We start from the raw sequence: 115,343 nt of genomic DNA on the forward strand, positions 1-115,343 counted from the left end.
TGCGGCGAAGGCCTACATCGGCGACCATGCCTCCCACCTGATGCAGGAATGCGTGCAGTTCCACGGCGGTATCGGTTTGACGTTCGAACACGACCTGCACTTGTACACCCGGCGCGTCGCCGCCAACCGGTCCACCTACGGCACCCCCGCCGAGCATCGCCGGCTGCTCGCCGATGCCGTCATCTCGGCCGCCGCCACGTCGAAGGAGAACGCACAGTGACCCAGACCGAGGTTGAGACCGAAACCCTCGACGAGTTCCGTGCCCGCGCCCGCACCTGGATCCGCGCGAATCTCGCGCCCGCCGATCCCGCCGCCCACGTGGGGGTGCTGCGCAAGGAGACTTCCGACGAGGACGAACTCGCCGCCGTCGAGCACGACCGCGCACTGCAACGGTCCATGTTCGACGCCGGGCTTGCCGGGATCAGCATTCCCCGCGAGTACGGCGGGCAGGGACTGACCCCCGCACATCAGCGGGTCCTCAACGACGAACTCGCCGGCTTCGAGTATCCGGCGCGTCTGCAGGCGCCGACGTTCGTGCCGTGTGCGGCGGTGCTGCTCGATTTCGGCACCGAGGAACAGAAGAAGCGGCACATCCCGGCGATCCTGCGCGGCGAGGAACTGTGGATGCAGATGCTGTCCGAGCCCAGCGGCGGGTCCGATGTGGCGGGCGCGGTCACCACTGCGATACGCGACGGAGACGACTGGATCCTCAACGGCTCGAAGATCTGGACCACCGGCGCCTGGTGGTCCGATTGGGCGTTGTGCCTGGCTCGCACCAACTGGGATGTGCCCAAGCATCGCGGGTTGACGGTGTTCATGGTGCCGCTGAAAGCCCAGGGCATCGAGGTGCACCGCATCGAGATGCTCAGCGGGTCGAAGGAGTTCTGCCAGGAATTCATGACCGACGTGCGGATCCCGGACAGTGACCGGATCGGGGACGTCGACGCCGGCTGGACCGTCGGCACCCGCTGGATGTTCCACGAACGACTCCTGCTGCGTTCTCCATATGCGACGCTGCCGGCCGGCAGCAGCCGCGGCGGCTCCCGCACCGACGAACTGCTCGATGTCGCCCGCGACGCGGGGCGCCTCGACGACCCCCTCGCCCGCGATCTGGTCGGGGAGGCCGACACCCTCGAACTGGTCAAGGATGCGCTGCAACAGCGCATCGGGCAGGCGATGGCGACCGGCGCGATGACCGATCAGGCCGCGAGTATCCTGCGGTTGATGTCGGGAGAGGTCGCTACCCGGCTGACCACGATCATGTACGAGATGACCGGTGCCGACGGTGCCGCGTGGGACTCCGACGACGGCGCGGTTGCCGAATGCGGCACCGACTTCCTGATGCAGCAGTCGTACACGATCGCCGGTGGCACGACCGAAATGGCCCGCAACACGATCAGCGAGCGGGTGCTGGGGATGCCGCGTGAGCGCAGCCACGACCCGAATCTCGCGTTCCGTGATGTGCCTCGTGGCGCGCCGGCCGGGGGATGAGCCGCCGCCGCGCGCGTACCGGTGGTCGTTCCGTAGGGTGGGCGCATGCCTGATGGGGGAGTCACCACGCCGTCGTTCGCCGACCTCGCCGACGCCCAGTACGTGCTGCTGAGCACGTTCCGGAAGAACGGCACCGCGGTCGCCACTGCCGTGTGGGCGGTGGCCGATGGGGATCGGTTGCTGGTGTGGACCGCGACCGGTTCCCACAAGGTGGGGCGGCTGCGCCGCGACCCGCGGATCACGCTTGCGGTGTGCGATGCGCGCGGACGTCCGCGTAGCGCCGCGGTGCCGGGCACCGCGGTGTTGCTCGACGACGCCGGCACCGAACGCACCCGGTCCGCGATCATCGGCAAGTACAAGCTGTTCGGGTGGCTGACCGTCAAGGGCAGTCTGCTGCGGCGCGGCCGGTCCGGCACGATCGGGGTGGCGTGCACCCTCGACTGACCACTGCATATCCGATATCGACCGAGCCAGATCTGCGAGGAGCACTATGAGCGTCCACGATTTCACTGTCACCACCGCCGACGGCGGCACCGAATCCCTCGGTGTGCACCGCGGAAAGCACCTGTTGATCGTCAACGTCGCGAGCAAGTGCGGGCTGACCCCGCAGTACGAGGGTCTCGAGGCACTGCACCGCGCGAAGAAGGACGCCGGCCTGCAGGTCGTCGGGTTCCCGTGCAATCAGTTCGGTGGCCAGGAGCCGGGCACCGACCAGGAAATCCAGGATTTCTGCTCGGTCAACTACGACGTGACCTTCCCGGTCTACGGCAAGATCGACGTCAACGGCGAGGACGCAGCGCCGCTGTACACGTACCTGCGGGCGCAGGCACCCGGCGACTTCGGTCCCGACAACGGGTTCCTGTTCGAGCATGTGAGCAAGTCGCGTCCCGAGGCGATCGGCACCGACGAGGTGAAGTGGAACTTCACCAAGTTCCTCGTCGACCCCGACGGCGCGGTGGTGCGCCGCTTCGAGCCGACCGTCACCCCCGAGGAGATCGCGGAGGAACTCGCCGACCTGCGCTAGGAAGCGTCGGCTGCGGCAGCAGACTGTGGGAGGCGATACCAGGGTGCGGCACACCTATCTGTCCCAATCCGTGTTCGTCGCTGCCGCAGGGCTTCCGGTTGTTCCCGGAGCCCTGCGGCACCGGTTGCTGCGCGGGGCCGGTGTGCGTACGTCCACGCCGAGCCTGATCCACCGCGGTGTGGTGGTGCAGGGGCTGGGCCGGTTGACGCTCGGCTCCGGGGTGTTCGTCAACTACGGGTGTTTCTTCGACACGGTCGCCGACATCACCGTCGGCGACCGTGTCTTTCTCGCCGACCACGTCCGGGTGCTCACCAGCAGTCACCACACCGGACCGAGCGAACAGCGCGCCGGGCCGCTCACCGGCGAACCGGTGCATATCGGTGGCGGTGCCTGGATCGGGTCCGGGGCGGTGATATTGCCGGGGGTGACGATCGGGGCCGGCGCCGTCATCGGCGCGAATTCCCTGGTCACCGCGGACTGCGCACCGAACGCGCTGTACGTCGGCAGTCCCGCTCGGCGTCGGCGCAACCTACCCTGATCGACCACCGGCCGGTGCTGCTCACTGTGCGGCGCTCACCGAAGACATGTGGAAATCGGGGATACGCATCGGTGGCATCGCGGTGCGGGTGAACCAGTCGTTCCATTCCCGCGGCAGCGTCCGTTCGGTCGCCCCGACTTCGACGGCGCGGCGCAGCAGGTCGAGCGGGGACTCGTTGAACCGGAAGTTGTTCACCGCGCCGCGCACCTGTCCGTCCTCGATCAGGTACACCCCGTCGCGGGTCAGGCCGGTCAGCAGCAGCGCCGACGGGTCCACATCCCGCAAATACCACAAGGTGGTGAGCAGCAAGCCCCGTTCGGTGCCGGCGATCATCTCGTCGAGGGTGGCGCGCGAGCCGCCAGTGAGGAGCAGATTCTCCCCGGGCGCGGTCACCGGCACGGAGAACTCTGCCGCCGCCGCACGCGGATACGTCAATGCCGCCACGGTGCCGTCGCGGATCCAGTCGACGCGTTCGATTCCGAGACCGTTGTCGAACACCGACACCGTGTCGGTCGAGGCCGTCGCGGTGACAAACGGTGGGCAGGCCAGACCCGGCGCCGCCGGATCCGAGGTCAACGTCAACGGCAACGCCGCCACGGTCTCGCCGAGGCGGGTGCCGCCGGGGCGTGACCACACGGTGTGCCCCTCCTCGGCGCCACGCCCGGCCATCGACCACATCAGGTAGATCATCAGATCGGCCACCGCCGACGGCGGCAGCAGCGTCTCGTACCGGCCCGGCGGCAACGCCACCGCGCTACCGGCCCACCCGAGGCGCCGGTCCAGTTCCGTGAGCAGCGCCGTGGTGTCGACGTCGGTGAAGTCGGTGGTGCCGGCCCCGACCCAGGCGCCCGCGCCGGACAACCCACCGCGTTTCGCGGTGACCTCGATGGACCCGTCCGTCTGCGTCCAGCGGCGACGCAACCCGGTGGAGGTGCCCAGCCAGGTGGTGTGCACCTGGTGATGCGCGAACCCGTACAGCGGATCGCGGGTCGCGTCGCCGAAACCGGTGGTCAATGCCGCGATCACGTCACCGAACACGTCGATACCGGTGCCCGCTGCCGCGTCCGCCCAGTCTCCGGGCTCCCCGTCGCCGGGCAGCAGTGGCATCGCGTCGGTGGCCTCGGCGGCGGTGTCGGCGGCCGCGACCGCCGCGGCCACCACCGCGGGGATCTCGTCGGCGGGCACGCTCGGGGCGGTCACGATGCCGCAGCGTGGCCGTGAGCCGCGGCGGATCGCGATCACCGTCCAACTGCGTGCATGCATCACCCCGTTGGTGGTCATCGAACTACCCGCCCACCGCACATTCGCCTCTGCGCTGTCGGTGACCAGCACGATCGTCTCGTCGGCGCGGGACGCGGCCAGCGCGGCGTCGACGAGCCGGGGTGCGTCGATCATCGACCGCCCTCCTGCCGGGTGTTGAGCACGTTGATCTGCCGCAGCAGCACCGACGGGCAACCATGACCGACCGGCGCGATCTGCCCGGGTTGCGCTTTACCGCAGTTCATCGCCCCGCCGAGCTGCCATGTCGAACGTCCCCCGACGGCTTCGAGCGCACCCCAGAAGTCGGTGGTGCTCGACTGATACGCCGCATCCCGCACCTGCCCGGCGAGGCGACCGCCGCGGATCCGGTAGAACCGTTGCCCGGTGAACTGGAAGTTGTAGCGCTGCATGTCGATCGACCAACTGCGATCACCGACCACGTACAACCCGTCCTCGACCCCGCCGATCAGATCGGCCGTGGACCGATCCACCTGCGGATCCGGTTGCAGCGACACGTTCGCCATCCGCTGCAACGGCACATGATGCGCCGAGTCGGCGTAGGCGCAGCCGTTCGAGCGCCCCACACCGGCCTTGGCGGCGAACGCCCGGTCGAGCTGGAAGCCCACGAGCAGCCCGTCACGCACCAGATCCCACGACTGGGCGGCCACCCCGTCGTCGTCGAATCCGACGGTGGCCAACCCGTGCGGCTCGGTGCGATCCGCTCGCACCTGCATCGCGGCACTGCCGTAACGCAGCGACCCGAGCCGGTCCGGGGTCGCGAAGGAAGTCCCCGCGTAGGCGGCCTCGTAACCGATCGCCCGGTCGTACTCGGTGGCATGTCCGACCGACTCGTGAATGGTCAACCACAGATTCGTCGGGTCGATCACCAGATCGGTGGGGCCCGCCGTCACCGTCGGCGCATGCGCCTTCTCGACCAGCAACTGGGGCAGTGCTGCGAGCTCACCCGACCAGTCCCACACTGCATCGGAGGCGACGTACTCCCAGCCCCGCCCGGTCGGTGCCGCCAGGGTGCGCATCGACTCGAACGTCCCGGCCCGCCGGTCCACCGTCGTCGCCTCCAGCTGCGGATGCACCCGCACCCGCTGCTGGGTGATCGACGAACCCGCCAGATCCGCGTAGAAACTCTGTTCCTTGACCAGATCGCACCTCGCCGCCACGTGATGCACCCCATCCGCGTCGAGCAACCGGCGCGAATAGTCGGTCAACACCGCGACCTTCTCCTCGGTGGACACCGTGAACGGGTCCACTCGGTAGTCAGAACACCACGTCGCCTCGGGGTACACCGGCTCGGGCGCCCACTCGACGGGGTCCCGGTTGATCGGGCGCAGCGCCCGCGCCACCGCCACCGCGCGCGTCGCCGCATGCGCGGCGCCGTCGGGATCGGGATCCGGATGCGACGCGAAACCCCAGGTCCCGTCGAGCAACACCCGCACCGCCACCCCGAGATCCGATGCGTCCACCACGGACTGGACCGCACCGTCACGCACCGTCAACGACTCGGTGCGCACCCGGTGCACCCGCACATCGGCGTGTTGCGCCCCCACCGCACGCGCCACCGACAGCGCCGCATCGGCGATACGCGGCAGCGGCAGCGCCAGGAAATCCGGATCGACGACGTTCACCTGCAGCAGCGTATCGGCCCGCTCACCCGAACTGTTGAATTCCGAGCCGGATCACCATCACGGTCACCACCACCAGCAGCACCGCCCGCACGAACCCGGCGCCGCGCCGCAGCGCGGTGCGCGACCCCAGCACCGACCCCGCGACATTGCACACCGCCATCGTCAACCCGAGCGTCCACCACACGTGCCCGCCGAGCGCGAACAACACCAGCGCCCCGAGATTCGACCCGAAGTTGAGGACCTTCGCCATCGCGGCCGAGGTCACGAACTCACTGCCGAGCATCGCCGCGAACACGATGATGAAGAAGGTGCCGGTGCCGGGACCGAGGATGCCGTCGTAGAACCCGATCACCGCGGCCGCCCCCACGATCACCATCACCATGCGCGGCACGCTGGGCCGGTGGGCCGGAGCGGTCCCGAGCGTCGGGCGCGCCGTGACGAACACCGCCACCGCCACCAACACCACCATCACCACGGGAATGAACACATCCGGGTCGATCAGCGAGACCGCCGCCGCACCTGCCGCCGCGCACACGGCCGCGACGAGCGCCGCGGGCGCCAGGATCTTCCACGGCAGCCGGATCCGCCGCGCGAAGGTGAGCACCGCCGCGCCGGTACCGAAGATCGCCGTGAGTTTGTTCGTCGCCAACGCTGCCTGCGGGGTGAGCTGCGGCGCCACCAGGAACAGGGCAGGTAGCAGGATCAACCCGCCGCCGCCGACCACGGCGTCGACCCACCCGGCGGCGGTGGCCGCCACCAGCAGTACGCCCCAGTCCGCGGCACTCATCCCGCCATTCGATCACGTCGGGAGAAAAATCGGGTCCTCGTTCGTTGGAGGGGATAACGGCCGCTCATCCCCTGCAGCAGACGGCGCGGCCGGCACCGGAAGGACCGCCATGTACCTGTTGTTGTTCCTCGCCTACGTGGTCGCGGAGATCGCTGTGCTCGCCTGGCTCGGCAGCGCGTTCGGCGCGCTGACCACCGTGCTGTTGTTCCTGGGTGTGAGCGTGCTCGGCTACGCGGTGCTCGCCTCCCGCGGGCGCCGCGCACTGCGCGATCTGACGTCGCTGCGCGGCGGCACGACACCGAACCTCGACGTGACACCGGAACGGATGCTCACCGACGGTGCGCTCATCGGTGTCGGTGCCGCCTTGGTGCTGGTGCCCGGGCTGATCACCAGTGTGCTGGGGATCGTGTTGTTGCTGCCGACCCGCGCGGTGCTGCGCCCGCTGGTGCGTATCGTCGCGGCGCGGCAGGTCGCGCGGCACGGCGCCACCGTGCGGGGTGCCCGCATGGTGGTGGTGGACGGGCAGGTCGTCGAACACACGGTCGTCGGTGCCGATCCGCGGCTGACCGCGTCCGCCCCGGGGGAACCGGTGATCGGCGGCGACGGGGTGCTCGAGGGCGAGATCGTCGACACCCCGCCCCGGCGACACCCGTGAGGACGGGGCAGACTGGACTCTCGTGAGTTCAGCACCGCGCACCCAGCTTCTCGTCGGCGGCCGCATCTACAGTTCCTCCGCGCCGGACGCGACCGCGATGGCGGTCACGGACGGGCGCGTCGTGTGGGTCGGTCAGGACCGCCCGGGGAGGGCATTGCATCCGGATGCGGAGGTCGTCGATCTCGACGGGTTGTTCGTCGCACCCGGATTCGTCGACACCCACATCCATGTCACCGCCCAGGGGTTGACGGTCACCGACCGCAACCCGCTCGCGGTGGACCTGGCCGACGTCGGCAGTGGCGCCGAGGTGCTGCGGCGGGTCTCGGAGTTCGCCGCGACCCACGACGACGCCGTCATCTGGGGGCAGGGCTGGGACGAGACCACCTGGCCCGACGACGCACCGACCACCGCGGCGCTCGATGCCGCCGCGCCGGGTCGCGCGGTGTATCTGGCGCGCGTCGACGCGCATTCGGCGGTGGCGTCGACGGTGTTGCGGCGGGCTGCGCAGGCCACCGGACTCGACGGCTATCATCCCGAGCGGCCGTTGACCGCCGCCGCGCATCACGCGGTGCGCGCGGCCGCGCAGGCCGCGCTCACCCCGCAGCAACGCGCCGCGGCGCGCACCGCGGCCCTCGACGACGCGGCTGCGCACGGGATCGTCGCGGTGCACGAGTGCGGTGGCCCCGACATCTTCGGCGTCGACGACTTCACCGAATTGCTCGCCTACGACCATCCGGTGCAGGTGCGCGGCTATTGGGGGCAGGCCGTCACCGCCGAGGGCCAGGCTCGTGCGGTGCTCGCGGACACCGGAGCGCACGCTCTCGGCGGCGACCTGTTCGTCGACGGTGCGTTCGGGTCGCGGACCGCGTGGTTGTCGGAGCCGTATCTCGATGCGCCCGGCTGTTGTGGCCGCACCTACCTCGATGTCGAGGCCATCGCCGCGCATCTGCGGGCCTGCACCGCCGCGGGGGTGCAGGCCGGATTCCATGTGATCGGTGACGCGGCGACGGCAGCGGCGGTCACGGCGATCGAGCAGGTCGCCGCGGAGCTCGGTGGGCCCGCCGTTGCGTCGTGCGGGCATCGTCTCGAACATGTCGAATCGGTGACGGTCGCGCAGGCGCAGGTGCTGGCGCGGTACGGGATCCTCGCGAGCATGCAGCCGGGATTCGATGCGGCCTGGGGTGGCCCGTCGGGGATGTATGCGCAGCGACTCGGTGCCGAACGGGCGGCCGCGCTCAACGATTTCGCGGCGATCGCCGCGACCGGGACGTCGCTGGCGTTCGGGTCGGATGCGCCGGTGACCGCGCCGCGCCCGTGGGCGATGCTGCGCGCGGCCGTGCACCATCGCACCGAGGGCAGCGGCATTTCGCCGCGGGCTGCGTTCGCTGCAGCGACGCGTGGAGCGTGGCGGGCCGGTGGGGTGCGTGACGGTCTGGCGGGCACGTTGGATCCGGGTGCGCCCGCGTCGTATGCGTTGTGGGAGGCGGGGGAACTGGTGATCAGTGCCCCCAAGGACGGGGTGCAGCGGTGGTCGACGGATCCGCGGTCGCGGGTTGCGCCGCTGCCGGATCTGAGCCCGGGCACGGCCGATCCGGTGCTGGTGCGCAGTGTGCATCGTGGCCGTGTGGTGTACGAGCGGTGAGTGCCGAGTCGCAGGATGTGATGCAGCGCAGTGGGTTCCGGTCGGGATCGGGTGTGTCGCTGAGGCGACGGTTGGTGCCGGTGGTGGCACGGTCGGTGGCTGCGGTCGGTGCGGGTGTCCTGCTCTTCGCGAGTTTCCCGCCGCGCCCGTTGTGGTTTCTGGCGCCGCTGGGCATCGCGGTCCTCGTTGCGGTGGTGACGGCCCGGCCGATGCGGCGGTGGGCGGGGTTCGGGTACGGCTATCTTGCGGGCCTGGGTTTTCTGGTGCCGTTGCTGCCGTGGATCGGGGTGTATGTCGGGCCGTTGCCGTGGTTGGCGTTGGCCGCGGTCGAAGCGTTGTTCATCGGCCTGTTCGGGGCGTTGGCGGTGCATCTACGGTCTCTGCCTGCGGCACCGGTGTGGATCGCGGCGGCGTGGTCGCTGACCGAGTATGCGCGGTCGTCGGTGCCGTTCGGTGGGTTTCCGTGGGGCCGGTTGGCATTCGGGCAACCCGACGGGTTCTTGGTGTGGCTCGCCGCGGTGGGCGGCGCGCCGTTGGTGTCGTTCGCGGTGGCGTTGATCGGTAGCGGCGCGGCCGCGCTCGCGGTCGGGAAGTGGCAGCGGCGGCACCGCGGCAGGTCGGGTGGTGGTGGTGGGCTGTGGGCGGCGGTCGCGTGGACGGCGCTGGCACCGCTGGCGGCGGCAGCAGCGTGGCCGTTGATCGTCACCCCGGACACCGCTGATTCCGACGGGCGGGAAGTGACCGTCGCGGCGATCCAGGGCAGTGTGCCGCGCCTGGGTCTCGACTTCAACGCGCAACGCAAGGCGGTGCTGGACAACCACGTCGCCCGCACCCTCGAACTCGCCGAGCAGGTTCGTGCCGGTCGGGCCGAGGCCCCGGACGTGGTGGTCTGGCCGGAGAATGCGTCCGATATCGATCCGTTGCGCAACGCCGATGCTGCCGCGGACATCACCGCGGCGTCCGCGGCGATCGGTGCTCCGATCCTCGTCGGCGCGGTGCTCGTCAACGGCGACGGCACCACCACCAATTCGGTGATCGTGTGGGATGCGCACTCCGGTCCCGGGGAGCGGCACGACAAGCGGATCATCCAGCCGTTCGGCGAGTATCTGCCCTATCGGTCGTTCTTCCGGTTGTTCTCCGAATACGCCGACCGGGCCGGGTTCTTCGTGCCGGGAGCCGGGGACGGCACGGTCTCGGCCGCGGGTATCACGATCGGGGTGGCCACGTGTTACGAGGTGGCGTTCGATCGAGCGTTCCGTGATTCGGTCGATGCCGGCGCGCAGATGCTGGCGGTGCCGACGAACAATGCCACCTTCGGCGACACCGAGATGACCTACCAGCAGCTGGCGATGTCGCGGGTGCGGGCCGTCGAGCACGGTCGCACCGTGGTGGTCGCCGCGACGAGTGGCGTCAGCGCGGTCGTCGATCCCGACGGTCGGGTGCAGCAACGCACCGCGTTGTTCGAGCCGGCCGCGTTGGTCGCGCACGTGCAGTTACGGCAGGACGCTACGCTGGCTAGTCGGTTCGGACCCGTGCCGGAGCTCGTGCTCTGTGTCGGGGCCGTGGTCGCTGCCGGCCTCGCCCTCGTGCGTGATCGTCGGCGACGCGATATGCCGGGGTCACAGCCCGACTCCGACACAGCATCAATCCCGGCCGACGGCCGGTTCGACAGGGAGGACCACTGATGGCAGCGGCGACGCCGGCCGGGGACATGAGCGCACCGAGTGCGCGCACCCTGGTGATCATTCCGACGTACAACGAACGCGAGAACATCGGACGGATCGTCGCGCGGCTGCACGCTGCGCTGCCGCACACGCACGTGTTGATCGTCGACGACGGCAGTCCCGACGGCACCGGTGCCCTCGCCGACGAACTCGCCGCTGCCGATCGTGACCCCGACGGCTCGGGTGGGCGTATCGAGGTGATGCACCGCACCGAGAAGAACGGTCTCGGCGCCGCCTACATCGCCGGTTTCCGGTGGGGTCTGGACCGCGGCTACACCGTGCTCGTGGAAATGGACGCCGACGGCAGTCATGCCCCCGAGCAGCTGCATCTGCTGCTCGAGCGGATCGATGCCGGCGCCGATCTGGTTCTCGGTTCGCGGTATGTGCCGGGCGGCACCGTGGTGAACTGGCCGTGGCATCGGGAGGTGCTCTCGCGCGGTGGGAACATCTATTCGCGTGTGGCGCTCGGAGTGGGCGTCCAGGACATCACGGGTGGTTATCGCGCGTACCGGCGGGAGGTGCTCGAAGCGCTCGATCTCGACGCGATCGCCTCGCACGGCTACTGCTTCCAGGTGGATCTGGCATGGCGGACTCTGCAGGCCGGATTCACCGTCGGTGAGGTGCCGATCACGTTCACCGAGCGGGAGATCGGGGAATCGAAGATGAGCGGCAACATCGTGCAGGAAGCGTTGCTCAAGGTCACGTTGTGGGGGCTCGAGTCGCGCCTGTCGAAGGGGCGGGCGCTGCTCGCGCGGGTGACCGGCCGCTGACACGCAGCGCCCTCAGGTCACCCACCGGGGCGGGTCGGCGGTGTGGTCTCAGGCCGTGGTCTCAGGCCGGATCGAAGGGGCCGCGCGCGACGAGGTCGGCTTCGACCCCGAGATGCCCGCACAACCGGCGGATGGCGGTGCAGTCCTGCACCACCGGCCGCCCGGCGGTCGCAGCGGCAGTGTCGGCGAGCATCGCCTGCCCACCGGGGATCTGCTCATGCGCCACGATGGCGGCCCAGGTACTCATGTCGTTTCCGGTGAACGCCTCGATGCCGGTGGCGAGCGCGTCGAGCAGGAGTTCACGTTCGGTGGCGTCGAGTTCGTCGAAGATCATCATGAGCAGTTCCCCGGCCAGGGAGCTGTGGCACAACTCGTCGCGGCGATGCACGGACACCGTGCTGCGGTTGACGTGCTGCACCGACTCGTCGCCGGTGAACAAGCCCAGGTAGGCGCTGATCGAGGTTTCGGCGACGGTGGTGAACGCCAATCGGATCAAGGCCGCATGCCGGGGGTCGAGGGCGTGGGCGATGGCCGCATCGTGGGCACGGACGGTACGGCAGGAGGGCAGCACCGCGTCGGGCATCGCCCAGCCGCGGCGGCGGCGGGTCAAGGCGTTGGCGTTCTGATGCATCAGTGTGTGGTATTGCTCGTCGACCATCGCCTGGAGCACCCCGACGGTGACCGTGTCGTGTGGGCCGATGCCGAACACGTCCGAGGTGATCAACCCGAATCCGGGATTGACGACGTGCTGTTCGATGTCGATGACATTCTTGTTGTATGCGATCCAGGCCCATGCCTCGACGCGGGCGCGGTGGTGCTGGTCGAGCGCGAGATAGCGGGGGTGGGTGTGGAACGGGATCATCGCCTCGGGAAAGTCGTGCAGGTCCGGCTCGAACATCGCGTCGAGGTCGGGTTCGGCCTTCTTGACCGCGGCGCGGCGCGGCCACGAGTGGGACAGTCCACGGATCACGGCGCTCTCGACGGGATCGGCCGGGTCGTGGGTGGGCAGTTCCGGGGGGCGGAGCCGGGCGCGCACCGGTTCGGCGGTGGCGGCGTCGGCGTGGGCGAGGGGGACGCCGAAATCGGGATCGATCATCTCGGGCCCCCGTTCTCGAGGTCGGATCCGGGTGCTGCGGACGGCAGCGTCGTCAGCAGCTGCCCGCATATCGCACGATACCGGTCGAGACCGGGTCCGAGGGCGGTACCGGCCCGGGTCATCGCCGCGGCGAATGTGTCGATCCGCTCGGGGTCGGCGGCGGCGTCGAGTTCGTCGAGGGCACCGCGCAGGGCGCGGCGGGCCTGCGCCGCGTAGGGGTTGGCCGCCTGGATGTCGTGGTACACCTGGGGGACGCCCGAGGCGACTCGCGCGAGAAGTGCGCGCAGCAGCAGGTGCGGGGGCGGGGCGGTGCTCTCGGTGGCCGGCGGGGGATCGAGGGTGTCGAGGGCCAACCCGAATGCGAGGGCGGTCGCGTGGGTCAGGGCCTGGGTGGTGGCGGTGATCCGGTCGTGTTCGTCGGCGTCGACCGATACGATGCGCACCTGTTCGCGGCGCAGCACCGTGAGAAACGCGTGCACGGGTGGTCCGGGGCGGTAGACGACGGCGGCGACGGGCCGCCCCGTCATCCCGAGGGACGGAGCGAACATCGGGTTGATGCCCAGGGCTGCACGGTCGGGCAGTTCGTGGTGCACGGCGTCGGCCATGACGGTTTTCACCGACAGGGTGTCGACGAGTAGGGCATCGGGACGCAGCAGGGCCGCGAGGGTGGGAAGTGCGGCGAGCGCAACCGGTTCTGGGACGGCGAGGACGACGGTGGTGGCTGCCCGCAGTGCGGATGCGGCGACGGGAGTCGGTGCCGTGATGTCGGCGCGGAGCGTCCGGTGATCCGAATCAGTTTGCGCAGCAGCATGTTCGGTTGCGTGTGCGTCGAGGACGTACACGGTGTGGCCAGCGCGGCGCAACGCCGCGGTGAGCATCGCACCGACGGCTCCGCACCCCCCTACGACGACGATGGGCCCGGTCGGTGCCGCTGTCACCGGCGGGTTCCGTCTGCCGGTGACGCCACGTCGACGGTGCCGGCTCCGTCGGCGTGAGCGGCTCCGCCGGTGCCCCCCGCGTCGGGGTCGGCGAGGCAGCGGCGCATCGCGACGGCCTTGACCAGGGTTTCTTCGAGTTCGTCGTCGGGGTCGGAGAGCGCGACGATCGCGCCGCCGATCCCGAAGCTGACCTGATGGTCGGTGGCGACCATCGTGCGGATGACGATGGACAGATCCACCGTGCCGGTCAGCGACAGGTATCCGAGTGCCCCGGAGTAGACGCCGCGGGGCCCGTCCTCGAGTTTGTCGATGATCTCCATCGTGCGCAGTTTCGGTGCGCCGGTCATCGAGCCGCCCGGGAATGCGGCCCGCACACAGTCCACCGCCGTCTTGTCGGGGCGTAGGGTTCCTCGGACAGTGGACACCAATTGGTGTACTGCGGAATAGGTTTCGACGTCGAAGAGCTCGGGGACGTGCACCGATCCGGGAATGCACACCCGGGAAAGATCGTTGCGTACCAGATCGACGATCATCAAATTCTCGGAGCGGTCCTTCTCACAGGTGCGCAGATGCTCGCGTAGGAGGTCGTCCTGCGCGGCGGTGGCGCCGCGCGGCCGGGTGCCCTTGATCGGCTTGGACTCGACGACGCGGTCCGACCCGATCCGCAGGAACCGTTCCGGGGAGGCGCTGAGCACAGCCAGGCCCGGAAAGCGCAGCAACGCACTGTACGGGGTGGGACTGATGCTGCGCAGGACCCGGTAGGTGCGGAGCGGATCGATGTGCCGATCGACGGTCGCGGTGTTGGTCAGGCACACCTCGTACGTTTCGCCGCTGCGGATCTCGGCGAGGCACTGGCCGATCAGGTCGAGATACCGCTGCGGGTCGTGCCGCACCCGGATCTTCTCGTCGCGATCGGCGCGCACCAGCAGCGGCGGCGGGGCGGGCGGCACCGAGTCGGACAGGGTGGCCAGTACCGCGGCGGTCTCGTCGAACCACGCCGCGGTGGCGGTCTCGCCCACCTGCTCGCTGAGCGCGAGCAGGTGGCAGCGCCCGGCCTCGTGGTCGAGGACGACGGCCCGGTCGGCGAACACCATCGCGGCGTCGGCGACGGGGGAGGTGTGCACGAGTTGACCGCCGGCGTCGGCTTTGAGTTCGTAGCCGAGATATCCCACGTAGCCGAGTCCGAACGCGCAGGGCAGATCGGTGCGGGCCTCGACGCGCCGTTCGGTGAGGCGACGGTCGAGATGGTCGAAGAAGGTGCGGTGATACGAGGCGCTGCTGCCGTCCGAACGGTGTTCGCGCACCAGGGTTTCCGCGACACTGTAGGTGACGAACTCGGCGCGGGGCCCGGAAGCGTCGCCCATGACCGTGAATCGGGACTCCGGTTCGAGTGCGTCACTGCCCTCGAGGAGGAAGCTGTGCGGGCCCGCGGCGAACAACGCCTCGTACACCGCGTGCGGTGCGGGGTGACAGTCGAGGGTGCGGCTCTCGAGCACGAATCGTGCGGCGGCCGGCGCCGGGGCGGGCGCGGCGACCCCGTTGCGGGTGGTGCGTGCCCGGGTCGTGGTGACGGCCCGGAAATTGTCGAGCAGTTCGAATCCGTAGTCGGTGCCGATCGACTCGGGGTGGAACTGCACGCCGAACAGAGGCCGGTGGCGATGCGCGACGGCCATGAGCAATCCGTCGCGGGTGCGGGCGAGGACCTCGAACTCGTCGGGGACGTCCTCGACGATCAGCGAGTGGTACCGCACGGCGGTCAATGGCGACGGGATCCCGGCGAACAGTCCGGTCCCGTTGTGCAGGATGTCGCTGGCGCGACCGTGCACCGGCTCGGGGGCGCGGACCACGGCGCTGCCGAACAGGTGGCACAACCCCTGATGGCCGAGGCACACCCCGAGCACCGGGACGTGCAGTTCGGTCAGCGCGCGGGCGCTGATCCCGAAATCGCGCTCGCGGTCCGGGCGGCCGGGGCCGGGGGAGATGACGACGTTGTCGAAGTCGAGGGTGAGGACGTCGTCCCAGGAGGTGTCGTTGGTGACCACGAGCGGGGCGATGCCGTTGACGCGGGTCAGCAGGCTGTAGAGGTTGTAGGTGAACGAGTCGTAGTTGTCCACGAGCAGGGTGCGGACCGGCGGTGCGGACCGGCCGGGCTGCGGTGACCCAGCGTGCGACGAGGACCCAGCGTGCGACGAGGACCCGGCGTGCCACGAGGACCCAGGGTGCCACGAGGACCCAGGGTGGGACGATCTGGGGTCGGAGGGGGACGCAGCCGCTGCCATGATCCGCTCAGCTCCGGCGCTCGGCGGGCGCGGCGACGCTCGGATCGCCCCCGGTGGTGGCATCGCCGTCGGCGACGATGAGGTCCTCGACCCGGCACGCCTCCCCGATCAGCAGGTCGTAGAGTTCGCGCACGAACTCGGCGGACAGCCCGTGACGTTCGGCATAGTCGCGGGCACGGCGCTGCACGAGTTGCATGCGGCCGGGTTGCAGCACCGCGATGTCGTGCTGTTGTTTCAGCTCGGCGACGCGCGTGCACAGCGCCAGCCGGTCCCGGACGTCGTCGAGAAGTGCGCGGTCGACGCGATCGAGCTCGACGCGCAACGCTTCGAGCGCGGTCTCGGGATCGGTGACGGTGTTGTTGTCGTTCACGTGTATTCACCCCCCGGGTGCTGCCCGACCGATCATCGTCGAAATATCGGTGCGTGGTGTGAAGGTGGTGCCGCCGACTGTTCTCGTCCGGCGGGTTCGCCCATAATTGCACGCCGATCCGCACGGTTGCCCGGCATTTGATCTTTTTGTGGCGTGTCTGCGACCTGACTCCGGGTGGGTCCTGCAGAAAAGGAAATGCCGTTGCGGGAAACAATTCCCGCAACGGCATCGCCGATTACGCCTGCCCGGGGTGAGGGCCACCCGTCGGGTCGCTCAGCCGCGCCTCTTGCTCTTGATCAGGTCGAGTCGCTCCTTGAGCAGTTCCTCGAGGTCCTCGACCGAGCGACGCTCGAGCAGCATGTCCCAGTGGGTGCGCGGCGGCTTGGTCTTCTTCGGCTCGGGTGCCGCACCCTCGATGAGGGTGCCTTCGAGACCGTTCTTGCACATCCAGGTGCCGGGGATTTCGGCTTCGTCGGCGAACGGCACGTCGAACTCTTCGCCGTTGTCGCAGCGATAGCGTGCCATCCGACGCGGCGCGAGATCGTGGTCACGGTCGGTTTCGTAACTCACCGCCCCGAGTCGGCTGCCTCGCAGTACACGATCTGCCATGGTGGTGTCCTCTCTCGTATTGCTCCGCCCGGTGGGGCCCGGCACTGACGCGGCGTGTGCCGGACGGTACCCACGTCCACACCATGTCAACGTCGGCGGGGCCGAATCCGTTCCCGAACCGGGGACACGGCCGATCAGCCAGTTTACCGGCACCGGTTCTGCGCTCGGTAACGTGTCACCCTATGTCCGGACCCGAGCGCAGACCAGCGAGCTGTCTGTGGTGCGGGCGACCGGTACCCGAGATCGGGACGGGTCGCCGCCGTCACTATTGCCGCCGGTCCTGCCGACAGCGCGCCTACGAGCAGCGGGTCACCGCGGCGAGCTCGGGTCTGGCCGCCGATGCCGTCGTGCTCTCGGCGGCCGAGGCCGAGGCCCTGACCGATCGGGCGTTCGAGGTGCGGTGTGCCGCCGAGGACGTGGCGACCGCCGTCGACGAAGGTGCCGATCAGGGTGAACTACGTCGGTTGTGCGCCGAACTGGTGGAGTTGGCGCGGGCGGCCGAGCGGCTGCGCTGAACATCCGGCGGCCGCCCGCTGCACTCACACGAAGAATCCGCCCATGGTGTAGATGACCTGGCAGAACGCGCCGTTGACATACTGGACCGACCCGAACAGGGCAGCCATGACGGGGCCGGGTCCCGGCGCGATGGTGGTGGACAGCTGCGGAACCCCACCGATCCGGTCGTCGAGCGTGGCGACACCGGCCCGGAAGTTCTCCATGTTCATCCACACGAATTTCAGGTCGGCGTCGGCGGGCTGCACGGGGATGGTCGGCTGCACGAACACCTTCATCTCCCCGAATCCGATATCCGGATCGGCGTGCGGGCCCGGATGCGCCCACCCGGAGGTCATCGCGAAGGGAGTGAACCCGCCACCGCAGCCCGGCCCGACCGACGGCGCGGGCGACATGAACGGCTGCGGAATGTTTCGGGGCGGAGGTTCGAGGATCGTCGGGGTGCGGGCGGCGTCGACCAGCCGGTCGAGAGCACCGACCACGTCCGGCGAACCGGCGAGCTGCGCGCGCAACTGGTCGACGGGCATTCCGGCGGGCGCCGGATCGGCGGCCGCGTGTGTGGGGGCCGTGACGGCTATCGCTGCGGCGAACAGGACACCGAGTGAGCGGGCGAATTGGCGACGCGACATCGGATGCTCCTTCGTGGGTCTGAGAGTGGTGCGTCAGACGGGAACAATCGTGGGGTACTGCGAATCGTGGGACAGATGTGATCCGAGTTTCGACAATAGGCACCGAGAGTGGGTTTCGTGCGGTTTCCGAATTTGCCGCCGCAAATCGGACATTTCGCAATCGAATATCGAACGGTGATCGAATCGCGATGAAAAAGTAATGATTCTCGCGGGCAGATGGTGCGCGGCTGGTATCCGCTTCGATCCGAATTACCGATTGGTATCGCATTCCTTCCCCGACTCCTTTCTGCGGCGCGAAACCGCACCGGGACGCAACGGATGTGGTCTAGCTTGGGGAGTGCTTCCGATCACTCGGAAGCAAATGCACGACCGGAAAAAGTGGGGCAGCTATCGAGCCACCATGACGCGATGTCGGGGCGCGCCGGTTTCGGCCACATCGCTTCTCGGAGGGGAATGTCGTTGCGATCTCATGAGTCGGGGCTGCCCGAAGGCGCCTTCCCGCTGTCGTCCGCTCAACGATCGATCTGGTTCGCGCAGCAACTCGCACCGCACGTGCCGATCTGCATCGCGCAGTACATCGATCTGCGCGGCGACCTCGACATCGACCTACTGTGCCGGGTCTCGTATCTCGTCGGCGGGGAGTTCCAATCCGCCTACCTGCGGATCCTCGAGGTCGACGGCGAGCCGTACCAGGTCGTCGACGAGTCCATCGCCTCCGAGACCATCCCGCAGATCGACCTGCGTGGCGAGTCCGATCCGCTGCGCGCCGCCCGCGACTGGATGGAGACCGACTACGCCCGACCGGTCGACCTGTCCGCCGATCGGCTGGTGCAGATGGCGATCCTGCGGGTCGCCGACGACCGGCACTTCTGGTACACCCGCATCCACCATGTCGCGCTCGACGGCTACGCCGCGATGACCCTGCTCAACCGGGCGGCCGCGTTGTACACCGCGGCGCACGAGCAGCGGGAACCGGATCCTGCGCGCGCCGCGGACCTGCGCACCCTCTACGACTGGGACCGCGACTATCACGGCTCGGCCCGCTATCTCTCCGACCGCGACTACTGGCTCGAACGGGTCGCCGGCCTCGAAGCCGGCTCCACCCTCGCGCACCGCGACGCCCCGACAGCTGCCCGGAGCCTGCTCACCGGCACCGCACTACCCGACGATCTGGTGCGGGCCCTGACCGCGAGCGATGAGACCGCCGGCTCGTCGTCCACCGCGACGGTCATCGCTGCCTTCTCGACCTATCTGGCGCGCATGACAGGCCACGACGACGTGGTGATCAACCTGCCCGTCTCGGCCCGGACCACCGCGGTCGTGCGGCGCAGCGGCGGCATGCTCGTCAACACGGCGCCCGTGCACGTCGGGCTCACCGCCGGCGACACCCGCCACGATCTGGTGCAGCGGGTGCAGTTGGAACTCACCGGGGCGTTGCGGCACCAGCGGTTCAGTATCGAGGACATCCGCAGGGAAAGCGGTGCAGCGGGGGACCCGACCCGCTACGCCGGGCCGATGGTCAACGTCATGCTCTTCCATCAGGAGATCACGCTCGGGGACATCCGCGGGGAATTCCACATCATGACGTCCGGTCCCGTCGAGGACCTGCTGGTCAACATCTATCAGAGCGGGACTCCCGCGAAGACGTTCATCGATTTCCGCGGCAACCCGCACCGCTACGATCCCGACGAACTCGCGGAACACCACGGCGCGTTCGTCGCGTTGCTCGGCGAGTTCCTGCGCGCCCCAGCGGACACCCCGCTCGATCGGATCGACCCGGCCACCGCCGAGATCGGCCGTCGCCGCAGGCACGCAGTGGCGACCGAGGCGTTCTGGCGCCGCACCCTCGCCGGGGCCCCCGAACAGCTCCGGCTGCCGCACAGCACCGTCGACGAGGGCACACCCGTCGAGACCGCGAACACCGGGATGCCCGCCGCACCGATCGGCGTTGTCGACACGGTCCTCGCGGTGCCCCCCGCAGCGGTCGCCGCCGTGCGCGGGGTCGCCGACGGCACGCACCCGTCCGGCCTCGCCGACGCCTGGTACCCCGTGCTGCACGCTGCCACCGCGATCGTCGAGGCCGGCCTGACCGCCGAGGAACACACCGTCGTCGGGTGGCCCGCACACACCGTGGTGCTGCCGCTGTGCGCTCGCGTCGACGGCAGCGAATCGTTCACCGACCTGCTCGCGCGGCTGGTGACGCTCGACGCCGAGGCTGCAGCGCATGCCGATGTCACGGCCGAGGTGCTGGATTCGATCGGCCCCGCCCCGATCCCGCCGGTGGTGCTGACGGTCACCGGCCCCGAGGCAGGCCCCGCGACCGGACCGGCCGCGGACGCCGCGCTGACGCTGCACGTGACGGTGACCGCCGACGAGCTGCACGTGCACGGCACCTACCGGCCGGACCAGATCGACTCGCAGACGGCAACGGACTTCGTGGCGCGGGTCGGCCGTGTTCTGACTGCCGGCTGCGCAGATCCGGCCTGCCCGGTCGGCGACCTGCCCGTGGTCGCGCCCGGCGAACCGGTCGGGTTGCTGCCCGCCCGCGGCCGCCCCGCGATGTCTCCGCAACTGTGGCCCGAACTACTCTCGGCGGTCGCCGCGATCGTCCCCGACAGCCCTGCCCTCGTGTGCGGCGACCGCGCCGTGACCTACGCCGAACTCGATCAGTGGTCCAATCGGCTCGCCCGCATCCTACTCGACGCGGGTGCCGGACCGGACCGGATCATCGCGTTGGGTATCGCACGCTCCATCGAATCGGTGGCTGCGCTGTGGGCAGTCGCGAAGGCCGGTGCGGCGTTCGTACCGATCGACCCGGCGTACCCCACCGACCGCATCGACTACATGCTCACCGATTCCGGTGCCGTACTGGGCCTGACCGTCGGCGCGCACCGGCCGCAGTTGCCCGACCACCTGCCCTGGCTCGAACTCGACGATCCCGCCCTGCGGACCCGGATCGAGCACACCTCGGACGTCCCCGTCACCGACGCCGACCGTCCCTGCGATCTGCATTTCGACCATGCCGCCTACCTGATCTACACCTCCGGCTCCACCGGCCGCCCCAAAGGAGTGCTCGTCCCACACCGCGGCCTGGCGAACCTGTCCGCCACATTGCACACCCGCCTCGCCCCACCGCCGGCCGCCCGGGTCTCGCATTTCTCCTCCCCGAGCTTCGACGCCTCGATCTTCGAATACATGACCGCGTTCGGGGTCGGCGCCACCCTCGTGGTCATCCCCGCCGACGTGTACGGCGGCGACGAACTGACCGATCTGCTCAACCGGGAACGCGTCACCCACATGTTCGCGACCCCCGCGGCATTGGCGTCGCTCGACCCGGCCCGACTGCAGGCCGGGGCGATCACCGTCGCCGGTGAGGCCTGCCCCCCGGAACTCGCCGCACGATGGGCACCGGGCCGACGCATGTTCAACGCCTACGGGCCCACCGAGACCACGATCGTCGTCAACATCACCGAGCCGCTCGTCGCGGGCGAGACCGTCACGCTCGGAGCACCGGTGTGCGGGGTCACCGAGGTCGTCCTCGACACCCGGCTGCATCCGGTGCCGCGCGGGGTCGCGGGCGAGCTGTATGTCGGCGGGCCGGGTGTCACCCGCGGCTATTTCGACCGGCCCGGTCTGACTGCGACCCGCTTCGTCGCCGACCCGTACGGCCCACCCGGATCCCGCACCTACCGCACCGGCGATGTGGTCCGCTGGCATCACCACGGCACCATCGAATACCTCGGCCGCTCCGACTTCCAGGTCAAGATCCGCGGCTTCCGCATCGAACTCGGTGAGATCGACGCCGCCCTGACCGACCACCCCACCGTTGCGTTCGCCGTCACCCTCGGCCGCACCGCACCGTCCGGCGATCCGATGCTCGTCGCCTACCTCCTGCCCGAGACCGGGCACGTCGTCGACACCGACACCGTGGCCGAGCACCTGCGGCGGCGGCTGCCCGCGCACATGGTGCCGGCCGCGCTGGTGGTGCTCGACCACATCCCGCTGACCCCGGTGGGTAAACTCGACCGCCGGGCCCTGCCCGAACCGACGTTCGCCACCGCCGTCGCGACAGGCGACGCACCGGGCTCGCCCACCGAAACCGCGGTGTCGCAGATCCTGACCGACCAACTCGGTCTCGACCGGATCGGGCTCGACGACAGTTTCTTCGACCTCGGCGGCAACTCGTTGATCGCCACCCGTGTGGTCGCGCGCCTGAACGACACATTCGGCACCGACGTGGGGGTGCGCACCCTCTTCGAGGCTCCGACCGTGCGGGCGCTCGCCGCACACCTCGATGCGAGCGGCGTTGCCGCGGAACGCCTCACCCGGGTTCCGCTCACCGCCCGCCCCCGACCCGAGCAGGTACCGGTGTCGGCGGCCCAGCGGCGACTGTGGTTCGTCAACCAGCTCGACCCCACCTCCGCCGCCTACAACATTCCCGTCGCCATCACATTGACCGGCCGATTGGACGTCGCCGCGCTCACCTCCGCGGTGCACGATCTGCTCGAGCGGCACGAGGCACTGCGCACCTTGTTCCCCGCGACCGCCGACGGCCCGGTCCAGCAGATCCTCCCGGCGGCACAGATCGACCTCGACCCGAACCCGACCACCGTCGACGCGACCGACCTCGAGCGATCGGTCGCCGAGGTCGTCACCGCCGGATTCGACGTCACCGTCGATCCACCGGTGCGGCTGCGGCTCCTGCGGGTGCACGACGAACATCATGTGGTCGCGGTGGTCGTGCACCACATCGCCGCGGACGGTGCGTCCCTGGCGCCGCTGGCCCGTGACCTGATGACCGCCTATCTCGCGCGTCGCGACGAGCGGAGCCCGCAGTGGGACGCGTTGCCGGTGCAGTACGCCGATTACACCCTGTGGTTCGACGAGCTCCTCGGCACCGTCGACGACGCCGCGTCCCGCGCCGCGCAGCAACTCGACTTCTGGCGCACCCGGCTCGCGGATGCCCCGGAGATCGGTGCGTTGCCCACCGATCGGCCGCGGCCCCCGACCCAGTCGTTCCGCGGCGCCACCATCGATTTCGACATCGACGCTGACCTGTACCGCAGGATCAGCGCGGTCGCGCACGCGCACGGCGCCACCGAGTTCATGGTGGTGCACGCAGCGGTGAGCCTGCTGATCGCGCGGCTGTCCGGCAGCGACGACGTCCTCATCGGCACGCCGGTCTCGGGTCGCGGGGAGCCCGAACTCGACAATCTGGTGGGCATGTTCGTCAATACCGTCACGCTGCGTACCGCGGTGCCACCGGCGATGCCGTTCGGCACCTATCTGCGGGCGGTCCGCGACGGTGATCTCGAAGCATTCGCGCACGCCGACCTGCCGTTCGATGTGCTCGTCGATCTGCTCGCCGGGCACCGGTCGGCGGCGCATTCACCGCTGTTCCAGGTGATGCTCGCCTTCCAGAACAACGACACCGCCCACCTGGAACTGCCGGACCTGACGGTCGATATCACCGAAATCGACACCGCCACCACCAAATTCGATCTGCATCTGACGGTCACAGAGATCCCGGGCCGCGACGGCGGCATCGACTCGCTGCACGGCGCCCTGTCGTACGCCACCGATCTGTTCGACGCCGAGACCGCCGCCGGATTCATCGACCGCCTCGTGCGGCTGATCACCGCCGCGGTGACCGAGCCCGACCGCGCCGTCGGTGATCTCGACCTGCTGCGCGCCGGTGAACGCAGCCGGGTGCTCGACGACTGGAACGCCACCACCGTGGCGCTGCCCGAGACCACCCTCCTCGATCCGTTCGCCGCGCAGGTCGCTGCCACGCCGGACGCGGTCGCCGTGGTCGCCGGGGAGCACGCTCTGCGCTACGCAGAGTTCGATGCCGTCACCAATCGTCTCGCCCGACTCCTGCTGCGCCGCGGCGCCGGGCCCGGCGCGATCGTCGGCCTGGCCGTGTCCCGGTCGCTCGAACTGCTCGTCGGCATGTATGCGATCGTCAAGGCTGGCGCCGCGTACCTACCGGTCGACCCCGAACACCCCGCCGAACGCACTGGTTACGTGCTCAGCAGTGCCCGCCCGGCGCTGGTCCTGACCGTCACCGCCGACGCCGACTGCCTGGCCGGCTCCGATGTGGAGGTCCTGCATCTCGACACGCTCGACCTGCACGGCGAATCGGATGCGCCGCTGACCGCGACCGACCGCCGCGCCGCGGTCGGTGACGATCTGGCCTACGTCATCTACACCTCCGGGTCCACGGGCCGCCCCAAGGGGGTCGCGGTGACCCACCGCGCCATCGTCAACCGGTTGCGCTGGATGCAGCACACCTATCCGCTGACCGGAGCCGACAGCGTGCTGCAGAAGACCCCCGCGACCTTCGACGTGTCGGTGTGGGAGTTCTTCTGGCCCCTGCACACCGGGGCGCGGCTCGTGCTTGCCGAGCCCGGCGGCCACCGTGACCCCCACTACCTGCTAGATGTCATCGACGCGCACCAGATCACGGTCGCGCATTTCGTGCCGTCCATGCTCGCGGTGTTCACCGCGGCCGCCGAAACCCGGCTGGCGGCAGGCAGTTCCCTGCGTCATCTGTTCGCCTCCGGTGAGGCGCTGCCTCCGGAAACTGCTGCCGCGACCCGCCGCGCCTTCACTCGGACCGGATTGCACAACCTGTACGGACCCACCGAAGCAGCCGTCGATGTCACCGCGTGGACCACCAGCGACGACGACACCGGCACCGTGCCGCTCGGAAGCCCGGTGTGGAACACCCGCGCCTACGTCCTCGATGCTCGGCTGCACCCGGTGCCCGTCGGGGCGGTCGGCGAACTGTATCTCGCCGGGGTGCAACTCGCCCGCGGCTATCTCGGCCGCGGCGCACTGACCGCCGACCGGTTCGTCGCCGACCCGTACGGACAGCCGGGGGAGCGGATGTACCGCACCGGCGATCTCGCCACCCGCCGCTCCGACGGCGCCCTGCTGTACCTGGGACGCACCGACTTCCAGGTCAAGATCCGGGGCCTGCGTATCGAACTCGGCGAGATCGAACACGCCCTGCGCAGCACACCCGGCGTCGCGCAGGCCGCAGTGCTCGTCCATCACCTCGCCGACGATGTGCTCACCGGATACGTGGTGCCGCACCCCGACCGCAGCGTCGACACCGTCGCGGTCACCGACGCACTCGCCCGGCAACTCCCCGAATACATGGTCCCCGCCACGCTGATCGTGCTCGATCGGTTCCCGGTGGGCGTCAACGGCAAACTCGACCGCGATGCGCTCCCCGCGCCCGACCTGACCGCACCCGACCGCCCGTACAGCCCGCCGCGCACCCCCGTCGAGCAGCTCGTCGCGGACACCTTCGCCGAACTGCTCGACGTACCCCGGGTGGGGTTGCACGACAGCTTCCTCGACCTCGGCGGCGGCTCCCTGCTCGCGATGCGGCTCGCCGCGCGGCTGTCCGTCGCACTCGGTGTCGACCTCGGCATCCGCGACCTGTTCGACAATCCGACCGTCGCGGGGGTGCTCGACCATGTGCACCGCGCCTCCGCCCCCACGGCCGCCGCCGCACGTCCGTCGCTGACCGCCGGGCCACGCCCGGATCCGCTGCCGCTGTCCCCGGCGCAACAACGGATGTGGTTCATCAACCAGTTCGACACGACCTCCCCGGCCTACAACATCGCCGTCGCGCTGCGTCTGACCGGACACCTCGAGCTGGACGTCCTGCGGGCCGCGGTCGCCGATGTCGTCACCCGCCACGAATCGCTGCGTACCCGTTACCCGTTCGTCGACGCTGCTCCCGTACAGGTGATCGTCCCGGCCGTGGCGGCGTCGCTCCCGGATTTCACCGTCACCACGATCGACGCCGACACCGTGGACGCGCACATCGAGAAGATCGCGGCGACCGGATTCGACGTCGCCGCCGAAATCCCCGCCCGTATCCGGTTGCTCGCGCTCTCCGGGAGCGAGCATGTGCTCGTGATGGTGCTGCATCACATCACCGGTGACGGGTTCTCCCTCGGCCCGCTGGCCCGCGATGTCATCACCGCGTACACCGCGCGTACGGCCGGACATGATCCCGGTTGGGCGCCGCTGCCGGTCCAGTACGCCGACTACACGCTGTGGCAGCGGGCCGTGCTCGGCGACGAGGCCGACCCGGAGTCGCTCGCCGCGCGCCAGCTGCGGTTCTGGCGTGAGCAGCTCGACGGGGTCCCGGAACTGCTCGAACTGCCGCTCGATCGCGCCCGCCCGGTGCAGCAGAGCCGCCGTGGTGGTCGGGTGCCGTTCACCCTCGATGCCGCGACCCACCGCCGGTTGGTGGCGTTGGCGCGCAGGCACGACACGTCGGTGTTCATGGTGGTGCACGCGGCGCTGGCGGTGCTGCTCGCGCGGTTGTCGTCGACCTCCGACATCGCGATCGGCACCCCGGTCGCGGGTCGTGGGCACCGTCACCTCGACGAGTTGATCGGCATGTTCGTCAACACCGTCGTGTTGCGCACCAGGGTCGACGACGCCGAACCGTTCGCGGCGTTGCTGCAGCGGGTCCGCGACGGCGATCTCGCGGCGTTCGATCACGCGGACATTCCGTTCGAGCGTCTCGTGGAGGTTCTCGATCCGCCCCGGTCGACGGCATATTCACCGCTGTTCCAGGTGATGCTCGAGTTCCAGGACACCGAACGTCCCGAGGTGGTGCTGCCCGATCTGACCGTCGCAGTTCTCGATCTCGCGGCGCCGTTGTCGCTGTTCGATCTGCAGTTGTCGGTCGCTGAAACCGTCGACGACCAGGGTCCTGCCGGGATCTCGGCGTATTTCACCTACGCCACGGATCTGTTCGACATCGACACCGTGCGTTCCTTCGCCGACCGGTTCGTTCGCATCATCGATGCCGTCAGCGCCGAACCTGCCGCGGTGTCCGATTCGAGTGCGGCTGCGGCGGGGGCGCGGATTCCGGTCGGGGACATCGGCATCGTCAGCGAGGCCGAACTGGCCACCCTCGCTCCGGCCCGTGGCCGTCCTCCGGTCTCGCCGCAGCAGTGGCCGGAGATGCTGACCGGCATCGCCGCGATCGTGCCCGAGTCGGTGGCGTTGTCGTTCCGGGGCCGTCAGGTGACGTATCGGGAACTCGACGAGTGGTCCACCCGCGTCGCCCGCCTGCTGATCGACACCGGTGTGGGCCCGGAGAGTGTTGTTGCACTGGGTATTTCGCGTTCCATCGAGTCGGTGGCGGCGGTGTGGGCGGTCGCCAAGACCGGCGCGGCGTTCGTGCCCGTCGACCCCACCTACCCACCCGAACGCATCACCTACATGCTCACCGACTGTGCTGCCGCCCTCGGGTTGACCACCACCGAGCACCACGACCGGCTCCCGGGCACCGTGCCGTGGCTCGTCCTCGACGACCCGGCCGTGCACGAGCGTCTCGCCGCGGCGTCCACCGACCCGATCACCGACACCGACCGCACCACACCACTGCGGTTCGACCATCCCGCCTACCTGATCTACACCTCCGGCTCCACCGGCCGCCCCAAAGGCGTCGTCGTCACCCACCGCGGCCTGACCAACCTCAATGCCGAGGTCCGTGAACACTTCACGATCACCCACCAGGCCCGCGTCTCGCACCTGGCGTCCCCGAGCTTCGACGCCTCGATCTTCGAGTACACCAAGGCGTTCTGCGCAGGCGCCACCTTGGTGATCGTGCCGCCCGATGTGTACGGCGGCGACGAACTCGCCCGGCTGCTCCGCGACGAACAGGTCACCCACGCTTTCATCACCCCCACCGCCCTGGCCTCGCTCGACCCGCACGACCTCGAGACCCTGCGCGTCCTCGTCGTCGCCGGTGAGGCCTGCCCACCGGAACTCGTCGCCCGCTGGGCACCCGGCCGGCAGATGTTCAACGGCTACGGCCCGTCCGAAGCCACCATCGAAACCAGCGTCAGCCCCGCCCTGCATCCCGACGAGGTCGTCACCGTCGGCGGCCCCGCCGTCGGTTTCCACCAGGTCGTCCTCGACGACCGGCTACGGCCCGTGCCCGTCGGGGTCGCCGGCGAACTGTACATCGCCGGCCCCGGTGTGGCCCGCGGCTACCACCGGCGCCCCGACCTGACCGCAGCCCGCTTCCTCGCCGACCCCTACGGGCGCAGTGGGGAACGGATGTACCGCACCGGCGACGTGGTGCGCTGGCGCGCCGACCACACCGTCGAATACCTCGGGCGCTCCGACTTCCAGGTCAAGGTCCGCGGCTTCCGCATCGAACTCGGCGAGATCGACGCCGCGCTCACCACCCACGACCACGTCGCGTTCGCGCACACCACCGGCCACACCGCACCCTCCGGCGACACCGTCCTGATCGCCTACGTACTCCCCGACACCGGCACCGACATCGACCCCGCCGCGGTCCGCGCGCACGTCGCCGCACGCCTGCCCGCCCACATGGTGCCCGCGACCGTGGTGGTCCTCGACGAGATCCCCCTGACCCCCGTCGGGAAGCTCGACCACCGGGCACTGCCCGTCCCGGATCTGTCCGCCACCGGCGGTCACTACCACCCGCCGGCCACCGACCTCGAACGCGTTCTCGCCGGTATCCTCGCCGACGTCCTCGGCCACGAGCGGGTATCGGTGGACGACAACTTCTTCGACATCGGCGGCAACTCGCTGATCGCCACCCGCGTCGTCGCCCGCGTGAACACCGCGCTGGGCACCGACGCCGGGGTGCGAGTCCTCTTCGAGGCCCCCACCGTGCGCGCCCTCGCCGCGCGGGTCCTCGACGATCACGGCGGGCACGGACACACCCCGCTGGTACCGGCGGTGCGACCCGAACGGCTGCCGCTCGCCCCCGCCCAGCAGCGGATGTGGTTCGTCAACCAATTCGACACCACCTCCGCCGCCTACAACATTCCCCTCGCGATCCGCCTCACCGGCCGCCTCGACCGGGCCGCCCTCGCCGCCGCCGTAACGGATCTGCTGGGTCGGCACGAAACATTGCGCACCTGGTATCCCGGCGACGAGAACGGGCCTCGGCAACTGATCGCGACCACCGAGAAAGTTCTGATCGCGCTGCGCCCGGAGCCCACCCCGGAGGCCGACCTCCCCGGCCGGATCGCAGAGTTGATCGGCGCCGGTTTCGATGTGGCCGCCGCGGTACCGGTCCGTGCCGCCCTGCTCGCAGTGTCCGACACCGAGCACATCCTGGTCGTGGTGGTGCACCACATCGCCGCGGACGGTGCATCGATGGCGCCGCTGGCCCGCGACCTGATGGCCGCCTATCTCGCCCGCAGCCAGGACACCACCCCGGAACTGTCGCCCCTGGCCGTGCAGTACGTCGATTACGCCCTGTGGCAACAGGAACTGCTCGGCGACCCCTCCGACCCCGACTCGATCGCCGCGACCCAACTCGACTACTGGCGCACCACCCTGGCCGATCTGCCGGAGGTACTGCCGCTACCCACCGATCGGCCCCGGCCACCGCAGCAGTCGTTCCGCGGCGCCGTGCACCACTTCGAGGTCGACCGGGCCGTGCACGACGCACTGACCGATCTCGCCGCTGCCCACAACGCAACAGTGTTCATGACCGTCCACGCCGCGCTGGCGGTACTGCTCGCACGGCTGTCGGGAACCGACGACATCGCGATCGGCAGCCCCGTCGCAGGTCGTGGACATCGCGCTCTCGACGACCTGGTCGGGATGTTCGTCAACACCGTGGTACTGCGCACCCCCATCACCGGGGGACTGTCGTTCAGCGATCACCTGCATCGCACTCGCGAGATCGACCTGGCGGCGTTCGGGCACACCGAACTGCCCTTCGAGAAACTGGTCGACGCGCTCGACCCGACCCGCCACACAGATCATTCCCCGCTGTTCCAGGTGGTACTCGAGTTCGGCAACGTCGAGCGCGCTCATCTCGAACTACCGGAGCTCACCGTCGAGGCGCTCGACGCCGATCTGAATGTCGCGAAATTCGATCTCCAACTCAACGTGCAGGAGGTCCCCGGCGGCGGTCTGCGCTGCGCGCTGACCTACGCCACCGATCTGTTCGACACCGCAACCGCCGAGGCCATCGCCGACCGGTTCGGGCGGGTGCTCACCGCCGTCACGACCGATCCGGACCTTGCCGTCGGTGACCTCGATCTGCTCACCGAACCGGAACACGACGCGCTCACCGCGGCGCGCCGCGCCAGGGAAACCGCGACGAGCCGCGCAACAGGGACCGCGGCGAACGACGACACGTTGCTCGATCTGTTCCACCGCGGCGCCGCTGTGAACCCCGACGCGGTCGCCGTGACCGCCGACGACGGGAACCTGACCTATCGGCAACTCGAAGACCGTGTCCACCGCCTCGCGCGGCTGCTGCTCGACCACGGCGCGGGCGCGGACACCCTCGTCGCGGTCGCGTTGCCGCGCACCTGCGAACTCGTCGTCGCGTTGCTCGCGATCCTCGACGCCGGCGCCGGGTACCTCCCGATCGACGTGGCGTACCCGCCGGAGCGTCTCGCATTCATGTTCGCCGACGCCCGTCCGGTGTGTGTACTCACCACCGTCGAGCACGCCGCGTTCATGCCCGAGACCGCCCCGGAGACGCTGTTGCTCGACGAGCAGGCAGTCCTCGACCGGCTCTCGGCGCTTCCTACCGCGGCCCTGACCAGCGCAGAGCGGGATGCGGTCCATCCGGATCAGACGGCGTACGTGATCTACACGTCCGGCTCGACCGGCCGCCCCAAGGGCGTCGTGGTGCCGCACCGCACCGTGGTGACCCTGATGACCGACACTCACCCCCAGTTCGGTTTCGACCAACACGACGTGTGGACCCTGTTCCACTCCTATGCCTTCGACTTCTCGGTGTGGGAACTGTGGGGTGCGCTCGCGCACGGCGGTCGTCTCGTCGTCGTCGACTACCACACCGCCCGCACCCCCGACGAGTTCCTCGCATTGGTGCGGCGCGAACAGGTCACCGTCCTGAACCAGACACCGACCGCGTTCCAGCAGTTCGTCGAGGCCGACCGGGTGGCCGGGGGTCCGCCGCTGCCGTTGCGCTGGATCATCTTCGGTGGTGAAGCCCTCGACCTGGCGCAGCTCGACCGCTGGTACCGCAGGCACGACGACACCTCGCCCACATTGGTGAACATGTACGGCATCACCGAAACCACCGTGCACGTCACCGCGTTGCCGTTGGGTCGCGCGGTGGCCGCGGACGCGAACGGCAACCTCATCGGTGCACCACTGCCGTCGCTGCAGTTGCACATCCTGGACACCCGGCTGCATCCCGTGCCCGCCGGCACCACCGGCGAACTGTATGTGTCCGGGGGACAATTGACTCGCGGCTATCTGCATCGTCCCGATCTGACCGCCACCCGTTTCGTCGCGGACCCGCACGGTGGTTCGGGTGAGCGGCTCTATCGCACCGGAGACCTGGCCCGGCGCACCCCCGGCGGCGACATCGAATATGTCGGACGCAGCGACTTCCAGGTCCAGATGCGTGGTTTCCGCATCGAACTCGGCGAAGTCGAAGCCGCGCTGTTGCGTACGGCCGGTGTCGCCCGCGCTGTCGTGGTCGTGCACCACGACGAGCGCACCGCCACCGACCGCCTCGTCGGGTATCTCGTGCCGGAAACCGGGGTGGATCTCGAGGTCGACACCGTACTGGCGCAAGCTGCCACCGATCTCGCCGCCTACATGGTGCCTGCCGCCCTCGTGGTGCTCGATACCCTGCCGGTGGGGGCCACAGGCAAGCTCGATCGTCGGGCATTGCCCGCCCCGGATTTCGCGGCACGGTCCGCCGTGACCCGCGCCCCGGTCGGGGACCGCGAGGTGCGGCTCGTCGAATTGTTCGCGCAGGTGCTGGGTCTCGACACAGTCGGGGTCGACGATTCGTTCTTCTCCTTGGGTGGCGACTCGATCATGTCAATCCAGCTGGTGTCGCGCGCCAAGGCCGCCGGGTTGGAGCTGTCGCCGCGGGAGGTGTTCGAGCACAAGACCCCCGCGGCGCTCGCCGCCGTCGCAGCGGTCGCGGTCGCGCCGACCGTGTTGTCGGAACTGCCCGGCGGCGGTGTCGGTCAGGTGCCGCTACCCCCGATCGTGCACTGGATGCTCGAGCGGGGTGGCAGCTACGACCGGTACACGCAGGCGGTGCTGCTGCGGTTGCCGACCGGCCTGACCAGATCTGTGCTCACCACATTGATCCAGACGCTGCTCGATCGGCACGATATGCTCCGCGGTCGCCTGTCTCCGAGTGCCGGGTCGCCGCGCGGTGTCGCGCTGCACGTCGACCCACCCGGCGCGGTGCGCGCCGAGACCGTGATCCATCGGGTACCGGTGACCAGTGCCGCGGACACCGCAGAGTTCTTCGCCCTCGCGTCGCACGAACTCGACGCGGCTGCCGACCGGCTCGATCCGTCGGCCGGGGTGCTGATGCAGGCGGTGTGGTTCGATTCGGCCACGGGCGCCGGCCGGTTACTGCTGGTGATTCACCATCTCGCGGTCGACGGGGTGTCGTGGCGCATCTTGGTGCCCGACCTCGCGGCGGCGTGGGCGGCCGGCCTCGATCCGGACTCGCCTGCGGCGGCACTGCCACCGGTCGCGGGGACATCGGTGCGGCGGTGGGCGCAGGCCCTTGCCGACTCGGCGCATGATCCCCGGCGTCGCTCCGAACTGGAGTTCTGGCGCCGCACCGTCGATGTCGTCGAACCTCCGGTGGGGGATCGGCCGTTCGATCCGGCGGTGGACGTCAACGACACCGTCTCGACGGTGGAATCGGTGCTACCCACCTCGGTGACCGAGGCGCTGCTCACGACGGTGCCCGAGCGGTTCCACGGTTCGGTCGAGCACGGGTTGCTCGCCGCTTTCGCGCTTGCGGTCACGGCGTGGCGCCGCGACCGCGGGCAACACCGCGACGAGGTGCTCCTCAATGTGGAAGGGCACGGCAGGGAGACGTCCGCCGCGGACGGCGCCGATCTCGGTGGCACCGTGGGCTGGTTCACCACCATCCACCCATTGCGGCTGGACCTGGCGGGACTCGACCTCGATGAGGCATTTGCCGGGGGGGCCGCTGCAGGGCGTGCCATCAAGACCGTCAAGGAACACCTCGCCGCGGTGCCGGATCACGGTGTCGGCTTCGGTCTGTTGCGGTATCTCGCCGCGGACACCGCCGCCGAGTTGGCGACGCTGGCCACTCCGCAACTGAGTTTCAACTATCTCGGCCGCCCCACCGTCGGCACCGACACCGCCGCCGATGTGCCGTGGTTGCCGATTGGGGAGTTCGGGCGTGGTGGCACGCAGAGCCCCGACATGCCGGCCGCCGCCGTGATCGATCTCAATGCGGTGACGGTCGACGGACCCGACGGACCGGTGCTGCGCACGTTCTGGTCCTTCCCGGAAGGGCTGCTCGACGACACCGAGGTCACCGCCCTCGCCGCGCGGTTCACCGCCGCTGCGACGGCGCTGGCACGGCATGCGCGTAGCCCTCACGCCGGAGGTCTGACGCCGTCGGACCTGCCGCTGGTGCGGCTCGACCAGCCGACCCTCGAACAGCTCGAGGATCGATACGGTCCGCTCGAGACGGTGTGGCCGACGGCACCACTGCAGACCGGGTTGCTGTTCCACGCCTTGCTGGCGGGGGACAGCCCGGACGCGTATGTCGTCCAGCTCGTGCTCGAGGTCACCGGCCGACTCGATGCGGCGCGGCTGCGGCGCGCGTTCCAATTGTTGCTGGTGCGGCATCCGAATCTGCGGGTGGCGTTCACCGATGACGGCGCGGACGGATACGTGCAGGTCGTGCCGACGCACACCGACGTGCCGTTCACGGTGGCCGATACCAGCGACGACCCGGATCCGGAGGCTGCCGCCATCCGGTTGCTCGAGCTGGACCGCACCACCCGATTCGACACCGCCGACGCGCCGCTGCTCCGGGTCACGGTCGTGCACATCGGACCGGACCGGCACCGTGTCGCGTTGACCAACCATCATCTGCTGTTCGACGGCTGGTCCACTCCGGTTCTGATCCGGGAACTGCTCGTGCTGTATGCCACCGACGGTGATACCGCGCTGCTCGAGCGGCCCCAGAGTTTCGGCACGTATCTGGCGTGGCTTGCCGACCGGGACCAGGATGTGTCGGTGCAGGCCTACCGTCGTGCGCTGGCGGGGGTCGATGAGCCGACGCTGCTCGCTCCGCAGCACCGTACTGCCGCGGGCAGCGGTGTCTCGGCAGACCTTGATGTCGAGGTGGGTGCGGATCTGTCGGCCCGGATCGACGCGGTCGCTGCCGCGCGTGGGGTCACCGTCAACACGGTGGTGCAGGTCGCGTGGGGGTTGGTGCTCGGTGCTCTCACCGGTCGCAGCGATGTGGTGTTCGGGGCGACGGTCTCCGGGCGTCCGCCGCAGGTGGCGGGGATCGAGACGATGGTGGGGTTGTTCATCAACACGGTCCCCGTCCGTGTCACCGTGCACCCCGGCGATACGGTGGCGACGCTCATCGACCGGGTGCAGGCCGAACAGGCGGCGCTGCTCGATCATCATCATGTGGATCTGAACACCCTCGATCGGCATGTCGGTGCCGCGGTCGGGTTCGACACGTTGACCGTGTTCGAGTCCTATCCGGTCGATGCGGCCGGGATGAGCGCCGACACCGATATCGCTGGTATGCGTGTCACCGGGATCACCGGCCTCGACTCTGCGCACTACCCGCTGAGTATCGTTGCGCACACCGACACCGCCATGCATCTGCGGATGAAGTATCTGCCCGAGGTGTTCGATCGCGGTGAGGTGGCGGTCGTCGCCGACCGCATCGTGGCGGCGTTGACCACGTTGGCGGGGGACCCTGGCGCGCGGCTCGCGCAGCGTATGGTGCTCACCGCCGCCGAGCGGGAGGTGTTGACCCCGGTGCGTGGCCCGGCCGGGGGGTCGACGCTGACGTTGCCGGAGTTGTTCGCTGCCACCGCGGCCGCGCATCCCGATGCGATTGCGGTGACCGACGGTGTTGTCGCGGTGACCTACCGGGATCTCGACGATCGCTCGAATCTTTTGGCGCGCAGTCTGATCGATGTTGGTGCTGGGCCGGATACGGCCGTTGCGCTGGGTATCGCCCGCTCTGTCGAGTCGGTGCTCGCGATCTGGGCGATCGCCAAGACGGGGGCGGCGTTCGTGCCGGTCGACCCCCGTTACCCGGCCGAGCGCGTCGCGTTCATGCTCGCCGATTGCGGTGCGACCGTCGGGGTCACGACGGCGGCGCATCGCGGTGGGTTGCCGGACACGGTGCAGTGGTTCGATCTGGACAGCTTCGATCTGGACAGTTTCGATCTGGACAGCCCCGAGACCGGGACCGGCGCGCCGATCACCGACACCGCCCGGACGAGACCGTTGCATCTCGACCACGCCGCCTACCTGATCTACACCTCCGGCTCCACCGGCCGCCCCAAAGGTGTGGTCACCACGCACCGCAGCCTGCACAATTTCGCACTCGACCAGCGGGAGCGTTTCGGCGCGGGACCGGGCTCGAACGTCATGCACTTCTCGTCCCCGAGCTTCGACGCGTCGATCTTCGAGTACCTGCTGGCCTTCGGATCCGGTGCCACGCTCGTGGTGGTTCCGCCGGAGTTGTACGGGGGCTCCGAACTCGGGCGGTTCCTCGCCGAGCATGCTGTCACCCACGGTTTCATCACTCCCGCCGCGCTTGCGTCACTCGATCCGGCCGATTTGACCGCGTTCGTCGACCTCGCCGTCGGCGGCGAAGCCTGGCCGGCGGACCTGCTCGCCGCCTGGTCGCCGGGTCGCCGCCTCGTCGATGCCTATGGGCCCACCGAAACCACGATCATGGCCGCGATCAGCGACCCACTGCACCGCGACAGCGCGCTGACCCTCGGACCGCCCCTGCGCGGGGTGCACGCCGTGATCCTCGACGACCTGCTGCGTCCCGTCCCGGTCGGTGTGTCCGGTGAGTTGTATCTCGCAGGCACCGGTCTGGCGCGTGGCTATCATGCTCGCCCGGATCTGACGGCAGACCGGTTCGTCGCCGATCCGTACGGGCAGGCGGGGGAGCGGATGTACCGCACCGGTGATGTGGTGCGGTGGGTCGGGGATCCTGCCGGCCGGATCGAGATCGAATACGTAGGCCGCGCCGACTTCCAGGTCAAGATCCGCGGGTTCCGCGTCGAACTCGGCGAGATCGACGCCGCCCTGGCCACCCATCCCGATGTCGGGTTCGCCGTGACCGTCGCGCATACCGCCCCGTCGGGGGAGACGGTGCTGGTCGCCCACTGCCACCCGACCACCCCCGGAACACTGGACCGCCAAGTCATCAAAAATCATGTTGCACAACATCTTCCCGCGCACATGGTGCCCGCATTCATCACCGTGCTCGACGAGATCCCGTTGACGCCTGTCGGGAAACTCGACCGCAACGCCCTCCCCACACCGGACCTGACCCGCACCGGCGCCGCCCACCAGGCACCCGCCGACGGACTCGAAACCGTCCTGGCCGAACACCTGCGCGAACTGCTCGGACTCGACACCCTTTCGGCCACCGACAGTTTCTTCGACATCGGCGGCAACTCGCTCATCGCAACACGCGCCGTCACCCGCATCGGGGAGCATCTCGGCCGCGACATCCCCGTACGCGCCCTGTTCGAACACCCCACCGTGCAGGATCTTGCGGCACACCTGCACTCCGTCGACAGCACCGCCGACCACCCCCGGCCGCGCACCGGCCCCACCGCCGCGCCCCGCCCCACCCGTATCCCGCTGTCCCCGGCCCAGCAGCGTCTCTGGTTCGTCAACCAGTTCGACACCGCCTCCGCCGCGTACAACATCCCCCTCGCCATCCGGCTCAGCGGACATCTGTCCCGCGCCGCGCTCGGTACCGCCCTACACGACGTGGTGGCCCGGCACGAAGCACTGCGCACCGTGTACCCCGCCACCGCGGACGGACCACACCAGCGCATCCTCGCCGCCGACGACGTGCCACTGACGCTCGACGTGGTACCTGCCGACGCCGACACAGTGCAGGCCGCGGTCACCGAGTTCGCCTCGGCCGGCTTCGATGTCACCGTCGATGTGCCACTGCGCGCGCGGGTGTTCGCGCTCGGACGCGACGAGCACATCGCGGTGCTCGTGGTACACCACATCGCCGCCGACGGCTCGTCGCTGGCACCCCTGGCCCGCGACCTGATGCTCGCCTACCAGGGCCGCACCCGTGGTGACGTGCCCGCCTGGACGCCGCTGCCCGTCCAATACGCCGACTACGCCCTGTGGCAACACGACCGGCTCGGCGACCCGGCCGACCCCGACTCCCTCGCCGAAACCCAGACCCGGTTCTGGCGCGAGACCCTCGCCGCACTACCGGAGGTGCTGCCGCTCCCCACCGACAGGCCCCGGCCGCCGCAACAGTCGTTCCGCGGCGATGTGGTCCGCTTCTCCATCGACGCGGCGCTGCATCAGCGGCTCACCCAGCTCGCCGCGGCACACGGCACCACCGTGTTCATGGCAATGCACGCCGCCCTCGCCGTACTGCTCGCACGTCTGTCGAACACCGACGACATCGCCGTCGGCAGCCCCATCGCCGGACGTGGACACCGCGACCTCGACGACGTCGTCGGCATGTTCGTCAACACCGTGGTGCTGCGCACCCCGGTGCCTGCGTCAGCGACATTCACCGAACTGCTCGCGGACGTCACCGACCGCGACCTTGCTGCCTTCGCGCACACCGACATTCCGTTCGAGACCGTGGTCGAGACCGCCGACCCGATCCGCTCGACCGCGCATTCGCCGCTGTTCCAGGTGTCCCTCGAATTCCAGAACACCGGACGCGCGGCGCTCGAGTTACCGCATCTGACAGTGCAGGGCATGACCCTCGACCCGACCGTGTGCAACTTCGATCTCGAATTGCTGGTCGCCGACGCCGGTGGGGCACTCGAGACCGGCGTCACCGAGGGCGGTCTCGACGCCGCGTTCGTGTACGCCACCGACCTGTTCGACGCCGGCACTGTCTCCGAGTTCGCGGCACGGCTGACCCGGCTGCTCGACGCGGTCACCGCCGATCCGCAGGTCCCGGTCGGCGACATCGACCTGCTCACCGCGCGCGAACACGACACTCTGGTGCCCGCGTGGGGTCCTGCCGGTATCGGCGCCCGAGTATGGCCGGATCTGCTCGACGAGGCCGTCGCCATCGATCCCACCGCGGTCGCAGTGGTCGACGGCGACCGCACCATCTCCTACCGCGAACTCGACCGGGCCTCGACCGCGCTGGCACGGCTGCTCCTCGACCGCGGTGCCGGACCCGACACCGTGGTGGCGCTCGCGTTGCCCCGGTCGATCGATTCGGTGGCCGCGGTGTGGGCGACCACCCGCAGCGGCGCGATGTTCGTGCCCGTCGACCCCACCTATCCGCCCGAACGAATCGAGTTCATGCTCACCGACAGCGCCGCAACTGTCGGGGTCACCGACAGCGCGCACCGCGACACGCTCCCGGACACCGTGGACTGGCTCGTACTCGACTCCGACGAGATTCGCGCGGATCTGACCGGCCGCGACACCACCGCGATCACCGACGAGGATCGCCCGGTGCCGTTGCGCCCCGACCACGGCGCCTACCTGATTTACACCTCGGGGTCCACCGGCCGACCCAAGGGCGTGACGGTCACCCACCGCGGTCTCGCCGACCTCGCCGCCGAGGAACACGACCATCTGCTCGTCGAACCCGGCAGCCGCGTCTCCCACTTGGCGTCCCCGAGTTTCGACGCGTCGATCTTCGAGATGATGATGGCGCTGTCCGCGGGAGCGAGCCTGGTGATCGTGCCTCCCGGCGTGTACGGCGGCGATGACCTCGCCGCGGCGCTGCGCGCCCACCGCGTCGACCACGCCTTCATCACCCCGACCGCCCTCGCCTCCCTCGATCCGGCGCAGGTCCCCGATCTGCAGGTGCTGCTCGTCGCCGGTGAAGCGTGCCCACCGGAACTCGTCGACCGCTGGGCCGACGGACACCGCATGATCGACGCCTACGGCCCCACCGAAGCGACCATCATGACCTCGCTGACCGCGCCGCTGCGTGCAGGGAACCCGGTGACCATCGGCAGCCCGTCGCGCGGATTCCGTTCGCTGGTGCTCGACGCGCGGCTGCGCCCCGTGCCAGTGGGTGTGGCCGGTGAACTGTACGTGGCCGGGCCGGGTCTGGCGCGTGGTTATCACGGCAGGCCGGAGTTGACGGCGTCCCGGTTCGTTGCCGATCCGTTCGGTCGGGTCGGGGAGCGGATGTATCGCACCGGTGATGTGGTGCGGTGGGTCGGTGTTCCGGAGGGTCGGCTCGAACTCGAGTATGTGGGACGGTCGGATTTCCAGGTCAAGATCCGTGGGTTCCGGGTCGAACTCGGCGAGATCGACACTGCGCTCACCGGCCACGACCAGGTGGTGTTCGCGCATACCCTCGGCCACACGGCACCATCGGGGGAGACGGTGCTCGTCTCGTACGTGCGTGCGGCGGAGGGCACCGCGCCCGACCCGGCGGTGTTGCGTCGGCATGTAGCCGCACACCTGCCCGGACACATGGTGCCGACGGTGATCCTCGTCCTCGACACGATCCCGCTGACGCCCGCCGGGAAACTGGATCGCCGCGCGCTGCCTGCGCCCGACTTCACAGCCCGGGCTGCGGCGGGCCGGGCCCCCGACACCGACCTCGAACGCCTCGTCGCGGAGGTGTTCGCCACCCATCTGGGTCTGACGGCGGTCGCCGCCGACGACAACTTCTTCGAACTCGGCGGCACGTCGCTGCTCGCGACCCGTGTCGTCCCGGATCTGTCGCAGCGTCTGAATCGGCGGATCGGGTTGCCCGCGTTGTTCACTCATCCGACGGTGGCCGACCTGGCCCAGCATCTCGGCGGTGACACCGACAGCGGCACCGTCGACGACGCGCTGCGGGTCCTGGTGCCGCTGCGGGAAGGGAACACACCGGCGTTGTTCTGCGTGCACCCAGCCGCGGGCCTGGCCTGGGGATACGCCGGCCTGACCCAGCATCTCGACGGGGAACGCGCCGTATACGGGTTGCAGTTGCCCACCTTGAGCGGTTCCGGCACCGTCGACAGCGTCCGCTCGTTGGCCGTGCGCTACGCCGAGGAGATCCGCCAGGTCCAGCCGCACGGCCCGTACCACTTGCTGGGGTGGTCGCTCGGCGGGATCGTCGCGCACGCCGTCGCTGTCGAACTGCAACGCGACGGGGAGGTGGTCGACACCCTTGCGTTGCTGGATGCGCATCTCAACGCGCCGGGCGGAGCGGCGCCCGGGGTCAAGGACATGCTCCGCGACCTCGGGGTATCCGTCAACGGCGGCCCCGAACTCGGTTACGAGGACGCGCTCGCGCTTGTCGAAGAGTCCTTCGGGGAACTGTCGGGCCTGACCGCACAGCACCTCGAACGGTTGCACACCGGATCGGTGGCCGCGGCCCGTGCAGCGCGCCGGCATTCGCCGGTGACCTTCCACGGCGATGTGCTGTTCTTCACCGCCACCCGCTCGGCAGGATCGGTGCCCGCTGTCGCGGCGTGGCACGACATCGTCGACGGCGAGATCCACCAGTTCCGCATCGATTGCGAGCATCACGAGATGGTGGCGCCGCCGGCCGCGCAGGACATCGCCGCAGTGCTCACCGCGCGGTTCGAGGACAGTGATGCGAGTCTTCGTCGGGGTCAGGACCGTTGGGGGATCGGTACGGGACTGACACGTTGAGTGCGACGGTGTAGCGGCTAGACCCGGTCGATGAGGGACTGCACGGCGTCGAGGACCCGGTCGAGCCCGAACTTCCATGCACTCTGTGGGCTGTAGGACGTGTTCATCGCCTCCCCGGCGACCGCGCCCACCCGTCGGGCCAGGGGGAATTCGTCGCCGAGGTATGCGTCGAGGCGCTGGTGCCAGGCCGACCATGCCGCGGCCATGTCGACGGTGTGGGGTGCGGGTCGGTGGGCGTGCGCGGCGGCACGGGTGAAGTCGGCGACGAAGGTCAAGGAGGCGTCGCGGTCGAGATCGGTCAGCCCGGTGTGATCGAACGCGTGCAGGTCGTGGTCGTAGGCGGCGATTGTTCCCGGTCCCAGCGACGTCCGGGGGTCGGTGATGTCGAGTAGCCACCCGTGCGCGGTGTAGAGCGCGAGGTCGGTCTCGGCGACCTGTCGGACCCGTGCGCGCCAGCGTTCGCTCGCGTACGGGCTCCGCGGCCGGCCTGCGCGGGCGGCGTCGGCCATGAGCACCAGCAGGTCGTCGCGGGATCCGACGTGGGTGTAGAGAGCCATCCCGGAGATGCCGAGGTCCGCGGCGAGTCGCCGCACTGTCACGGCGGGGAGGCCTTCGGCGTCGGCGAGGGTGATGGCGGACGACACCGCTTGTGCGGTAGTTACTTTCGATTGGGGTCCGCGGGTGCCGCCACGTGGCGCGTCGGGGTGATCACGCCACAGTAGGTCGATCAGGTCGCGGGCCATCGGGTCTCTCCTGGAAGTCGGGGTGCATCCTCCGCGATAACTCTATACACTGAATAATGTATACGTTGCATAAGGTTTATCCCACTCCCTGGAGGACACCATCCACATCACCGGAACAGCCCTGTCGCTCAACGTCGCCGACACCGCCGCCTCCGCCGACTTCGCGAAGGCACACTTCGGATTCACCGAGGCCATGTCCGACGACGGCTTCGTCTCCCTCACGCACCCGAGTGCGGGGCTGAACATCGTCTTCCTGCGCACCGGGTTGAGCACCTTCAAGCCCGCCTCCATCGCAGGACCCGCCGGTCGAGGCATGTTGATCGCGTTCGTCGTCGACGATCTCGACGCCGAATACGCCCGCATCGCCGCGGCGGGCGCCACGGTGATCACCGCGCCGGAAACTGAGCCGTGGGGGGAGCGTTACTGCCAGTTCGCCGATCCCAACGGCATCGTGTGGCAACTCGTGCAGTGGGTCTGACATGGCCTAGGTTATGGATCCAACGCATATTCATGCATGTCAAATATGCGTTGGATTCATGTCGTGTGGGGCCGTGGATTCAAAGCGCCATCGACGCCAAGGCCGGCACCTACGTCACCGACCTGGTGTCCGAAGGATTGTTCGAGGCCATCGACACGCTTTCCGCGCGTCCCCCCAGCCCGTTCGCAATAGTTCAGGATTCCATGAATACATCCGAATCTGTATTGTATGTGTTGTGGAGACCTTGTTGCACCGTGACGCGCTTGCCCGCTTCGGGCACGCGTTGTCGGATCCGACCCGCACCCAGATCCTGCTGAGCCTGCGCACCGGTCCGGCCTATCCCTCCGCTCTGGCAGAGGCGATCGGGGTGTCGCGCCAGATCCTGTCCAATCACCTGTCCTGCCTGCGTGGGTGTGGATTGGTCGTGGCCGTCCCGGAAGGTCGGCGCGTCCGTTACGAACTCGCCGACCGCCGTATCGGGCACGCTCTGGATGACCTGCTCGGCTTGGTGCTGGCGGTCGACCCGGCCTGCTGCCCGACCGCCGACACCGAAGAGTGCTGCTGATGTCCGCGCCATTGGAAATGCCGTCGCTGCACTCGGCCGTCACTCTGGCGGGCCCGTCGCCGGAACGCAAAGCGCTGCTGTCGCGGCGGATCCGCTGGTTCGTCGCCGCGACCATCACCTACAACGTCATCGAGGCGATCATTGCGCTGACCGAGGGCGCGCGGGTGTCCTCGGTCAGCGCTGATCGGGTTCGGCCTGGACTCGGTGATCGAGGTGTCCTCCGCGGCGGCGGTCGCGTGGCAGTTCGCCGGGCGTGATCCGGAGCGGCGGGAGAAGGTCGCGTTGCGGATCATCGCGTTCTCCTTCTTCGCCCTCGCCGCCTACGTCACCGTCGACTCGATTCGCGGTCTGCTCGGAGTCGAGGAAGCCCAGCATTCGCCGATCGGCATCACCTTGGCCGCGGTGAGTTTGGCAATAATGCCGGTGTTGTCATGGGTGCAGCGTCGCGCCGGACGTGAACTCGGCTCCGCCTCCGCGGTCGCCGATTCCAAGCAGACCTTGCTGTGCACCTACCTCTCGGCAGTGCTGCTGGTCGGGTTGCTGCTCAACAGCCTGTTCGGCTGGTCGTGGGCCGACCCGATCGCGGCCCTGGTCATCGCCGCGATCGCGGTCCGCGAAGGTATCAACGCCTGGCACGGGGATACCTGCTGTCCCTCACCGGCCACTTTCGGTGCCGACCGGTCCGACGCCCACGACTGTGACTGCTGCGACTGAACCCCCTTCGACCGAAAGGCTTCGGTAATGTCCCGAATTCCGGACCCGGCCCGCGCCCGCTACGACCACGAGATGCACGCGGGGAAAACCGCGACCGACCCCGCCCAGCGGTGGGCGCACCTCGAAGCCGCCCATATCCTGTCCCAACCGGATCCGTGGCTGCACACCCGTAACCACGTCGCCATGTTCGCCCTGGCGATGCGACAGCGCGAGCGCCGCGAAGCCCTCGGCCAAGTCGTGCGCATCATCGCGGCCGCACCCGCATCCCTGAGCGGCCGTTATCCCGAAGGCAACACCGGCCGCGCCGCAGTGGGCCTGCGCGAGCCCATGCCGGTACCCGCCGACCTCGCGGCCTTGATGCAACCGGCCTGACGAGGACTCCGCTGCAGACGAGCTCGACTGCACTGGGCGCCAAGGCCGGAGTTCGGCTGAGCCAACTCGATCAATGCAGCTCCCCTGCAAAATGCCTGTGCCAGCGCATTTACCCAAGTTCACTGAGCTGGTTCGGTGTCCACACCGGCCACCGGATCACACCGACCGGCACCCCCGACACGAACCTCGCGATCACCGCCGGGGTACCCGACGCCGTGTCGTACACCGTTGCCTGATCCGCGCGACCGATCGCGTCGACGATCAGCGGCCACAACCGCCGATACCGCGACCGGATCTTGTCCTCCGGCACCGAATGCCCACCCGATGCGACCCGATGTGCCACACGGCGCACCGATATGGCTTCCGGCACCAGCATCACATGCAGCACGACCGTGAACCCCGCGGCCTGCGCTCGGTCGATCAGCTCAAGCTTCGACGGGTGGGAGAACACCGTCTCGGCAATGAACGACCGCCGCTGCCCGAGCAGTCGATCGCGCGCCGCCGCCGCCAATTGCGCCGCCTCGTACGACATTTCCTCCGCCCGGTCAGGCCAGCGTTGCCGCGCGATCACATCCGCGTTGACGAACACACTGCGCGGCAGCAGGGGAGCGAGGGTCAATTCGACGAACGTCGACTTACCGGCCCCGTTCGGGCCGACGATCAGGTCCAGACGCCTCATTCAGCGTCGAGCACCCGCGTCGTGCCGTCGGGATGCTGCTCGACCAGCCGGCCCTCGGCGTCGAGCACGACGGTCGTGACGCCGCGCGCAGCGAGGACTCCGGTGTAGTCGGCGCCGGCAAGATCGTCGGCGATGCGGGCGTCGATCTCGGCGTTGAACAGCCGACCTTCGGCGGGGGTGAGCTCGGTGGTCGGGCGGGTGCCGGCGAGGGCGTCCTGTACGCGATGCAGCGATGCGGTTTCGTGGGCCGTCATGGCTCGGCCGATACGCGCCCAGTATTCGAGTTGCTGGCGGCCTGTGCGATTCTGTCGCCCGCCCTCGGCGATTGCGCTGTCGACGAGCTCGGCGTCGAAGCGGGTGACCTTGTCGGTATACGAGGGCATCACGACCTCCATGTGTAGCAGACTGCTACCCATCGTAGCGGAGTGCTACAACCCGCGCATCCTCCCGTGCTGCACATGGTGGCGAACCGGAAGGCTGCGGCGGGGGAGCAGGTCAGCGCTGGAGTGGGCTGTAGAACACCAATCCGTTGCCCTTGTTGTCGTACACCACGGCGCGGCGTTCGTGCGCGTCGTCGTACGGGTCCTTCACGATGCCCCCGCCGGCCTCTTCGATCGCCTTCGTGGCGGCATCCACGTCGTCGGTCTTGATGCCGACGACGACCTGACCGTGGATCGGATGGTCGACGTCGGTGGCGAGTGCGAGGGTGACGCCGCCGCCGTCGAGGGCCGCGAAATGCGTGCCGTCGCGAAACTTCAGGCCCATACCCAGGGTGTCGCTGTAGAACTTGATCGACTCGTCGAGATCGTCGGTGGACAGCACGATCATCTTCACTTCCTGACTCAACATTGCCTCCTCGAACGAAAGTTGCCTCAGCGTAGCCCGATCCGAGGCAGATCGGTCAGGGGCGATGGTCACCCATTGTCGGCGCCCTGCCGCGGTTCGTGCATCTCCGATGCGGCGGTGACGGTGGTGCACCCCATACGCCTAGAATGTGATGCACATCACAAGTTTTAGGAGGTGTGCAATGGCCACACCTGACATGGAGGAAATCGACCAAGGCAAGCTGGAGCAGACGCTCGGGCAGCTGGTTATCGACATGGGCGCCGCGCTGAACAGTGCATTGGTCCTGATTGGCCTCGACCTGGGGTTCTGGGAAGCGCTCGACGGCAACGGTCCGACGACGTCCGATGCGCTGGCAGAACGCACCGGCGTGCGTGAACGCTATGTGCGGGAATGGCTGTCGACGCAAGCCGCAAGTGGGTATCTCATGCACGATGCGAGCGCCGACACCTTCACGCTTGCACCGGAGCAGGCGATGGCATTCGCCCGCATCGACAGCCCGGTCTATCTGGCAGGTGGCTACCACCTGATCAGTGCGGTCTTCAAGGACAGAGAGAAGATCACCGAACGAATACGTCAGGGCGAAGGATTCGGCTGGCACGAACACGACACCGAGTTGTTCACCGGAACCGAGCAATTCTTCCGGCCGGGCTACCGTGCCAATCTGGTCGACGCGTGGCTACCCGCACTCGATGGCGTCGTCGACAAACTCACAGCAGGCGCGGAGGTGGCCGACATCGGATGCGGTCACGGTGTATCCACGACGCTCATCGCTCAGGCCTTTCCGAACTCGATGGTGCACGGCTTCGACTATCACGACGGATCGATCACTCGCGCACGAGAACTGGCTGCCGAACAGGGCGTCGAGAACGTGGATTTCGCTGTCGCATCGGCAGCGGATTACCCGGGTCGTGATTACGCCTTGGTGTGCTATTTCGACTGCCTACACGACATGGGAGACCCGGTCGGTGCACTGACACATGCGCGCAACACGCTCTCGGGCGACGGCTCCGTGATGCTCGTCGAGCCGTATGCGCACGACGATCTCGCCGAGAATCTCAATCCGGTCGGGCGGATGTACTACGCGGCCTCGACGGTGCTGTGCACGCCGTCGTCGCTCGCTCAACCTGTTGCACTCGGTCTCGGTGCACAGGCCGGCGAGGCGCGTCTCGCTGCCGTCGCAGCCGAAGCTGGATTCGGCAGCTTCCGGCGCGCGACGGAAACGCCGTTCAACTTGATTCTGGAGGCAAGGGTCTGAGTCCCATTACGTCACTGTGACGTTTATGGTTGTACGGTGGATTGCCAGGGGAGGGAGCACCGAGTGCGCTCAGCGCAGAAACGGAGACGGCGGCCCGAGGTGCGAATGTCGTCCAGTGGTGCCGTGCCCATGCATGTCCCATGGTCGCCGCGAGCGCTCCGATGGCGTGCACATGAACACGAATGCACTTACCGGAGGGTGTGTCGCCGACGGTCAGGTCACCAGTCGAAGCTGAGTTGGTCGTGACCGCCAGGACAAGCGGAAGAACACACGGCTATTAAAACGTCACAGTGACGTTTTAATGGGATTGGGTCGGTGCGCGAGGGGACGGGATATCGATCAAGGTCGATCGAAACCGAGGCGGACACGGGCAGTCGACGGGACGGCAAGTCGGATGTCCGGCGGCGCCGGCGATCGACCTTGCCCCGCCAGCAGCTGTTTCCGCTGAGATGTCGGCGAATCGCATGATGAGCGCCTGATGGATGCCGAAGTCGTCAGGCGGTGGCGTCGCCGATGTGATGTGCGATGCGCGTGTTGAAAGTCGATGTGCGGCGTGGCCGCCGAATGCGCGCATAACCCCAGGTCAATCGGTATGCCAAGTTTGCCGATAATCTACATTATGTCAAGTAGTCGAAATCTGGGCCTACCCGACCGCTGCTCGGGGTGGGTTCGGGGCCGCGGACGGCATGTGCCGCCCCGGGGCGACATCCCGGCCTTCTTCGGTGAGGGCCGGCCTCCGAACCTGCCGGAATGGACTCAGTGGCGTCGATGAACTCCGCGCTTCGCGTCGACCCGGTGGCCGGTTCGTCTCCGGCGTGTGGCCCGTCGGCGTGTGCGCCGGTCGCACGGCGTCACACTTCGACATCTCGGTCGCTGTGCATGCCGATACGTCGATTGCGCGTGTCGTCGAGCGTCGGTGCGCAGAATCGGTAGGCCCGCCCCCACTGCGCCGCCTATACCCCGCTCGAGTCGATCTTGATGGATAATCACCATTATCCATCAAATGCACTGTGTAACAAGGTTTCCGGAGACAATTCCGTTTCCGGGTCGGTGGCATCGCACGCGGCGATGACGACGGTGCACCGTGCGCGACTCGCGGCATGACCCCGTCACCTACCGTGCCCGATTTCGGCCGTTGCCCCACACCACCCGACAGGTGAACACAAGGGCTGCCTTGTCCGCCCGCCCGCCCGCCTGCCGTCCGAGTCCGTTCCACCACTCCCCTGCGTGCTCTCTGACTCAGGGCCATGACGGCGCCTGAGCATGGCCCTATGAAAATAGTGGGACGGACCTGACCTTGATCGCGATCATCGGTGTCGCCAGCATTGTCTCGGTCGCGGCCTTCTCGAAACGACTCGGACTGGCCGCTCCCCGGCGGAGCCGAACAGGATGTGGTCGAACTGGGTCGGAGCGACAGCTTGATCGGCAAGCGTGAGGCTCGCGGTACCACCCCCGACCCGGAACACGACACTCGGTGTGAAGAGTACGTCCGGCTGAGGCTGCTCACGATTGCGGCCGAGCGGGCTGCTCTCCTCGAGGCCCGGAGTCGAGGAACCTACAGTTCGAAGGCCCTCAACGCAGCACAGCGCCGTCTCGACATCGAAGAGACTCGACTGCAGGCGCTCGGTGAACATCTGTGAGCCACTCGGAGACGCGCTCGCGAGTGCGGGCACATCCGGTGTGGCGATGGGAATTGTCATATCGCCACCACGCGCAGCCGAGAGCCCGGCTCAGTCGTCATCCCAGACCAGGTTGTGCAGGCGCATCGCTTCGACCAGGTCGGGGTCGTGCTCTTCGACGGATCCGTAGTCCAGCACCATGACGTTCTTGCTGACCGGCCCGTCGCCGGGACGCTCGTACAGCGCCCAGAGCACCAGGCCGTCACCGTGCCGAGATTCGAACTGGATGCCGGCAACCGGTTCACCGTCCGGATCGGTGAGCGAGTTGATCCACTGGGAGATCGCCTGGGTGAGGTCACGCGGCCGGCCGTCACGGATCGCCGCGGTGTCGAGGTCGACGAGGCCGTGCCGGATCGCGTGGGGACGGAAGGTGGACCGCAGGGTGGCCACGGACTCGGCGTCGCCGGGCACGACGAACCATCCTGTGATCGAGCCGCTGCCGGTGACCCGGGCTGACATCCACGACCGTGGGACCCGGCCCGGAGCGATGGTGGGGAACTCGTCCTCGTCATCGTTGTCGACGATCTCGTCGAGTGCTGCGCTCAGTTCCTCGCTCTTGCGGGCGTAGGCGAGGACCTCGAGGTAGCAGGACAGGCGGGTCGCGCCGACGTACAGGGTTCGCCACACCCCGGCCGGGTCGTCCCAGCGTCCGGTGAAGCGGCCGTCGGTGGCGAACTCCCACGGTGTCCACTCCCACGAGGTCGGCGGGTAGCCGACACGGTAGGCGGCAGCTCCCTCGACGTGGGCGCAGCAGACATCGCCGCGCGCGGTCGGGATCAGAGTTCGGTCGGGTGCTTTCATCCGACCGCCGCGAACTGGCGCGCCGCTGCGAGGACCTTCGGGCCGACGTCGGGGAGATCACCCTCGCGGAGCAGCAGCGCCGGCGGCCGGTCGTCGAGGATCGGGTTCAAGCCCTGGAACCAGGTCTGCGCCACGGCCGGGGTGTCGCGTTCTGCGATCAGGCGGGCGGCACGGTAGGCGATGCGGAGGCGTTCGACGTCGGTCTCGTTGTTGATCGTGCGGGTGCCTTCGGCCCACTGGCGGACAGCCCGGGTTTCCTTCACCTTCCCGAGGTACGCGACCAGCTTGGCCCCGAGCAGGTCGCGCAGCGCTGTGACCAGCTCCGATTGGGTCATACGGGCGGCGTCGTTGTAGGCGGCGAGGTCGGGTCGTGGGTGTGCGGTTGTCATTGCAATCCACCTCCTAATCACATGGTAAATCACACACTCAATGCCGTCCACGTTCCCGACACCGCCGACAGGCCCGAACATCCCCGAGACGCATCCACCAGCGCCGGCCTCTGCCGCGGCTCGCCGGACAGAGGAGTCATCGGACCTGCCCCGCAAAGACCCACGCACTCTCCCCGCACCCGAAAGAGGTGGGAGCCGAGCCCGTCGCACGCGTCGGTCTCGCTCTCCGCGGCCACGTCCGGTGTCAGGCCGCCACGGCGCTCTGCACGGTCTCGCGGCGGGCGTCAGCCCACCACTGATCGAAACGCTCGTGCTCCTTCTCCTGCGCGAGGGCGGGGCGACAATGAAGAACTGCTCGACGGTCGGGAACACCGGGCCGCGGATCCGGACCGAGCGTGCGGCGTTGCCCAGATTCGTCGGGTCGGTCTTGCGGGACGGCAGGATGCGCCGAATCTCGTAGAGGGCGTGTTCGCCCGGTCGAGATCGGCGTCGAGTGCGTCGAGGACCGAGCCGAGTTGGCCGTGCTCGTGCACCAGGTCGATCAGCCGCTTGCCCGCGACGATGCCCTGGGTAGGGGTTCAGTGCGATCGCGATCCGCTCCATGAGCAGTGCGGATGCGCCGACGTGTGGTTCTGCACGGTACCGTTCCAGGGCAGCGATACTGCTGGAGCGATTCGAGAAGGTGAAAGGGCAGAATGTGCAGGCCGGGCGGTCAATTGTCGTTCCGATGACCGATTCGGTGTAGGCGTTGGCGGCGGCACGGTCCCAGCCCCATTCGATGAGGGGGCACTCCCCCGTTCGCAGGTCGGTGTTGTGCAGTGTGTCCTCCGCGGCGCGCCCGAGTTCGTTTTCCTCGAAACCGATCCGTGACGGTAGGGCTGACCACGGGTGATCCTCGCGATCACCGGGTCCAGTGCCGCTCCCTTCGTGCGAAGGGAGCAGGGCCTAGCGCCGGAGACCTGAGCGACAGTTCCTGCCTCGGTCAAATCGTCCCAAAGCGTGTATGCCCCTTCGAGATACAGGCGCGTCGGATTCCTGGTGTCGTCGAGAATGACGATGCCTCCGCCGTCGATCGTGGTGTGGCGTTGAGACCGGGCGACCTGGATGAACCTGACGTTCGCGGCAACACATGGGTCTCCATGGTTGTCCGCGTGGATTCCCACTCGCTGCCAGTGTGTGCGGTGATCAGGGCAAGTTCGTCGAGTTCGAAGTCGCGGCTGGTGGGGTCTTCCAACCAGCGCAACAGAATAGAAGTGGAGTCGGCACTCGCCGCAGCCGCAGACTCTCGCGTATGCGTTGGCGGATTCACCTGCGGGTGTGTTGGGTTGGCATCTGCAGTTGATGTATGACGATGCGATGGACGGGCGACGGCTCGATGACGAGTTCGTTCTGACCGATGTGGCGCTCTACTGGTTGACGACTACGGCTGGCTCGGCAATCGGTATGTATTTCGAGGATGCGCAGGCGGCGGATGAGGTGGGGCCCACGGAGGTGCCGATCGGCGTCGCGGGGTTTGCGGGCGATTTCACGGGGTGCGCAAGTTCGCCGAGCGGGATCACCGGAACATCGTGTCGTGGAATCTGTACGACGCGCCGGGTGGTCATTACGCGGCGCATCTGGAGACTGGGCTGCTCGCCGAGGACATTCGGGGCTTCTATCGTGGCCGTCGCTGAACGATCGGGCGGGCGGGTTGCGTCGGGGTGCCACCCGTTCGGTGCTGCGAGAGCGAGGTTTCGGTACTGTGCAGCACACCGGATCGGCACGTGCATTGCCCTACGTAGGAAGGCTCTGATGACTGCTGGAGTGTGGCTGACACCCGGGCAGTTGTCGGAGCGTTCTGGTGTCGCGGTGTCGACACTGCATTACTACGAGTCCCGAGGGCTGATCGACAGTCGTCGCACTTCCGGCAATCAGCGCCGCTATCGGCGCGACACGTTGCGTCGGGTGGCGTTCATCCGGATCGCGCAAGGGGTCGGTGTGTCCTTGGAAGACATCAAGAAGGCCCTCGATTCGCTTCCCGACAGTCGGGTCCCCACTGCGGAGGATTGGGCGCGTCTGTCGCTGATGTGGCACGACGAGTTGACCCGCCGGATCGAGGCGTTGACCGAGCTGCGTGACGATTTTTCGGGGTGCATCGGATGTGGATGCCTGAGTCTGAAGAGTTGTCCGTTGGCGAATCCCGGCGACGTCCTCGCGAAGGAGGGGCCGGGCCCTCGTCGGCTTCCGGTGCGGGGGGACTGAGCGGCGGGTCGGCTTTGCTGATCGCCACGGACGGCACCGTCATAGACACCATGGGGTGTCGGGCCTGCCAGGTGTACCGCGACGATGGGACCTCCGGTGGGCCGGCCGCGGCCCCTTCCTGCCATATTCGGTTCTTACCCCTGACGAGGACGCTAACAGCGAAAGGGTCCTCCCTGCGATCGCTGACCGGCACAGTTTCCTGCATCATCGGGAGATGACTTCACGAGGTGTTGTCCGACTCTGAAGGAAAGAAGACGGATGGGGAGCCATCGACTGTGTGCAGACTCCAGGTGGCTGCTGGGTGCATTTCAGTGAAGTCGAAATCGATGGATTCCGAGCGCTCGACCCTGGCCAAGAGGTCGACTTCGAGTGGCAGAAGACGAGCGGTCCGGTGGAGGGCTTCGCATTCATGGCCACGCAGGCACGCCCCGTCCAGGCCGAAAATGATCGGTGACCGGTAGCCCTGAATTCAGTTCGGGGAGCTGGATTCTGCCGACCACCAACGATCGCGGATCGTACTCTCGACCCGGCCCTACCGCGGCAACCGCCGCCACACCGCCCGCGGCAGCAAGCGCATCCCGAAGAACACCGGCCGCAACACCGCCGGCACCCACACCTCACCGCGACCACGCTGCAACGCCCGCACCGTCGCGCCCGCCACCTGAGGTGGGGTACTCGACAACGGTGCCGGGCTCATCCCCTCGGTCATCCGGCCGATCACGAACCCGGGCCGCACCACCAGCAGCGACACGCCGCTACCGTGCAGGGCGTCGGCCAGACCGGACGCAAACCCGTCCAATCCTGCTTTCGCCGATCCGTACACATAGTTCGCGCGGCGCACCCGCCACCCGGCGACCGACGAGAACACCACGATGCGTCCGCTGCAATGCGCACGCATCCGCTGCGCCAGCACCGTGAGCAACCCGACCTGGGCAACGAAGTCCGTGTGCACGACCGCGACCGCGTGCGCGGGATCGGTTTCGGCGCGGGACTGATCCCCGAGGATCCCGAAGGCCAGCACCGCAACGTCGATCGGGCCGTGCGTGGTGGTGATCGAATCGAGCACCGCTGCATGGGTTTCGAGGGCGTCGGCGTCGAACTCGACGGTGTGCACCGCCGCCGCTCCTGCCGCCAGCACCTGCGTAACCGGCCCGTCGAGGTGCTCGGCGCGGCGCGCCGCCAGCACGACGATGCGCCCCGGCGCCAGCCGTGCAGCGATCTCGGTGCCGATTTCGCTGCGTCCCCCGAAAATGACGATGGGGCCTGTCGCCGCGGAACCGGCTGTGGTGTTGCTCATGATTCCAGTGTGCCGCGCGTCTCCGTCGGAAAGGAGTCGGGGTCGTGTCGTAGGGTGCCGACGCATAGTTCGACCGACCCACTCCCTCGGAAATGGAGCATCACCGGTGACGATCGACACCCCTACCAGTACCTTCGCCGGACTACCCGTCCAGCAGTACTCCGCTGATATCCCGACCCCCACCGATCCGGGCGCGTTCGCGTGGAAGATCGCCACCGACTGGAACCGTGGCGACGACGGTTTCGTCGACGACCTGGTGTCTCTCGCCGGTCAGCCGTGGGCCGGACAGATCAGCACGCTGGTGTTCGGGTGTTGGACGGAGGCCAGTGATCCGCTGCCGACGGACAAGGTGGTGCCGCTGCTTGCGGCGTTCCCGGCCGTGCGGCATCTGTTCGTCGGCGACATGACCTTCGAGGAATGCGAGATCTCGTGGATCGACTGGGGGGATCTCGGAGCGGTCCTCGCGGCTTTCCCTGATCTCGAGACACTCCAGTTGCGCGGCGGTAGTTCGACGACCATCAGCGAGCCGGTCCCCCTCGCCACGCCGGTCCTGCCCCGGTTGCGGTCGCTGACCGTCGAATCCGGTGGACTGCAACAGACCTACCTCGACGGGTTGCTCGCGATCGACGCACCCGACCTGACCGACCTCGAGATCTGGCTCGGCGTCGACAACTACGGTGCCATCACCGTCGTCGACCCGCTCTCCGCGCTGCTCGCCGGCAACCGGTTTCCCGCACTGAGCCGTCTGGGTTTGCGCAACAGCGATCTCGCCGACCGTATTGCTGCGGCGCTGGTGCAGGCACCGGTGTTGCAGCGCATCTCCACGCTCGACCTGTCGAACGGGACGCTGACCGACACCGGAGCCGATACGCTCGCCGGCGCTGATCTCGGTGCAGTGCGCACCTTGATCCTCGACCATCATTTCGTCTCCGACGAGGCGTTGTCGCGGCTGCGCGCGGCACACCCGCACGTGGAGATCTCGGCCGACGACCGGCAGGAACCCGAAGAGCACGGCGGCGAGGTCTATCTGTATACCGCTGTCTCCGAATGACTTCCCTACCGCAGCTGCTGCTGGTTGGGAATCCGGGCGGTCGCCGCACGACGTTGCTTGCCGCGGCGTGCCGCCGGGCGGGTCACCGGGCACCGCAGGTGTTGAGTTGGCGCACAGTCCTCGCGGACGGGCCGTCCAGGGCGGGTGCGGTGCTCGCCGCAGCCCTGGCCGCACCGGCAGCTCCGGCTCTGGTGCGGATCGACTCCCCCGGCGACGACCCGGTCGTCGACCGGCTGCTGCGCGGCGCCCCCGACTGCGCACCCCGCGGTGCGATCACCGCCGGTCCCGCCTGGTATCGGGGGTTCAGCACAGCCACCGCCGCGCTCGGCGATGCGGCCACCGCGGCCGGTGCCCGTCTGACCGCCGATCCCGCCGACCTGGGGGTGCTCTTCGACAAAGCCGCCTGCCACGCCCGTCTGGAGGCCGCCGGTGTCCCGGTGCCTGCCGCGCTCGGGGCCCCGATCCGTGGTTGGGACGACTTGCGGGACGGCCTGCGGAGACGCGGCTGGGCCAGGGTGTTCGTCAAGCCCGCTCACGGCTCGTCCGCGTCCGGGGTACTCGCCGTGCAACTGCGCAACCACCGTGCGGGCGCGGATGTGCTCGCACGCGGCCCGGTGCAGTGGCACGACGGACGGCCGGTCAACAGCCTGCGGCCCGGCACGTTCCGCGGTGAAACAGAAGTCGGCGCCCTCGTCGATGCGCTCGCCGAGCAGCGACTGCACGTCGAACAGTGGTTTCCGAAACTCGTTCTGCGCGGCAAGGCCGCGGATGTGCGGGTTCTCGTTGTCGCCGGCACCGCGACGCACGCGGTGGTGCGCACCTCGCGTGGCTCGGTGACGAACCTGCATCTGGGTAATGAACGCGGGGATCTCGCGGCACTGTGTGTGGTGCTCGGCGATGCGGGGTGGCGGCGGGTGCTCGATGTCGCCGAGGCCTCCGCCCGGTGTTTTCCCGGCATGCACACCGTCGGTGTCGACGTGCTCGTCGGTGCGCGAGCCGGATCGTCGGGGCCGGCGCCCACCCCGGTGGCGGTTGCCGAGGTCAATGCCTTCGGTGATCTGTTGCCGAATCTGCCCGGCCTCCACCGCCCCGACCACGACACCTACGACGCCCAGATCCACAGCCTGACCGGAGTACTCACCGCATGACCCAGATCCCCGCGTTCCGCGATGTCGTCGGCACCCACGACATCGTGTTCGTCACCCTCGACACGTTGCGTTTCGACGTCGCCGACACCGAACTGGCCGCTGGCCGCACCCCGAACCTCGCCGCGCTGCTCCCCGGTGGGCGGTGGGAGCAGCGTCATACTCCCGCAACGTTCACTTTCCCCGCCCATCAGGCGTTCTTCGCCGGGTTCTTGCCCACCCCGGCCGACGGCGGCGACCACGAGCGGTTGTTCGCCGCGGAGTTCCCCGGCCACACCGAAGATCTCCTGGGGTCGGGTACCTGGCTGTTCGGCGAGGCCACCGTCGTCGAGGCCCTCGCCGCTGCCGGTTACCGCACCGTGTGTCTCGGCGGGGTGGGGTTCTTCAACCGGCAGACCGCGTTGGGTTCGGTGCTGCCCGACCTGTTCGAGGAAAGTCACTGGTCCGAGGCCACGGGGGTCGCCGACCCCGACAGCTTCGATCATCAACTCGACGCGCTCGACTCACGCCTCGCCGTCGACGATCCGCGCCCCCGGTTCGTGTTCGTCAACGTGGCGGCGCTGCACCAGCCCAACCACTTCTATCTCGACGGCATCGCGAGTACCCCTGAGACGCGGCGCCCCGACACCCTGGAAAGTCACGCCGCGGCGTTGCGGTACGTCGATTCGCGGATTCCGCGTCTGACCAGGATGCTCACGGCGGGTCCCCGTCCGGTGTTCCTGATCGTGTGCTCCGATCACGGCACTGCGTACGGCGACGACGACCGCCAGGGGCATCGCCTCGCCCACGAGTGCGTGTGGACCGTGCCGTACGCGCACACCGTCCTGCCGCACCTCACCTCCGGAGCCGCCGCATGAACGACAGTCAGATAGACCTCGACCACATAGACCTCGACGCGTCCCCGTACCAGGGGTATCTGTACGCCTATCCGCACAAGAGTGCCTACCGTCCCCTCGACCCGTCGCCGCGGCTGCGTGACGTGTGGGCGCGACAGGACCTGTCGTCGCTGTTTCTCTATGCCCACGTCCCGTTCTGCGAGATGCGCTGCGGTTTCTGCAATCTGTTCACCACCGCCCGCCCACCTGCGGAGCGGGTCTCCGACTATCTGCAGGCACTGCGTCGTCAGGCCCGGCAGGTGCGCGCCGAACTCGACGCGACGGGACGCGCCGCTCACTTCGCCTCGGCCGCAATTGGTGGCGGCACCCCCACCTATCTCGAACCGGCAGAACTCGACGACCTGTTCGACATCCTCACCGGGTTCGCTCCGGAACTTCCCTCTTTGCCGATCGGGGTGGAGACCTCCCCGGCCACGGCCACCGAAGATCGGCTCACGGTGCTCGCCGAGCGCGGGGTGCACCGCGTCAGCATGGGTGTCCAGAGCTTCCTCGACCGCGAAGCGCACGCGGCGGGCCGCCCCCAACACCGCACCGACGTCGACGCCGCCCTCGACCGGCTGCAGGACGGTCGGTTTCCTGTCGTCAACCTCGATTTGATCTACGGCATCGACGGGCAGACCCCCGACACCTGGCAGTATTCGCTGGACACGGCGCTCGCGCGGCGCCCCGAGGAGATCTACCTGTATCCACTGTATGTGCGGCCGCTGACCGGGCTCGGTCGCCGCGCCGGCGACGAGGCGCTGCGGGATCCGGATTGGGACGCCCGCCGCCTCGGGCTGTATCGGCAGGGCGTCGCCGCGCTCACCGCCGCCGGGTATCGCCAGCATTCCATGCGGCAGTTCCGTCGCGCCGATGTGCCCGGCGACGACACCGACTACTGCTGCCAGAACGACGGCATGATCGGGCTCGGCTGCGGTGCCCGCTCCTACACCGACACACTGCATTACTCGTTCGACTACGCCGTCGGGATCCCCGCGGTGCGCACCATCCTCGACGAGTACAGCGCCACCACCGATTTCACCGCTGCCACCGTCGGAGCCCGTCTCGACGATCAGGAACAGCGCCGCCGCTGGCTGATCAAGACCTTGCTGCGCACCGAGGGGATGCGCACCGCCGATTACACCGGGCGGTTCGGCACCGACCCGCTCGTCGACATTCCGGAACTCGGTGCCCTGACCGCTCGTGGGTGGTCCACCCATCGGCCTGATCCCGGGGGCGGGACCTGGATCCGATTGACCGATGACGGGCTCGCGCATTCCGACGTCATCGGGCCGTGGCTGGTGTCGACGTCGGTCCGTGCGGCGATGGCCACGGCTGTGATCCGATGACGGACTCGGCCGCACCCGAGTTGACGATCCTCTATCGCGGTCCGCTCGCCAGCTGCAACTACGACTGTCCCTATTGCCCGTTCGCCAAGCGTCGTGACAGTCCCGCCACGCTCCGCGCAGACCGGGCCGCGCTCGCCAGGTTCGTCGACTGGGTCACCCGCAATCCGCAGCAGCATCGGCAGCTGTCGATCCTGTTCACCCCGTGGGGCGAAGCCCTGACCCGCTCGTGGTATCGGGACTCGCTGGTGACGCTGTCGCATCTGCCGCATGTGGGGACTGTCGCGGTGCAGACCAATCTGTCGTGCCGCACCGGCTGGCTCGCGGACGCCGACCCGAACCGGCTCGCCCTGTGGTGCACCTACCATCCCGGTGAAACCACCCTCGAGAAATTCGTGGCGCGTACCGCCGAACTCGACGCGATGGGGATCCGGCATTCGGTGGGCATCGTCGGGCTCGCCGACAATCTCGAGTCCGCCCGCGCGCTGCGCGCGGCGCTACCGGAGGCCACCTACCTGTGGGTCAACGCCGAGGAAGGCCGCGGTTACAGCGCGCAGGAAGCGGCGGTGTGGACCGCGCTCGATCCGTTGTTCGAGTACTCGGCGCATGCGCACCCGTCCGCGGGTCTGCCGTGCCGCACCGGGGAGAGCGTGATCAGCGTCGACGGTGACGGGCTGGTGCGGCGCTGCCATTTTGTGGCGGCGCCGCTCGGCAACCTCTACGACGGTTCGTATCTTCCGGCGTTGCGGCCGCGGGTGTGTCCGAATGCGGTGTGCGACTGTCACATCGGGTATGTGCATCTCGAGACACTGCCGCTCTACGAGGTGTTCGCCGGCGGCATCGTCGAACGCATCCCCGCCGGCCGGAGGTTACCGCTCAGCCCGGCAGCACCGTCAGCCCGTGCGGGCGCCGATTGACCGGCTCGCAGCCGTCGTCGGTGACGATGACGATGTCCTCGATGCGGGCGCCCCATTCGCCGCGGAAGTAGATGCCCGGTTCGACGCTGAACGCCATGCCCGCCTGCAGCGGTTCGGTGTTGCCGTTGACGATGTACGGCTCTTCGTGCACCGACAGACCGATGCCGTGCCCGGTGCGGTGCACGAAAACCTCGGCGAGTCCCTCGGCGGCGAGCAGATCACGTGCTGCGGCGTCGATGTCCTCGGCACGTGCCCCCGGCTTCACGGCATCGACGGCGGCCTGCTGTGCGGCCTCGAGCACCGCGATCTTCTCAGCGGCAGCGGCATCCGGGGTACCGATGCTGTAGGTGCGGGTCGAATCGGAGTTGTAGCCCGGTTCGACCGGACCGCCGATGTCGATGACCACGATGTCCCCGGTGGTGATGACCCGGTCGGAGACCTCGTGGTGCGGGTCGGCGCCGTGCGGACCCGACCCGACGATCACGAACGCGGCGTCGGTGTGGCCTTCGGCGATGATCGCGGCGGAGATGTCCGCGGCGACCTGCGCTTCGGTGCGGCCCGGGCGCAGCCATTCCCCCATTCGGGCGTGCACGCGGTCGATGGCGGCTCCGGCGCGGCGCAGCGCCTCGATCTCGTCGCTGTCCTTGATCATGCGCAGATCCCGGATCACCGGTGTCGCGAGGACCGGGACGTGATCGAACGTCGCGGCGATCGGCACCAGATGCAGCGCCGGCATCGCGTCGGCCACAGCGACCTTCCCCCCGGCGGGAACGAATTCTGCGACGAGTGCGTACGGGTTCTGCCCGTCCACCCAGTCGCGTACCGGCAGCGCGAGTTCGGTGACAGCGGACTCGTTCAGCGAGGCCAGTTCCAGGCGCGGCACGACCACCGCGGCGGTCGACCCGTCGGTGGGAATCACCAGGGCGGTGAGGCGTTCGAACGATTCGGCGCGGGACCCGATCAGATAGCGCAGGTCGGGGCCGGGGGTGATCAGGAGCGCATCGAGTCCGGCGGCGGCACCGAGTTCGGCGGCGCGGCGGAGTCGGGCTCCGTAGCGGACGGCGGGGAAGCGGGACTCAGGGGTGCTCATGTCGTCGAGCCTAATGCCCGTGCCCAGATGGCAGGATGAGGTCCGTGACCGAACCCGACACTTCCGCGCCGCCCACCGGGGCACCGTCGTTGATGCTGCTCGACAGCGCCGGCCTGTGGTTCCGCGCGTTCTACGGCGTGCCCGATTCTCTCACCGGCCCCGACGGCACCCCCATCAATGCGATCCGCGGGTTCGTCGACATGGTCGCGACGTTGATTCGCCGCCAACGCCCCACCCGGATGGTCGCCTGCCTGGATCTGGATTGGCGGCCCGCCTTTCGGGTTGCGGCGGTGCCCAGCTACAAGGCGCACCGCGTCGCCGCCGACTCTCTCGACGGCACCGTCGAAGACGTCCCGCCCGCGCTGAGCCGGCAGGTCCCGGTGATCCTCGACATTCTCGCTGCCGCAGGCATCGCCACCGGCGGCGCCGACGGTTTCGAAGCCGACGACGTGATGGGTACCCTCGCCGCGACCGAACGCACCGACCCGGTGGTGGTGGTCAGCGGCGACCGCGATCTGCTGCAGGTCGTCACCGACACCCCCGTGCCCGTGCGGGTGCTGTATGTGGGTCGGGGCCTGGCGAAAGCCGAGTTGTACGATCCGGCGTTGGTCGCGGAGAAGTACGGAGTTCCCCTGGACCGGCCTGGCGCAGGCTACGCCGAACTCGCGGTGCTGCGCGGCGACCCGTCGGACGGGTTGCCCGGCGTCAAAGGTATCGGGGACAAGACCGCGTCCGGATTGCTGATGCAGTACGGGTCGCTCGCCGCGGTGCGCGCGGCAGCGCTCGACGAGTCGACGTCGCTCGCGAAAGGCGTGCGCAGCAAGCTCGCCGCCGCGTCCGACTATCTGGACGTGGCGATGCCGGTGGTGAGGGTCGCCACCGACGCGCCGGTGCAGTGTTCCAAGTCCGACGAGTTGCCGTCGTCGCCGGCCGATCCGGACGCGTTGACCGCGCTCGCGCAGCGGTGGGGTGTGGAACGGGCCGTAGGGTCGCTCACCGCAGCCCTCGCCGGACAGTAGCGCGCGCATGACCGACCAGAATCCGATCGGGAAGATCGGACGACTCACGCTGGCCACCCGCGGTACCGACGGGCCCGGGCAGGTGGAGTTGCCGATCCGTGGTGGCCGCGAAACCTACACCGCGTGGTCCACGCAGCCGCTGCCGGGGATGTCCACCGTCCTGGTGGTCGCCGACCGTGGTGGCCGCGCGCTCGATGTCGAGCCGTGGCTGGACCTGAGTGTCGCCAGTGAGACAGAAAAGACCCAACAGTAGTTGACACAGCAGCACCCAACACAGAGGAGTCCGAATGTTCGGCTATCGAGTGCCCGCACCCAACGAGGCCCTGCTCATCTCCGGCGGAAACCGCGGAGGAGACGGGGCGCCATTTCGTGTGGTCACCGGTCAGGGTGCGTTCGTGATCCCGGTCCTGCGGAAAGCCGACATCCTGTCACTCGACCTGCACGAGGCCCTCATCAAGGAAACCTGTGTGACCACCCAGGGCGTGGAACTGTCGGTCAGCGCGGTGGTCGCATTCAAAGTGGGCAACGACAACGAATCGATCGTCAACGCCGCACAGCGCTTCCTGTCTTCGCAGAAAGGTGCGATGGCCGGCACCGTCGGGGAGATCTTCGCCGGTCACCTGCGATCCATCATCGGTTCGATGACAGTCGAACAGATCATCCGTCAGCGTGAAGTCCTCGCCTCCCAGGTGCTCGACAGCTCCAATGTGGAGATGGGACGGATGGGTCTGATCGTGGATTCGATGCAGATCCGGTCCATCGACGACTGCGGCTCCGGGTACATCGATTCGTTGCGCGCACCGCACCTCGCGCAGGTCGAGCGAGAGGCGAAGATCGCGCAGGCAGAAGCAGATCGGGCCGCCGCTGAAGCACAGCAGGAATCGCGACGGCGGCAGGCCGAGTACACACGCGAAACCGCAATCAAGGAATCGGAGATCCAGGCCGAGACCGACCGCGCCAAGGCAGAGGCCGCACAGGCCGGACCGCTCGCGCAGGCTACCGCTCAGCGTGAGGTCCTCGAGGCGCAGTCGGAACTGGCCGTCAAACAGGCGGCGCTGCGGGAGAAGCAACTGCAGAGCGAGGTCATCAAGCCGGCCGAGGCGAAGGCCCGCGAGACCGAGATCCTGGCCAAGGCGAAGGCCGAGGAGATCCGGATCCTGGCTGAGGCCGCCGCTTCCAACGGGCGTGTCGCACTGGATCAGACGCTGATCGAGCAGTTGCCGCTCATCGTGGAGGCCGCCGCGAAGGGCCTGGCCAACTCCAATCTGACCATCCTCAACGGTCAGGAAGGTGTCAATGACACCATTTCCGGCATGGTCGGTCAGGGCCTGGCCGTGTTCGGAGCGCTGCAGAAGGGCATCCTGAACGGCGACAACGACGACGAGCAGTCGGGTCTGCACGAGATAGCCGGCTGACACGGCAGTACCCCGGTGACACGGTGCGGCTCCTGCCGCCCGTGCTCCGGCATCTCGGCTATCGGATGTGCGCGAGAAGCGCTCGGCCGGTGTCCCATTCACCGAGTAGCGCGGGACCTGTCGGTTCGGTGTCAACCGGATGGTGGTGCACCACCACAGTCGTATCTCCTGCCTCGATCACCGTGTCGGTTCCGGTAGTGGTTGTCCGTACCTCGGTGACCGTCGGAACAGCCCCCGACCCGGACCCGGTGCCCCGGGCACGCACAGTGTTGTCGACCTTCCGCGGTGCTGTGCCGTCGACGTGCAGAAACTGGGCGGCTTCACGTCCGGCACCGTCGATGGTGGCAAGTAATTGCTCGACGTAGACGGGGTCGGTTGTGGCGTCGTAGATGTAGCGGTGACCGAGCACCGAATGCTCCATCTCGCCCACCGGCCGCGCTGTAGGCAGCGGTGCCCCACGATAGGTCAGCGGTACTTGGTAGACGGACCCGTCCGCGTCGCGTACCAGATGGATTTCGATCCCGACTTCACCGTCGGGATCGTCGAAGCGGTACGCGCCGACCTGCTCGAGCACCGGGTCCGTTCCCGGGTAGTAGGCGGCGGACGGCAGCCAGGCGGCGATCAGTTCCGGCTTGGTGGGCGATAATTCGGCTGCATACAGAAGTGCCACGCCGTGAGCATAGCGGCGGCGGGCCGCTATCTCGGGACGGGCGGGCTCCGCGCGTTGCTACCGATGTGATGCCCTCGTCTGCTTGGCGGCATCGAGCCCCGTGATCCGATGCCCATCTCGTCGGCGAGGTCGTCCGGTTCTCCACACGAACCGGCTGCGCCGGTCGCCGTCGCCCAAGCCCGACCGTCCTCGCGCGGAATCCGGGCCTGCGCAAGAACCCGTTGCCCGGCCGTCGCGGCGTTCGTCGACTGACTGGGCCTTACTGTCGCCCGGTGACGCTGCCGTGGCTGGGTTTCGTACCCGATGACGTGACCTCCACACCACAGTCAGCGGTTCTGCGGCTGGCCGAGCAGTTTCGAGTCGATCCGGATGCGATCGGCTCCTACGGGAGGTGAGCAAAGACCCGCACAGATCAGCTGCTATGGCGGCAGGTACCCACGACTCGGCACCAACGGCGTCCAGCAGGCCGACACCGACGGACGCCGCCCTGCACAAACTGGCGGAAGAAGACGCTGCACGGCAACGGATCAACGACCACAAGCGTCGGACAGAACCGGGCGACATGCCCCCGATACTGGCCCGCGTCGTGACCGCGACCGCGGCATGGACCGCTGACGGACCACCACGAAGGAGGCATGAAACGATGCTCGACAACGCGAACGGCCGCAGCGGGGGCACTCACCAGGGTCGGTGGTGCACCAACGGAGTCATCGGCGGCAGCCGAGCATCAAGGGGAGGGTCATGGCCCGGCAGAACGACGATCAAGCAGCACTTTTTGGTTTCAGGGAGGATGACGCGATGGAAGAGCAGAGCAACGCCGATCTGAGGATCCACAGCGAAGTGACGCGGATCTGGGGCGAGTGGGTCGGGATGGACCCGACCTGACACCAGAGCAGCGCGAGAGCCTGATCTGGCAGGAGGCAGCCCGGCTGACACAGATGGTGGAGGAAGCGGTCGGGGACGGCGGCCACGGGGGTCTGCTGGACCAGTGGCGGCTAGACAACCCGGGTCTGACACCGGACTACGAGACCGTGGTCTCGTCGATGCGGCAGGCGTGGGAGCGGCAACGCTCGCGGGTGCTGACCGAGGAGCTGTACTCGCAGGTGACCGACGAGGTGTACCAGCGGGTCACGCAAGTACAGGAGCAGATCGAGCAGGAGAGTCTGCGACTGGTCGAGCAGGCACGCGAATCGCGGGATCCGGATCGCTGGAAGACGCCGTGGGTGGAGCCGACGCCGCTGGCGGAGAAGATCGTCGACCAGGTGTGGCCGGGACGGTCGGGGCGGTTCCTGGTCCTGGCGTGGTCGCTGATCCAGCAGCGGATGGAGGACAACCAGCCGACCCCGAACGGCAGGCACGATCCGCTGGCCGACGAGCTGGGCGCGATGATCGAGGCCGAGATGAGGGAGCACCCGACGACGACCCCGTTCTGACCCTTCGCGCCCAATGGGCGCATGCCCACACCGCCCGCATGGACGCGCTTCGGCGCGGCACCACCGTCCGCCGGCATCGACGTGGTCGCGGTCGCGGTCGTCGCTGAAGCCGACCAGGCCGGACCGCGCCCTGGACACGCGCCGACGACCTCGACACCTGGTGCACGTTCACCCTCGGCCACTTCCGAGCCGATCCGCCCGGCGTACTCGAACCCTGGCATGCCGCCGCTCACCTGTGGGAACTGCTCATGGGCTGCGGTGCGTTGCCGGCCGTCGACAAGCAGATCGACCTCCGCGTCCGAGTCGCGGTGATCTTGCTGCTGCTCTACGGCCAGCCGCTCAGACCCGAGACGCTGGGCAAGCAGACCGCGAAGAACGGCACCCCCCAGCATCGGCGGCGGCCGCGTCGTCGCGGTCCGCCAACTCGTGCTCCCAGCACCTGCCCCGGTGGTCCCCGACGCCCTCGGCATCCACTACACCACCGCCCACCGGCACCTCGCCCAGGCAGGCGGCACCTGGAACCGCTACGCCCCCGGCGACCACGGCCAGTGACGAACCGCTCTCAACCCGATCGACTACCGACTACTCGAATAAGGGTCTCTGCCAGTCCGGAACCCTGGTGGCTACGCTAGCCCGACCTGGTAATCCGCCGGTTTGTCGCGATTACTACCGGAATCCCACGACGACGGACCGTTTTCGGTCTCGAATGAACAGTCGCGCGGTTCGCCGAACAGTGCTCGCCCACAACCTTCCGCCCGCCCGGACGCCGGCTACACCTGCGCGGTTCCACAGACCGGCGAAGTGCGCTCAGGCATTTCCGCCCGATTTTCGGGTACTACGGCTACCGGTGCGGGCGTGTCGTGCCACTCTGGCGCGGTTTCCGCACACCGGTGAGCACCATTCTCGGCGGGGATGGGACTTGACGAAGAAGAGGATGCACCCCGGGGCGGGGCATGCCCGCACTGAACCGATCCGATCCGGCATCAGCAGACTGCACGCGTCGGACGCGACCTCACCGAGCGCAATCAGCCACGGATCGTCGACTTCCCAGTGCCGAGTCACCACCACAGGGTTCCCAGGTGAGATTTCCAGGCGGGATGCACTGTAGCGGCTGAACTCGTTGATGGCCTTGAAGGAGTCGCTGCTGGGCACCGAATCGTCAGTAACGGATTGCAGACAGCTGCGCAGCGCTTCGCGCAGCGAGAGGAACTGCTCGTGGGTGCGCGGAGTGCACGCCTGTTCGGCAAGGGCGGGAGGTAGTTCGCGGCTGAGCTGGTTGGCATGTGCGGCCACCCAGGCAGTGAGCTGATCGGTGGTGGTCAGTGCGTCGACGCGATGCCCGCGACGGCCTCCGTCGATGTAGGTGGTGTTCACCAACTCCAGGGCGAGTGGTTCCCCGCTCAGCGGCACGGCCGTAGTGGATCTCGAGGAGGATGTGGGATGTCGCGTCATAGACCTAATGGTATCTGCGTTTGACTTGCGTTAGTTCTCGTGTTGCGATATCTGAACTAACGGAAAAACTAAACTTAACCATTAGCTGAGGGGGATTCATGGATGGGTTCGTGCTGCGCAGCAGCTGGAGTACACGCATTACCGCGGTGGCGTTCATATCGTTGACCGGCGCGTTCGGACTGAATCTGGCGATCGGCCAATTCATTCCACCGCTGATGGGGCACTTCGGTTGGTCACTCGCAGCCACGAGCGGCACCGTCGCAGCGAGCACCCTCATGTGGGGGCTGGCCCAACCGGTCATGGGCCGGCTGATCGACCGGTCGGGGCCACGAGCGGTGATGGCCGTCAGTGCCGCGCTGATGGGTCTGGCATACCTTCTTCTCGCGACCATCACCGAGTTCTGGCAGTTCGTTCTCCTCTTCGGAGTCGTCGTCGCGATCGGATTCGCCGGATGCAGTTCGATGCCCGCATCAGTCCTGGTGACGCGATGGCACGTTCGCCGGCGTCCTCAGGCACTGGCGATCAGTTCGATGGGAATCAACGCAGGCCAACTTCTTCTTCTGCCGCTCGCGGGAGTACTGATCTCGGCGTTCGGATGGCAAGCCGCGTTCGCGATTCTCGGGTGCGTGATGCTCGCTGTCGTCGCTCCGACGATTTGGTTCGGCGCCCGGAACAGCCCGGGCGACATCGGACTGGACGCGCAGGAGGCCCCCGCTCCGACGCCGGCTGCCGCCAGTCTTCGGCATGCACTGGCAGATCCGCAATTCTGGCTGATCGCCCTCAGTTTCGCGGGGTGCGGTTACTCGCTGTACATGTTCACCACCCACATGCCCAAACTGGCCGTGGAGCTGGGACTCGGGGCCTCTGCCGGCGGATGGTTGATGGCACTGGTGGCAGTGTGTAGCGCGGCCTCGATGTGGGCCACCGGTCAATGGGCAGCCAAACTATGGGGCAAGCGCCGCCCCCTGCTGGTATTGCACCTGGTCCGCATCGTGGGCTTCCTCGTGCTCGCCTTTGCCGGCACCGGCCAGTTCCTTCTGCTCGCGGTTGTTCTCTTCGGATTGTCCTCGTTCCCGGTGATCCCGCTGACCACCGGATTGATTGCCGATCGCTTCGGGGGTACTGCCATGGGCGGGATCCTCGGCTCGGCCTGGCTGATCCACCAGCTGTTCGCCGCTCTCGGCGTGCTGATCGGTGGCGTGCTCCATGACGCGACCGGCAGTTACCGTACGCCGTTCCTAAGCGGTGCTGCCGTCCTGCTCGCCTCGACCGTCTTGACGTGGTTCATCCGCGAGCGGCGAGCAGCGGCGCTTGAGCCGACGTTGCAGCCGAACTGAACTCCTACTGTCGAGCTCACCCGCGCCCGCTGTGCCTTTGCTCGGCCACAGTGGGCGCGGGCTTCTGTCTCGGACTGGCCGGATATCAATAGTGCTCCGCAACGCACCCGCCCAGCTGGCGTGCAGATGATCCTCCCCGAGGGCAACGCCGGGACGGATGCGTACCTGGTCAAGCACATCGACCAACTTTCCGATATCCAGAGTGCCCGGAGATGGCTGGAAGTCACGGGAGCTCAACTCGGCAGAGCCGACTGCGCATGGGGCGTCGACACAAGGCGACTCCTGCTACTGCGCAATACCAGTGCCATCACATCTACCTCGCCGGGAAGTGGCTCATTGACCCACCGCAACACTGCGGCGTCGTCGACATCCTCCGGGGCCACCGACGTCCTTCCCGAGGTTCCCGCTCCCGCGCGCCCCTTGCTCGCCCGCCCGCCGCACACGGCCCTACCGGACCCGCCGACCGCCACGCAAGAGGAAAACCCGCCCTTGCCTGGCGCCTGTCGAGTCTGCCGCACCGACAACGGTGCCCTGCGCGTGCTCACCGGACACCACCGCCCACCGGCCCCTCGCCGAACAGGCGGCACCTGGAACCGCTACGCCCCCGGCGACCACGGCCAGTGACGAACCACTCTCAACCGGATCGCATACCGACTACCGAAAAACGGTCTCTGCCAGTCCGCAACCCCTGGATGCGCGGTCGGCGGTGCGTCGCGGCCCCGCCGAAAGGCCCTCCCCCGAGGGGTGCGCAGTTTTCGGCCCCGCCGAAATCCTGATCGTCATAAGTGGGGATTATGACGATCAGAGCGTTTCCATGCGTGATTGTGCATGTGAGTGCTCATGTTGTAACGAAACAGTTCATAGTCAGAACCCTATCGACCGATAAGACCTTTCTAACTGCCCTTTTAGTATTTAATAACATTTCATTTCCGATTTCGTTTCGTGTTATGTACGCTTATCTCATGATCGGAGAAGGTCGAGAGGGAATCGAATGAGCGAAACGACGAATACGGACCCCGCGGCACGCGCAGAAACCGAAAAACCGCGCGTCGGCCGACCCCGGAAATACGACTCCCCCGCCGATCGGGTCCGCGCCCACCGCGAACGCGCGCGGCGCCGCAAGGAAGCCGAACAACTCGCCGAACTCACCGACCCCGCCACACCGATCGAGGCGTCAGCGAACCTCACCGCCGCGGTCACCGCACTGCGCACCCTCACCGCGGCGAGCATCGAGCAACACACCGCCGTCGCCACCCAGATCACTGCGGCCCTCGACAAGCTCACCGATCCCGGGGCGCTCGACGCGCAACTGCACCGGACCGCCACCGAACTCGCCAAGGTCAAGGCCGACGCCGACGCGAAGATCGCCCGCCTCAAAGAGCAACTCACGCAGGCCACCGATGACCGCGACAACGCCGACGCCGCCGTCGAGGCCGTCGACCGCGAACTGTCCGACGCGCGCGTCGCGCATGACGAGCAGATCCGCACGCTCGAATCCGCGCATCATGACGAACTGACACGCCTGCATGACGAGCACGCCGATGTTCTGCGCCGGCACCGAGACGAGCACGCCGCCGCGATCGCCGAGTACGAACAGAACGTCGACGGCCTGCACGCGACGATCGCCACACAACGCGAACATCTCGACGCGGCGACAATCGAACGCGACCGGCTTCGCACCGAGGTCGGTGAGCATCGCGACCGGCTCTCCCGCGCCGAAACCGCAGCCGAACGCGCCCGCGCAGACACCGACCGGCACGCCGCGACCATCGACCGCCTCGAATCCGACCTCGGTCTCGAACGGACCCGCGTCGCCGAGCTCCGCGATGCGCTCGAAGACGCCCGCGTCACCTCCGCCACCGCGCGGGCCGCAGAAACCGCCGCCCGCGACCGCGGCGACGAACTGCGCGCCGAAGCCACTGCGCTGCGTGCCGAACTGTTTGCGCTCCGAGCCGACGCCGAGACGAACCGCACGGAACTCACCCGCCTGCGCGCGGCCACCGCCCAGTCCCCGGACGGACACGATCCCTCGGAGTAGGACCCGGCCGGACAGCTGCTCGCAGCACAGGCGTCTCAGCATTCTCGGTGACGATGCCCCGAGCCGTGTGGGCCCCGCGAGGTCTGGACCCCGTCCCCAGGACAGGGTCATCATGGAGAGGTGACCCGCTCACGGACCATCGACCGCGGCGCATTTCATGGCCGCGCGAGCCCACTCGGCACGGGCGATCCCGCGTTCACCGAAGCTCTCCGTGAGCACCGTCCCATTCACCGAACACCGGAAGGAATGGCACCGTGTCCAAGAGCGAAAGCGAAAACCCGGCGATCGCGTCCCCCACACCGACAGCGCACCGACCCCGCACGATCCGTGACTGGTGGCCCGACCAACTCGATCTGAGTGTGCTCCGTCCGCAGTCTCCCGCGACCGACCCGATGGGTGTGGACTTCGACTATCCGACCGAGTTCGCGTCCCTCGACGTCGATGCACTCGAACGGGACATCGTCGAGGTGATGACGACGTCGCAACCGTGGTGGCCCGCCGACCACGGCCACTACGGTCCCCTGTTCATCCGGATGAGCTGGCATGCCGCAGGCACCTATCGGATCGCCGACGGTCGCGGCGGCGGTGGCCAGGGCGCACAGCGACTCGCGCCGCTCAACAGCTGGCCGGACAACGCCAGTCTCGACAAGGCGCGACGGTTACTGTGGCCGATCAAGAAGAAGTACGGCAGGAAGATCTCCTGGGCCGACCTGATCATCTTCGCCGGTAACTGCGCCTACGAATCGATGGGTTTCACGACCTTCGGGTTCGGGTTCGGCCGCGAGGACATCTGGGAGCCGGACGAGGTGTACTGGGGTCCGGAGGACACCTGGCTCGGCGACGAACGCTACAGCGGCGAACGGGAACTGGCCGGTCCGCTCGGTGCGGTGCAGATGGGACTGATCTACGTCAATCCCGAAGGCCCCAACGGCACCCCGGACCCGATCGCCGCGGCCGTCGATATCCGCGAAACGTTCGGGCGGATGGCAATGAACGACCTCGAGACCGCCGCGTTGATCGTCGGCGGCCACACCGTCGGCAAGACACACGGCGCCGGCCCCGCCGACCTGGTCGGCCCCGAACCCGAAGCCGCCCCCATCGAACAGCAGGGCCTCGGCTGGAAAAGTGCCTACGGCACCGGGGTCGGTGGTGACGCGATCACCAGCGGTCTGGAAGGTACCTGGACCCCGACCCCCACCTTGTGGGACAACTCGTTCCTCGAAACCCTCTACCGCTACGAGTGGGAGAAGACGACGAGTCCTGCCGGTGCGTTCCAGTGGATTCCGAAGGACGGGGCCGCGACCGATGCGGTGCCCGATGCGCACGACCCGTCGAAACGGCATCCGCCGGTGATGCTCACCACCGATCTATCGTTGCGCTTCGACGAGATCTACGGTCCGATCACCCGCCGCTGGCTCGATCATCCCGAGGAACTCGAGACCGAATTCGGTAAGGCCTGGTACAAACTGCTGCACCGCGACATGGGGCCGATCACTCGCTATCTGGGCCCGCGGATCCCCGAAGCACAAGTGTGGCAGGACCCGGTGCCCGCAGTCGATCACCCGCTCGTCGGCGACGACGAGGTCGCCGCATTGAAGCAGATGATCCTCCACTCGGGGCTGTCGATCCGGCAACTGGTCACCACGGCCTGGGCGGCCGCGGCGAGCTACCGCGGCACCGACAAGCGCGGCGGCGCCAACGGAGCTCGGCTGCGACTCGCCCCGCAGAAAGATTGGGAGGTCAACGAACCGGCCGCCGTGGCGGAGGTCATCGTGGTGCTCGACCGGATCCGGCAGGAATTCGACGACCGGCAGAGCGGGGACACGAAGATCTCACTCGCCGACCTCATCGTCCTCGGCGGATGCGCCGCCGTCGAACAGGCCGCGGTCGCGGCCGGACACGACATCACCGTCCCGTTCACACCGGGACGCACCGATGCCACACAGGAGCAGACCGACGCGGAGTCTTTCGCGGTGCTCGAACCGAAGGCGGACGGATTCCGCAACTATCTGCGGGCCGGCGAGAAACAGCCACCGGAACGGTTGCTCCTCGATCGAGCGAACCTGCTGACCTTGACAGCACCCGAGATGACGGTGCTGCTCGGTGGAATGCGCGTGCTCGACACCGCTCACGGCGGAGCGTCCCACGGGGTGCTGACGGACCGACCCGGAATGTTGACCACCGATTTCTTCGTGACCATCACGGACATGGATATCGAATGGTCCCCCTCGAGCAGCGAGGAGCACATCTACGAGGGACGTGACCGGGTCACCGGCCGGTCCCGAGGAACCGCGACCGCCGTCGATCTCGTCTTCGGATCGCACTCACAGCTGCGCGGTATCGCCGAGGTGTACGCCTGCGACGACGCGCAGCCCCAGTTCGTTCGAGATTTCGTGGCGGCCTGGGACAAGGTGATGAACCTGGATCGGTTCGATGTCGCCTGAGCTCGCGGCGATCGATCAGCCCAGGTCGGAGAGCGCGGTGTTGGCGCCGCAGAGAACCACGCACAGGGTTCGGCCCGCTGTCTCGGTGACCGTCCCGGCCAGAATCGGTGCGAGCGCCGCCGCCGTGCCGTGTTCGACGACAATGCGTAGCTCGTCCCACAACCAGCGTCGCGCGGCGACGATAGCGGCGTCGTCGGCGACGAGACTGCCGATGCGGCCACTGCTCGCCGCAGCCCACGCGAGGTTCCCGATGCGGGTGGCACCGAGCGAATCGGCGGCGATGCTGTCCACCTCGATATCGATCGGTGTTCCCGCGGCCAGCGCATGGTGCAGGGCTGCAGCACCGGTCGGTTCGACGCCGTGGATCACGTCGGTGTCGCGGACACCCGCGGTGATCCCGGCAACCAGGCCCCCACCCCCGACTGCGACAAGACACTCCATGGGCGTGCTTACCTGTTCCGCCAGCTCGAGCGCGATGGTGCCGGCGCCGGCGACGATGTCCGGGAGGTCGTAGGCGTGCAACGTCAACGCACCGAGTTCACCGGCGAGAGTGGCGGCGTGCGCTGCAGCGTCGGCGTAGGACGAACCCATCCGGTGCACCGTCGCGCCGAGCCGCTGCAACCGGTCGAGTTTGGCCTGCGGCACGGTCTCGGGGACGACGACGGTGCACGGGGTGTCCCAGTATCGGGCCGCCCAGGCCGCACCGATCGCAGCGTTGCCGCCCGAAGCGATGAGCACACCCGCGGCGGGCAGCGTGCCGTCGTCGCGGGCGCGCCCGACCGCGTTGAGGCTGCCGCGCACCTTGAACGACCCGCCGTGCTGCAAGTATTCGAGCTTGAACACCACCTCGAGTGGGCCGGTCGGGGTGGGCACCGTCGCCGCTAGGACCGGCGTGCGGTGCACGATCGGGGAGATACGGCGGGCGGCAGCGAGAACGGCCGGTCGGGCGACGGCCGCGAACGACTCGGCTGCCACGTCGGGGGTATCGGGATGAACACTCACCTGTACACAATCCACCCGATCAGCCCGAATTGCACAATCGCGAGCGTAGTCCGCACCGCAAGTCCGTCATCGGGATGGCCTCGGCCGAGAACATCCCGAAGTGCCGGATCCCCGCTCGCTGCAGCAGTGAGCGGGGATCCGAACGAGATGTGGGAGGGTCAGTTCGGGCGGCTGACCTCGTAGGTGCCGTTGTCGTCGGTGAAGGTCAACGTCACCGACCGGTGCTGCCCGTCGACGGTGAGGGTGCATTCGAAGCTTGCCCCGGCCTCGACCTTCTGATCACCCGGGCAGGACACGTCGCCGACCTCCTGAGCGCCGTACGACTCGGTGAGAACCTGCGCCACGCCGGCCTGCGCGGCCTCGGAATCGAGGGTGGTACCGCCGCCGAGTGTCATGAACCCGATCACCACGGCGATCACCACCACGAGCACACCGACGCCGCCGAGGATCAACGGCAGCTTCGAGCGAGTCCCCCCGGGTGTTCCGTCCGGGTTGTGCGGCGGCTGCCACGGTCCGCTACCGGGTTGCTGTTGCTGTTGTCCCCACCCGGGTTGACCTCCCTGCCCGGGGGCCGGCTGCTGCCAGGGTTGTCCGGGCTGTCCCTGCGGGGGCCACTGCTGTCCGCCCATCTGACCCGGCTGCTGTCCGGGCTGTCCCCACCCGGGCTGAGCCGACGGCGTGGTGGGTGCGCCCCAGGGCTGTGGACCGGTGCCCGCAGGGCCAGGGGCACCCCACTGCGGGGCCTGCTGACCCCACTGGTCGTTGGACTGTGGGGTCTGTCCACCGTGTGGTGCGCCCCACGCGGACGCTCCGCCCTGACCGGGCTGTTGTTGCTGTCCCCACTGCTGGTGCGGTTCCTGCCCCCACTGTTGCGTGGGCGCTGCGGACGGGTCACCGGTCGGCGCCCCACCACCCCACTGTTGTGTGGGCGCTGCAGCATCGCCTCCCGGGGCACCCCACTGCGGCGTCGGTGTCTGCGGCGATGCAGTCTCGGCGCCGGACGGGGGCGGGGCCCACGGGTCGCGGGCCTGCTCGTTCCCGTTCGGGTCCTGCGGTTCGTTCGGGCCGGTCATTGTCGCCTCCACTCGGCATCGTTCATAGGTTCAGCGTAATGCTCACCAGCGCTCGGTCCCCCGTGTGGCAGCGGCCGTATCAAATCACACATACCGGACGGGTGGGGAGACCACCCACGTCTCGGCCCCGGCAGCCTGGGCACTCATGCCGCGGTCGCATCGACGGCCACAACCCCGCGACGGATCGCGCCGACCGCCCGTCCCGCCGCCTTCGCCAACGCCGGATCCTGCGCGGTCGTGCGAATCTGATCGAGCAGATCGATCAACTGTCGGCACCACCGCACGAAGTCACCGGGAGAGAGTTCACTGCCCGCGGCGACGGCCGCCAACAGCGACTCGGTCAAAGACGCGGTACCCGCCCAAGTGTAGGCAGCAGAGACGAACCCGAAATCCGGTTCGCGGGTCGTCGGCAACCGATGACGCAGCTCATCGGCCCGCAGCATGTCACACAGCTGTACCGTGTCGGCCAACGCCCGCCGGATCGGGCCGGTGGGGCCCCGCACCTCCGGCACATCATCGCCACGGGACTCGAAGATCACCGTCGAGACGACCGCGGCGAGCTCCGCCGGCGACAGCCCCGCCCACACCCCGGTACGCAGACACTCGGCGACCAACAGATCCGATTCGGTGTAGATCCGGGCGAGCCGTTCCCCCGCCTCGGTCGTCGCCGGATCGTCCCCACCGGTCAGGTAGCCGCGCTCCGACAGCAACAACACGATCCGCTCGAACGTGCGCGCCAACGAATCGGTGGTCGCCGCCGTCTTGCGTCGCTGATGCTCGGTGTCGCGCAACAGCCGGTTGTAGCGTTCCCCGACCCGCGCCAACGCCTCCACCTCCGGGTTCGCCCGCGCCGGATGCGTGCGCAGCGCGCGGCGCAACGCGTCGATCTCGCGGGTGTCGCCGCCGCTGCGGGACCGTTTCGCTCGACGCGGAGGCACCAGACCCTTCGACCGCAACGCCGACGAGATGTCCCGCCTGCCGCGCCCGGTCCGCGGATCGGCGTGCCGCGGCAACTTCAAGCGTCCCACCACGACCGCGGGGGTGGGGAAGTCTCCCGCCGAGAGCCGCCCCGCCCAGCCGTTGGCGGTCACCACGTAGGGACGTGGATCGGTGACATCATGATCCGGGTCGATGATCACCGCCAGCCCGGTGCGCCGCCCCGCCGGAACCGCGACGATCTCCCCGGGGCGCAACGCCACCAGCGACGCGACCGACGCCTGCCGCCGATCCTGCCGCTTCTTCCGTTCGTGCTGTCGCTCGGCGTCGGTCAGATCGGCCCGTAACCGCACGTAATCGAAGATCTCGCTGTCGGCGCCGCCGAGCTGCTCGCGCATCTTCGCCAGCTGCTTCTCGTTGCGTTCGATGCCGCGGGTGGCGCCGACGACCGACTTGTCGGCCTGGAACTGCGCGAACGACATCTCGAGCAGCGCGCGGGACCGCGCCACCCCGACCGCATCGATCAGGTTGACCGCCATGTTGTACGACGGGCGGAACGAACTGCGCAGCGGGAAGGTACGCGTCGAGGCCAGCCCCGCGACAGCGGCCGGCTCCACACCCGGCTGCCACAACACCACCGCGTGGCCCTCGACGTCGATACCGCGACGGCCGGCCCGCCCGGTGAGCTGCGTGTACTCGCCGGGGGTCAGTTCCGCGTGGGTTTCCCCGTTGTACTTGACCAACCGTTCGAGCACCACCGTGCGGGCGGGCATGTTGATGCCCAAGGCGAGGGTTTCGGTGGCGAACACCGCCCGCACCAGACCGCGCACGAACAGTTCTTCGACGGTGTGCCGGAACGCAGGCAACATTCCCGCGTGATGCGCGGCGATACCGCGCTCGAGGGCGGTGCGCCACGACGCGAACCCCAACACCTCGAGGTCGGCGCGCGGCAACTCGCGGGTGTGTTCGGTGACGATCCGCCGGATCTCGGCGGCCTCGTCGTCGGTGGTCAGATGCAACCCGGACCGCAGGCACTGGGACACCGCGGCGTCGCAGCCGGCGCGGGAGAACACGAAGGTGATCGCGGGCAGCAACCCTTCGGCGTCGAGGCGGACGATCACATCGGGTCGGGGAATCGGCCGGAAGGTGCTGCGTCCGCGCGCCTGCCACCGATCGCCGTCGATGCTTGCGCGGCGCCGTACCTGGGCTGCCAGTTCCGGATCCACCACGACCCCGCGGCGTCGCTCTGCTGCGGGAATATCGGTGGGTTCGGCGCGGGTATCGAACAGGTCGTAGAGGCGGGGCCCGACCATCATGTGCTGATGCAACGGGATGGGGCGCACCTCGTCGACGACGACCGCCGTGTCGCCTCGCACCGTGGTCATCCAGTCACCGAACTCCTCGGCGTTGGACACCGTCGCGGACAGGCTCACCAGCCGCACATCGTCGGGCAGGTGCAGGATCACCTCTTCCCACACCGCACCTCGGAATCGGTCGGCGAGGAAATGAACTTCGTCCATCACCACGTGGCTGAGCCCGATCAGGGTCGGCGACGACGCATACAGCATGTTGCGCAGGACCTCGGTGGTCATCACCACCACCGGCGCGTTCGGATTGATCGACTGGTCGCCGGTGAGCAACCCCACCTGTTCCTTACCGTGCCGGGCGCACAGGTCGGCGTATTTCTGGTTGCTCAGCGCCTTGATCGGGGTGGTATAGAAGCATTTTGTGCCGGCCTGGATTGCCAGGTGCACCGCGAACTCCCCGACGACGGTCTTGCCCGCGCCGGTGGGGGCGCACACCAACACCGAGTGCCCGCCCTCGAGCGCGCGGCATGCCTGCTGCTGGAACGGATCGAGGGGGAACGGCAGGCCGGACGCGAACATCGTCAACTGGGGCGCGGCCTCGGCCGGCGACCTGTCGGGGGTGTCCATCACAGGGTGTCGGAATAGTCGGGGGCGGCCGGGGTCGGTTTCTCGACCGGGGTCGGGGCCGCAATGGACGAACTTTCCTCGTCGTCGAGGTCGCCCCAGCCTTCGTCCCGGGCCTTGCGGGCGCGGCGCCTGTCGTTCAGGCGCGCGATCTGGATGGAGAACTCGACCAGGAGCGTCAACGCCAACGCCAACGCCAACATCGAGAACGGGTCCTGTCCGGGGGTGGCGATCGCCGCGAACACGAACACCGCCATGATCAGGCCACGCCGCCACGCCTTGAGCTTCTCGTACGACAGCATCCCCACCGCGTTGAGTGCGACGAGCACCAACGGAATCTCGAACGACACCCCGAAGATCACCAGCAGGTTGATCATGAATCCGAAGTACTCGGAACCGGACAGCGCGGTGACCTGCACATCGTTGCCGACGGTCAACAGGAACGACAACGCGTGGGTGACGACCAGATACGCCAGGACCGCACCGGCGACGAACAACGCCGCGCCGGAAGTGACGAACCCGACGGCATACCGGCGTTCCTTCGCGTAGAGACCGGGGGTGATGAACGCCCACAGTTGGTAGAGCCACACCGGGCAGGCGAGCACCACACCGGCGGTGGCCGCGACCTTCAATCGCAGCATGAATTGTTCGAACGGGCCGGTGGCCAGCAGATAGCATCCGCCGTCACTGCTGAAATCGGCGCGCGCGGACGCGGGCAGCGAACAGTACGGATCGAGCAGGATCGCACCGAGACTCGACGTGCCGAACGGGCCGTGGCTGTACCAGAAGAACCCGACGATGGTAGTCACGATCACCGCGGCAACGGCGATGAGTAACCGCGTGCGCAGCTCGTAGAGATGCTCGACCAGCGACATGTTGCCGTCGGGGTTTGTCTTGCGCCGACTGCGGCGTGGATCGAACGGGATTCGCACGGTGCGGGTCTCAGCTCCTGTCAGGGCCACCACCGCGGTGGGGGCACTGGGTCAGCGGAAACCGGGACACCCGGCGGGTGCCCCGGTGGGGAGAAGTCGATCAGGCCGACCGCTGGTCGGGCTGCGTCACATTCTGGGCCGACACCTGGGTCGGCTCGGTCACCGTCGGCGCCGGCAACGGGTTCGGCGTCGGCTGAGCGGGCGTCGGAGCGTCGTCGTTCTGCATCTCCTTGACCTCACTCTTGAAGATCCGGAGCGAACGGCCCAGACCGCGCGCGGCATCCGGCAGCTTCTTCGAGCCGAACAAGATGATGACCACCAACGCGACGATGGCCCAGTGCCACGGGCTCATTGCACCCATTTACAACCTCCACTGATTGGCTCTGCACGATGCTACCGGACAGCAGTACATCGGCGGTCCCGAGAACACTGTTCGACGCAGTGTTTGCACAGCGTTCACATCGCGGTCGTGTCATTCCCGCGGTGGTTCTGTGAGTCACACCGAGGGGGCGTCACCGAGCGCGGCGTAGGCGTCGAGCGCGGTCACCGCCCGCTCCCGGACCGCGTCACGCAGAGGACCCGGACCGAGCACGGTCACGCCCGCGCCGAGCCCCACCACCAGACGCACCAGCCACTCCGGCGACGCGAACCGCAACACCGCCTCGCAACTGCCGTCGGGAAGCACCACCGCGTCGGTGAGCGGATAGTAGTCGAGCAGCCAAGAGTAGGACGGGGCGATCCGCAACCGTGCGGCCGGAAGGGAGGGATCTCCCGCGAACAACTCGAGGTGCTCGTCGACGTCGAGTGACTGCTGCGGGGGTCGTGCGGGTTCGTCGAGGACCCGTGCCTCGTCGATCCGGTCGAAGCGGAACAGCCGCACCCCTTCAGCCGTGCGGCACCACGCCTGCAGATAGGTGTGTTCGTCGACGAGCACGATGCGGATCGGATCGACGTCGCGTTCGGAGACGGTGTCGCGGGACGCCGAATAGTAGGTCAGATGGACCGCTCGCCTGTCCCGGACTGCATCCCGCACCCGCGCCGCGACGGGATCGTCGGGAACCGGGGCGATCGCGGTCTCGGGTCCGGCCGCAGCGCTTCCGGCGGCGGCCTCGATCTTGGCGATGGCGCTCTGCGCCGCCGTCGGATCGACCACTCCGGGCATCTCGAGCAACGACCGCAGTGCCACGAGCAGCACCGTCGCCTCGGTGGAGGTCAACCGCAGTGGCCGGTCGATACCCGCGGTGAAGGTCACCACGATGCTTTCCTCGGAGAACGACAGGTCGATCAGATCGCCGGGACCGTAGCCGGGCAGCCCGCACACCCACAGCTGATTGAGATCGTCCATGATCTGTTTCGGGGTGACCCCCAGATCACGGGCGGCAGCGGCCGCGCTGATCCCGGGGCGCGCAGTGAAATACGGCACCAGATTCAGCAGGCGGGTCAATCGCCCCGCCAGTCGAGTACTGCTCACCGCTGTTCCTCCCCCACCGTCTCCTCGCCCGCGCTCTCGCCGGCTACTGTCGCTTCACCTGCCGCAACCTGTGTCAGGATCCGGCGGACCTCGTCGCGCAACTCGGGTGGGTCGAGCACCAACGCGTCGGCGCCCTGCCCCGCGAGGGTACGGGCGATCCAGGCTCCGGCGCGCAGCGGCACCTCGACCACACTGCCTGCGCGACCACCGACCTGTCGAGAACCCACGTCACGGCCGAGTCGGCGTACCTCGTATGCGCGCCCGGCAGCCACCCACACCCGCGCCGTCCCGGTCACATCGCCGGGGCGGGTCGCGGCAAGCACCCGGGCCCGCAGATCCACCTGCTCGGGGATCTGCACCGCACCCGACGCACCGACCACAGTGACCTCATCGGAGATCCGCGACAGACGGAAGGTGCGAATCGCGTCCCGGTCCCGGTCGTGCCCCACCAGGTACCAGCGGCCGTGCACCGTCACCACACCCCACGGCTCGACCGTGCGCAGTGTCCACGGGTCGGTGGGCGCGCTGCGATGCTCGAACTGCACGGCCTGCCGCTCGTCGATCGCAGCGAGCAACTTCTGCAAGGCCGGTTCGGAGCCGCGGGCCCGCGCCGGGATCGTCGCGACCGTGCCCGCCGGGTCGGCGTCGACCTGCACTCCCGCGGCCCGCAACTTGAGCAACGCGCCCTGCGCCGCCGACGTCAACTCCGGTGATTCCCACAACGCGGCAGCGACCGCGACCGCCGCGGTCTCTTCCCGGCTCAAGTCGATCTCCGGCAACGCGTAGGCGTCCCGGTTGATCCGATAGCCCTCGACCGTCGAATACCGCGACGCCAACCCTGTCTCGAGGGGAATCCCGAGGTCGCGGAGTTCATTCTTGTCGCGTTCGAACATGCGGCTGAACGCCTCGTCGCTCGCGCACTCCGCGTAGCCCGCCACCGACGCCCGGATCTTCTCCGCGGTGAGGAACTGACGGGTCGACAGCAACGCGATGACCAGGTTGACCAACCGTTCGACTTTCGAGATCGCCACGGGCCAACCCTAATGCCCCCGGCGTCCGGTCGCCCCGCGCCCATCCCACCATGGCCGGGACGCGCGGGCGGAGCAACCGCCCTGCAGGTGGTCGCGAGTGCCGCTACATCGAAGCGATGAGCCGCTCGACCCGTTCGTCGACGGACCGGAACGGGTCCTTGCACAACACGGTGCGCTGCGCCTGATCATTGAGCTTGAGGTGTACCCAGTCGACGGTGAAATCGCGGCCCGCCTCCTGCGCCGCCGCGATGAAGTCGCCACGCAACTTCGCGCGGGTGGTCTGCGGCGGCGTCTCCACCGCCCGATCCACCGCCTCGTCGGTGGTCAACCGTGTCGCCAATCCTTTGCGCTGTAACAGGTCGAACACACCACGACCGCGTTTGATGTCGTGATACGCCAGATCCAGCTGCGCGATCTTCGGATCCGACAACTCCATGCTGTAGCGATCCTGGTACCGCTGGAACAGTTTACGTTTGATCACCCAATCGACCTCGGTGTCGACTTTCGCGAAATCCTGCGATTCGACGGCATCGAGCACTCGACCCCACAGGTCCACCACCTGCGCCACATGCGCGTCCGGCTCGCGGTGCCGCAGATACTCCACCGCCCGCGCATGGTATTCGCGTTGAATGTCGAGAGCGCTGGCCTGCCGCCCGCCGGCCAGACGCACCGGGCGCCGCCCGGTCATATCGTGACTGACCTCCCGGATCGCACGAATCGGATTGTCCAACGCGAAATCGCGGAACGAGATCCCGGCCTCGATCATCTCGAGCACCAACGACGCCGACCCCACCTTGAGCATCGTCGTGGTTTCCGACATGTTCGAATCGCCCACGATCACATGCAGCCGGCGATACTTCTCGGCATCGGCGTGTGGCTCGTCGCGGGTGTTGATGATCGGCCGCGACCGCGTCGTTGCCGACGACACCCCTTCCCAGATGTGTTCGGCACGCTGCGACAAACAGAACGTGGCCGCCTTCGGTGTCTGCAGTACCTTCCCGGCCCCGCAGATCAACTGCCGTGTCACCAGGAACGGCAACAACACATCGGAGATCCGCGAGAACTCCCCGACGCGGGCCACCAAGAAATTCTCGTGACACCCGTACGAATTCCCGGCCGAATCGGTGTTGTTCTTGAACAGGTAGATGTCGCCGCCGATACCTTCCTCGGCGAGACGTTCCTCCGCATCGACGAGCAGATCCTCGAGCACCCGCTCCCCCGCATGATCGTGCTCCACCAACTGAAGCAGATCGTCGCACTCGGCAGTCGCGTACTCCGGGTGGGAACCCACATCGAGATACAGGCGTGCCCCGTTCCGAAGGAACACATTCGAGCTGCGACCCCACGACACCACCCGCCGGAACAGATAGCGGGCCACCTCGTCCGGGCTCAACCTGCGATGCCCGTGGAAGGTGCACGTGACGCCGAACTCCGTCTCGATACCCATGATTCGTCGCTGCACACTTCGACAGTACCGCGCACACACAACACCGAGGGGGCGCAACGCATCTAGAGTTCCCAGCTGTGACCTTCCGTCGACGCGCCCGCGAAGCCGACCATGCGCTCTTCGCGCTCACCGACCGTGTCCCCACGGCCGTCGACCCGCTTTTCCGGCGGCTCACCCGCAGCGCCGACCACAGTGTGCTGTGGATGGGCTGCGCCGCCCTGTGCGTCCTGTGCGGCGGTCGTGTCCGCCGCGGCGCGGTCCGCGGATTGGCATCCGTGGCCGGGGCCAGCGCCCTGGCCAACGGCCTCCTCAAACCACTGTTGCCACGCCGACGACCACCGGCCCGCACCGACCCGCGATTCGCGCGGCGTCTCGTGCCGATCCCGACGTCCTCGTCGTTCCCGTCCGGACATTCCGCCTCTGCGGCAGCATTCGTCACGGGCGTCGCCCTGGAATCACCGGCCGCGGGCGCGGCACTGGCCCCCCTCGCGGCCGCCGTCGCCTATTCGCGCGTGCACACCGGGGTGCATTGGCCCGGCGACGTGGCCGTCGGCGCTGTCGTCGGCGCCGCGGTCGCGCTGTCCACCCGCCGCTGGTGGGCGGTGCGCGCGGACGAACCTGCCCGCGCCGACACCGCCGCTGACGCCCCTGCCCTGCCCGACGGTCGCGGACTGCTGGTGGTGGTCAACCCACGGTCGGGCAGCAGCGACGCCACCGCCGCAGCCTTGGCCGATCTGCTCCCCCGGGCGCGCATCGAACTGCTCGACCCCGACACCGACCTCGGTCCGCACCTCGACCGGCTCATCGCCGAGGCTCACCCCTCGGCGGTGGGGGTGTGTGGCGGGGACGGCACCGTCGCGACAGTCGCCGCCGCCGCGCACCGCCATGCACTGCCACTTGCGGTCTTCCCCGGCGGCACCCTCAACCATTTCGCGGTGGACGTCGGGGCCCGCACCGCCGCTGACACCGCGCACGCGGTCACCAGCGGCCAGGCAGCGCGCATCGACCTCGGGACGGTCACCATCACCGGTCCCCGAGGCCACAGCGACCGGCTCTTCCTCAATACCGCCAGTCTCGGCGGCTACCCGGATGCGGTGCGGCTCCGGGAAACATGGGAGCCGCGCATCGGGAAATGGCCGGCAGCGGCCGCCGCGATGATCGCGGTGCTCGCTACCGCCGCTCCCATCCGAGCACACGTGGACGGCACCGAGACCGCACTGTGGTTGCTGTTTGCCGGCAACGGCTGCTACCGGCCCACCGACCAAGTGCCCATGTCCCGGATCGCGCTCGACGCAGGCACCCTCGATGTGCGCTACCTGCGCGCGGATCGACGCTGGTCCCGCCTTCGACTGTTGTTCGCCGCAGCAACGGGCACCCTCGGGGCCAGCAGCGTCTACCGGCAGCGCGATGTCACCTCCGTGTCCGTGCGCCTCGACGGTCCGCCGGTCGCGTCGGCCACCGACGGTGAGGTCAACGCCGATGGCACTGCCTTCGAGATGAAGGCGGTGCCATCAGCACTGACCGTGTATCGGCTACCGGATTCTCAGCTCGTCCCCTGATCGGTACCGTCCCCGGCGTCCGGAGCGTCCTGCGTCGCCGCCGGGGGCGACGCGGCGGGCAGCAGCGCGTCGAGGGCGGCACCGGAGATACGGCGAAACGCACGCCGTGGCCGGGACCGCTCGAGCACGGCTACCTCCAGCTCACCGCGACCGAGGACCCGGCCCGCAGTGTCCGACCCCGTGGAGGTGCCCTTCTGCAGCGCAGACACCGCCACCTGCACAGCGTCCGCCAATCCCAGACCCGGACGGTACGACTCGCGGACCGCCGCCAGGATCGGCTCGGTGCTGCCCCCCATCACCACGAACTGCGGCTCGTCGACGATCGACCCGTCATAGGTGATGCGATACAGCTGCGCCGACCCGGTGTCGCCGGCCTGCCCGACCTCCGCGACACAGATCTCCACCTCGTACGGCTTCGGCTGATCGGTGAAGATCGTCCCGAGGGTCTGCGCGTACGCATTCGCCAGCGACCGACCTGTCACATCACGCCGATCGTACGAATACCCGAGCATGTCGGCGCGCATGATCCCGGAGCGCCGCAACGCCTCGAACTCGTTGTACTTGCCGACCGCAGCGAATCCGAGCCGGTCGTACAATTCACTGATCTTGTGCAGCGCCTTCGACGGATTCTCCGCCACGAACACCACACCGTCCGCGTAGATCAACGCGATCACACTGCGGCCCCGGGCAATGCCCTTACGAGCCAACTCCGAACGATCCCGCATGATCTGCTCGGCGGACGCGTAATACGGCAACGTCATCGGGCATCTCCTGCCGTACGGTCGACCACGATTGCCTGCGCCAACTCGGCCAGGTCCGCTTCCGGGACCACCATCGCTCCCGCCGCGGTGACCGACACCGCAGTCGGGTAGATCCCGCGGGTCGTGTCCGGACCTCCGGTAGCCGAATCATCATCGGCGGCGTCGTACAACGCCTCGACAGCGATGCGCAGCGCCGCTGCCGCATCCGCGTCGGCGCGATAGAGCTTCTTGAGCGCCGACTTCGCGAACACCGACCCGGACCCCACGGCGTGATACCCCGCGCGTTCCTCGTAGCGGCCCCCGACCACGTCGTACGACACGATCCGCCCCGCCCGACGCGGGTCCGCTGCATCCACATCGAACCCGACCAGCAACGGCACCACCGCAAGACCCTGCATGGCCGCACCGAGATTGCCCCGCACCATCGACGCCAGCCGATTCGCTTTGCCGTCGAAGGTCAGCGACACACCCTCGATCTTCTCGTAATGCTCGAGCTCGACCGCGAACAACCGCACCATCTCCACGGCCAAACCCGCGGTACCGGCGATACCCGCCGCCGAATACGCGTCGGTGACGAACACCTTCTCCACGTCCCGGGACGCGATCATGTTGCCCATCGTGGCCCGCCGATCACCGGCCAGAATCACCCCACCGTCGAACGTGACCGCCACGATCGTCGTGCCGTGCGGTGCGAGCTCACCGGCACTGCCCAGCTCACGTGCGAACCGGTTCTCCGGCAACAACTCCGGCGCATACGCCCGCAAGTGGTCGGTGAACGACGACAGAGGTGACGCGAGGTGCAGGCGCCCCTGCACCTCGCGGTAAGGAAGCGAGGATCTGTCCGCTGTCACTGGCCACCCTTCTGCACATACGCCCGGACGAAGTCCTCCGCATTCTCCTCGAGCACATCATCGATCTCATCGAGGAGATCGTCGGTCTCCGAGGCCAGCTTCTCGCGGCGTTCCTGACCCGCACCGCCGTCGCCGGTCACCTCGTCGTCGTCTCCGCCGCCACCGCGTGTGGTCTGCTCCTGCGCCATAGCCGCGACCTCCTCCTGTACTCGAGTGGCACACGACCCCGGTCGGCGACCGGCCGCACGCCACGACATCGATCTCCACACTACCGAGCAGACGCCCCCGCGCGTGGCGTCCCGGCGCGTGTCGCCGGCCCACCACCGCACTGCCGCGGCAGGATCCGACGGTCAGTGCGTGAGCTGATCGACCAGTTCCGCCGCCGACTGCGCCGACTCGAGCAACTGCCCGACATGCGCGCGGCTGCCCCGCAACGGCTCGAGAGTGGGAATCCGTACCAGCGATTCCCCGCCGAGATCGAAGATCACCGAATCCCACGAGGCCGCCGCGATATCAGCACCGAACCGGCGCAGACACTCACCACGGAAATACGCGCGGGTGTCTGCCGGCGGTGTGTGTACCGCATCGAGCACCTGTTGTTCGGTGACCAGACGTTGCATCGACCCGCGGGCCACGAGCCGGTTGTAGAGCCCCTTGTCGAGACGCACATCCGAATACTGCAGATCCACCATGTGCAGCCGCGGCGCCGACCAGGCCAGACTCTCCCGCTGCCGGAACCCTTCGAGCAGCCGCAGCTTCGCGGGCCAGTCCAGCAGATCTGCGCATTCCATCGGGTCCCGCTCGAGCAGATCGAGCACCATCGCCCACTTGTCGAGCACATCGACGACCCGTGCATCGTCGGTGCCGTCATGGAACTTCGCGGCCCGCTCGTGATAGAGCCGCTGCAACGCCAAACCCGTGACCTCCCGGCCATCGGACAATGCCACCGTTTTGCGCAGCGTCGGATCGTGACTGATGTGGTGCACCGCGGTGACCGGCCGCGCCAACTGCAGATCCGACAGATCGATGCCCGCTTCGATGAGATCGAGCACCAACGCCGTCGTGCCGACCTTCAGGTACGTCGACATCTCCGCCAGGTTCGCGTCACCGATGATCACATGCAGACGCCGATACTTGTCGGGGTCGGCGTGCGGTTCGTCGCGGGTATTGATGATGCCGCGCTTGAGGGTGGTCTCCAACCCGACCTCGACCTCGATGTAGTCGGCGCGCTGCGACAGCTGGAATCCGGGTTCGTCCCCGGACTGGCCGATCCCCACCCGCCCGGACCCGCAGATCACCTGCCGTGACGCGAAGAACGGCGTCAAGCCCGCCACCACCGCCGAGAACGGAGTGTCCCGCGCCATCAGGTAGTTCTCGTGCGTGCCGTAGGAGGCGCCCTTGCCGTCGACGTTGTTCTTGTACAACTGCAGGCGCGGCGCCCCGGGCACACTCGACACGTGCCTGGCTGCGGCCTCCATCACCCGCTCGCCGGCCTTGTCCCAGATCACCGCATCGAGTGGATCGGTGACCTCCGGCGCCGAGAATTCGGGATGCGCATGATCGACATACAGCCGTGCCCCGTTGGTGAGGATCATGTTGGCCGCGCCGACCTCATCGGCATCGATCACCGGGGCAGGCCCGTTGAAACGCCCCAGATCGAAGCCACGGGCATCCCGCAACGGTGACTCCACCTCGTAGTCCCAGCGGGTCCGCTTCGCGCGCGGCACCCCTGCCGCCGCCGCATACGCCAGCACCGCCTGGGTGGATGTGAGGATGGGGTTCGCTGTGGGGTCACTGGGCGACGAAATCCCGTACTCGACCTCGATACCGATGATCCGCTGCATACCGTCGAGACTAGGTGATCGACGAGTCCGCGCCAGCGCGGCAGGCCACGCAATCCAGATAGCTCGGCGCATCGATCCACCGCAGCACCGCCGCGACCGGCCACGGCGCCCACCCGGCGCGCGGGTCCTCACCGATCGTCGGCTCGGACACCGGCACTCGCCGACCACGGGTGAGCATCACCGCGTCCCCGGCAACCCGCACATTGCGCACCCAATCGGTGTCGGTGCCGTACGTCAACGCCACCCGGAAACGCGGCCCGTCGGTGAACAGCAACACCGGGGTCCGGTACCGCCGCCCGGATCGGCGACCGCGATGCTCGACGACGCCGGTGCCCGGCAGATACCGGGCCACCGGCGTCGCGATCCGGTTGGTGACCACCCGATTGGCTCGGGCCAATGCGCGTGGCAACGGCATGACACGCCCCTGTGCCGGAGTAGCTGCCGCTACAGGTACTGGCCGGTGTTCGATTCGGTGTCGATCGCGCGACTCGTACTCGCGTTCTTGCCTGTCACCAGCGTGCGGATGTACACGATCCGCTCGCCCTTCTTCCCGGAGATCCGCGCCCAGTCGTCGGGGTTGGTGGTGTTGGGCAGATCCTCGTTCTCGGCGAACTCGTCGACGATCGAATCGAGCAGATGCTGTACCCGCAGACCGTTGGTGCCCGTGTCCAGCACCGCCTTGATCGCGTACTTCTTCGCGCGGTCGACGATGTTCTGGATCATCGCGCCCGAGTTGAAGTCCTTGAAATACAGGACCTCCTTGTCGCCGTTCGCGTAGGTGACCTCCAGGAACCGGTTCTCCTCCGACTCGGCGTACATCCGATCGACGACCCGCTCGATCATCGCCCGCACACACGCCGACCGATCGCCCCCGAACTCGGCGATGTCATCGGCGTGCACCGGCAACTGCTCGGTCAGGTACTTCGAAAAGATGTCCAGCGCCGCCTCCGCGTCGGGGCGCTCGATCTTGATCTTCACGTCGAGCCGGCCGGGGCGCAGGATCGCCGGGTCGATCATGTCCTCACGGTTGGACGCACCGATGACGATGACGTTCTCGAGGCCCTCCACACCATCGATCTCGCTGAGCAACTGCGGCACGACCGTCGTCTCCACGTCCGAAGACACACCCGAACCGCGGGTACGGAAAATCGAATCCATCTCGTCGAAGAACACGATCACCGGGGTACCCTCGGACGCCTTCTCCCTGGCGCGCTGGAAGATCATCCGGATGTGCCGCTCAGTTTCACCGACAAACTTGTTGAGCAACTCCGGGCCCTTGATGTTGAGGAAGAAAGACTTGGCTTCCTTCGAATCCTCCCCGCGGGCCTCGGCGATCTTCTTCGCCAGCGAATTCGCGACCGCCTTCGCGATGAGCGTCTTTCCGCACCCCGGCGGCCCGTACAGCAACACACCTTTCGGCGGCCGCAGCGCATACTCGTGGAACAGGTCCTTGTGCAGGAACGGCAACTCGACCGCATCGCGAATCTGCTCGATCTGCCGACCCAGACCACCGATATCGCCGTAGTCGACATCCGGCACCTCTTCGAGCACCAGATCCTCGACCTCGGCCTTCGGGATCCGTTCGAACGCGTACCCGGCCTTGCTGTCGACCAGCAACGAATCACCCGGCCGCAATGTGAACCGGTCACCGTTCTCGTCGGTGACCTCTTCGACCGACGAATCGAGAGTGCGGGCCGCGATCTGCGCAAGCGGCGCCGACAGCCACACCACTCGTTCCTCGTCGGCGTGCCCGACCACCAGCGCGCGGCGCCCGTCGTCGAGCAGTTCGCGCAGTGTGGTGATCTCGCCGACGCGTTCGAACCCACCGACCTCGACCACCGTCAATGCCTCGTTCAGACGCACCGTCTGCCCGGTCCGGAACGAGTCGATCTCCAGATTCGGTGACACCCCCACCCGCATCTTGCGACCCGAGGTGAACACGTCGACGGTGCTGTCCTCGAATGCCTCGAGCAGCACCCCGTATCCGCTGGGCGGTTGACCGAGACGATCGACCTCCTCGCGCAGCGTGAGCAACTGCTGACGTGCCTCCTTGAGGGTCTCGAGCAGTTTCCCGTTCCGTACCGTGACCGACTCGAGCCTCGATTCGAGGTCGCGGACACGGTCGGACGGTTCGGTGAGCCTGGTCCGGAGGGCGACCACCTCGGCGCGCAGTTCTTCGAGTTCCCGTGCGGCAGCACCCGAGTCCGGATTCTCTGACGAGGTCATGTGCGACTCCCTCCACTTGGTCATTCCACGCTACCGGCAGTTCGCCGAAAGCGGGTGGCGACACGAAATCCTGGTGTTGCGAACGCGTGTCGTCTCAGTCACGGGCGCACGGTGACACCCCACGCCCCCACACTGTTAGCCTTGCCTAATCTCGACGTTCGTGCCGTTACTGTTCGTTCCCGAAAGGATCACTTCTGTGAAGACCCGCACCCTCTGGGCTGCCGCGGCGACCGTTGTCGCCGTCGCGCTGCTTCCCGCCTGCTCCTCGGACAGCGACACCACGACCGACACGCCCGCAGCCACGACCACCAGCGCAGAGGCCACGACAAGCGCCGCCGCGACCACCAGTGCGGCCGCCGCCGGCGAAGCCCCCGTCACCGCAGAGACACTGCAGGCGCAGATGGACCTGTTCTTCGACCCGGCCGCACCCGTCGAGGCCAAGGCCGCCGTCATCGAGAACGGCGACAGCCGCACCGACGTGCTCACCCAGTTCAACGGAGTACTCACCGGCTACCCGCTGACCGCCACGGTCGGTGACATCGCCACCGTCGACGACACCACCGTCACCGCCACCACCGAGGTCGGCGGCCCGCACGGCGGCGCACCCCTGACCCTGACCTTCACCGAGGTCGACGGCACCTGGGTCCTGGCCGACGACAGCACCTGTTCCCTCCTCGAAATGGGTCGCCTCACCTGCGAGTGAGCCGGCACCCCGTCGCCCGGCGGCGGCTCAGCCCTTGCTGGGGCGCCGTTGCGGCTTCGGGGTCTGCACCCCATCCTGCAACCGGCGGGCACTGACCAGAAACGCGGTATGACCCTGCATCCGATGCTCCGGACGCACCGCCAACCCCACCACATGCCAGCCCCGCACCATCGACTCCCACGAACGCGGTTCCGTCCAGCACGTCTGCTCCCGCAACGCCTCGACCACCCGCGACAACTGCGTCGTCGTCGCCACATACACGATCAGCACCCCACCGGGCACCAACGCCTTCTTCACCGTCTCGAGCACATCCCACGGCGCCAGCATGTCCAGCACCACACGGTCGACCTTGCCGTGGGCCTCGACGTCGTAGTCCGCCAGATCCGCCAGCGTCGTCGTCCAGTTCTCCGGACGCTGCCCGAAGAACGTCGTCACATTCCGCTCGGCGTACTCGAGATGATCCTCGCGCACCTCATACGAGATGACCGTGCCGGTAGACCCGACCGCCCGCAACAACGAACACGTCAACGCCCCGGACCCCGCACCCGCCTCGAGCACCCGCGCCCCGGGGAAGATGTCACCCTCCTGCACGATCTGCGCGGCATCCTTCGGGTAGATCACCTGCGCCCCGCGCGGCATCGACATCACATAATCGACCAGCAGCGGACGCAACGCCAGATACGGAGTGCCGTTCGTCGACGTCACCACCACACCCTCATCGGTGCCGATCAGATCGTCGTGCAGAATCCCACCGCGATGCGTGTGGAACTCCTTACCCGGCTCGAGCACCACCGTGTACTTGCGGCCCTTGGCGTCGGTCAACTGCACCCGATCCCCCACCTCGAACGGTCCGCTGCGCCCGAGTCCGCCTACTGCCATCGCCGTGCCACCTTCGCCTACATGCCGACCGTCACAGCCCGTGACGCCCAGACCCGACACGGTGCCAGGCCGCACACCAGCCTGCCAGGCCACCACTCGAGACCCCACACACACCCCACATGCCATCATCGGACACCCACCCGACACGATCTTGGAGACGCACCGCGTGCACGACACCGCCTACTACCTGCCCCTCCCCACACCTGAAAACCGACTCGAGGGCGACATCCACATCGAGTGCTTCCGGCCCACTCGCCACACCGTCAGCACCTGGGGTCCCGACCTGCAACACGGCGCACCCCCGTCCGCGCTGCTCGTCCGCGCCCTCGAACGACACCGGCCCCGCCCAGACACCCGCCTGACCCGCATCTGCATCGACCTGCTCGGCCCCGTACCGCTGACCGACCTCGAAGTCCGCACCCGCATCGACCGGCCCGGCCGACAAATCGAACTCGTTGTCGCCGAACTGTGGGCCACCACCCCCGACGGCACCAGCCGCGCCGTTGCGCGCGGCACCGGATGGCGGCTGCAGACCCAGCACCTCCCCGACGTCGCCCGCACCTCCGAACCGGCGCTCACCCCCTTCGATCCCGCAGCCGAACCCTCGGACATGACCCTGTTCGGTCTCGGCGGCTACATCGACACCCTCGACTGGCACATCGTCACCCCGCTGGGAGTGCCCGGACCGTCCGCCGCCTGGGTCCGCGCCCGCCTCGACCTCGTTGCGGGAGAAACCCTCACAGCCCTCGAACGGCTCTTCACCGTCGCCGACGTCGCCAACGGCATCGGGTCCAAACTCGACCCCGCCCACTGGCTGTTCCTCAACACCGACCTGACCGTGCACCTGTTCCGCGCACCCGACAGCCACGCACCCGAGAGCCGATGGACCGGCATCTCCGCCGAAACCTCCATCGGCCCCGACGGCATCGGCATGACCGCCGGAGTCCTCCACGACGAACACGGACCACTCGGACGCATCACCCAGAACGTGCAAGTGCGGCCCCGCTGACGCGAGACCGCACCGTCACATCACCTCACCGAGGTCGTCGCCTCACTCCCCGGCGACACCCCGCATCGCACGGCACGACCGGATATCCGACGCCAGAATCGCGCGGGCACCGATCTCCGCCAGCTGGTCCATCACCGCATTGTGGCCCTTGCGCGGCACCATCGCCCGCACCGCCACCGAATAATCATTCGCCAACGGGGAGATCGTCGGCGATTCCAGACCCGGAGTCACCTTCACCGCAGCATCGAGCAAGTGCTTCGGGCAGTCGTAGTCGATCATCACGTACTGCTGCGCGAACACCACACCCTCGAGCCGAGCAATCAACTGATTGCGGGCCCGATCAGTTCGATCCGCGCCCTCCCGCTCGATCAGCACACCCTCCGAATCGCACAGCGACTCCCCGAATGCCACCAAATCATGCTGCCGCAATGTACGACCCGACCCCACTACATCGGCAATCGCATCCGCGACACCGAGCTGAATCGAGATCTCCACCGCACCATCGAGCCGGATCACCGTCGCCTCGATCCCCCGCTCGGCCAGATCCTTACGCACCAGGTTCGCGTACGACGTCGCGATCCGCAGTCCCTGCAGATCCTCGACCTTCCACGCCCGATCCTTCGGCCCCGCATACCGGAACCGCGACCGCCCGAAACCCAACGACAACCGCTCGGTCACCGGCGCACCCGAATCCCCCGCCAGGTCCCGGCCGGTAATACCCAAATCCAGCTCACCCGACCCGACGTAGATCGCGATGTCCTTCGGACGCAAGAAGAAGAATTCGACCTCGTTGACCGGGTCGATCACGGTCAGATCCCGAGAATCGGAACGCCAGCGGTAACCGGCCTCCCGCAGAATCTCGGCCGCGGACTCGGACAACGAACCCTTGTTCGGAACTGCAACGCGCAGCATGGAAAGAATCCTTTCGGACAGAAGGGGGCAAGAAATCGATCAGGACAACATCCGAGGCACGGACAGCGCCACCACCGAAACGGCAGCCACCGCCCGTCACAGATGCTTGTAGACGTCCTCGAGCTTCAGGCCACGCCCCACCATCAACACCTGCGTCCAGTACAGCAGCTGCGAGATCTCCTCGGCGAGCTCCTCATCGGACTGGTACTCGGCGGCGATCCACACCTCGCCGGCTTCCTCGAGTACCTTCTTGCCCTGCGCATGGACACCGGCGTCCAAGGCAGCGACAGTGCCGGAACCCTCAGGACGGGTCGCAGCACGCTCGGTCAGCTCGGCGAACAGGGATTCGAAGGTCTTCACGGAAACCGATTGTTTCATGCCGCACTCCCGCACCCACAATCAGGACACCACTGCACTCACCACGACAAGTCGCGCGCACTGTCGAACCGACGCACCCGCCCACTCACCGGATCGGTGAACTCGAGCGTGCGCGCCAACAACTGCAACGGCTCGGTGAACTGCCCCGGCGCGCGGCGCACGAACACCGGATAGAAATTGTCCCCCTCGATCGGCACACCCAACGACATCAGATGCAACCGCAGTTGATGCGTGCGACCTGTCCGCGGGTACAACCGGTACCGAGCCCGCCCACCACGACGTTCCACCAGCTCGATCAACGTCTCCGAATTCGGCTCCCCCGGCACCTGCGCCGCCGTCAACTCACCGTGCCGCTTCACGATCCGCGTGCGCACCGTACGCGGAAACTCCAGTTCGGGCCGATACCCGCCAATCGCCTCGTACACCTTGCGCACCCGCTGCTGCTCGAACAGTCGCTGATACGGACGCCGCAATGCCGGATCACTCGTGCACAACAACACCCCGGCAGTCATCCGATCGAGCCGATGCACCGGCACCAGATCCGGCAGATCCAGATCCCGCCGCAACCGCACCGTCACCGTCTCCCGAATATGCGCACCCCGTGGGATCGTCGACAGGAAATGCGGCTTGTCGACCACCACCAGGCCCTCACCTCGATAGAGCACCTCCACCTCGAACGGCACCGGAGTCTCCGGCGGTGGCTCCCGATAGAAGTACACGAACCGGCCCGGCTGGAACCGTGACAGCTCATCGACCGGCCGTCCATGCTCGTCGACAAGCTCCCCCGCGGCGACTCGGGCGTGCCAATCCTCCTCCGGATGCGCGTCGCGCAAGAACCCGAGCACCGTGCGCGCGGCACCCTCGCTCGGCATCCGAAGCCGATCGGGGCCCAACCCGTCACGCACCGGCAACGGTGGACCGGCCATCTCAGGACCCGGTCTCGGCCGTGTCCGGAACACACTCCTCGCACACCAACGTCAACTCACGGCCGTGGACATCCGGATGGTTGCGGTACCGCGACGTCGGCGTTCCACACAACGTGCAGCGACCCAGCGTGACAGCGTCCTCGGAGAACTCCACATTCATGCGACCGTCGAACACGTACAGCGAGCCCTCCCACAACCCGGCGTCACCGAACGTCTCCCCGTACCTGACGATCCCACCGTCGAGTTGGTACACCTCTTCGAAACCACGATTGCGCATCAGCACCGACAACACCTCGCACCGCACCCCACCCGTGCAATACGTCACCACCGGCTTCGACTTGAGATGGTCGTACCGGCCGCTGTCCAACTCCGCAATGAACTCACGGGTGGTGTCCACCTCGGGCACCACCGCACCCCGAAACCGCCCGATCTGCGCCTCGAGTCTGTTACGGCCGTCGAAGAACACCACATCGTCGCGCTCGGACATCAACGCATGCACGGCGTGCGGCGACAGATGCGTCCCGCCGCCGACCACACCGGACTCGTCGACCTTGATCTCGTCCGGAGCCCCGAACGTGACGATCTCGGAACGCACCTTCACCGACAACCGCGGAAAATCGTCGCCCGTGCCCTCGGACCACTTGACATCGATATCGCGGAACGCCGGATAACTGCGCAACCCGCGCACATACTTCTTCACCGCCGCGATATCACCACCGACAGTGCCGTTGATGCCGTGTTCGGAGATCAATATCCGGCCCGTCAACCCGTTCGACGCCGCCAGGGTGTGCTGCCACAACCGGATCGCCTCAGGGTCGGGCAACGCCGTGAACTTGTAGAACAAGACGATCTTCGGGATCGCCACGATCACTGCCTTCCAGATGCGTGCAACGCGTGCAGATCAGCCACGGAAAGACCTTCCAACGTCGAACGGAATACCCGACGCGACGAGGCCGGTACCGAGGTCAACGACGGCACCACCAACACCGTGCATCCTGCCGCATCCGCAGCCGCCGCACCCGTCGGCGAATCCTCCACAGCCAGGCACTGCGCAGGATCGAGCCCGAACATCTCCGCTGCCCGCAGATACGGTGCAGGATCCGGCTTGCCCGCAGGCACCTCGTCGCCACACACCGTGTGATCGAAATGCTCCCGACCGAGGGTTTCGAGCGCGACATCGCACAACGCCCGACCCGTGTTGGTCACCAACGCCTGCCCCAGCCCCGACGCCCGCACCGAACCCAACGCCTCCAGCGCACCAGGCCGCCACGGCAACCCCTGCGCGAACAAACCGGACATGTACGCGTTGAGCCAATCCTCGGCTGCGGTCTGCTCGTCGGGAGTCGGCTCGAGCCCCAGACCGTCGAACGTGCGCCACACCGACAGATCAAGCGGACCGCCGATCGTCGAGATCCGCGTCGCCTCGGACATCGGGCCACCCAGATGCAGCGACAACTCGCGCATCCCGATGTCCCACAACTGCTCCGATTCGAGCAGCGTGCCGTCCATGTCCCACAACACCGCCCGCAACCCAACCGCGGACTGCGCCGCGGCAGCCACCTCGCTGATCAACTCAGACATTGAAATACTTGGCCTCCGGATGATGCAACACGAACGCATCCGTGGACTGCTCGGGATGCAACTGCAACTCCTCCGACAACTCCACCCCGATCCGCTCGGGCTCGAGCAACTCGACGAGTTTGATCCGATCCTCGAGATCCGGGCATGCCCCGTAACCGAACGCGAACCGCGCACCCCGATAGGCGAGCTTGAAGTACTCGGTCACCTCGTCCGGATCCTCATCGGCGGCGGTACCACCGCCCGAGAACGCAAGTTCCTGCCGGATACGCCGATGCCAGTACTCGGCCAGGGCCTCGGTCAACTGCACACCGATGCCGTGCACCTCCAGATAGTCACGATACGAATTCGACGCAAACAGCTCGTTCGCGAAATCCGCGATCGGCTGTCCCATCGTCACCAACTGGAACGGCCACACATCGACTTCACCAGAGGCGAGCGCATCCTGGCGTGACCGCACGAAATCGGCGATGCACAGGAACCTCGACCGCTGCTGACGCGGGAACTTGAACCGGTACCGCTCCGGCGCATCCGGCCGCGGCTCCGTCAGGACCACCACATCGTCACCCTCGGACACCGCGGGGAAGTACCCGTACACCACCGCAGCATGCTGCAGGATGCCCTCGGTCGAGAGTCGGTCCAACCAATACCGCAACCGCGGCCGGCCGTCCGACTCCACCAGTTCCTCGTAGGTCGGACCGTCCCCGGCCCGCTGCCCACGCAGTCCCCACTGCCCCAGGAACAAGGCTCGCTCGTCCACGAGCGATGCATACTCGGCCAACGCGATGCCCTTGACCACTCGCGTACCCCAGAACGGCGGCGTAGGCACCGGCAGATCTGCCTGCACATCGCTGCGCTCGGGGATGACCACCGGAGTCTCCGACGCCTTACGCTTCTCCGCGATGCGCTTACTACGCTCGTGCCGCTCCTTGCGCTCAGCTGCCTTGCGCGCGGCCTCGAGCGCTTCCGGGCTGTTCGGGTCCGGTCCTTCACCACGCTTGATCGCCATGACGCGATCCATCAACGACAAACCCTCGAACGCATCGCGTGCGTACGAGACCTCACCGGCGTACACGTCCGCGAGGTCGTTCTCCACATAACTACGCGTCAGAGCCGCACCACCGAGAAGTACCGGGAACTGCTCGGCAACACCCCGAGAGTTGAGTTCCTCCAGGTTCTCCTTCATCACCACCGTCGACTTCACCAGCAGACCGGACATTCCGATGACATCGGCACGCTTGTCGATCGCCGCGTCGAGGATCGTCGCGATCGGCTGCTTGATCCCGAGGTTGACCACCTCGTATCCGTTGTTCGACAGGATGATGTCGACGAGGTTCTTACCGATGTCGTGCACATCGCCCTTGACGGTCGCCAGCACGATCCGGCCCTTACCGTCGTCGCCCGTCGACTCCATGTGCGGCTCGAGATGTGCCACCGCGGCCTTCATCACCTCGGCGGACTGCAACACGAACGGCAGCTGCATCTGGCCCGACCCGAACAGTTCCCCGACCGTCTTCATCCCCGACAGCAGCGTGTCGTTGATGATGTCGAGCGGCGGTACCTCCTTCATCGCCTCGTCGAGATCGGCTTCGAGACCGTTGCGTTCACCGTCGACGATCCGCCGTTCCAGCCGCTCGAAGAGCGGCAATGCCGCAAGCTCCTGCGCGCGGGATTCCCGCGCTGACGCCGCCGAGACACCTTCGAACAATTCCATCAGCTTCTGCAAGGGGTCGTAACCCTCGCTGCGCCGGTCGTACACCAGGTCCAACGCGACCTGCCGGTGCTCCTCGGGAATCCGCGCCATCGGCAGGATCTTCGACGCGTGCACAATTGCCGTATCGAGGCCGGCCTCCGTGCACTCGTTCAAGAACACCGAGTTGAGGACCTGCCGCGCCGCCGGATTCAAACCGAACGACACATTGGACACACCCAAGGTGAAGTGCACCCGCGGATGGCGACGATGCAGTTCGCGGATCGCCTCGATGGTCTCGATCGCGTCGCGTCGCACCTCCTCCTGACCGGTGGAGATGGGGAACGTCAACGCATCGACGATGATGTCGTCCGGATCGAGTCCCCAATTCTGTGTCAGATCCGTGATCAGACGCTCAGCGATCCGCACCTTGTGCTCCGCGGTGCGGGCCTGTCCTTCCTCGTCGATCGTCAGCGCCACCACTGCCGCGCCGTGCTCGACGACATGCGTCATGATCCGCTCGAACCGAGATCCGGGGCCGACCCCATCCTCATAGTTCACAGAGTTCACCGCGCACCGGCCACCGAGATGCTCGAGACCGGCCCGGATCACCTCGGGTTCGGTCGAGTCGATCATGATCGGCAACGTCGACGATGTCGCGAACCGTGACGCCAACTCCGACATATCGATCGCCCCGTCGCGACCCACATAGTCGACGTTGAGATCGAGCATGTGCGCCCCATCGCGGATCTGATCCTTTGCGATGTCGAGGCACTTCTCCCAGTCTGCGGAAAGCATCGCCTCACGGAAGGCCTTCGACCCGTTGGTGTTGGTGCGCTCACCGATCATCAGGATCGACGCGTCCTGCTCGAACGGCACCGCTGTGTACAGCGACGACACACCAGGCTCGTGCTCCGGTTCCCGCTTCGCCGGTCGAACTGCACGCACCGCCTCGGCGACCTGGCGAATGTGCTCCGGCGTAGTACCGCAGCACCCGCCGACCAGCGTCAGCCCGAACTCGGACACGAACCCGGCGAGCGCCTCTGCGAGTTCACCGGGCTGCAGCGGGTACTCCGCACCGTTCTTGCCGAGCACGGGCAACCCAGCATTCGGCATCACCGACACGGGCACCCGGGCATGTTGAGACAGATACCGCAGGTGCTCACTCATCTCGGCAGGACCGGTGGCGCAGTTGAGCCCGATCATGTCGATACCGAGCGGCTCGAGCGCTGTGAGCGCGGCTCCGATCTCGGAACCGAGCAGCATCGTCCCCGTGGTCTCGACCGTGACATGGGCAATGATCGGGATCCGACGGCCGGCCTGCTCCATCGCGCGGCGACTGCCGATGATCGCGGACTTCGCCTGCAACAAGTCCTGGCAGGTTTCCACGAGGATTGCGTCGGCACCACCGTCGAGCATTCCGAGCGCGGCTTCACTGTAGGCGTCGCGCAGTACAGCGAACGGCGCATGGCCGAGGGTGGGAAGTTTGGTGCCGGGCCCCATCGAACCGAGCACCATCCGAGGCACACCGTCGGCAGAGGGCCCCATCTCGTCCGCGACCTCACGCGCGAGCCGGGTACCGCGCTCGGCCAGGTCTCGAATGCGGTCGGAAATGTCGTAATCCGCGAGATTGGGCAGATTGCAGCCGAAGGTATTGGTGGAGACGATGTCAGCACCGGCTTCGAAGTACGCCCGGTGGATCCCCTTGATCACATCGGGACGAGTCTCGTTCAAGATCTCGTTGCACCCCTCCAGGCCGCGGAAGTCGTCGAGCGACAGATCCGCAGCCTGCAACATGGTGCCCATCGCCCCGTCTCCGATGACAACGCGCTGCTTCAACGCATCGAACAAGGCAGAGTTCAGTGGGGTGGACATGGCAACCAGAGTAGTGGGCGCACAAACTGCGCTCCGCCGTAGGCTGGACGGGTGAGTGCAAGTGAGTATCCTGAGACCCCGGAGCAGGCCGTTCCCGAATTCCGCAACCCGGTGCTCGTCGCCGCGTTCGAAGGATGGAACGACGCAGGCGATGCTGCGACCGGGGTTGTCGAGCATCTCGAACTGATCTGGGACGCCGAGCCGTTTGCCGAGCTGGACTCCGAGGAGTATTACGACTACCAGGTCAACCGCCCCCAGGTGCGTCTCGTCGACGGCGTGACCCGACAGATCGAATGGCCCGCAACCCGCCTGTCCGCGTGCTCCCCGCCGGGCAGCGACCGCGACGTCGTGTTGCTGCGCGGCATCGAACCGAACATGCGCTGGCGCAGTTTCTGCGACGCGATCCTCGAACTCGTCGACGACCTGGGAATCCACACGGTGGTGGTGCTGGGTGCGCTCCTCGCAGACACCCCGCACACCCGCCCGGTACCGGTGACCGGCACGGCCTACAGCGCAGACGCGGCCAAGCAGTTCAATCTCGAGAAGTCGCGGTACGAGGGACCGACAGGCATCAACGGAGTTCTGCAGGACGCCTGCGTTCGCGCAGGCATCCCGGCCGTGTCCTTCTGGGCTGCTGTCCCCCACTACGTGTCGAATCCGCCCAATCCCAAAGCCACGGTCGCATTGCTGCGACGTCTCGAGGACGTCCTCGACGTCGAGGTCCCGCTCGGTGAGCTCCCCTCGCTCGCCGAAGAGTGGGAAGAGACGGTCACATCGATGACCGAGGACGACGAGGACATCGCCGACTACGTCCGTAGCCTGGAGGAACGCGGTGACGCCGAGACCGACATCTCGGACGTGATTGCCAAGATCGACGGAGACGCCCTCGCGGCCGAATTCGAGCGATACCTCAAACGGAGAGGCCCCGGCGGGTTCGCTCAGTGAGCGGATATCGCGACTCGCTCCAGCGCGCAGCGCTGTACGTCGGCGGATTTCTCGGTCCGTTCGGTGGGGGCCTCGTCGTGTCGATGCTGCCCGAAATCGGAGAAGACACCGGGGTGTCTGCCGGAGTTGCCGCGACGACGGTCACCGCATACCTGGGCGTGTTCGCCGTGTTCATGTTGTTCTCCGGAACCCTCGGCTCGCGCTGGGGCCGACTTCGGACTGTCCGCACGGCCTACGTCGTGTACGCGTCGGTCTCGATTGCTGCGGCGCTCGCGCCGACATTCTCGCTGTTGATCGGTGCTCGCATGCTGCAGGGCGCGGGAAATGCCTTCACCACACCCCTGCTGCTCGCTGCCCTGGCTGCGATCACTCCACGCAAGTCCCTCGGACGTGCGCTCGGTTTGTTCGGTGCGATGCAGGCGGCCGGACAGACGACAGCGCCGCTCATCGGCGGGCTCGCTGCGGAGGTGAACTGGCGGTGGGCGTTCGTCGTGCTCGCAGTCGCTGCGGTCGCCCTCGCTGTGATCGGTCTCCCCGACCGCATGGATGAGACCGAGGAAGGTCCGGCTCGGCTTCGCGATGCTCTGCGTCCACGAGTGCTGCGAACCGGAGTTGTCGCGCTCCTCGGATTCGGCGCACTCGGCGGACTGGGGTTTCTCCTGGCGTTCCGTGTCGAAGACGACTTCGGCCTCTCCCCTGCAGGTCGAGGTGCGCTACTGACAGTGTTCGGCCTGGCGGGGATCCTCACAGCTCGTCCTGTGGGAACACTCATCGACCGGATCGGCGCTTACCGCTCGGTGCTTATCGGTGCGGTCTCCGGCGCTGCCCTGCTTGTCGCGGCAGGGACGTTGGGAAGCATCGGCGTCATCGCGGCAGTGTGGTTCGCCGCCGGTATTGCCTCACAGTGCGTTCTGGTCGCCGCGAACGCTGCGGTCCTCGGCGACTCGGGAGGCAACCGCGGTGGCGCGGTTTCGGTGGTTCTGGCGTTTCGCTTCGGTGGCGCAGCCCTGGCACCCATTGCGCTGACCCCGCTGTACGCTACGCATCCCACAGCATCGTTCGTGGTTCCAGCGATGCTGCTCGCAGTGCTTGCGCCCCTGATGATGCCGGCCGACCCGGGGCCGGCCGAGGAACGCTGAGCGGCGGGGCCCCTTCTCTGTTGATGGTGAGATTTGTGCGCAAGGAGGATTATTTCTGTTTATTTAGGTTTTCCGTATAGTTCGGAATATGTTCTGCTGACGACAGTCTGATCTTTGTGATCGAGCGATGGTTCCGCTGCCGACCCCCGTCGCCCTCATGCTTTGTCTTCGCCTATCCCGGATCCGGGAAGGTCACGAAGGCTGCCGGGGTCCACTCCCCTGGGAACCCGGCAACCCCGGTGCCGCTACTGCCCCGTCGGCAGCGCGCGCAATGCCTTCACGGTCGCGTCGACAGCCCGCGCCGCCTCCGCCCCCTTGGTGACGAAGTGGCGCGTGAAATAGTCGACGTGCTCCGAGTGCTCGTGGAAATGGTGCGGGGTGAGCACGACCGAGAAGACCGGAACATCGGTGTCCAGTTGCACCCGCATCAGACCGTCGATCACGGCCGTCGCCACGAAATCGTGCCTGTAGATTCCGCCGTCGACGACCAGGCCGGCCGCCACGATCGCGTCGTACCGGCCGGAGCGTGCGAGACGCTGAGCATGCAGAGGGATCTCGAATGCACCCGGAACCTCGAAGAAATCCAGCGAGTCCTTCGCGTATCCCAGCTCGACGATCTCGTCGGTGAATCCGTCTCTTGCCTGGTCGACGATAGTGCGATGCCATGTGGCCTGGATGAATGCGATACGGCGCGCGGTGTCACTCATGTCGATGAAGTTAGCGCATGTGCCTACCCCATCCTGCGGCTTGTGCCGATGTGATGTGGGTGACAGCACCGTAGATTTCGTTTAACCAGGTATTCCGTCTCGCACAGACTGTTAGTGTGACGGATGTGACGCAACAGGACTCCCCCGATACGCCCGCAGGTGCCGGGCCCAAGCCGGAACGGCCGATCGATATCTACCGCCGCGCGTCGATCTGCCTCGAGGCGTGCTTGCCCCTGGGGTGGACACTGACCAGCGACCGGCCCCGCTCCCCCGACGCGCCTCAACGATTGGTCGTCACCTCCCCCGAAGGCGAATCGGTGTCGTTCGCGATCGTCGCCGCCCGAGGGGTACTCAGCGGCGACATCGCGCGCATCACCGCCGAACTCTCCGACTCCGACCGCGGCTTCGTGTGCGCGCACTACCTGTCCGATCCCGTGCGCCGCCAGCTCGATCAACACGGCATCTCCTACGCAGACGCCACCGGAAATCTCACTCTCGTGGCATCTCGGCCCGCTGTGTGGGTACGCAATCGCGGAGCCGACTCAGATCCGTGGAGGGGCCCGGGCCGGCCCTCGGGCGTGCTGACCGGAGAGCCGTCCGACCGGGTGGTTCGCGCCCTGGCGGACCACTCCGGCGAGATGACGGTGCCCGAACTCATCAAGCTCTCCGGCGCGTCCACCGGGGCCACCTACCGCGTGGTCGAGGTGCTTGTCGAGCGCGAGCTCATCCGGCGCATCCCCCGCGGCGGCATCACCGAAGTGCGATGGGAACAGATGCTGCGTGCCTGGGCGACAGATCGGAAGATGTGCGCAACCCGGCGCTTCGCCGCGCCGGACGGCCTCGAGATCGTCCGGAACCAACTCTCCGAGCGAATCGACGTCACCTACGCCCTCAGCGGTGTCGGCGCCACCGACTACGCCCAACCCGACGTGCTCGAGCTGTACGCAGATGATCCCGACGACTTCGCCGGCGCGTTGGGCTTACGTCCCGTGGACCGCGGTGGCGACGTGGTGATCGCGATTCCGTGGTCGTCTGTGGTGTTCGACCGCATGGATCGCTCGCGACCGCTGCGCGCAGTGGCGCCGTCGCACGTCTACGCAGACCTGCTGTCGGGACCGTTCCGCAACCTGGAAGCCGCCGAACACGTGCGTGCACACCTGACCTCGAACGAAGGGCATTGGCGTCGCCCCATTCACTGACCCGCTCGCCGGGGGCCTGTACGGTTCGAAGTGCCAGCACACGTACAACAGGAGGTTCGGCCGAGATGGAGTCCACGTCGGCGGTCGGGGACCTCCCCTCTGCCCTCGACCCTGCTGCGCTGGCAAGTCGATTGGGCGAACACAGGCCGGCGGTATTCCTCGACTACGACGGCGTGCTCACCCCCATCGTCGACAAGCCCGACGACGCAGTCCTGTCCGCCACGATGCGCACCACTGTCCGTGCACTGGCCGACCGCTGCCCCGTGTGCATCGTCACCGGTCGCGACCGCGCTGTCGTGCAGCAGTTGATGGGCATCGACGATCTCACTGTCGCGGGAAGTCACGGCTTCGACATCTGGAAGCCCGGCCAGGGCGTGATCTCCCCCGACTCCCTCGGCGACTTCACCGAACTCGTCGCCGACACCACCGCCACACTGCGCGAAGAACTCGCCGACACCGACGGGGTGACCCTCGAACCGAAACGGGCCTCGGTGGCCGTGCACTACCGGAACGCAGGAGCGCAGGCGCGTCAGCATACTCACGATGTCGTCCACGCGTTGCTCGACGAGTCGCCCGGTCGACTCGAGTTGATTCCCGGGAAAATGGTGTATGAGCTACGGCCGGCAGTCGACTGGAACAAGGGCAAGGCCGTCCTGCATCTGATCGACGTCCTCGGCCTCGGCTCCCCCGACATCGTCCCGATCTATCTCGGCGACGACATCACGGACGAGGACGCGTTCGCTGCGATACGCGGCACGGGAATCGGGATTCTCGTGGGCAGCCCCGACGACCCGGAAATGAAGAATCGGGTCACCACAGCGGAGTTCGGCCTCGCGTCGGTGGACGACGTGGCACGCTTCCTATCCGAGCTGGGTAGATGACGACCATGTAGCCGAACGGTTCGGCCGCCAGGAGGTACTCCGTGTACGACCCCGAGTTCAGCCTCGAGTACGACCGGTTCGATCCCGAGGCGGAGGGCCTGAGGGAATCGATGACCTCCACCGGCAACGGGTACTTCTGTTCCCGCGGCGCCGCCGAATGGGAGGACACGGGCGAGGTCCACTACCCCGGCACCTACGCGCATCGCTGCTACAACCGCGAGACCACCATCATGGGCGGAAGTCCCGTCCTCAACGAGGACCTGGTCAACCTTCCGAACTGGCTCGTTCTCAAACTGCGCATCGACGGCGAGGACGCGATCCGGTTGTCGACCGTCGAGGTGCTCGCCTACCGGCACGTGTACGACATCCGCACCGCGACGGTCATCCGAGAACTTCGCTTCCGGGACCGGAACGGCCGCGAGACGTCTTTGGCAAGTCGACGTTTCGTCAGCATGGCGCATTCGCATCAGGGCGCACTCGAGTGGACACTCACGCCCGAGAACTGGTCCGGCCGCGTCGAGATCGTCTCGGCGATCGACGGTCGTGTGTCGAATCGCGCGGTCGCGCGTTATCGCGATCTCGAGGGACGTCACCTCGATCCGGTCACCCCTCGCACCTTCGGTCCTGACACGATCGCATTGAAAGTTCAGATCCGGCAGTCGGACATCTACATCGCGCAGGCTGCGCGAACCCGGGTGTTCTCCGGTAACAACACCGAGCCCGTCGATGTCGAGCGCGACCTGTATCAGATGGAGGACTACATCCAGCAGGTCCTGGCCTTCGAGGTCGCCGAGGGGAGCGCGGTCCGCGTGGAGAAGATCGTGTCGATGTTCACCTCACGTGACGATGCGATCACCGAGCCGCTCGCGTCCGCCGGCCGACATGTGTTGCGTTACTCCGATTTCGCCGCGGCCTGGGACGAGCACGCCGCAGCTTGGGAGGAGCTGTGGGACATCTGCGATATCCGGCTGCCCAGGGAGCCCCGCACACAGTTGCTGTTGCGCTTGCACGTCGCGCATGTCCTGCAGGTGTGTTCCCGTCACACTTCGCGTCTGGATGCGGGTGTCCCGGCACGTGGACTCAACGGTGAGGCCTATCGCGGGCATGTCTTCTGGGACGAGCTGTACGTGTATCCGTTTCTGGACCTAAGGATCCCGGAGGTCACCAAAGGGCTGATCATGTATCGGTACCGGCGGTTGTCCGAGGCCCAGGCCGCAGCGACCGAGGCCGGGTACCGGGGTGCGATGTACCCGTGGCAGAGCGGATCCGACGGAACAGAGGAAACCCAGCTCGTCCATCTCAATCCGCTGTCGGGGCTGTGGGATCCGGACCTGAGCCGTCATCAGCGACACGTGAGTGCGGCGATCTTCTACAACGTGTGGAGGTACTACCAGGCGACGGACGACTTCGAATTCCTCGCCGACCACGGCGCGGAGATGATGCTCGAGATCACGCGGTTCTGGGCATCGATAGCCGAGTACAACCCCGAGCGCGATCGCTACGAGATCCACGGGGTGATGGGGCCCGACGAGTTCCATGAGCGCTATCCCGACTCGGACGAGGCCGGGTTGCACAACAACGCATATACGAACGTGATGGTGGCGTGGATCGCCGGAAAGGCGATCGAGGTGCTCGAACTGCTGTCGACGAGCAGGCAGACGGCGCTGCGAGCAGCACTACGGGTGACCAACGAGGAATTGCAGCGTTGGTCGGAGATGAGCCGGAAGATGTTCGTGCCGTTCCATGACGGCGTGATCACTCAGTTCGAGGGATACGAGAAACTCGACGAGATCGATTGGGATCATTATCGCGCGGAGTATTCGAACATCCAGAGGATGGACCGGATCCTGCGTGCCGAGGGGCACGATCCCAATCGCTCCAAGGTGTCGAAACAGGCGGATGCGGTGATGCTGTTCTTCTTGTTCGACGACAACGAATTGCGGCCGATATTCGACCGGCTCGGCTACGAGTACGACCGTGATCTGGTGCGGCGCACAGTCGAATACTACGACGAACGCACCTCGCACGGTTCCACGCTCAGCTTCGTCGCGTACGCGGGTGTCTTGGCAGGGTTCGATCCCGAATCCTCATGGGAACGGTTCAAGGTGGCTCTCGAAAGCGATGTGAGCGACCTGCAGGGCGGTACCACCAAGGAGGGCATCCACTTGGGGGTGATGGCCGGAACGCTGGATCTGGTGCAACGCTATTTCGTCGGTGCCCGGATCTACGGCGGTGTGCTGGTGTTCCGACCGCGGTTGATTCCTCATCTCGATGGGGTGTCGTTCTCGATGCGGTATCGGGGCACTCCGCTGCGCGTGCAGATCTCCGGTGAGACGTTGTCGGTGTGTGCGCAAGTCGAAGGTTTCCGGGTGCCGGTGCGGGTGGCTGTGAACGGAGAGTCTTTGCAACTCGGCCCCGGAGAAACGCACGAGTTCCACATTCCACCGACTCCCCTGCCGACCGCACAGACATCCCGGCGAGACGAGGAGGCGCGCCCGTGACCGCTGACGTGTCGTCGCGTGCGCCCGGGTTCGCCGGGGTGATTTTCGATGTCGACGGGGTCCTTGTCGATTCACCGCACGAGCAGGCATGGCGGGAGTCGTTGGCCCAACTCATGACGGGGCCGTGGCGCGATCTGGCCGGGCGTACGACGTGGACTCCCGATGCGTTCACCTCGCGGGTGTACCGCGAGGTGTTGTCGGGAAAGCCCCGGCACGAGGGCGCGTTGGCGTGCCTCGAGTACTTCCTGGTCCCGGATGCCCGACGTCGAGAGCGCGAGTATTCCGAGCGTAAACAGACGATGCTGCTCGAGATGATCGAGGCGGGCCGTTTCGATGCGTACTCCGATGGGGTCCGGTTCGTGTTGGCGATGCGGTCTGCCGGTATCCCGGTGGCGGCCGCGTCGTCGTCGAAGAACGCACGTCGGTTCCTCCGCGCAATCCGATTGAGGGACTTCGGGGCGGGCGACGGGGTGTTGCTCGACGTGTTCGACGCCGACCTGTCGGGCCGCGATTTCGCGCAGGGTAAGCCGGACCCGGAGATCTTTCTCACCGCGGCATCCGAACTCGGAGTTTCGCCGGCGCGATGCGTGGTCGTCGAAGACGCTGTCAGTGGTGTGCAGGCCGCGAAGGCAGGCACGATGGTCGCGCTGGGTGTGGCGCGCGCGGGCGACGAGCACGAGTTGGCACAGGCCAGTGCGGATCTTGTCGTGACGTCGCTCGATGAGGTGGATCGTGAGGCATTCGTCGCCGGACGGTTGGTGCAGCGCGCACACTGACACGGTGGGGTCAGCGGTCGAGTCCGCGCCAGCGCCAGTCAGCGATCTCGGGCATGTCCTCGCCGTGCTTGCGGATGTACTGCTTGTGCCTGATCAGTGTGTTCTTCAGATGTTCGCGCGCGTAGGCGGCCGTCGGGAGGAGGCGTTCGACGCGATCGATGACGTCCAACGCCAGATCGAATCGGTCGATTCTGTTGAGCACACACATGTCGAACGGGGTTGTCGTGGTGCCCTCTTCGATGTATCCGCGCACATGGATGTTGTCGTGGTTGTGGCGGCGGTAGGTGAGCCGGTGGATGAGCCACGGGTATCCGTGGTACGCGAACACGATGGGTGTGTCGGTGGTGAACAGGGCGTCGAAATCGGCATCGGGTAGTCCGTGCGGGTGCTCTCGATCGTCCTGCAGACGCATCAGGTCTACGACGTTGACCACCCGGATCCGCAGGTCGGGGAACAGTTCGTGAAGGATCTCGACGGCGGCGAGAGTTTCCATGGTGGGGACGTCGCCTGCGCAGCCGAGTACGACGTCCGGATCTGCACCGCGGTCGGTACCCGCCCACTCCCAGATCCCGATTCCTTTGGTGCAGTGCACGATGGCATCGTCGATGGAGAGGTATTGCGGTTGTGGTTGTTTCCCGGCGACGACGACGTTGATGTACTGGCGGGTGCGCAGGCAGTGGTCGGTGACCGAGAGCAAAGTGTTGGCGTCGGGTGGGAGATAGACGCGGATCACGTCGGACTTCTTGTTGACGACGTGGTCGATGAATCCGGGGTCCTGGTGGGAGAACCCATTGTGGTCCTGCCGCCACACATGCGAGGTGAGAAGGTAGTTGAGGGACGGTATGGGACGACGCCAGTGGATCCGGTTGGTGGTACGAAGCCATTTGGCATGCTGGTTGACCATCGAGTCGACGATGTGCACGAACGCCTCGTAGCAGGAGAACACTCCGTGACGTCCGGTCAGCAGGTACCCCTCGAGCCAGCCCTGGCACGTGTGCTCCGAGAGGATCTCCATGACCCGGCCGTCGGGTGCGAGATGTTCGTCGGTCGGCAGGATCTCGGCGTTCCAGGCGCGGTCGGTGGCGTCGAGCACGTCGCCCAGCCGGTTGGAATTGTGTTCGTCGGGAGCGACCATGCGGAAGGTTGTCGGATTGTCGCGCATGACATCCCGGAGGAAGGTTCCCAGGATTCGTGTGGACTCGGCGAAATCGTATCCGGGGCGATCGACGGTGACCGCGTGGTCGCGGAAATCCGGCAGTGCGAGATCCCGGATCGCGGGACCGCCATTGGCGTGCGGATTGGCGCTCATGCGTCGAAACCCGACGGGGTTCAGGGCGCGAAGAGCCACCACGGGTGTCCCGTTGTCGTCGAACAGTTCATCCGGGCGGTAGCTGCGCAGCCACCGTTCGAGAATGTCACGGTGCTCGTCGTCGTCGCGGGCGTGCGCGAACGGCACCTGATGGGCCCGCCAGGTGCCTTCGATCGGGAGTCCGTCCACCTCGACCGGGCCGGTCCAGCCCTTCGGAGAACGCAGCACGATCATCGGCCAGGAAGGTCGATCACTGCTACCGGACAGCCGGGCTTCCTGCTGGATCTCGGTGATGCGGTCGAGGCTGCGGTCGAGCGCGTCGGCGAAGTGCCGGTGCATATATTCCGGGTCGTGTCCCGAGACGATGATCGGATCGTGCCCGTATCCCCGGAGCAGCGATTCGAGTTCGTCGCCGCCGATGCGGTCGAGCAGCGTGGGGTTGGCGATCTTGTATCCGTTGAGGTGCAGGATCGGGAGTACGGCGCCGTCGCGGCGAGGATCGACGAATTTGTTGGAATGCCAGCTCGCGGCGAGCGGGCCGGTCTCGGCTTCGCCGTCTCCGATCACTGCTGCGACCACGAGGTCTGGGTTGTCGAATGCGGCACCGTAGGCGTGGGAAAGCGCGTATCCGAGCTCTCCGCCCTCGTGGATGGACCCGGGGGTCTCCGGGGCGACGTGGCTGGGGATGCCGCCGGGAAACGAGAACTGGGTGAACAAGCGGCGCATGCCGGATTCGTCCTGGGAGACGTCGGGGTAGATCTCGCTGTATGTTCCTTCGAGCCACGCTGCCGCGACCGGTCCGGGCCCACCGTGGCCGGGCCCCATGACATACATCATGTCGAGGTCCCGGGCGAGGATCGCGCGGTTCAGATGCGCGTAGACGAAATTGAGCCCCGGTGTGGTGCCCCAGTGCCCGAGGAGGCGCGGTTTGATGTGCTCCGCGCGTAGCGGTTCGCGTAGCAGCGGGTTGTCCATGAGATAGATCTGCCCGACGGACAGGTAATTCGCGGCGCGCCACCACGCGTCGAGGTCGTGGACGTCGTCGTCCGACAACGTGGTGGGTTCGGTGGAGGTCGGGGGTTCAGCAGAATCGGGCATCTGGATCGGGTTCCTCGTCTCGACAGCGACCGATCGTGATCTTGTGGTGCACGATCGGCTCATGTCCGTAGCCTCTGCGTGCACGGTACCCACCGCACAGGCGTTGCAATCGTCGATCTCGAATTCGGTCGATCTCGAATTCGAGGGGGTGACCATGGTCGGAGCGGCTCAGAGCCCGAGGCGGGTGACTGCGTTGGCGACCAGGCCGGCGTGCTGTCTGCTGTAGAGCGCGACCATGCGCTCGTCGGCGTGCCCGGTCTGGGTCATGATCGTCTGGGTGGTGGCGCCGCCGCGGACGGCCTGGGTGACGAATCCGGCGCGCAGACTGTGCCCGCCGAGGGTCGCGACGAGTTCGTCACTGAATCCTGCACGGCGAGCACGTCGTTGGATCATCGAGTGTACCGATTGTCCGGAGAGCGCTGCGGCGCCGAGCGACCCGGTGCGGTGCACCGGACGGAACAGCGCGCGGTTGCCGACGGGTGTCGTTCCTGCGGCCAGGCCTCGACAGCAGTGTTGCACCGGGCCGTCGTCCCCGTGCTCGAGTAGCGCCGCGACGGCAGACCTGCCGCCGTCGTCCCAGGTGTCGAGGACTTCGCGCCAGCGCCGATACGCGCACACCGGGCACGTGTGCGGGTCCTGGCCGTGCGGGAGAGTGACCGTGCGCCCACGCGCCGCGCGATCGGTCTTGGACTGCCGGATTGTGACGTAGAGGCCGTCGGCTCGGTGTGGGACGACATCGGCGACGGTGAGGGCGGTCATCTCGGAGCGGCGCAGCGCCCCGGCGAGGCCCATGAGCAGTAGCGCGGCGTCGCGGCGCTCGGCGACGCGTTCGGCCCATCCGGCAGTCGCCGCGTCGATGCGCATGTGGGTGAGGATCGTGCGGATGTCGTCGGTGAGCAGCGGTGTACGGCGTGCAGGTGGGGTGGCGCGGTCGCGGCGGATGCCCCGGAGGAGTTCGCGGACCGATTCGTGCTGGCCCGGTTTCGGGTATCCGGCGAGAGAGTGCATTTTGTTGATGGTCGAGACCCACCGGGACAGCGTCGACGGTGCGTAGGCGTGGCGGCCGTCGGCGCGGACCTCCACCGATTTCTCGGTGACGAACCAGGAAATCTGCTCGGGTGTTGCAGGGAGCGGGGTGTGCCCGGTGGTGACGCACCAGCGGGTGTAGGTGTCCCAGTCCGTCAGTTGCGCCGCGCGGGTGTTGTCGGAGGCGGCTTTGTCCCGGAGCCGGCGCATCGCGTCGGTGATGGTGTCCGGTGGTTGCGGGGTGTGGTGCGCGAGGTCCGGTGGGGTGACGACCTCGGAACTGTGTTCGGTGCTCATGCTCGGTCAGGCCTCATTGACCTGTTGGACGCGTAGGTCCCGGGCGAGGTGGTCGCGTTGTTCGATGACGAGGCGTCGCAGAGCGCCAGGGGCGTCGGTGTTCGCTGCGAGCCACGTGTCGACCGGGTCGAGTGTGTCGGCTGCGGGGAACAGTCCGAGGACGATGCGGCGGGCGATCTCGATACTGCGTTCGGACCAGGTGTCTCGCAGGAGTGCGAAGTAGTCGCTGTCGTAGGGGCCGGTGAGGTCGCGGCGCTCACCGGCGCGGAACCCGCTGATGGTGGCGTCGAGGTGGTCGTTGGTGAGGGTGTGGTCGGCGCAGATCGCCGCCCACGCGTGGGCTTTGACCTCTGCGCGAGGGCGGGCGTTCATGGCTCGCAGGTGCGCGGTGCGGCCCGTGGCGGTGGAGTCACGGGACAGTTCGTCGTCGAGATCGGGCTTGTCGGCGTATCCGGTGGCGGTCAGCGCCGTCCACCACGCCCACCGCAGGTCTGCATCGAGTGCGAGGCCCGCCGGTGCGGGAGTGGTCCCGTCGAGTATCGCTCTGAGGTCGGTGGCGCGGTGGGTGTCCAGGGCGGCGGCAGCACCGACTGCGCGTGCGAAGGCGAGTTGGGCTCCGCTGCCGGGTTCGGCACTGCCGAGTCCGTGCCACACTGCGTCGAGCCACGCCGCGCGGGTCTGGGGACGGGCCCCGGCGGGAAGATAATGCTCGATCGCGGCGGGTGCGTTGGCGAGGACCGCGGTGAGAAGCGAGAGGTTCGATTCGTTCGTCGAGAATCGTGTCGCCATGGCGATGTAGCGGGTGGCGGCGAGTTCGCCGTCGCGGGTGGCGTTCCACAGCGCCGACCAGATCAGGCCGCGTGCGAGGGGGTCGCGGACGCGGTCGAGTGAAGATTCGACGGTGGCGAGAGAGCGTTCGTCCAGGCGGATCTTGGCGTAGGTGAGATCGTCGTCGTTGAGCAGGATCAGGGGTGCGTCGGGGAGTTCGATGCGAGTGTGGGTGTCGACGGCGTCGATCTCGACGCGGTAGGTGCGGACGAGGTCGCGTGCGGGGTTGTGGTCGTAGCAGGCGACGGCGATCCGGTGGGGGCGCGGGTCGGTCTGCACGATGTCGTGATGACCGTTGCCGGTGTGTTCGAGGGTCAGCGTCGAGACTCCGGAGGTCTGCAGCCAGGCGCGAGCCCATTCGGTGAGGTCGCGACCGGAGGTGCTGGACAGTTCGGCGAGGAGGTCGTCGAGCGTGGTGTTGCCGTACGCGTGGGCGTGGAAGTAGCGGCGGGCGCCGTCGAAGAAGGCGTCGCGGCCGACATAGGCGACGAGTTGTTTGAGGACGCTGGCGCCTTTGGCGTAGGTGATGCCGTCGAAGTTGAGTTTGGCGGCTTCGAGGTCGACGATGTCGGCGACGATCGGGTGGGTGGTGGGGAGTTGGTCCTGCAGGTAGGCCCATGCCTTGCGGCGGTTGGCGAAGGCAACCCAGGCATCGGTGTATTTCGTTGCTTCGGCGCTGACGAGGGCACCCATGTAGTCCGCGAAGCTCTCCTTGAGCCACAGATCGTCCCACCATCTCATGGTGACGAGGTCGCCGAACCACATGTGTGCCATCTCGTGCAGGATCGTGTTGGCGCGGGCCTGGTACTGGGCTTCGGTGGCGGCGCCGCGGAAGACGTAGGCCTCGGTGAAAGTGACGCAGCCGGGGTTCTCCATGGCTCCGAGGTTGTATTCGGGAACGAACACCTGGTCGTACTTGCCGAATGGGTACGGGTAGTCGAAGTGTTCGGCATAGAAGTCGAGGCCCTCGGTGGTGACCTGGAGGATCTCGTCGGCGTCGAGGTGTTCTGCGAGCGAGGCGCGGCACAGCACCCGCAGCGGCACGGTGAGTTCTCCTCTGCTCCAGGTCGAGTCGACGCGGTGGTACGGCCCGGCAACGATGGCCGTGATGTAGGTGGAGATGGGCAGGGTCGGGGCGAACGTCACGGTCTGGTTGTCGCCGCCCCGCTGGCGGTGATCGACGGCCTGGTTCGAGATGACCTGCCAGTGTGCGGGCGCGGTGACCACGAACGTGTAGGCGCCTTTGAGGTCGGGTTGCTCGAAGCAGGCGAATACGCGGCGTGCGTCGGCCGGTTCGTATTGGGTGTAGAGGTAGGTTTCGCCGTCGACGGGGTCGAGGAAGCGGTGCAGCCCTTCCCCCGATCTGCTGTAGCGGCCCGTGGCGACGATGGTGACGACGTTGATTTCGCGGAGTCCGCTGATGGTGATTCGTGCGCCGTCGTAGACGACGGGGATCAGGTCGCCGTTGACCGTCACTGATTCGACGGAGTCGCCGAGGAAATCGAGCCAGGCTTCCGGGGCGGAGGCGGTGAACTCGACGGTGGTCACCGTGGGGAATCCGGTGCGGTCCGGGTCGACGGCACCGCGGAGGTCGAGTTCGACGTGGTAGGAGTGCACGTCGAGAGCGCGGGCGCGCGCGGAAGTTTCAGCTCGGGACAGGTTGGCGGAACTCACGGATCCGATCCTGCCATTGCGGCGGCGATTTCTGGCCGGCTCCGGTCGGTATGCGTGTGTCGGCGGGTGCGCTTGTGCCTATCGGCGGGTCAGGGTCGTCCAGTCGGGGTCGAGTTCTCCGAGGAGCAGATCCTGTTCGTCAGCAAGCGGTTCGGACAGTGGAAGCGGCACGAAACGGCAGGCGAACCGCAGTCCTGAATCGGTGTCGTCGCTGCGGACTATGTGGATCCAGGTGTCCGGGGCATCATCGGGGGCCCGGAGATGGAGGACGTGGGTGTGCCGGGGTTGCCCGGTGACCGGGTGCGGTCGGCGATCGATACCGGCCGTCCCGATCACCCTGCAGAGCGCGAGGCCGGTCTCTTCGGTGACTTCGCGGAGCGCGGCAGCGTGGGGGTCTTCCCCTGTGCGGATGCCTCCGGCGGGGATCTGAGTGCCCGCGTCGGGGATACCGACGTGGTCGAACACGAGCAGTTCGGGTCCTGTGTGGTCGCGCATCACGTAGGCGGCGATGCGTTTTCGGAGTGTCTGCACCCGGTCAGTATTCAGGTCTCGACCCTGCCCGTGTTCCAGGGGACTACGCCCGTGTTCCGGAGGACTGCGTCAGGCGCCGAGTACGTCGGCCAGCTTGGTGGTGGGGCGGCCGATGAGTCGGCGCAGGTCATGACCATCGGTGTCGAGGGCGCCTGCGGCGATTCCGGCATCGGAGTCGGCGAGGACCTGTGCAAACGGTGCCGGCACTCCGGCACCCTCGAGCACTGTGGCGTACTCGGCCTGCGGGAGGTCCTTGTAGGTGACCTCGGTGCCGAGGACGCGGGAGAGCACGTCGGCGATGTCGCTGTAGGTGAGGTGTTCGTCGCCGCCGAGTTCGTAGGTGACGCCGTTGTGGCCGTCGGTGGTCAGGACAGCTGCGGCCGCCTCGGCGAAATCCTTGCGGGCGGCGCCGGCGAGGCGGCCGGTGCCTGCCGCACCGAACAGTGCGCCGGCGGCCTTGGCGGTGTCGACGGCCGATTCGTAGTTCTCCCAGTACCACCCGTTACGCAGGAGCGTGTGGGCTAGCCCGGACTCGGCGAGCAGTTGCTCGGTGGCCTTGTGCTCGGCGGCGAGCGCCAGAGGAGAGGTGTCCGCTGCGAGGATCGAGGTGTAGGCGATGGATCCGACTCCGGCGGCTTGTGCGGCCTCGACGATATTGGTGTGCTGCGGCAGGCGCTGGCCGACCTCGCTACCGGAGATGAGGAACAGCTTGTCGACGCCGGTGAGTGCCTCGCGTAGTGCAGCGGGGTCGGCGTAGTCGGCGGCGCGAACCTGGACACCGGCGGCAGCGAGATCGGCGGCCTTGGCGGTGTCACGGACGATCGCGACGATGTCACCGGCGGGGATGCCGCGTTCCTGCAGGGCTGCGATGGTCAGGCGGCCGAGGTGTCCGGCGGCTCCGGTGACTGCGATGGTCATGTGTCTCCTCCGGTTGAGTTCGCACGCCGAGACGCTCGAACTATTGATGCTTCAACTGTCCCCCATTTATACACTTACCTTTCGATAGCGCAATACTTTCGGTAGCTCTTCCTGATGGTTCGCGAGGTAAAATGGACAGCCATGCGCACCGCCGACCTTCCCGAAGCCAATGTTTTCGCGCGAGACTGCGCGTCCAGGCCGGTGCTTCAGAACATCACCGGGCGCTGGGGCGCCTTGGTGCTCGCAGCACTCGCCGACGACACCCACCGCTTCTCCGAACTGCGCCGTCATGTCGACGGCATCAGCGAACGGATGCTCTCGCAGACCCTGCAGACCCTCGAACGTGACGGCCTCGTACACCGCGAGGTCCTCACGTCCATCCCTCCGCACGTCGAGTATTCGCTCACCGGGCTGGGACACCGGATCGTCACGCCGCTGCTCGCCCTCCTGTCTCTCGTTGAGGTCAGCGTGCCGGAGATCATCGCGGCGCAGATCGAACATGATCGCAGCCGCTGAGCGTTCGCACCTCGTGCGACGGCAGTTCGCGACCCACTTCGGAGACCTGCGCATGCACGACCGTGACGTTCCTTGTCGGATACCGGGATCTGCTCGCTTGTCATATCCGATCGGAGAGGATCTCGACGTACCCGTCCGTTCCGTTGACACGGATCCGCTGTCCGTCGCGGATCGAGGCGGTGGCGCCCGGCACCGCGACGACGGCGGGCAGCCCGTACTCTCGCGCGATCACCGCGCCGTGAGTCATCAGTCCACCTACTTCCGTGACCAGACCTGCGATCGCGACGAACAGCGGCGTCCAGCTCGGGTCGGTGTAGGCGGTCACCAGGATGTCACCCGCTTCCAGATCAGCCCGCGCGATATCGGAGACCACCCGGGCACGTCCTTCGACAACCCCTGTGGACACGGCCAGGCCGGGCAGTGCACCCGCCGGAAGATCCTCGCGCCGGTACTCGCCCGTGACGATCTCGCCGTTCGAGGTGAGCACGCGCGGCGGCGTGAGCGCTCGGAACGAGCGGAACTCTTCTCGCCGTTCGCGCACGAGTTCTCGGGGTGCGTGCTGTGTGCGCACCACCTCGCGGACTTCGTCGAAACGTAGGTAGAAGATGTCGTCGGTTCGTTGCAGCACTCCTGCCCGGACGAGGCGTTCGGCTTCGCCGAGGAGCGCTTGTTTGTAGAGGAAGTAGCGGCAGACCATTGCGTACTTCGGATACTCGCGGTAACCGGCGAAGGTGCGGACGCGGTCGATCACGGCCTTGGTTTCGTCCGCTTTGCGGTCCCCGTCGGGAAGCGCGCGGAGCCGTTCGAGTACCTCGTCTTCCTTCTGTCGCGCCGTGCGCAGTCCGTCGTCGAAACGTCGTCTGGCGGCACCCGGTTCGAAGTTCGCGAGGTTGCCGAGGATGGTCGGGACGAGTGCGGTGGGGTGCTCGCGCCACCGCGGCCTGGTGATGTCGATCTCGCCGACGCAGCGCATCCCGTACTTGTCGAGGTACGAGTCGAGGGCGTCTCGGGCTTCCCCTCCGCCGGGCAGTGTGGCCAATGCGTCGAGGAACTGCGCGTCGCCGAGGCCTGCCCCCTC

89 protein-coding genes and 2 pseudogenes (2 of these 91 cut by a window edge) are annotated in these 115,343 nt (G+C 67.5%); 44 read left to right on the top strand and 47 right to left on the bottom strand.

Annotation, left to right across the window (positions count from 1 at the left end):
- The 5 genes in view from HCA61_RS21245 to HCA61_RS21265 are tightly spaced (at most 46 nt apart) and all read left to right on the top strand, a layout consistent with a single transcriptional unit that may run on beyond the window.
- A protein-coding gene (locus HCA61_RS21245) for an acyl-CoA dehydrogenase family protein (RefSeq protein WP_169690186.1) crosses the window boundary here: on the top strand, window positions 1–220 show its end. It extends 929 nt beyond the left edge of the window; only the last 220 of its 1,149 coding nucleotides appear in the window; the start codon falls outside the window, past its left edge; its stop codon occupies window positions 218–220.
- A complete protein-coding gene (locus tag HCA61_RS26890) occupies window positions 217–1,491 on the top strand; it encodes an acyl-CoA dehydrogenase family protein (RefSeq protein ID WP_169690187.1) in 1,275 nt (424 codons plus the stop codon). The genes HCA61_RS21245 and HCA61_RS26890 overlap by 4 nt, the downstream gene beginning before the upstream one ends.
- A gap of 45 nt (window positions 1,492–1,536) precedes the next feature.
- The gene (locus HCA61_RS21255) at window positions 1,537–1,935 is read left to right on the top strand and encodes a PPOX class F420-dependent oxidoreductase (protein WP_169690188.1); all 399 of its coding nucleotides are present in this window, start codon (window positions 1,537–1,539) and stop codon (window positions 1,933–1,935) included.
- 46 nt (window positions 1,936–1,981) lie between these two features.
- Window positions 1,982–2,515: a glutathione peroxidase gene (locus tag HCA61_RS21260; protein WP_169690189.1), complete on the top strand. Its 534-nt coding sequence runs from the start codon at window positions 1,982–1,984 to the stop codon at window positions 2,513–2,515.
- A gap of 43 nt (window positions 2,516–2,558) precedes the next feature.
- The gene (locus tag HCA61_RS21265; protein WP_169690190.1) at window positions 2,559–3,053 is read left to right on the top strand and encodes a DapH/DapD/GlmU-related protein; all 495 of its coding nucleotides are present in this window, start codon (window positions 2,559–2,561) and stop codon (window positions 3,051–3,053) included.
- Window positions 3,054–3,074: 21 nt separating this feature from the next.
- Here HCA61_RS21265 and HCA61_RS21270 read toward each other — a convergent pair whose 3' ends face one another.
- The 3 genes from HCA61_RS21270 to HCA61_RS21280 are packed head-to-tail and all read right to left on the bottom strand — an operon-like array spanning window position 3,075 to window position 6,743.
- The gene (locus HCA61_RS21270) at window positions 3,075–4,448 is read right to left on the bottom strand and encodes a metallopeptidase TldD-related protein (RefSeq protein WP_169690191.1); all 1,374 of its coding nucleotides are present in this window, start codon (window positions 4,446–4,448) and stop codon (window positions 3,075–3,077) included.
- Window positions 4,445–5,956, bottom strand: coding sequence for a TldD/PmbA family protein (locus tag HCA61_RS21275; protein WP_169690192.1), 1,512 nt, complete (start codon window positions 5,954–5,956; stop codon window positions 4,445–4,447). Before HCA61_RS21275 ends, HCA61_RS21270 begins: the two co-directional genes overlap by 4 nt.
- A 22-nt stretch (window positions 5,957–5,978) precedes the next feature.
- Complete coding sequence (locus tag HCA61_RS21280; protein WP_169690193.1) at window positions 5,979–6,743, bottom strand: TSUP family transporter; 765 nt, start codon at window positions 6,741–6,743, stop codon at window positions 5,979–5,981.
- A 109-nt stretch (window positions 6,744–6,852) separates the two neighbouring features.
- Here HCA61_RS21280 and HCA61_RS21285 point away from each other — a divergent pair, with 109 nt between their 5' ends.
- From HCA61_RS21285 to HCA61_RS21300, 4 genes are read left to right on the top strand one after another with little or no spacing between them, the layout of a single operon-like run.
- On the top strand, window positions 6,853–7,398 hold the full coding sequence (locus HCA61_RS21285; RefSeq protein WP_169690194.1) for an FxsA family protein: 546 nt from the start codon (window positions 6,853–6,855) through the stop codon (window positions 7,396–7,398).
- A gap of 22 nt (window positions 7,399–7,420) precedes the next feature.
- Window positions 7,421–9,040, top strand: coding sequence for an amidohydrolase family protein (locus HCA61_RS21290; RefSeq protein ID WP_346777619.1), 1,620 nt, complete (start codon window positions 7,421–7,423; stop codon window positions 9,038–9,040).
- A 20-nt stretch (window positions 9,041–9,060) separates the two neighbouring features.
- Complete coding sequence (gene lnt, locus HCA61_RS21295; protein ID WP_169690290.1) at window positions 9,061–10,725, top strand: apolipoprotein N-acyltransferase; 1,665 nt, start codon at window positions 9,061–9,063, stop codon at window positions 10,723–10,725.
- Complete coding sequence (locus HCA61_RS21300; protein ID WP_169690195.1) at window positions 10,725–11,534, top strand: polyprenol monophosphomannose synthase; 810 nt, start codon at window positions 10,725–10,727, stop codon at window positions 11,532–11,534. Before lnt ends, HCA61_RS21300 begins: the two co-directional genes overlap by 1 nt.
- 61 nt (window positions 11,535–11,595) lie before the next feature.
- Here HCA61_RS21300 and HCA61_RS21305 read toward each other — a convergent pair whose 3' ends face one another.
- From HCA61_RS21305 to HCA61_RS21325, 5 genes are all read right to left on the bottom strand, one after another.
- Window positions 11,596–12,630 (bottom strand): diiron oxygenase, encoded by a 1,035-nt coding sequence (locus tag HCA61_RS21305; RefSeq protein WP_169690196.1) that lies wholly within the window; start codon window positions 12,628–12,630, stop codon window positions 11,596–11,598.
- On the bottom strand, window positions 12,627–13,568 hold the full coding sequence (locus HCA61_RS21310) for a prephenate dehydrogenase/arogenate dehydrogenase family protein (protein WP_169690197.1): 942 nt from the start codon (window positions 13,566–13,568) through the stop codon (window positions 12,627–12,629). Before HCA61_RS21310 ends, HCA61_RS21305 begins: the two co-directional genes overlap by 4 nt.
- Entirely contained in the window at window positions 13,565–15,682 is a 2,118-nt protein-coding gene (pabB, locus tag HCA61_RS21315) for an aminodeoxychorismate synthase component I (protein WP_247274800.1), read from the bottom strand. Before pabB ends, HCA61_RS21310 begins: the two co-directional genes overlap by 4 nt.
- A 172-nt stretch (window positions 15,683–15,854) precedes the next feature.
- Entirely contained in the window at window positions 15,855–16,217 is a 363-nt protein-coding gene (locus tag HCA61_RS21320; protein ID WP_247274799.1) for a chorismate mutase family protein, read from the bottom strand.
- A 273-nt stretch (window positions 16,218–16,490) separates the two neighbouring features.
- The gene (locus HCA61_RS21325) at window positions 16,491–16,826 is read right to left on the bottom strand and encodes an RNA polymerase-binding protein RbpA (protein WP_054720842.1); all 336 of its coding nucleotides are present in this window, start codon (window positions 16,824–16,826) and stop codon (window positions 16,491–16,493) included.
- A gap of 182 nt (window positions 16,827–17,008) precedes the next feature.
- Between HCA61_RS21325 and HCA61_RS21330 the strand changes: the two genes are divergently transcribed.
- Complete coding sequence (locus tag HCA61_RS21330; RefSeq protein WP_169690198.1) at window positions 17,009–17,341, top strand: hypothetical protein; 333 nt, start codon at window positions 17,009–17,011, stop codon at window positions 17,339–17,341.
- A 24-nt stretch (window positions 17,342–17,365) separates the two neighbouring features.
- Here the strand turns inward: HCA61_RS21330 and HCA61_RS21335 are convergent, their stop codons facing one another.
- Entirely contained in the window at window positions 17,366–17,968 is a 603-nt protein-coding gene (locus tag HCA61_RS21335; protein ID WP_169690199.1) for a hypothetical protein, read from the bottom strand.
- 453 nt (window positions 17,969–18,421) lie between these two features.
- Here HCA61_RS21335 and HCA61_RS21340 point away from each other — a divergent pair, with 453 nt between their 5' ends.
- Complete coding sequence (locus HCA61_RS21340; RefSeq protein WP_169690200.1) at window positions 18,422–40,615, top strand: non-ribosomal peptide synthase/polyketide synthase; 22,194 nt, start codon at window positions 18,422–18,424, stop codon at window positions 40,613–40,615.
- A gap of 17 nt (window positions 40,616–40,632) precedes the next feature.
- On the opposite strand, the gene HCA61_RS21345 is transcribed toward HCA61_RS21340, so the two are convergent.
- Window positions 40,633–41,358: a TetR/AcrR family transcriptional regulator C-terminal domain-containing protein gene (locus HCA61_RS21345; RefSeq protein ID WP_169690201.1), complete on the bottom strand. Its 726-nt coding sequence runs from the start codon at window positions 41,356–41,358 to the stop codon at window positions 40,633–40,635.
- 100 nt (window positions 41,359–41,458) lie between these two features.
- On the opposite strand from HCA61_RS21345, the gene HCA61_RS21350 reads away from it, so the two are divergent.
- The 4 genes and pseudogenes from HCA61_RS21350 (at window position 41,459) to HCA61_RS21365 (ending at window position 43,487) form a co-directional block, all read left to right on the top strand.
- The gene (locus HCA61_RS21350) at window positions 41,459–41,836 is read left to right on the top strand and encodes a VOC family protein (RefSeq protein WP_169690294.1); all 378 of its coding nucleotides are present in this window, start codon (window positions 41,459–41,461) and stop codon (window positions 41,834–41,836) included.
- A gap of 235 nt (window positions 41,837–42,071) precedes the next feature.
- Window positions 42,072–42,401, top strand: coding sequence for a metalloregulator ArsR/SmtB family transcription factor (locus HCA61_RS21355; protein WP_169690202.1), 330 nt, complete (start codon window positions 42,072–42,074; stop codon window positions 42,399–42,401).
- 17 nt (window positions 42,402–42,418) lie between these two features.
- Window positions 42,419–43,115: pseudogene (locus HCA61_RS21360) on the top strand (cation transporter).
- Between the two features lie 27 nt (window positions 43,116–43,142).
- The gene (locus tag HCA61_RS21365) at window positions 43,143–43,487 is read left to right on the top strand and encodes a DUF3703 domain-containing protein (protein WP_169690203.1); all 345 of its coding nucleotides are present in this window, start codon (window positions 43,143–43,145) and stop codon (window positions 43,485–43,487) included.
- 109 nt (window positions 43,488–43,596) lie between these two features.
- On the opposite strand, the gene HCA61_RS21370 is transcribed toward HCA61_RS21365, so the two are convergent.
- From HCA61_RS21370 to HCA61_RS21380, 3 genes are all read right to left on the bottom strand, one after another.
- A complete protein-coding gene (locus HCA61_RS21370) occupies window positions 43,597–44,166 on the bottom strand; it encodes a zeta toxin family protein (protein ID WP_169690204.1) in 570 nt (189 codons plus the stop codon).
- Window positions 44,163–44,549: a hypothetical protein gene (locus tag HCA61_RS21375; RefSeq protein WP_169690205.1), complete on the bottom strand. Its 387-nt coding sequence runs from the start codon at window positions 44,547–44,549 to the stop codon at window positions 44,163–44,165. Before HCA61_RS21375 ends, HCA61_RS21370 begins: the two co-directional genes overlap by 4 nt.
- A gap of 112 nt (window positions 44,550–44,661) precedes the next feature.
- Window positions 44,662–45,015, bottom strand: a complete 354-nt coding sequence (locus tag HCA61_RS21380) for a VOC family protein (RefSeq protein ID WP_169690206.1) — start codon at window positions 45,013–45,015, stop codon at window positions 44,662–44,664.
- 178 nt (window positions 45,016–45,193) lie between these two features.
- Between HCA61_RS21380 and HCA61_RS21385 the strand changes: the two genes are divergently transcribed.
- Window positions 45,194–46,267, top strand: a complete 1,074-nt coding sequence (locus HCA61_RS21385; RefSeq protein WP_206040416.1) for a methyltransferase domain-containing protein — start codon at window positions 45,194–45,196, stop codon at window positions 46,265–46,267.
- Window positions 46,268–47,658: 1,391 nt separating this feature from the next.
- Entirely contained in the window at window positions 47,659–47,907 is a 249-nt protein-coding gene (locus HCA61_RS21390) for a hypothetical protein (protein WP_206040417.1), read from the top strand.
- Between the two features lie 90 nt (window positions 47,908–47,997).
- On the opposite strand, the gene HCA61_RS21395 is transcribed toward HCA61_RS21390, so the two are convergent.
- Together HCA61_RS21395 and HCA61_RS21400 are read right to left on the bottom strand one after the other, a co-directional pair.
- Complete coding sequence (locus HCA61_RS21395) at window positions 47,998–48,747, bottom strand: RES domain-containing protein (protein WP_169690207.1); 750 nt, start codon at window positions 48,745–48,747, stop codon at window positions 47,998–48,000.
- Window positions 48,744–49,136 (bottom strand): hypothetical protein, encoded by a 393-nt coding sequence (locus tag HCA61_RS21400; RefSeq protein WP_169690208.1) that lies wholly within the window; start codon window positions 49,134–49,136, stop codon window positions 48,744–48,746. Before HCA61_RS21400 ends, HCA61_RS21395 begins: the two co-directional genes overlap by 4 nt.
- Before the next feature lie 1,791 nt (window positions 49,137–50,927).
- On the opposite strand from HCA61_RS21400, the gene soxR reads away from it, so the two are divergent.
- Both soxR and HCA61_RS21410 read left to right on the top strand, forming a co-directional pair.
- Complete coding sequence (gene soxR / locus HCA61_RS21405) at window positions 50,928–51,377, top strand: redox-sensitive transcriptional activator SoxR (RefSeq protein ID WP_169690209.1); 450 nt, start codon at window positions 50,928–50,930, stop codon at window positions 51,375–51,377.
- A gap of 262 nt (window positions 51,378–51,639) precedes the next feature.
- Window positions 51,640–51,831, top strand: a pseudogene (locus HCA61_RS21410) (hypothetical protein); the annotation flags it as partial.
- A 78-nt stretch (window positions 51,832–51,909) separates the two neighbouring features.
- On the opposite strand, the gene HCA61_RS21415 reads toward HCA61_RS21410, so the two are convergent.
- Window positions 51,910–52,674 carry an SDR family NAD(P)-dependent oxidoreductase gene (locus HCA61_RS21415; RefSeq protein WP_169690210.1) on the bottom strand — a complete coding sequence of 255 codons (765 nt, stop codon included), beginning with the start codon at window positions 52,672–52,674 and terminating at the stop codon, window positions 51,910–51,912.
- 106 nt (window positions 52,675–52,780) lie between these two features.
- On the opposite strand from HCA61_RS21415, the gene HCA61_RS21420 reads away from it, so the two are divergent.
- Genes HCA61_RS21420 through HCA61_RS21440 form a run of 5 tightly spaced genes read left to right on the top strand, consistent with a single transcriptional unit; the run spans window position 52,781 to window position 58,008 of the window.
- The gene (locus HCA61_RS21420; RefSeq protein ID WP_169690211.1) at window positions 52,781–53,725 is read left to right on the top strand and encodes a leucine-rich repeat domain-containing protein; all 945 of its coding nucleotides are present in this window, start codon (window positions 52,781–52,783) and stop codon (window positions 53,723–53,725) included.
- Entirely contained in the window at window positions 53,722–54,873 is a 1,152-nt protein-coding gene (locus HCA61_RS21425) for an STM4014 family protein (RefSeq protein WP_169690212.1), read from the top strand. Before HCA61_RS21420 ends, HCA61_RS21425 begins: the two co-directional genes overlap by 4 nt.
- Window positions 54,870–55,727 carry an STM4013/SEN3800 family hydrolase gene (locus tag HCA61_RS21430; protein ID WP_169690213.1) on the top strand — a complete coding sequence of 286 codons (858 nt, stop codon included), beginning with the start codon at window positions 54,870–54,872 and terminating at the stop codon, window positions 55,725–55,727. The genes HCA61_RS21425 and HCA61_RS21430 overlap by 4 nt, the downstream gene beginning before the upstream one ends.
- Entirely contained in the window at window positions 55,724–57,094 is a 1,371-nt protein-coding gene (locus HCA61_RS21435) for an STM4012 family radical SAM protein (protein ID WP_169690214.1), read from the top strand. Before HCA61_RS21430 ends, HCA61_RS21435 begins: the two co-directional genes overlap by 4 nt.
- On the top strand, window positions 57,091–58,008 hold the full coding sequence (locus tag HCA61_RS21440) for an STM4011 family radical SAM protein (RefSeq protein WP_169690215.1): 918 nt from the start codon (window positions 57,091–57,093) through the stop codon (window positions 58,006–58,008). Before HCA61_RS21435 ends, HCA61_RS21440 begins: the two co-directional genes overlap by 4 nt.
- On the opposite strand, the gene HCA61_RS21445 is transcribed toward HCA61_RS21440, so the two are convergent.
- The gene (locus HCA61_RS21445) at window positions 57,968–59,098 is read right to left on the bottom strand and encodes a Xaa-Pro peptidase family protein (protein WP_169690216.1); all 1,131 of its coding nucleotides are present in this window, start codon (window positions 59,096–59,098) and stop codon (window positions 57,968–57,970) included. The genes HCA61_RS21440 and HCA61_RS21445 overlap by 41 nt on opposite strands.
- Before the next feature lie 35 nt (window positions 59,099–59,133).
- Here HCA61_RS21445 and HCA61_RS21450 point away from each other — a divergent pair, with 35 nt between their 5' ends.
- The 3 genes from HCA61_RS21450 to HCA61_RS21460 are packed head-to-tail and all read left to right on the top strand — an operon-like array spanning window position 59,134 to window position 61,532.
- Window positions 59,134–60,117 carry a 5'-3' exonuclease gene (locus tag HCA61_RS21450; protein ID WP_169690217.1) on the top strand — a complete coding sequence of 328 codons (984 nt, stop codon included), beginning with the start codon at window positions 59,134–59,136 and terminating at the stop codon, window positions 60,115–60,117.
- Between the two features lie 7 nt (window positions 60,118–60,124).
- Window positions 60,125–60,370, top strand: coding sequence for a hypothetical protein (locus tag HCA61_RS21455; RefSeq protein ID WP_169690218.1), 246 nt, complete (start codon window positions 60,125–60,127; stop codon window positions 60,368–60,370).
- Between the two features lie 34 nt (window positions 60,371–60,404).
- Window positions 60,405–61,532 carry a flotillin family protein gene (locus tag HCA61_RS21460; RefSeq protein ID WP_169690219.1) on the top strand — a complete coding sequence of 376 codons (1,128 nt, stop codon included), beginning with the start codon at window positions 60,405–60,407 and terminating at the stop codon, window positions 61,530–61,532.
- A gap of 58 nt (window positions 61,533–61,590) precedes the next feature.
- On the opposite strand, the gene HCA61_RS21465 is transcribed toward HCA61_RS21460, so the two are convergent.
- Window positions 61,591–62,202: a hypothetical protein gene (locus HCA61_RS21465; RefSeq protein ID WP_169690220.1), complete on the bottom strand. Its 612-nt coding sequence runs from the start codon at window positions 62,200–62,202 to the stop codon at window positions 61,591–61,593.
- A 272-nt stretch (window positions 62,203–62,474) separates the two neighbouring features.
- Between HCA61_RS21465 and HCA61_RS26680 the strand changes: the two genes are divergently transcribed.
- From HCA61_RS26680 to HCA61_RS26685, 4 genes are all read left to right on the top strand, one after another.
- Window positions 62,475–62,597 (top strand): hypothetical protein, encoded by a 123-nt coding sequence (locus HCA61_RS26680; protein WP_277352051.1) that lies wholly within the window; start codon window positions 62,475–62,477, stop codon window positions 62,595–62,597.
- 346 nt (window positions 62,598–62,943) lie between these two features.
- A complete protein-coding gene (locus HCA61_RS21470) occupies window positions 62,944–63,087 on the top strand; it encodes a hypothetical protein (protein WP_169690221.1) in 144 nt (47 codons plus the stop codon).
- The gene (locus HCA61_RS21475) at window positions 63,063–63,635 is read left to right on the top strand and encodes a hypothetical protein (RefSeq protein WP_169690222.1); all 573 of its coding nucleotides are present in this window, start codon (window positions 63,063–63,065) and stop codon (window positions 63,633–63,635) included. Before HCA61_RS21470 ends, HCA61_RS21475 begins: the two co-directional genes overlap by 25 nt.
- A 426-nt stretch (window positions 63,636–64,061) precedes the next feature.
- Window positions 64,062–64,187, top strand: a complete 126-nt coding sequence (locus HCA61_RS26685; protein ID WP_277352052.1) for a hypothetical protein — start codon at window positions 64,062–64,064, stop codon at window positions 64,185–64,187.
- Between the two features lie 255 nt (window positions 64,188–64,442).
- On the opposite strand, the gene HCA61_RS21480 is transcribed toward HCA61_RS26685, so the two are convergent.
- Window positions 64,443–65,087: an ABATE domain-containing protein gene (locus tag HCA61_RS21480; protein WP_169690223.1), complete on the bottom strand. Its 645-nt coding sequence runs from the start codon at window positions 65,085–65,087 to the stop codon at window positions 64,443–64,445.
- Window positions 65,088–65,185: 98 nt separating this feature from the next.
- Between HCA61_RS21480 and HCA61_RS21485 the strand changes: the two genes are divergently transcribed.
- From HCA61_RS21485 to katG, 3 genes are all read left to right on the top strand, one after another.
- Window positions 65,186–66,424, top strand: a complete 1,239-nt coding sequence (locus HCA61_RS21485) for an MFS transporter (RefSeq protein ID WP_169690224.1) — start codon at window positions 65,186–65,188, stop codon at window positions 66,422–66,424.
- Between the two features lie 991 nt (window positions 66,425–67,415).
- Window positions 67,416–68,462, top strand: coding sequence for a hypothetical protein (locus HCA61_RS21490; protein WP_169690225.1), 1,047 nt, complete (start codon window positions 67,416–67,418; stop codon window positions 68,460–68,462).
- A 254-nt stretch (window positions 68,463–68,716) separates the two neighbouring features.
- Window positions 68,717–70,906: a catalase/peroxidase HPI gene (katG, locus tag HCA61_RS21495; protein WP_169690226.1), complete on the top strand. Its 2,190-nt coding sequence runs from the start codon at window positions 68,717–68,719 to the stop codon at window positions 70,904–70,906.
- 15 nt (window positions 70,907–70,921) lie between these two features.
- On the opposite strand, the gene HCA61_RS21500 is transcribed toward katG, so the two are convergent.
- The 8 genes from HCA61_RS21500 to pafA all read right to left on the bottom strand — a co-directional run bounded on the left by HCA61_RS21500 (window position 70,922) and on the right by pafA (window position 80,744).
- The gene (locus tag HCA61_RS21500) at window positions 70,922–71,881 is read right to left on the bottom strand and encodes a serine/threonine dehydratase (RefSeq protein WP_169690297.1); all 960 of its coding nucleotides are present in this window, start codon (window positions 71,879–71,881) and stop codon (window positions 70,922–70,924) included.
- A 185-nt stretch (window positions 71,882–72,066) separates the two neighbouring features.
- Window positions 72,067–72,981, bottom strand: coding sequence for a DUF4333 domain-containing protein (locus tag HCA61_RS21505; RefSeq protein WP_169690227.1), 915 nt, complete (start codon window positions 72,979–72,981; stop codon window positions 72,067–72,069).
- A 143-nt stretch (window positions 72,982–73,124) separates the two neighbouring features.
- A complete protein-coding gene (locus HCA61_RS21510) occupies window positions 73,125–75,851 on the bottom strand; it encodes a DEAD/DEAH box helicase (protein WP_169690228.1) in 2,727 nt (908 codons plus the stop codon).
- The gene (gene tatC / locus HCA61_RS21515) at window positions 75,851–76,780 is read right to left on the bottom strand and encodes a twin-arginine translocase subunit TatC (RefSeq protein ID WP_169690229.1); all 930 of its coding nucleotides are present in this window, start codon (window positions 76,778–76,780) and stop codon (window positions 75,851–75,853) included. Before tatC ends, HCA61_RS21510 begins: the two co-directional genes overlap by 1 nt.
- A gap of 100 nt (window positions 76,781–76,880) precedes the next feature.
- Window positions 76,881–77,141, bottom strand: a complete 261-nt coding sequence (gene tatA / locus HCA61_RS21520) for a Sec-independent protein translocase subunit TatA (protein ID WP_169690230.1) — start codon at window positions 77,139–77,141, stop codon at window positions 76,881–76,883.
- Between the two features lie 135 nt (window positions 77,142–77,276).
- Window positions 77,277–78,251: a YafY family protein gene (locus HCA61_RS21525; protein WP_169690231.1), complete on the bottom strand. Its 975-nt coding sequence runs from the start codon at window positions 78,249–78,251 to the stop codon at window positions 77,277–77,279.
- Window positions 78,248–79,282 (bottom strand): YafY family protein, encoded by a 1,035-nt coding sequence (locus HCA61_RS21530; RefSeq protein ID WP_169690232.1) that lies wholly within the window; start codon window positions 79,280–79,282, stop codon window positions 78,248–78,250. Before HCA61_RS21530 ends, HCA61_RS21525 begins: the two co-directional genes overlap by 4 nt.
- 103 nt (window positions 79,283–79,385) lie before the next feature.
- Window positions 79,386–80,744 (bottom strand): Pup--protein ligase, encoded by a 1,359-nt coding sequence (gene pafA, locus HCA61_RS21535; RefSeq protein ID WP_247274769.1) that lies wholly within the window; start codon window positions 80,742–80,744, stop codon window positions 79,386–79,388.
- Between the two features lie 62 nt (window positions 80,745–80,806).
- On the opposite strand from pafA, the gene HCA61_RS21540 reads away from it, so the two are divergent.
- Window positions 80,807–82,288: a phosphatase PAP2 family protein gene (locus tag HCA61_RS21540; protein WP_346777620.1), complete on the top strand. Its 1,482-nt coding sequence runs from the start codon at window positions 80,807–80,809 to the stop codon at window positions 82,286–82,288.
- Here HCA61_RS21540 and prcA read toward each other — a convergent pair.
- The 6 genes from prcA to arc all read right to left on the bottom strand — a co-directional run bounded on the left by prcA (window position 82,273) and on the right by arc (window position 87,970).
- Entirely contained in the window at window positions 82,273–83,049 is a 777-nt protein-coding gene (gene prcA / locus HCA61_RS21545; RefSeq protein WP_169690233.1) for a proteasome subunit alpha, read from the bottom strand. The two genes, HCA61_RS21540 and prcA, sit on opposite strands and share 16 nt — an antisense overlap.
- On the bottom strand, window positions 83,046–83,900 hold the full coding sequence (prcB, locus tag HCA61_RS21550; RefSeq protein ID WP_169690234.1) for a proteasome subunit beta: 855 nt from the start codon (window positions 83,898–83,900) through the stop codon (window positions 83,046–83,048). Before prcB ends, prcA begins: the two co-directional genes overlap by 4 nt.
- Entirely contained in the window at window positions 83,897–84,088 is a 192-nt protein-coding gene (locus HCA61_RS21555; RefSeq protein WP_169690235.1) for a ubiquitin-like protein Pup, read from the bottom strand. The genes prcB and HCA61_RS21555 overlap by 4 nt, the downstream gene beginning before the upstream one ends.
- Window positions 84,089–84,250: 162 nt before the next feature.
- Entirely contained in the window at window positions 84,251–85,744 is a 1,494-nt protein-coding gene (gene dop, locus HCA61_RS21560) for a depupylase/deamidase Dop (protein ID WP_169690236.1), read from the bottom strand.
- Between the two features lie 10 nt (window positions 85,745–85,754).
- Complete coding sequence (locus HCA61_RS21565; RefSeq protein ID WP_169690237.1) at window positions 85,755–86,159, bottom strand: nitroreductase/quinone reductase family protein; 405 nt, start codon at window positions 86,157–86,159, stop codon at window positions 85,755–85,757.
- Between the two features lie 29 nt (window positions 86,160–86,188).
- On the bottom strand, window positions 86,189–87,970 hold the full coding sequence (gene arc / locus HCA61_RS21570) for a proteasome ATPase (protein WP_169690238.1): 1,782 nt from the start codon (window positions 87,968–87,970) through the stop codon (window positions 86,189–86,191).
- 196 nt (window positions 87,971–88,166) lie between these two features.
- On the opposite strand from arc, the gene HCA61_RS21575 reads away from it, so the two are divergent.
- Entirely contained in the window at window positions 88,167–88,673 is a 507-nt protein-coding gene (locus tag HCA61_RS21575) for a nuclear transport factor 2 family protein (RefSeq protein ID WP_169690239.1), read from the top strand.
- 27 nt (window positions 88,674–88,700) lie between these two features.
- Here the strand turns inward: HCA61_RS21575 and HCA61_RS21580 are convergent, their stop codons facing one another.
- The gene (locus tag HCA61_RS21580) at window positions 88,701–89,552 is read right to left on the bottom strand and encodes a tRNA (adenine-N1)-methyltransferase (RefSeq protein ID WP_169690240.1); all 852 of its coding nucleotides are present in this window, start codon (window positions 89,550–89,552) and stop codon (window positions 88,701–88,703) included.
- A 187-nt stretch (window positions 89,553–89,739) separates the two neighbouring features.
- Between HCA61_RS21580 and HCA61_RS21585 the strand changes: the two genes are divergently transcribed.
- A complete protein-coding gene (locus tag HCA61_RS21585) occupies window positions 89,740–90,561 on the top strand; it encodes a thioesterase family protein (protein ID WP_206040443.1) in 822 nt (273 codons plus the stop codon).
- A 42-nt stretch (window positions 90,562–90,603) separates the two neighbouring features.
- Here the strand turns inward: HCA61_RS21585 and hisG are convergent, their stop codons facing one another.
- From hisG to metH, 6 genes are all read right to left on the bottom strand, one after another.
- Window positions 90,604–91,473: an ATP phosphoribosyltransferase gene (gene hisG / locus HCA61_RS21590; protein ID WP_169690242.1), complete on the bottom strand. Its 870-nt coding sequence runs from the start codon at window positions 91,471–91,473 to the stop codon at window positions 90,604–90,606.
- A 96-nt stretch (window positions 91,474–91,569) separates the two neighbouring features.
- Window positions 91,570–91,851: a phosphoribosyl-ATP diphosphatase gene (locus tag HCA61_RS21595; RefSeq protein ID WP_199233311.1), complete on the bottom strand. Its 282-nt coding sequence runs from the start codon at window positions 91,849–91,851 to the stop codon at window positions 91,570–91,572.
- 38 nt (window positions 91,852–91,889) lie between these two features.
- Complete coding sequence (locus tag HCA61_RS21600; protein WP_169690243.1) at window positions 91,890–92,777, bottom strand: pseudouridine synthase; 888 nt, start codon at window positions 92,775–92,777, stop codon at window positions 91,890–91,892.
- A gap of 1 nt (window position 92,778) precedes the next feature.
- Window positions 92,779–93,642 carry a rhodanese-related sulfurtransferase gene (locus tag HCA61_RS21605; RefSeq protein WP_169690244.1) on the bottom strand — a complete coding sequence of 288 codons (864 nt, stop codon included), beginning with the start codon at window positions 93,640–93,642 and terminating at the stop codon, window positions 92,779–92,781.
- 2 nt (window positions 93,643–93,644) lie between these two features.
- On the bottom strand, window positions 93,645–94,358 hold the full coding sequence (locus HCA61_RS21610) for an HAD family phosphatase (RefSeq protein WP_169690245.1): 714 nt from the start codon (window positions 94,356–94,358) through the stop codon (window positions 93,645–93,647).
- On the bottom strand, window positions 94,351–97,920 hold the full coding sequence (gene metH, locus HCA61_RS21615) for a methionine synthase (RefSeq protein ID WP_169690246.1): 3,570 nt from the start codon (window positions 97,918–97,920) through the stop codon (window positions 94,351–94,353). Before metH ends, HCA61_RS21610 begins: the two co-directional genes overlap by 8 nt.
- Window positions 97,921–97,971: 51 nt before the next feature.
- On the opposite strand from metH, the gene HCA61_RS21620 reads away from it, so the two are divergent.
- Together HCA61_RS21620 and HCA61_RS21625 are read left to right on the top strand one after the other, a co-directional pair.
- Window positions 97,972–98,865: a PAC2 family protein gene (locus HCA61_RS21620; protein WP_169690247.1), complete on the top strand. Its 894-nt coding sequence runs from the start codon at window positions 97,972–97,974 to the stop codon at window positions 98,863–98,865.
- On the top strand, window positions 98,862–100,004 hold the full coding sequence (locus tag HCA61_RS21625) for an MFS transporter (RefSeq protein ID WP_169690248.1): 1,143 nt from the start codon (window positions 98,862–98,864) through the stop codon (window positions 100,002–100,004). Before HCA61_RS21620 ends, HCA61_RS21625 begins: the two co-directional genes overlap by 4 nt.
- Window positions 100,005–100,249: 245 nt before the next feature.
- Here the strand turns inward: HCA61_RS21625 and HCA61_RS21630 are convergent, their stop codons facing one another.
- Window positions 100,250–100,711: a 6,7-dimethyl-8-ribityllumazine synthase gene (locus tag HCA61_RS21630; protein WP_169690249.1), complete on the bottom strand. Its 462-nt coding sequence runs from the start codon at window positions 100,709–100,711 to the stop codon at window positions 100,250–100,252.
- Window positions 100,712–100,836: 125 nt separating this feature from the next.
- Here HCA61_RS21630 and HCA61_RS21635 point away from each other — a divergent pair, with 125 nt between their 5' ends.
- The 4 genes from HCA61_RS21635 to HCA61_RS21650 all read left to right on the top strand — a co-directional run bounded on the left by HCA61_RS21635 (window position 100,837) and on the right by HCA61_RS21650 (window position 106,068).
- Window positions 100,837–101,910 carry a helix-turn-helix domain-containing protein gene (locus HCA61_RS21635; RefSeq protein ID WP_169690300.1) on the top strand — a complete coding sequence of 358 codons (1,074 nt, stop codon included), beginning with the start codon at window positions 100,837–100,839 and terminating at the stop codon, window positions 101,908–101,910.
- Window positions 101,911–101,975: 65 nt separating this feature from the next.
- Window positions 101,976–102,791, top strand: coding sequence for a trehalose-phosphatase (gene otsB / locus HCA61_RS21640; protein ID WP_169690250.1), 816 nt, complete (start codon window positions 101,976–101,978; stop codon window positions 102,789–102,791).
- A gap of 41 nt (window positions 102,792–102,832) precedes the next feature.
- The gene (locus HCA61_RS21645) at window positions 102,833–105,292 is read left to right on the top strand and encodes a glycoside hydrolase family 65 protein (protein ID WP_169690251.1); all 2,460 of its coding nucleotides are present in this window, start codon (window positions 102,833–102,835) and stop codon (window positions 105,290–105,292) included.
- Window positions 105,289–106,068, top strand: coding sequence for an HAD-IA family hydrolase (locus HCA61_RS21650; protein ID WP_247274759.1), 780 nt, complete (start codon window positions 105,289–105,291; stop codon window positions 106,066–106,068). Before HCA61_RS21645 ends, HCA61_RS21650 begins: the two co-directional genes overlap by 4 nt.
- Window positions 106,069–106,078: 10 nt before the next feature.
- Here HCA61_RS21650 and HCA61_RS21655 read toward each other — a convergent pair whose 3' ends face one another.
- From HCA61_RS21655 to HCA61_RS21675, 5 genes are all read right to left on the bottom strand, one after another.
- The gene (locus HCA61_RS21655; RefSeq protein WP_169690252.1) at window positions 106,079–108,475 is read right to left on the bottom strand and encodes a phosphoketolase family protein; all 2,397 of its coding nucleotides are present in this window, start codon (window positions 108,473–108,475) and stop codon (window positions 106,079–106,081) included.
- A gap of 168 nt (window positions 108,476–108,643) precedes the next feature.
- Window positions 108,644–109,798 carry a tyrosine-type recombinase/integrase gene (locus HCA61_RS21660; protein WP_169690253.1) on the bottom strand — a complete coding sequence of 385 codons (1,155 nt, stop codon included), beginning with the start codon at window positions 109,796–109,798 and terminating at the stop codon, window positions 108,644–108,646.
- 6 nt (window positions 109,799–109,804) lie between these two features.
- A complete protein-coding gene (gene pepN / locus HCA61_RS21665; protein ID WP_169690254.1) occupies window positions 109,805–112,300 on the bottom strand; it encodes an aminopeptidase N in 2,496 nt (831 codons plus the stop codon).
- A gap of 78 nt (window positions 112,301–112,378) precedes the next feature.
- A complete protein-coding gene (locus tag HCA61_RS21670) occupies window positions 112,379–112,831 on the bottom strand; it encodes an NUDIX domain-containing protein (RefSeq protein WP_169690255.1) in 453 nt (150 codons plus the stop codon).
- A 69-nt stretch (window positions 112,832–112,900) separates the two neighbouring features.
- Window positions 112,901–113,749, bottom strand: coding sequence for an SDR family oxidoreductase (locus tag HCA61_RS21675; protein WP_169690256.1), 849 nt, complete (start codon window positions 113,747–113,749; stop codon window positions 112,901–112,903).
- 141 nt (window positions 113,750–113,890) lie between these two features.
- On the opposite strand from HCA61_RS21675, the gene HCA61_RS21680 reads away from it, so the two are divergent.
- Window positions 113,891–114,265, top strand: coding sequence for a helix-turn-helix domain-containing protein (locus HCA61_RS21680; RefSeq protein WP_169690257.1), 375 nt, complete (start codon window positions 113,891–113,893; stop codon window positions 114,263–114,265).
- A 100-nt stretch (window positions 114,266–114,365) separates the two neighbouring features.
- On the opposite strand, the gene rph is transcribed toward HCA61_RS21680, so the two are convergent.
- Window positions 114,366–115,343, bottom strand: partial view of a rifamycin-inactivating phosphotransferase gene (rph, locus tag HCA61_RS21685; RefSeq protein ID WP_169690258.1) — the 3' portion only. The gene runs 1,638 nt beyond the window's last position; only the last 978 of its 2,616 coding nucleotides appear in the window; its start codon lies beyond the right edge, outside the window; its stop codon occupies window positions 114,366–114,368.

Origin of the sequence: Rhodococcus sp. HNM0563, assembly GCF_012726195.1 — a bacterium.
In the GTDB taxonomy this organism is placed as follows: Bacteria; Actinomycetota; Actinomycetes; order Mycobacteriales; family Mycobacteriaceae; genus Rhodococcus.

Excerpts from the sequence above, each read along its gene's own strand:
- HCA61_RS21255 (WP_169690188.1), top strand. The coding sequence starts at position 1,537 with ATGCCTGATGGGGGAGTCACCACGCCGTCGTTCGCCGACCTCGCCGAC.
- HCA61_RS21260 (WP_169690189.1), top strand. The coding sequence starts at position 1,982 with ATGAGCGTCCACGATTTCACTGTCACCACCGCCGACGGCGGCACCGAA.
- HCA61_RS21270 (WP_169690191.1), bottom strand. The coding sequence starts at position 4,448 with ATGATCGACGCACCCCGGCTCGTCGACGCCGCGCTGGCCGCGTCCCGC.
- HCA61_RS21280 (WP_169690193.1), bottom strand. The coding sequence starts at position 6,743 with ATGAGTGCCGCGGACTGGGGCGTACTGCTGGTGGCGGCCACCGCCGCC.
- HCA61_RS21285 (WP_169690194.1), top strand. The coding sequence starts at position 6,853 with ATGTACCTGTTGTTGTTCCTCGCCTACGTGGTCGCGGAGATCGCTGTG.
- lnt (WP_169690290.1), top strand. The coding sequence starts at position 9,061 with ATGCAGCGCAGTGGGTTCCGGTCGGGATCGGGTGTGTCGCTGAGGCGA.
- HCA61_RS21300 (WP_169690195.1), top strand. The coding sequence starts at position 10,725 with ATGGCAGCGGCGACGCCGGCCGGGGACATGAGCGCACCGAGTGCGCGC.
- HCA61_RS21305 (WP_169690196.1), bottom strand. The coding sequence starts at position 12,630 with ATGATCGATCCCGATTTCGGCGTCCCCCTCGCCCACGCCGACGCCGCC.
- HCA61_RS21325 (WP_054720842.1), bottom strand. The coding sequence starts at position 16,826 with ATGGCAGATCGTGTACTGCGAGGCAGCCGACTCGGGGCGGTGAGTTAC.
- HCA61_RS21330 (WP_169690198.1), top strand. The coding sequence starts at position 17,009 with ATGTCCGGACCCGAGCGCAGACCAGCGAGCTGTCTGTGGTGCGGGCGA.
- HCA61_RS21335 (WP_169690199.1), bottom strand. The coding sequence starts at position 17,968 with ATGTCGCGTCGCCAATTCGCCCGCTCACTCGGTGTCCTGTTCGCCGCA.
- HCA61_RS21340 (WP_169690200.1), top strand. The coding sequence starts at position 18,422 with ATGTCGTTGCGATCTCATGAGTCGGGGCTGCCCGAAGGCGCCTTCCCG.
- HCA61_RS21345 (WP_169690201.1), bottom strand. The coding sequence starts at position 41,358 with ATGGCCCGCGACCTGATCGACCTACTGTGGCGTGATCACCCCGACGCG.
- HCA61_RS21365 (WP_169690203.1), top strand. The coding sequence starts at position 43,143 with ATGTCCCGAATTCCGGACCCGGCCCGCGCCCGCTACGACCACGAGATG.
- HCA61_RS21370 (WP_169690204.1), bottom strand. The coding sequence starts at position 44,166 with ATGAGGCGTCTGGACCTGATCGTCGGCCCGAACGGGGCCGGTAAGTCG.
- HCA61_RS21375 (WP_169690205.1), bottom strand. The coding sequence starts at position 44,549 with ATGCCCTCGTATACCGACAAGGTCACCCGCTTCGACGCCGAGCTCGTC.
- HCA61_RS21380 (WP_169690206.1), bottom strand. The coding sequence starts at position 45,015 with ATGTTGAGTCAGGAAGTGAAGATGATCGTGCTGTCCACCGACGATCTC.
- HCA61_RS21385 (WP_206040416.1), top strand. The coding sequence starts at position 45,194 with ATGGCCACACCTGACATGGAGGAAATCGACCAAGGCAAGCTGGAGCAG.
- HCA61_RS21395 (WP_169690207.1), bottom strand. The coding sequence starts at position 48,747 with ATGAAAGCACCCGACCGAACTCTGATCCCGACCGCGCGCGGCGATGTC.
- HCA61_RS21400 (WP_169690208.1), bottom strand. The coding sequence starts at position 49,136 with ATGACAACCGCACACCCACGACCCGACCTCGCCGCCTACAACGACGCC.
- soxR (WP_169690209.1), top strand. The coding sequence starts at position 50,928 with ATGACTGCTGGAGTGTGGCTGACACCCGGGCAGTTGTCGGAGCGTTCT.
- HCA61_RS21415 (WP_169690210.1), bottom strand. The coding sequence starts at position 52,674 with ATGAGCAACACCACAGCCGGTTCCGCGGCGACAGGCCCCATCGTCATT.
- HCA61_RS21425 (WP_169690212.1), top strand. The coding sequence starts at position 53,722 with ATGACTTCCCTACCGCAGCTGCTGCTGGTTGGGAATCCGGGCGGTCGC.
- HCA61_RS21430 (WP_169690213.1), top strand. The coding sequence starts at position 54,870 with ATGACCCAGATCCCCGCGTTCCGCGATGTCGTCGGCACCCACGACATC.
- HCA61_RS21435 (WP_169690214.1), top strand. The coding sequence starts at position 55,724 with ATGAACGACAGTCAGATAGACCTCGACCACATAGACCTCGACGCGTCC.
- HCA61_RS21440 (WP_169690215.1), top strand. The coding sequence starts at position 57,091 with ATGACGGACTCGGCCGCACCCGAGTTGACGATCCTCTATCGCGGTCCG.
- HCA61_RS21445 (WP_169690216.1), bottom strand. The coding sequence starts at position 59,098 with ATGAGCACCCCTGAGTCCCGCTTCCCCGCCGTCCGCTACGGAGCCCGA.
- HCA61_RS21450 (WP_169690217.1), top strand. The coding sequence starts at position 59,134 with ATGAGGTCCGTGACCGAACCCGACACTTCCGCGCCGCCCACCGGGGCA.
- HCA61_RS21455 (WP_169690218.1), top strand. The coding sequence starts at position 60,125 with ATGACCGACCAGAATCCGATCGGGAAGATCGGACGACTCACGCTGGCC.
- HCA61_RS21460 (WP_169690219.1), top strand. The coding sequence starts at position 60,405 with ATGTTCGGCTATCGAGTGCCCGCACCCAACGAGGCCCTGCTCATCTCC.
- HCA61_RS21470 (WP_169690221.1), top strand. The coding sequence starts at position 62,944 with ATGGCCCGGCAGAACGACGATCAAGCAGCACTTTTTGGTTTCAGGGAG.
- HCA61_RS21480 (WP_169690223.1), bottom strand. The coding sequence starts at position 65,087 with ATGACGCGACATCCCACATCCTCCTCGAGATCCACTACGGCCGTGCCG.
- HCA61_RS21485 (WP_169690224.1), top strand. The coding sequence starts at position 65,186 with ATGGATGGGTTCGTGCTGCGCAGCAGCTGGAGTACACGCATTACCGCG.
- HCA61_RS21490 (WP_169690225.1), top strand. The coding sequence starts at position 67,416 with ATGAGCGAAACGACGAATACGGACCCCGCGGCACGCGCAGAAACCGAA.
- HCA61_RS21505 (WP_169690227.1), bottom strand. The coding sequence starts at position 72,981 with ATGACCGGCCCGAACGAACCGCAGGACCCGAACGGGAACGAGCAGGCC.
- HCA61_RS21510 (WP_169690228.1), bottom strand. The coding sequence starts at position 75,851 with ATGGACACCCCCGACAGGTCGCCGGCCGAGGCCGCGCCCCAGTTGACG.
- tatA (WP_169690230.1), bottom strand. The coding sequence starts at position 77,141 with ATGGGTGCAATGAGCCCGTGGCACTGGGCCATCGTCGCGTTGGTGGTC.
- prcA (WP_169690233.1), bottom strand. The coding sequence starts at position 83,049 with ATGACGTTGCCGTATTACGCGTCCGCCGAGCAGATCATGCGGGATCGT.
- HCA61_RS21555 (WP_169690235.1), bottom strand. The coding sequence starts at position 84,088 with ATGGCGCAGGAGCAGACCACACGCGGTGGCGGCGGAGACGACGACGAG.
- dop (WP_169690236.1), bottom strand. The coding sequence starts at position 85,744 with ATGCAGCGGATCATCGGTATCGAGGTCGAGTACGGGATTTCGTCGCCC.
- HCA61_RS21565 (WP_169690237.1), bottom strand. The coding sequence starts at position 86,159 with ATGCCGTTGCCACGCGCATTGGCCCGAGCCAATCGGGTGGTCACCAAC.
- arc (WP_169690238.1), bottom strand. The coding sequence starts at position 87,970 with ATGACCTCGTCAGAGAATCCGGACTCGGGTGCTGCCGCACGGGAACTC.
- HCA61_RS21580 (WP_169690240.1), bottom strand. The coding sequence starts at position 89,552 with ATGGCAGTAGGCGGACTCGGGCGCAGCGGACCGTTCGAGGTGGGGGAT.
- hisG (WP_169690242.1), bottom strand. The coding sequence starts at position 91,473 with ATGCTGCGCGTTGCAGTTCCGAACAAGGGTTCGTTGTCCGAGTCCGCG.
- HCA61_RS21595 (WP_199233311.1), bottom strand. The coding sequence starts at position 91,851 with ATGAAACAATCGGTTTCCGTGAAGACCTTCGAATCCCTGTTCGCCGAG.
- HCA61_RS21600 (WP_169690243.1), bottom strand. The coding sequence starts at position 92,777 with ATGGCCGGTCCACCGTTGCCGGTGCGTGACGGGTTGGGCCCCGATCGG.
- HCA61_RS21610 (WP_169690245.1), bottom strand. The coding sequence starts at position 94,358 with ATGTCTGAGTTGATCAGCGAGGTGGCTGCCGCGGCGCAGTCCGCGGTT.
- metH (WP_169690246.1), bottom strand. The coding sequence starts at position 97,920 with ATGTCCACCCCACTGAACTCTGCCTTGTTCGATGCGTTGAAGCAGCGC.
- HCA61_RS21630 (WP_169690249.1), bottom strand. The coding sequence starts at position 100,711 with ATGAGTGACACCGCGCGCCGTATCGCATTCATCCAGGCCACATGGCAT.
- otsB (WP_169690250.1), top strand. The coding sequence starts at position 101,976 with ATGGAGTCCACGTCGGCGGTCGGGGACCTCCCCTCTGCCCTCGACCCT.
- HCA61_RS21655 (WP_169690252.1), bottom strand. The coding sequence starts at position 108,475 with ATGCCCGATTCTGCTGAACCCCCGACCTCCACCGAACCCACCACGTTG.
- HCA61_RS21660 (WP_169690253.1), bottom strand. The coding sequence starts at position 109,798 with ATGAGCACCGAACACAGTTCCGAGGTCGTCACCCCACCGGACCTCGCG.
- HCA61_RS21675 (WP_169690256.1), bottom strand. The coding sequence starts at position 113,749 with ATGACCATCGCAGTCACCGGAGCCGCCGGACACCTCGGCCGCCTGACC.
- HCA61_RS21680 (WP_169690257.1), top strand. The coding sequence starts at position 113,891 with ATGCGCACCGCCGACCTTCCCGAAGCCAATGTTTTCGCGCGAGACTGC.